Raw genomic sequence first — 100,982 nt, forward strand, 5'->3', positions numbered from 1 at the left:
TGGTGCCCGGTGTCGCGGCATAGATTGCATCGGGCTTGGCATAGTCACCGCCGGTGAGATCGGTGCCGAACAACGCGGTCCACGCGCCCGCACGCTCCCACCCACGGAGCACAAGCGACTCGGTGTCGGAGACGCCATCCGCGGTGAAACCGGGTCCCGGCCAGGAATCGCCCGGCTTCTCGGCATGACGGATGATGAAGAGCGTGAGCGCGTCCATGGGCGGCCTCTCGGGAGAAGATGTGTGGCATGATCCGGCGTCGGCGACGTCGATCCTATCCCCGATACAGCCTCCGGTTGATGAACCGCATCACAGTTTGCGAAAACTCGCGCGGTACTGCGCCGGCGACACGCCGAGCCGCTCGGTGAACACGATCCGCATCCGGTCGGCCGAACCGAAGCCGCAGTCGAACGCAACCGCCTTCAGCGGCCGGTCTGAGCCCTCGAGCAGCCGGCGCGCAGCGTCGACCCGCGCCCGCTCGACGAATTCATGCGGCGTGATTCCGGTCTCCTGCGCAAAGGCGCGGCCGAAATTGCGCACGCTCATGCCGACGGCTTCCGCCAGCGACTGCAGCGTGTGGCGCTCGCCGACATGCTGCATGACATGCGCCTGCGCGCGCGCAATCGGCGAATCCTCATCGACCGGCGCGGTGAGATAGGGACTGAATTGCGACTGCCCGCCCTGGCGCTGTGCCACCACGACCAGGCGCTTGGCCACCGCGACCGCAACCTGCGGCCCGTGCCGCTCGGCGACCAGCGCGAGCCCGAGATCGATCCCCGCGGTCACGCCGGCCGAGGTCATCAGATGTCCGTCGCGAATGTAGATGCGGTCGAAGATCACCTCGGCCGCGGGAAAGCGCGCCGCCAGCCGCTGCGCGTTCTGCCAATGCGTCGTCACCTTGTGGCCGTCGAGCAGCCCGGCATGGCCGAGCGCGAAGGCGCCGGTGCAAATCGAACCATAGAGCTCGGCGCGCGCGGGCGCCCCACGCAGCCACTGTGTCAGTTCGGGATCCGGCGCAGCGTCGGGCAATGCCGGCCCGCCCGCCACCAGCAGGATATCGAACTTCTCCTGTGCCTCGTCGAAGCTGAGATCGGCCGATATCTTCATGCCGTTCGATGCGCGCAGCGGTTCGCAGCCGGCGCCGACCAGCACGGTCTCATAGCCATCGCCCGCCGGCACAAAGCCGTTCGTCTCCGCGAACACATCGACGGGACCCGCGACATCGAGCGCCTGAACCCCTTCGTGAATCGCGATCGCGACTCTCTGAATCGCCATACCTTCTCCCTGCCCGCTGGCGCGAAACGACGTCTGGTTGGCCCGATCCGGCGGCGCACGATCGTTGCGGGATCGGCCCAAACCGGGCGACAAACGCACCACGGATCGCGCCACCCGGCGATCCGCACACACCGCAGAGACGAGCGCCGGGCTCGCGTGTTCGCACGCCACGGCATCGTCTTGCCATATCGAGGAGCGTCTTGAAATGACCGAGATCATCGCCGGCATCCGCGTACCCGACAGCGCGATGGCCCGCGCCGCCACCCAGCTGGTGCGCGATACCGAGGACGACCTGCTCTACAATCACAGCCGCCGCGTGTTCTTCTGGGGCGCGCTGACCGGCAACCGCCGCAAGCTGAAATTCGACCCCGAGCTGCTCTATATCGGCGCCATGTTTCACGACATGGGCCTCACCGCTGCTCACGCGAGCCACGATCTGCGCTTCGAGGTCGACGGCGCCAACGCCGCGCGCGACTTCCTCAGGGGCTATGGCGTTCCGGAGCGTGACATCGAGGATGTCTGGACCTCAATCGCCCTGCACACCACGCCTGGCGTCCCCGAGCATATGCGTCCGACCATTGCGCTGGTCACCGCCGGCGTCGAGATGGACGTACTCGGCATCGCCTACGACGATTTCTCGCACGAGCACCGCGACCATGTCTGCGCGCACTATCCGCGCGAGGCGAATTTCAAGGAGAACATCATCGATCATTTCGCCGCCGGCACCATCAGGAAGCCGCTGACGACCTTCGGCAACGTCAAGGCCGACGTGCTGGCGCTGAAGGACATGAACTATACCAGGATGAACTTCTGCTCGATCATCCTCGGCTCGAAATGGCCGACATGACGCGACGTCAATGGCGGTTGGCGGGACCGTGGTCGGGGCCGGGATCCCGACCGGCGGCCGCGTGGGAGAGCCGGCCCATGTAATGCGCCCAACCCTTGTCGTGGCTCTCGCACTGCGCGGCGTTCGGCAGGCCGCTATGGGTCATGCGGAGCAGCGTGCCGTTGTCCTGCTCCATCAGGTCGATCTCGATCAGGCTCGATCCCGGCGGCACTTCCTCGCTGCCCTCCCAGCCGAAGCTGTAGGCCAGACGATGCACCGGCACGACCTCGCGGAACGCACCGCGCGCGGCGCGGCTGCGATCGCTGCCGAGCCCCTTGAGGAAGTAGAGGCCCCCGGGATGCGTCTCGGTCGCGGCTTCGAGCCCCATCCAGCTCACGATCTTTTGCGGATCGGTCAGGAAGGCGAACACGGTTGCAGCCGGGGCTGCGATCTGGATCTCGCGTTGAACGATGAAGGCTTCAGTCATCGATCCATGCTCCATTGACGGTCGGTGCTCAGGGATAATTCGTGACAAGAGTGGTGCGTCAACCCCATGATGGCGTGATGCAATTGTCCTCGACGTTGAGCTGGCTGGTCGACGCCGCCGCCGAGACCGCGGGCGCCAACTGGTTGTTGGCGGACCTCGGTAGCCACCTTATCACGGATGGCCTGCCGCTTGCCGGCGGCGCTCTGACGCTCGAGGTTCCGCACCCCCTGATTGCAAGACGAACCTGGCTGTGGCGTGCCGACAACGGCGAGGTCATCGAAGCGCTCGGATTCGCGCCGGAACAACCTTTTGCGATGCCCGACATGGTGGGATCCGGCGACGCCGGCCGGCGCTGGCTCGGAACTCTCGCGCCCGGCCCGATCCACGAGGGCACGATTGGAACGCGGCCGGATGGCCCGACCCTCGGCTGGATCGGGACACGCCCGTTCACACCTGCCGAGGCGGATCAATTGCGCGAGGCGGCGCGGTTCATGGCCGCGCCGCTCGCCGCGCTCGCGGCGCGCGCGACGCTGACGGCGGCGCTGGAGGCCTATCTCGGCCGGCGCAGCGCGGCGCGCGTGCTGGCATCGCCATTGCGGCGCAATACCGGCGAAACCATCCGGGCCGCACTGCTGTTCGCCGACCTCCGCGGCTTCACCGCGCTGTCGGAAAGCCATCCGCCTGCCGAGGTGATCGCGGCGCTCGATGCCTGGTTCGACCGCATTGCGGGCGCCATCCACGCCTTCGGCGGCGAGGTGCTGAAATTCATCGGCGACGGCCTGCTGGCGATCTTTCCGGTCACGACCAGCGCGCGCAGCGCATCCGAGGCGGCATTGCGCGCGGTGTCGGCGGCGCGCGTCGGCATGGCCCATCTCGATGCAGAGCGACGCAAGCAGGGCTTGCCGCCGTTGCCATTCGGCGCGGCGCTGCATCTCGGCGAGGTGCACTGGGGCAATATCGGCGCCGCCGACCGCCTCGACTTCACCGCGATCGGTGCCGCGGTCAATCTGGTGAGTCGGCTCGAAGGGCTGTGCAAGCCGCTGGAGCAGACCGTGCTGGTTTCGGGCGCCCTCGCCGCCGAGACCGAGACGCCGCTGGTCGCGCTCGGCAGTCATGAACTGCGCGGCATCGCGCGGCCATGCGCGGTCTTCACTTTGCCGGAGGGCTGAGCCAGTCATCTGAACAGGCGCAGCCATGGCGCCAGATGAAATGCGCTCATCAGCGCGTACATCGGGACCATGCCCTGCAATGACAGCGGCCCCTGCATCGCGCCGCAGATCATGTCGGCCGGCGCCATCGCGGCAATCAGCGCCATCACGGCGAACGTCGGCGCCGCCGCCAGCGACAGAAAGCGCGCCACGATGGGCCCGCGTCCGCTGAGCCGCCCCCTCACCCAATCTTCTCGTGTTTCGAAACCGGTCATCGTTCGATCTCTCTGGAGATGATCCATGTCGTCATGTGCTAGGTTAGGACCGGGCCTCGGAGGGTGAGAGTGACAAGTGTGTCGGGATTCGAATGGACTCGCTGATAACGGCTGCGGCGCGCGCGCTCGCGGCGGGTGATCCCCTCGGCGCACTGAAACGGGTGGCCCTGCGCGACGATGCGCCGGCGCTGGCGCTGCGCGGCATCGCGATGGCCCGGCTCGGCGATTTCGCCCGCGCCAAGGAGCTGTTGCGGCGCGCCGGCCGCGCCTTCGGCCCGCGCGAAGCGGTCGCGCGGGCGCGCTGCGTGGTGGCGGAGGCCGAGATCGCGCTGGTGTCGCGCGACCTTTCCTTTCCCGGGAAGAGCCTCGCCGTGGCGCGCGCAACGCTCGCAGCACGAGGCGATGCACTCAATGCCGCCCATGCCGGCTATCTCGAAATCCGCCGCCTGCTGCTGATCGGGAGCCTCGATGCGGCCGAGCGCATGCTTGACGGCCTCGACCCGGCGCCGTTCCCGCCGGCGCTGCGGGTCGGCCATGAACTCGTCGTTGCTGGAATCGCGATGCGGCGGCTGCGGACCAAGCCGGCACGCGAAGCGCTGGCCCGCGCAAGGGAAGCCGCGCGCCGCGCCGGCATCGCCGAGCTCGCGGCCGAGGTCGAAAGCACCGCGCGCCTGCTCGCCACGCCCGCGGCGCGCCTGATTGCGCGCGGCAGCGAGCGGCCGCTGCTGCTCGAAGAGGTCGAGGCGCTGATGGCGTCGAAGGCGCTCGTCGTCGATGCCTGCCGCTACGTCGTGCGCGATATCGGCACGACGGTTTCGCTGACGCGACGGCCGGTGCTGTTCGCGCTCGCCCGCGCGCTGGGCGAAGCGTGGCCGCGGGACGTGTCGCGCGGCACGCTGATCGCGCGGGCGTTTCGCGGCAAGCATGCCGATGAATCGCACCGGGCGCGGCTGCGGGTCGAGATCGGACGGCTCCGCCGCGCGCTGCGGCCGCTCGCCGATCTCAGCGCCACGCCTGACGGCTTTGTGCTGGAGCCACATGGCCGGCGCGAGGTGAGCGTTTTGGCGCTGCCGGTCGAGGAGGAGCATGCGGCGGTGCTGGCCTTTCTCGCCGACGGCGAGGCCTGGTCGAGCTCGGCGCTGTCGGTCGCGCTGGGGGCGAGCCAGCGCACCGTGCAGCGCGCGCTCGACACATTGGCCGCCACCGGCAAGGTGCAGTCGGTCGGTCGTGCCCGCGCCCGGCGCTGGATGACGCCGCCGGTACCGGGATTCACGACGACGTTGTTACTCCCTGCCCCGCTGCCGAACGGCTAGCATCGGGGCGCAATTGGAGCGTTCTCGAGCGAAGCGGATACCGGTTCGCGTGAAGAAAACGCGTCAAAACAGGATTCTGGAGCCTCGATTCTGATTCAATCAGAACCGAAGCTTTAGGCGACAGGAGCGCACATGAAAAAGGCCACGGCCGAGATCATCCGGGAATACGGCCCCTTCGACGGCGTCGAGAACGTCGGCGGCGTCAGCTTCGACGGCGAGCAGGTCTGGTTCGCGGCCGGCGATCGCCTGGTCGCCTTCGATCCCGACAGCGGCAACACCACCCGCACCCTCGATATCGCGGCGCATGCCGGCACCGCCTTCGACGGCAAGCACCTCTATCAGATCGCCGAGGACCGCATTCTGAAGATCGAGCCGAACAGCGGGCGCGTGATATCCACCATCCCCTCACCCGGCGGCGGCCGCGACTCGGGCCTCGCCTGGGCGGAGGGCTCGCTGTGGGTCGGCCAGTATCGCGATCGCACCATTGTTCAGATCGATCCGGAAACCGGCAAGGTTCTGCGCACCATCGAAAGCAACCGGTTCGTCACCGGCGTCTCCTGGGTCGATGGCGAACTCTGGCACGGCACCTGGGAAGGCGATGAAAGCGACGTGCGGCGGATCGACCCGCAGACCGGTGAAGTCATGGAAAAGCTGGAGATGCCGCAGGGCACGTTCGTCTCTGGCCTCGAGTCCGACGGCGCCGACCGCTTCTTCTGCGGCAGCGGTTCCGCCAACAACAAGGTGCGTGCCATCCGGCGACCGAAGCGCAGCCGCGCGTGAAGCAGATCGCTTCACGCGCGCACCGGCCTCATGCCGGCGCCGGCACCGCCACGGGCCGCGCCGCCGGCATCGGGCGGAAGGTCATCATGATCAGGAACGCGCCGATGCCGACAGCCCAGGAGCCGACATAGAGCCACGTGTAGCTCGCAAAGGTGTCGTAGATCAGGCCGCCGGCCAAAGGCCCGGTCGCCATGCCGAGGCTGCCGGCCATCGCGGTGCCGCCGATCACGGTTCCCATCATCCGCAGCGGAAAATTCTCGCGGATCAGCACGGAATACAGCGGCATGGTGCCGGCATAGATGAAGCCGAAGATCGCCGCGACCGCGTAGAATGCGGCAAGCTCGCGCGCGAAGACGTAGCCGAGCGCGCCGAACGCCTGCGCCAGCAATCCGAGCACCAGCACGCGCTTGGCGCCAAAGCGGTCGCCGAGCAGGCCGAAGGCGATGCGGCCGCCCATCCCGGCGAGCCCTTCGACGCTGTAGATCGTCACCGCAGCAACCATCGGAATGCCGCAGGTGACCGCGTAACTCACGGTATGGATGATCGGGCCCGAATGGGTGGCGCAGCAGAAGAAATTGGTCGCGATCAGGATGATGAATTGCGGCGAGCGCAGCGCCTGCGCCAGCGACATCGGCGGTTCGCCGTTTTCGGAGACCGCTTCAGCGTGGTCGCCCTGCAGCGCCGGCGGGCGGCGCACCAGGAATGAGACCGGGATCATGATCGCGCCGACCACGCCCGAGACGATCAGCATCGCGGTGCGCCAGTCGTGGTGGGAGATCAGCCAGGCCGCAAGCGGCGACATCGTCATCGGCGCCATGCCCATGCCGGCCGACACCAGCGAAACGGCGAGGCTTCGATGGGTGTCGAACCAGCCGGTGACGCAAGCCATCATCGGCGCGAAGATCGCCGCCGTTGCCGCGCCGACCACCGCGCCGAACACGAACTGAAAGGCCAGCAGCGATGTTGTCTGGCTGGCCAGCGCGAGGCTTGCCGCCAGCACGACCGATCCGGTCAGCACCACCGGAAGCGGCCCGAAGCGGTCGGACAGCGTGCCCCAGATCATGCTGGTGAAGGCCATCGCGAGGAAGCCGATTGTCATCGCGCTGGAGATGCCGGTCACCGACCAGCCGGTCTCGCGCGCCATGGGCTGGAGGAACACCGGCAGCGAAAACATGCCGCCGATCGCGACGCAGCCGAGCAGGCCGCCGGCCGCGACGATCACCCATCGGTAGGTCGAATTGCTCATTCCGGAACTCCCATGCAGCTCGTTCTGGCTGGAAGACGAACAGGACGGCGCGAAACCGACAGCTGACGAGCGCGCCAGCTCACTTTTTTGCGAGCATGGCGTCTGGCGCGGCTACCGAGATATTCCAGCTGGTCAGCGGCCAGCCAGACTGCACCCCGGCTCCGGCGCGATCTCACCGAGCGCGCGGACCTGCACAAGCTCGGAACCTTGTGTCTTGGCAATGAACATGTTCATCGCCGCGTGATGATCCTGGCCGAGCGTGACAGGGCCGGTCGGCGACGGAACGGTGAGGCCCGCCATCGCGTCGATGATCGCCTCCTTGTCGAGCTTGCCGGCCTTCTCGACCGCCGCCTTCAGCGCGATCAGCGTGTTGTAATGCGTCATCACATAGTTCGACACCGCGACACCCGGCTCCGCGGCGGCGCGGGCCTTCGCGACGAATGCCTTGACGGCAGGATCCTCGCTCGCCGCGACCGCCGGCACCACGGTCACCATGTTCTGCCCCTTGCCGCGGAAGATGCCGAGGTCGACTTCCGACAATCCAAGAAAAGCGACGGTGATGTCCTTCAACAGCCCGGCCTCGTCGGCCTGCCGGATGAAATCCATCCCGTCGCCCTTCAGCGCGAACAGCAGCACCTTGGCCTTGCTCGCCGCGATCTCCTTGATCAGCGGAGAGAAGTCGGTCTCCGTCCCCAGCGTGTATTTGGTCTCGACCACCTTGCCGCCGAACTTCCCGATCAAGGGCTGCGCGATGCCGAACATCTGGTGCGGCCAGACCCGGTCGGCGCCGAGCAGGAAGTACGTGTTGCCGAAGGTTTGCGTCATGTAGGGCAGCAGCTGGCCGAGCTCCTGGTTCGGCACCGCGCCGAACGAAAACAGATAGCGGCTGCATTTGCCGCCCTCGTAATTGGTGGCGTAGAGCAACGGCGTCTTCGAACTCTCGGCAAGCGGCACCAGCGCATTCAGGTTGCGCGAGGTGATCGGACCGACCACCGCCAGCACGCCGTCCTTGTCGACCAGCGAATGCATGGCGTCAGCGGCCGCCTCCGGCCGCGTCTTGTCGTCGGCATAGATGATTTCGACCGGCCGGCCGAGAATGCCGCCGGCCGCGTTGATGTCCCTGGCGGCGAGATCGAGCCCAAGTTTCGCCTGCTGGCCATAAAGCTCGACCCCGCCGGAAAACGGCAGCACCGCGCCGACGCGGATCGGTTCGCCGGGTTCGGCAGCGCGCGCCGGCTGAAGCATCGCACCACAGACCAACAGCGCGAGCGTCGTGCAGGTGATAGAGCGTGATGCCATGTAACGGATTGTGTTGGAAAACCCTGTAGACAACATGTTCGGTTGCGAATCCTTCACAGAGCGGTCGATGGTCCGCTGCATCGTTCTCCCGCCCGCAAACGACCTTGAGCGAGCCACTAGGGAGATCGAACTATGACATACAACCACCAGTTAAGTATTAACGATGAAACTGAAATCAGGACATGGACACACGGGCAATTTCCGATGCCGGATTGGGTCCCACCGCATATGGCTGGCGGCATTGAAGCCAATGGGACTTTTACTCTCGCCACGGAACTTGGTCGAGCTAGAGTGCATCTCGGCAACGTCATCATAGAACGCTGTGGCGACGTTTGGGTTCGCTCCGTAGAGGAGACTGCTGAATTCATTGAGGGGCTCAAATCGAATTCGATACCAACAATCACAAGCGTTGGACCCGGAAAGGCGCGACAGTTTGGGACGAGCTCGCGCACCAGAGCTAACGTCGCTGGACAGAAAAAGTCCAAGGGTAGGCGGCAGCGTCAGTACCCTCCAGTCGGTTCACAACCGTCGATCGAGTGGATCCATCTTGAACGCCTTTCGATCGATGGAGCCTACCAACGATCAACTGACAATGCGGCTTCTCGCCGGCTAATCTCCGGTATAGCCGCAAAGTTCGATTGGCGCCTATGCGCGCCACTCGTCGTTTCGCGACGCCCTGACGATACTCTCACCATAATCGACGGTCAGCATCGCTGGATGGCTGCATCGCAGCGGGAGGATATCCCTCAGCTGCCTTGCTGTGTGTTTAGATATCAAAACATCCAAGAAGAGGCCCGCATGTTCATCGTTGCCAATCGGGCGCGAAAGCCTGTGAATCGGCTCGACGATTACTTTGCCGCGGTCGCCGCAGCAGATGAGGACGCGCTGGAGATTCATCAGATCGTCACGGAAGCGGGCTTGCGAATTGCAAGGAACACCTCGTCGACCGCTTGGCGCCCTCGTGAGGTCGCCTTCACCGCAGCGATTGCGACCTCGATTAGGCGCTTTGGACCAGCTATCACCTCGGCCGTCCTGACGAATATGGCTGTGGCCTTCCCCGATCAAAAGATGGGTCACGGAGGTGCAATTTTTGGAGGTCTTGTTCGGATAATGTCTCGCTCCGCACATGACTTCGATCCCGATCGTCTCGTGGCAGCATTGCAGACTCGAACGGCTGATCAGTGGGGACAGTGTGCAACCGGACTAAAGGGCGGCGACATGCGTGCTGTTGCTTTGCAAGATGCCATCATGCGGGTCTATGAAGGGCTAATTCCGAGCATGGAAGCTTGAGAGCCCTGTCGAAGATTGCGAGGTGAGTGCTCCAGCGTTAGGGGCACTCCCCCACAATCAACTTCTGGCCCAACCTGATGTTGATGGGTCTATTGCGTGACTCAAGCGCGGCGCCGCCTAAAAACCTCCAGGCTAGCTCTTCCAAACTGCCAACGAAGTCGAGCATTCCATATCCGCGGTTCGTTGGCGCCCTTCATCCTACTTCAAAACGAAAAGGACACCCCTTGCAAAACCGCTTCGTCCTGATCTCCGGCTGCTCCGGCGGCGGAAAATCGACCTTGCTGGCCGAACTCTGTGCACGCGGCTATCCGGTTGTCGAAGAGCCCGGCCGCCGCATCATCGCCGATCAGCTCGCGTCCGGCGGCAAGGGGCTGCCCTGGGACGATGCGGCTGACTTCCTGCGTCGCGCCATCGACGTCGCCATGAACGACATGACGGCGGCCCATGCCCATTCCGGATGGGTGTTCTTCGATCGCGGCATCGTCGACGCGGCGTCGGCGCTGCAGGCATTGACGGGCGAGCCGGTGCTGCACCCGACCTGCTCCGTCCATCGCTACCACAGATGCGTGTTCATGACGCCGCCGTGGCCCGAGATCTACGTCACCGATCCGGAGCGGCGGCACGGCTTCGAGGCCGCAATGGCCGAGTATCGGCGGCTGATGGAGACGCTTCCAGCGCTCGGCTACGACGTGATCCACCTGCCGAAGGTATCGCCGTCCGCGCGCGCCGACTTCGTGCTCACGACGCTCGGCGACATCACACCTGCGGCTTGATCAGGCCGTCACTCCGCGGCCTCGCGATGCGGAACGCCCTGCTCGACATCGAGCTGCAAGATATCGTTGAAGCGATTGAACGCGCCGCACAGCGCGATCCGCCAGGTCAGCTCGACGATCTGCGGTTCCGAGAAGTGTTCTCGCAGCCGTGCGAAGATCTCGTCGCGGGTCTTGTTCCAGTTGTTGGTGACGGCGATCGCATATTCGACCACGAGCTTGTCGAGCGCATCGAGCTCGGGATGATCCTGATAGTCGAGCAGCCGCTCGGCGCCCGCCTCCGAGACCCCCTGGATCGCGAGCTTCGGCGCATGGTGCGACACGCAATAATCGCACTTGTTGAGCAGCGACACCGTTACCAGCGCGAGCTCGAGATGCCGCTTCAAGACCACCGCCTCGTCGGCGAGATCGACCAGCAGCGACCACATGTGCTTGAAGATCGGCGGGCGCTGCGCCATGACGCCGGCCTGGTTCTCGAACGCGCCATAGGTGGTCATCTTGTCCCACAGCGGCTTGAGCTCGCTCGGCAGGTCGTTCCTGGTCTTGATTGACACGCGTGACATGGATTGCCTCGGATCGGAAATTGAACCAATGCAGCCTGCCCCGCTTCGCCTGATACCGCAAGCCGCAGGGCGGCATGGCAGGCGTCACGCCAGGAGCTTACCGCAACCCGCGACACAGTCCGGCAAGCGAAGCGACTGCTCTCAGAACGACGCCCCGCCTCCGAACCGGAACTCCTGCACGATGTCGTATTTGCCCTTCGTGAGCGGCACGGCGTAATCGAACCGCAGCGGGCCGAACGGCGAGGCCCAGATCAGGCCGACACCGACCGAGGTTCGCACCACGTTCCCATCGTCGTATTGAAGGCCGCATTTGCAAGCAGCCGTATTCACCTCGCCGGTTGCGGCCCACGACGTCGGGCCTTGATAGCCCCAAAGCGAGCCGGCGTCCGCATAGACAGCCCCCTTCAGCCCAACCTCGGAGGGCAGGAACCAGAACGGCATCTGCAGCTCCATCGACGCACCCCAATATTTGGTGCCGCCGAGCGCGTCTCCGACTGCGCCAAGGTTCGCATAGGTGATGTCACGCGGGCCGATGCCGTTCGTGGCAAAGCCACGCACCAGGTTCGGCCCCATCTGGAAATGGTCCAGCATCCGCAGATCATTGTCGCCGACCTTGGTGAGCAGGCCGCCCTGCAGGTGGATCAGTCCGATCAGGTCGGACACCAGCGGCGTATAGTATTTCGCGTCGACCGCGCTCTTCAGATACGTCACGTCGCCGCCGACGCCGGCAAAGTCCTGCTTGAAGTCGATCAGCAGGCCATCGGTCGGGTTCTTGTTGTTGTCGACGGTGTTGTAGCTCAGCGTGTAGCCGATCTGCGAGGTCCAGGTCGCCCCTGCGGCGAGCTCCTTGCGCACCGGCAAGGTGGATTCTCCGTCGCCGTAGCAGCCGTATCCATAAAGCCCCGACGAGACCGAGTTCGTGGGATCGACGCCGCCAAGCACACTCTGGATGTAGGCAGGCGTCGGATTGAACGCGAGCGACGGGTTGGACGGATTGTTGTTGCAGTTCGCGTAGGCGCTATCGAGCGAGATTTCCTGCTGATAGAGCGAGTATCGCAACTGGAGGGTCAGGTCTTCGCGCAAGGCCAGGCCGAGCCGCGGCGAGAACCCGATCGTCTTCACGCCATAGGTCGTGTAGTCGGTCGGCAATTGCTCCTTGTAATACGCATCGAGCCCGAGCGCGACGCGATAGTCGAGCAAATACGGTTCGACAAACGACAGCGACAGGCCGCGCGAGTATTGGCCGTAGCTGACCGTCGCCTTGGCGAACAGGCCACGGCCGAGCAGATTTCGCTCCGAGATGCTGACCTCGGCAAGCGCGCCGTCCGTCGTGGAATAACCGCCCGACACGGAGAAATCGCCGGTCGACTTTTCCTCCAGATCGACAACCAACACCACGCGATCGCTCGTCGAGCCGGGCTCGGTGGTGATCTTGACGGTCTTGAAGTAGTCGAGATTCTTCAGCCGCCGCTCGGCGCGATCGACCAGCGCACGGTTATATGCATCGCCCTCGGAGAGATCGAACTCGCGCCGGATCACGTAGTCCCGGGTGCGGCCGTTGCCGCGAATGTCGATCCGCTCGATATAGGTGCGTGGCCCCTCCTCCACGCGAAACACGATCCCCACCGTGTGGGCCTCGAAATTCCGGGCTCCGTCCGGACGGACCACCGCGAAAGCGTAGCCGCGGCGCGACGCTTCGATCTGCATGTCCTCGACCGACTTCTCGACCGCCTCGACATTGTAGAGCGAGCCCTCGCCGACGCGCGACAATGAACGCAGCGTCGTCGGATCGAAGCCCGCAATGTTCGAGCGGAAACCGACCGTCGCAACGCGGTACTGCTGCCCCTCATCGATCTTGAACGTCACCTGAAAGCCCTTGCGCTCCGGATCATACTCGGCGAGCGCTGCCACGACCTGGACGTCCGCGTAGCCGTGCTTCAGATAGAAGCGGCGGATCAGGTCACGATCGGCCTCGACCCGATCCGGATCATAGATGTCGGCGTTGCCGAGAAAGCTCAGGAAGTTCGTCTCATGGGTCTTGATCACGTCCTTCAGGCGCGCCGCCGAAAAACTGTTGTTGCCGATGAACTCGATGGTCTTGATGCCGGTCTTCGCTCCCTCATCGACGGTGAAGACGAGATCGACGCGGTTGTTCGAGCGTTCGATGATTTCCGGCGTGACGTGCACGTCGTAGCGGCCTGAGCGCCGATAGATCTCGGCGATCCGCAGTGCATCCGACTGCACCATCGGCCGCGACAGGGTACCCCGCGGCTTGGACTGCATTTCGGCCGAGAGCTGCTCGTCCTTGATCTTCTTGTTGCCCTCGAACGCGACGCGGTCGATCACCGGATTCTCGATCACCAAAACGACGATCCGGCCGCCCGCCTGATTGATCTTGACGTCCTGGAACAACCCGGTCCCGACCAGCTCCTTGAGGCCGTCGTCGATGGCAGCTTGATCGAGACGGCCACCGGGCCCGGGCCTGAAATAGGAGCGGATGGTCTCCGCCTCTACCCTCCGGTTGCCTTCCACCGTGATCGCATCAACCGATTGGGCCGCCACCGGAGTCAACAATGGCCATATCACGGGCGTCCCCGGGATCGAAAACCCCGACAGCACGATCGCCGCGACAAAGCCCCGCCACGTCTTCATTCCACACCTCGCGAACAACAAGCCCGTTGTGACGGGATGGTGATGGCTGCGGTGTGGCTGCCGGATTGCGGGATTATTTCGAGTGGTTTGGGACTGTGAGCGCGATGCGACGCGGCCGGTATCGCGGATTGCTTCGGGCTGCGAGCGACGCTTACAGTTCAGAAACATTATGCTTACGAAAAGGCGCAATGCCGCCCACAAGCGACGCGTATGCTGGTCAATTGGTGGCTGAGCGCGCTGGAACGCGCGCCAATGACGTTATGATGAGGACCCAGTCGCGGATCATGCTTGCAAACACTCCGAAGATCCTGATCGTCGAAGACGATCTGCAGACCAGAGACCTGATTGCCCGCTACCTGCGCGACCAATCCTGCCTGGTGGCCACGGCCTCGAACGGCAGGGAAATGGATCGTTACCTTGCCGGGCATTCGCTCGATCTCGTCGTCCTCGATCTGATGCTGCCCGGGGAGGATGGACTGACCCTGTGTCGACGCCTGCGCGGCGACTCGACGATCCCGATCATCATGCTCACGGCAAAGGGCGAAGACCTCGACCGGATCCTCGGGCTCGAGATGGGCGCGGATGATTATCTCGCCAAGCCGTTCAATCCACGCGAGCTGCTGGCGCGGATCAACGCCGTGCTGCGTCGCCAGGCCCAAGCCGGCCTTGCCGGGCGCTCGGGCCAGAGCGCCGCGCGCCTGCGCTTCCAGGATTGGACCATCGATCTTCGCCTGCGCGAATTGCGCGATCCCGACGGCGCCCAGGTCCCGCTGACCAGCGCGGAGTTCGACCTGCTGCAGGTGTTCTGCGAGCGGCCGGGCCGGATCCTGACGCGGGATGGCCTCTTGACCATGACGCGCAGCCGGCCGGCCAGTCCGTTCGGGCGCAGCATCGACGTCTTGGTCAGTCGGCTTCGCCGCAAGCTCGATACGAGCGAAGGATCGTCGGTGATCCGGACGGTGCGCACCGGCGGCTACATCTTCACGCCGCATGTGGAGGACGCATGAGCTGGACCCGCAGGATTGCCGCGCTTTTCAGCTTCCACCGGATCAGTGGCCAGATCGCCGCGCTGATCCTGCTGTCGCTGGTGCTCATCCATGCGCTGATCGGGCTCTATTTCGTCGGCCAGAAGCCGAGATCGTTCGCGGACAGGCCGATCCATCAGTTCCAGCTGGTTGCCAAGCTTCTGGCCGAGGCCCCTGCGGCCGATCGCGCAACGCTGTTGCGCGCGGCCGATCGAGCCTTTCCTCGCCTGCACCTCACATTGCGCGACGCAGGTCCGGGCTCGTCTGACGGTGCTTCGTCAGAGCAGCCCGGCGTCGACGATATCGACGAGTTTTCCTCGAAGACCGCGCCGGCGGCGGTTCGGTTGCCGGACGGAGCCCTGTTCGAAGCGACGATCGGCCCGACGAAAATGCCGCCCTTCTTCGGCGGATTCTGGGTCAGCACATTCCTGTTCCTGTTCGTCAGCGTCACGCTGCTCGGCGTGTGGGCCGGCCGCGCTCTCAGCGCGCCGCTGTCCGCGTTCGCCCGCGCCGCCGAGAATTTCAGCATCAGCCAGGCCGCCGCGCCGCTGCCGGAGACCGGCCCGGAGGAAATCCGCGCCGCAGCGGTCGCGCTCAATCGCATGCGCGAACGCATCACCACGTTGATGAATGACCGCACGCGCATGCTCGCCGCCATCAGTCACGACCTGCGCACGCCGATCACCCGGCTGCGGCTCAGGTCCGAATACATCGAAAACGATGCCCAGCGCGCGGAGACCCTGCATGACCTCGACCAGATGCAGGCCATGCTGGAATCCGTGCTGTCATTCCTGAGCGGCGGCAGCGCGGCGAAGCCGACCCTGGTGAACGTGGCGGCGCTGCTGCAGACGATCTGCGAGCAATTCTCCGATTGCGGTCACGTCGTGCGCTACCAGGGCCCGACCAGGGCTTCGCTCCTGATCCGCCCGAGCGAGATCAGCCGCACCGTGACCAACCTGGTGGAGAACGCCCTGCGGTTCGGTAGCGAAGTCGATATCCGGCTGACCGCGTCAGCCGATCAGGCCACCATCGATGTCTCGGACGACGGTCCGGGGATTCCAGAGCACCGCCGGGCCGAAATGCTGAAGCCGTTCGTCCGCGGAGACGAGGCCCGCACCATGGACGAGAAAAGCGGCTTCGGACTTGGCCTTTCGATCGCGCAGGCCATGGTGTGCGGGCATGGCGGCCAGCTGTCGCTGCACGACAACACGCCGCACGGCCTTCTTGTCCGCATCAAATTGCCGGGGCCCGTACACCTTGGATCGGATCGAAGCGGGGCGAGCGCATCGCGACCCGTACTTCCTGAGCTCGTGTCCGGCTAGAGCAAGATTCAGAATCGCTTGCCCCTGCCACCCGGCCGCTTTTGATCGGACCCGGACTGCCGGCGTGACGCGGCAATCGCCGTTCTCCTCCGCGTCATCCCCGAAGCGGCGCGGAGTTGTCGGTCGCGCCGTGGCGAAAATGCGGAAGGGCGCGGCGCGGATACAGCGCGTTACAATTCGGCGCGCAGGATCAGCCCTTCTTCGGATCGGCGCGCGTGTTGCGCAGCAGATTGTCGCGCAGCCTCGCGACGGTCTTCTGCACAACGGGAAATTCGTCGCCGAGCCCGGTGGCTTCGACCAAGGACACATTGATGTCCTTGTCGAGCAGGCGCCGACCCGCCGCCGTCAGGCTCACGCGAACCTGCCGCTCATCGGCGGGATCTCTGACGCGGCTGATATAGCCGCTTTGCTCGAGCTTCTTGAGGATCGGCGTCAGCGTGTTGGATTCCAGAAACAGCTTTTCGCCGAGCGCGCTGACGGTCTGCTCGTCCTCCTCCGACAGTGCCACCATGGCGATGTATTGGGTGTAGGTCAGGCCGACCGCATCCAGGATCGGCTTGTAGGCGCGGCCGAAGGCCAGATTGGCCGAATAGACCGCAAAGCACAGAAAATTCGAGAGTTTTCGGCCTTTGGTCTCGGCCTTGGAGGTGCGGGTCACGGGCGTCTCCGGAGTTTGTGATGTCGCGGTCGATATAAATCGCATCCGATTAAATCGGAAGTGCTTGACACAATCAAGTCTCGGGCCTATTTCAACGCGTACACGATTAGATCGGATACGATCTATGTTCACCGAAGGAGCTCGCCATGACCGCCACTGCAAAGGTTCTCGTCACCGGAAAGACCCACGTCACCGCCGGCCCGAACGGCGCCGCCCGCTCGCGCGACGGCTTCCTCGACGTCAAGCTGCCGCAGCCGCACCCTGCCGCGGAAAACCTGTTCGCCGCCGCCTGGTCGGCCTGCTACATCGGCGCGATCCAGCTCGCCGCCGGACAGCGCAAGGTCAAGCTCGCGAGCGAGCCGGAGGTCGACGCCGAGATCGATCTGAACCAGGCCGGCAGCGCCTTCTTCCTGAGCGCCCGCCTCAACGTCCACGTCCCCGGCGTCGAGCGCGAGGTTGCGCAGGAGCTGATCGAAGCCGCGCACGGCATCTGCCCCTACTCCAAGGCGGTCCACGGCAACATCGCCGTCACGACCACCCTCGTCTGAAACGAACGCATGACGATCTCCGACGCGGGCCGGCCGCTTGCCGGCTCGCCGTCGGACAAGTCCAGAAGACTGGAGTTCAAGATGACCAGCAAGCTGATGAAGGCAACGCGCCTGCTCGCAAGGACGGCCTTGTTCACCGCAAGCCTCCTGACCATACCGAGCGCGCAGGCGCAGCAACCGGCGGGCTTCACGCGAACCGACCTGCAGCGCCACGACCTCAGCGCCTCTGGGCGTGAAGCCGTGCAGGTGCGTGTCGACATCGCGCCGGGCAAGGCCTTCGGCCGCCATACACATCCGGGGGAAGAAATCATCTATGTGCTCGCCGGCACGCTCGAATACGACGTCGACGGCAGGCCGCCGGCGAGGCTGAAGGCCGGCGACGTGCTGTTCATTCCCGCCGGCACGGTCCATGCGGCGAGAAATGTCGGCGACGTCACCGCCAGCGAGCTTGCGACCTACATCGTCGAGAAGGACAAGCCGCTGCTGACCCTCGCGAAGTGACCGATACCGCCTGCCCGCCCCTGTCCCTGGGCAGGCACGGCGACATCGTGTTCACTTCGTGCCGTGAGCCTCGGCCTGCCGTACCGGCCGCGCGTTGAAAATCAGGAAGCTGAGCGCGGCCATGATCCACACCCCGATGCCGCCATAGAGCATCACCCAGCCGAAGCCGCTCGCGAGGGCCTGATGCACGACCGGACCGGTCAGCTCCGGCGCGGCTGCGATGTCGCCGGCCGCGATCCGCTCGGCGATTGCCCGAAGTTGCGCGCCGTCGAGCGCCGGCAGCACCGCCTTCAGATGCGCCAGCACGCCGCTTGCCAGGATGAAGCCCATCAGCGCGATGTTGACCGAAAGCGACACCATCCGCGCGCTCATGTCGATGCCCGAGGCCATGCCGGCGCGGTCGCTCGAGACCGAGCCGGTCGTCGTGTTGGTCACCGGCGTATTGGTGATGCCAAGACCGATTCCGGCGAGCAGGCAGCCCGGCAGCATCGTCGCCCAGTTCGCCTGCGCGGCGGCGCTGCCGAACTTCATCAGCATGAATCCGGCGCCGATGGTGAACAGCCCGACCGGGATGATCAGGCCCGGCTGATAGCGCAGCGACAGGCGCTCGGCGAACGGCGGCATCACCAGCGTCGGCAGCGTGTAGGCGAGCAGCGCAAGTCCCGCGGACACGCTGTCATAGCCGAGGCCGGCGTGGAACCAGATCGGCAGGTAGATCATGAAGGGCCAGTAGCTGAGGTTCATCGCCGCCGAGCCGACGATCGAACCGGAGAAAGCCGGAATCCGAAAGACGGAGAAGTCGAACATCGGCCGCCGGCTGACTCGCTCGGCAACCAGGAACGCGATGAAGCTCACGGCGGAGACGCCGAGAATCGCAAGCCCCATCGGGCTGGCAAAGCCGAGATCCGGCCCCTGCGTAATATAGAAGGCGAGGCAGAACACCGCGAGCGACATCGTCACGATACCGGCGACGTCGAGGCTGCTGGCCTTCGGATCCTTCGATTCATGCACGCCGCCGATCGTGAGCACGAACGCCGCGGCCGCGAACAGCACGTGGACGAGGAACACCCACTGCCAGCTCAGCACCGCGACGACGGCGCCGCCGATGATCGGGCCGAAGCCGAGACCGATGCCGAAGATGACGCCCCACCAGCCCCAGGCAACGGCGCGCACCCGGCCGCCCTGGAATTCGTGCGAGAGCACGGCGATCTGGCAGATCAAGAGCGCACCGCCGCTGAGGCCCTGCAGGAACCGGGCGACAATCAGCATTTCGACGCTCGAGGCGACGCCGCAAATCAGCGAGGTGATGCCGAATGCCGCGATCGCGACCAGGAAGATCCGCTTGCGGCCATAGCGGTCCGCCACCGTCCCGATCGCCATCAGCACCGTGGTGACCGCGATCGTGTAGGCGTTCATGATCCATTGCAGCGCCTTGAAGTCGGCATGCAGCACCCGCTCCAGCGTCGGCAGGATCGCGGGGATGCTGGAAATCTCCAATCCGAACATCAGGCAGGCAAGGCATACGGCAGACAGCACGACAGCGCCGCGGCGGCTCAGTTCAGTAGACATGATCAGGCCTTTTGTTGTGGCAAGCCAACGGACTACCGCACGCTGTTGCCAGGGTGCTGGCAGCAGCGTCGATCGATCGACTCACGATGTATTGAGGCAGCAGCGGCAGGAATCGGGTGGCCACGGCGCTTCACAACGCAAAGCTAGTCATGGCTTGAGCATTGGTGAATTGGATGACTAGATATTTCAGAGACAACAAATCCGGATGACTGACATGACCACGCTCGACGTCGACGCCGTGAAGACATTCGTGACCATCGCCGATCTCAAGAGCTTTACGCGCGCCGCCGAAACGCTCGGCACCACGCAGGGCGCGATCAGCGTCAAGTTGAAGCGGCTGGAAAGCCAGCTCGGCCACAGGCTGATCGAACGGACACCGCGCCTGGTGCGCCTGTCGGCGCAGGGTGCAGCTTTCCTCGCCCCCGCACAGGAATTGCTCGCCGCGCATGATCGCGCCGTCGCGGCGTTGTCGCCCCTGCGCCCGCGTCGCTTCTCGCTCGGCATTGCCACCCATGTCGGAGGCGCGGAGGTTCCGACCTTGCTGGCGCGGCTGCATGCGCACGACCCGGCGCTCACCATCGAAGTAAGGCTCGAGGATTCCCGCGACCTGCTCGATGCCTTCGATCGCGGCGAGATCGATGCCGCCATCATCCGCCGCGAGGACGACCGCCGCGACGGCGAGATGCTGGCGACGGACCACTATGGCTGGTTCGCCACGCCGGACTTCGTCCATCGCGCGGGCGAGCCGCTGCGGCTCGCCGCCTCCTCGCCGTCCTGCGGCGTGCTCAACATCGCGACGCGCGCGCTGGCGGCGGCGAACATCCCGTGGACGGAAAGCTTCCTGGGCTGTGGGTCCTTTGCTGTCGCCGATGCGGTCGCCGCAGGCCTCGCTACGTCGGTGTTCTCCCGCCGGCTCGCCCCGGCCGGGACGATCGAGGTCAGCCGGCGGCTCGGCCTGCCTGCCCTGCCGCCGTCGGAGATCATGCTGCTGTCGGCGCTGTCCGATGCAAACTCCCGCGCTGTGCTGAAGACGATCGTCGCTGCCTTTCGCGAGCATCATCGGATGCCTGCCAATCGCGCGGCAGAGGACATCCATACCGTCACGGACGTTGTCGGCTCCTAACGGTCTGTGCGCCGGCCGGCTAGCGACGCGCGCTTCCGGCGCGCTTTCCCTCGAACAGCGCACGCTCCGAGGCGAGCGCCCTGGCGAGAAAATCGAGCGTCGCGCGGATGCGCGCGGTGCGCTTGAGATCGTCATGGGTCAATAACCACAGCGCCGAGCGCGGCTCCGCCAGTGCTTTCGGCGTCAGGCGGCGCAGCGTGGGCGCGAGGTCGCCGACATAGCAGGGCAGCAGGGCAAGCCCCAGTCCCGCCGCCGCGGCATCGCGCAGCGCCGGAAGCGCATCGACCCGGCAGACGGTCCGGGCCGAACGCACGTTCTCGCGCATCCAGCCGGCGATGACGGTCCCCGCCAGCGCATCGTCGAGCCCGATCCAGTCGTGCATCGACAGATCCCTGTCGACGCGGCGGGCGAGATAGGCGCGCGATCCGTAGACCGCATGGGCAATATCGGCAATGCGCCGTCCGACCAGCAGTTCGGATGGCGCCGGTGTCGGCCGGATCGCGATCTCGGCCTCGCGGCGCGTCAGGTTCGCCATCGCATTCGAGATGATGATCTCCGGCTGGATCTCCGGATGCGCGGCGCGCATCGCCGGCAGATGCCGCATCAGCACCGCGCCGAGCGTGTCCGTCGTCGTGATCCGCACCGGCCCCGACGGCCTGAGGTCCCGTCCCGCCAGCTTGCGCTCGAGCGCAAGCACCTCGTCCTCGAGCCGAGCTGCCGACGCCGCCGCGATCTCGCCGGCCGGTGTCGGCGCGTAGCCGTCGCGGAAGCGCTCGAACAGCCGCGTTCCGACCGCATCCTCGATCGTGCCGAGGCGGCGAAACACGGTGGAATGCGTGACGCCAAGCCGGCGCGCCGCCCCCGAGAGGCTGCCTTCCCGCGCAACCGCAAGGACCAGCCGAAGGTCGCTCCAGTCGAGGACACTGTGCATTTTTGCAAACTCGCTTCGCAAGACTGGATAATATCCTATCACAAACGGACAGGCCATCTTCCCGGACGTTCAACCGACGGACACCCCTCGTGAGGGCGCCGTCGATTGCCGAGAGGAGCTGGCAGGTGACGAGCGAGACCACCGAGACGTTGCAATTGCACGGCGCGCGGCCGGCGACGGTCGACCCGCGGCGATGGCTGGCGCTGCCGGTGCTGCTCACCGGCGCCTTCCTGCCGATCCTCGATTTCAATGTCGTCAACCTCGCACTCCCCGCCATTCGCGACAATCTCGGCGCCAGCCCAAGCGAGGTGCAGTTCGTGATCTCGGCCTATGCCGCGACCTATGCCGTCTTCCTGATCACCGGCGGCCGGCTCGGCGACCTCCTGGGGCGGCGGCGGATGTTCCTGATCGGCGTCGCCGGCTTCACGATCGCATCCGTGCTGTGCGGCATCGCGTGGTCACCGGCCATGCTGGTCGCCGGACGGATCCTGCAGGGCCTCACCGCGACCGTGATGGCGCCACAGGTGCTCGCCTCGATCCGCGTGCTGTTTCCGGCGGCCGAACAGGGCCGCGCGCTCGGCTTCTATGGCGCGACTTTCGGCCTTGCCAATATCTGCGGCCAGCTGCTGGGTGGCGTGCTCGTCTCGGCGCATCCGTTCGGACTGGCCTGGCAGGCGATCTTCCTGATCAACGTGCCGATCGGCCTCGCCGCCTTCGTCGGCGGCCTGCTGTTCTTGACCGACTCGCGCGCCGCGCACGCGCAGCGGCTCGACGTCGGCGGCGTCATCCTGCTGTCGCTCACGCTCGGCCTTCTGGTCTATCCGCTGATCGAGGGCCGGGAATCCGGCTGGCCGATCTGGATCGTCGCGATGCTGCTGGCCTCTCCGCTGATGCTCGCCGCTTTCGTCCGGTTCGAGGCGCGGCTCGAAGCCCGTGGCGGCGATCCGCTGGTCGCGCTGCATCTGCTGCGCAACAGCGATTTCGTGATCGGGCTGGTGATGGCGCTGGCCTTCTACATGCTGTCGTCGTTCTATTTGACCTTCGCGGTCTACCTGCAAAATGGCCTGCACCAATCTCCGTTGGAGGCCGGCCTTGCCACCCTGCCCTTTGCCACCGGCTTCTTCGTCAGCTCGCTGGCATCATCGCTGGTGATGCAATGGCTCGGTGCCCGCACGCTGACGCTGGGCTTTGCGCTCCAGGTCACAGGCTTCGGTGTCGTGATGCTGTCGGTCAGCGGCGCGCTTCCGCAAAGCCTCGAATTCGGCCTGATCTGCGGCGGGCTCGGCTTCGGCACCGTGATGCCCTCGGTGATCAAGGCCGTGATCGGCAGCATCGATCCGCGCCATGCCGGGCTGGCATCGGGCATGATGATCTCGACCTTCCAGATCGGCGCCGCACTCGGCGTCGCGATCATCGGCGGCGTCTTCTACAGCCTGCTCGGGCCGCATCCACAGGCCGACGATTACGCGCACGCCTTCACGATCGCGCTCGGCTGCAATGTCGCGCTACTGGCGCTCGGCGGCTGGCTGTCGCTGTGGCTGCCGCGCGAGCCGGCGGCGGGTTGAGATCGACACCGCCGACGCGGCTATTGCTTCGCGGCCGCGAGCGGCGGCGGAAACAGCAGCTTGAGCAGGATGGCGGCAAGCAGCGTCACCAAAGCGAGACCGGTGGAGAGATAGAGCGCGCTCGCATCGCCGAACCGGTCGATCACGATTGCATAGATCAGCGGCGCCGCCGCCGGCAGGATGAAGCTCGGGACAATGAGCCGGCCGACCAGCGTGCCATAGCTGCGATGATCGAACAGGATGAGCGGCAGCGTTCCCCTGGTGATGGTCAGAATGCCGTTGCAGGCACCGTAGAGCAGCGCAAACGCAATCCCCATCTCCCGCGCTGATCCGCTGAACAGGCCTGCGATGAAGGAGAGCGGCATGATCAGGCAGGCCATCAGGTTGAGCCCGAGCGGATCGATCCGTCCGCCGAACAGAACTTCGCAGAGACGCGCGGCGGATTGCCCGATCCCCCGCAGCGTTGCGATCCACACCGCAACGGTGACGGTGAGCCCGAGGCCGGTGAGCACCGCGATCATGTGCGCGGACATGCCGGCGTTCAGGAAGTTCGCGCCGGTCATGATCACGGCATAGAGCCCGCTCGCCGCCGCAAGCTGCCGCCGCCCCACCGCGCGCGGTTGCCTCGATGCGACCGCAGCAGAGCCCGGCACGCCGGCAAATCGCTGGTTCGGTATCAGCAGATGCAGCGGGATCGTCAATAGCGCAATGCCGGCATAGACCAGCACCGCGATGCGCCAGCCGAAATGGTCCGAGAGCGCATGGCCGAGCGGCCAGAACACGGTGGCGGCCAAGCCACCAAGCAAGGTGATCCCGGACATCGCACGGCGCGCCTCCGGCCCGCCGATCCGGGCCAGCGCCGCGAAGGCGGCATCGTACAGCGTCAGCCGCATGCCGAGGCCAAGAACGATCCAGGATGCGAAATAGCTGCCGATCTGGTGCGAGAGCGCGAGACCGGCGCAGCCGAGCGCATTGATCGCGGCGCCCGCGACCATGACCTGTCGGCCGCCGCTTCTGTCCACCCACCTGCCCGCAAGGGGCGACGTCACGCCCATCACCAAGAGCGCCGCGGCAAATCCGCCGTAGACGATGTCGCGGCTCCAGCCGAGATCCGCGGCGATCTGCTCGCCGAACCCGCCGATCAGATAGTAAGTCGCGCCCCACGAGATCAGTTGAGCCAGCCCGAGGGCAATCACCACCCGGCGTGCGATCACCGGGCCGTCTCCTTGTCTGACGGAAGCGTGGAAGCGCCCGGCCCCAGCGGCCGCTGCATCAGCACGGTGTCGACCCATTGCCCGAGCTTGAAGCCCACCGACCTCAGCGTCCCCGCCATCTCGAAGCCCATGCGACGGTGCAGCGCGATCGATCCCGCGTTGCCGCTGTTACCGATCACGGCGATCATTTGCCGCCAGGGTCCCGCCTCCGACCGTTCGATCAGCGCACGCAGCAGCGCCGCGCCGACGCGGCGGCCACGCAGGGCTTCCGACACGTAGACCGAGTCTTCAATGGTGTTGCGATAGGCCGGCCGTGGCCGGTACGCCGTCGCGTAGGAGTAGCCGGCCACCCGTCCGTCGATATCGGCCACGAGATACGGCAGCCCCGCGGCCAGCACGGCGGCACGGCGCCCGAGCATCTCGTCGAGTGTCGGCGGCACTTCCTCGAAGGTCGCCAGCCCGTTGAGCACGTGGTGCGCGTAGATGCGCTGCACCTCCGCCATGTCGACCTCTGTGGCGTCGCGGATCACGGTGTCTTCGTTGTCTCTCATCCTTGCCTCGTCTTGCGGCATCATGCCCATGCTTCGACGGCGCGTCGGTGCATGCTGCAGGCACCACGGGCTCATCTCGACATCGCTGCGCGACAGTCCGACATCCGCCAGCAGGCGATCATCGAGCTCGCGCAGCGCCTGCCGGCGGCGGATGCGCGAATGCGGCGAGACCGCAAGATAGCGCTCCAGCTCGACGATGACACCGCCAATGGACTTGAGGCCGGACAATGCCTGCTCCCGGTCTGCCGAAGCCGTCGCTTGCCGGACTATGCGCCCCGCCGTTATATAAGTGAAGCTTTGACAACTTATGCGCGGTATAAGAGATACTTTGATGAAGAACCTCAACCTCGATTATCTCGAAAGCTTCGCTGTCGTGATCGACTGCGGCAGCTTCTCGGCGGCAGCCGAGCGGCTGCAACTCACGCAGCCCGCGGTGAGCCTGCAGGTGCGCCAGCTCGAGCGCAGCCTGAATGCGACGTTGATCGAGCGGGTCGGACGCAAGGCCAGACCGACCGCCGCCGGCGTCGCGCTGCTCTCCCATGCGCATAAGATCAATGCGGCGGTGGCGTCGGCGGTCGACGCCGTTGCACAGCAGACGACGGGAACGGCAGGCCGCGTGCGGCTCGGCACCGGTGCGACCGCCTGCATCTTCCTGCTGCCGCCGATCCTGAAGGAGCTGCGCGCCGCGCTGCCGTCGCTGGAGATCACGGTCACGACCGGCAACACCGCGGAGATCGCAAGGGCGGTCGAGGACAACACCATCGACATCGCGCTCGTCACGCTGCCGGTGTCGGGGCGCAGCTTCGAGATCACGCCGGTCGTGAACGACGAGTTCGTGCTGATCGCGCCCCGCGACATGCAATTGCCGGCGCGGATTACACCGGAGGCGCTGGCGACCAGGCCGGTGCTGCTGTTCGAGCCGGGCGGCAACACCAGGCGCACCGCGGACGAGTGGCTGGCCCGCGGCGGCGTGTCCTTGAAGCCGTTGATGTCGCTCGGCAGCGTCGAGGCGATCAAGGAGATGGTGCGCGCCGGGCTGGGCTGCGCGGTGCTGCCCGGCATGGCCGTTCCCGCCAGCACCAAGCAGCGCGACCTGGTCGTCCGGTCGCTGTCACCAAAGCTCTACCGCCGGCTCGCGGTGGTGATCCGCCGCGACAAGCGCCTCGATCGCGGGCTGCGGCAGACCTTGTCGGCGCTGAAGGCACTCTCGGCCAAGGACAATGGCCGCTAGGGCGTCGAGCGAGGCGGACGCCGGTCCGCGTCAAGAAAGCAGGCAAGACAAGAAGCGGGAGCTTCGGTTCTGATCCAATCAAAACCGAAGCCCTCGGAAGCACGCCGCGCGTTCTCCCCGTTCTACCCCTTACGTCGCCTTGCGCTCCTGCTCCGCGATCTTGCGGAATGCGGCTTCGCCGGCATCGGTCACCGCCGCCCATTTTGCGTTCGGCGTGGCCTCGGCGTCGTAATTGTCGTGCCAGTTCCACCATTTGTAGGTCGGGTTCTGCGGATAACCCTTCGGCGAGTCCTCCCAGAGTTCCTGGCGGCCGAGCGGCGTGATGTCGAGATAGCTCCACACCGTACCCATCGCCTCGTCGCCGCGGCTGTTGACGAAATAGGTGCGGAAGATCCGCTCGCCGTCGCGGATGAAGACGTTGTGGCCGTGCCACTCGGCGACGCCGAAGTCGGCGTCAAAACTGTCGGTGATCGTGTACCACGGCATGTCCCACTCCATCCGCGCCTTCAGCCGCGCGATGTCGGCCTGCGGCGCGCGCGAGGCGTAAGCCAGCGTGGTGTCGCGCTGGTTCAGATGGGAGAGGTGACTGACCTGATCGGCGCCGAGCGAACAGCCGCGGCAGCCATGGTCCGGCCAGCCGAACACGCCGGGCTCGAAGAAGGCGCGGTAGATGATCAGCTGCCGGCGGCCCTCGAACAGGTCGAGCAGGCTCGCCTTTCCGTTCGGTCCTTCGAAGACATACGGCTTCTCGACCGCCATCCAGGGCATCCGCCGCCGCTCCGCCGCAAGCGCGTCGCGTGCCCGCACCTGGGCCTTTTCCTTCACCAGCATCTCCAGGCGCGCCGCCTCCCACGCCTCCCGTGACACCACCGGCGGCGTCTGCATCGCTGCCAGTCCGCCACGATCGTTTTCAGCTGATTTATTCATGATGGTCTCTCCATCTCCGATTTGGACGAACTCCGCTCCCCGAGCGCGGTTCCAGCGCCGGCGGCCGTTCGTCATTGGCCATGCCGCAATCTGGCTCGGCAGCGTTGGCGAGCGGGAGTGACAAGTGTGTCGAGATTTTTCGCGCAGGTGGTCAGACCGCATCACCATATTTGTGATATGCTTGCACTTTGCAATTAACTATGCGAACCTCGCCGGCATGAAGCAAACCGCTGCCCCCGCGTCCGATGATGGCCTCAAGCTAAGCGCCTGGCTGCCTTACCGCCTGTTCCTGGTCGCGGCGCAGGTCGCCCGCCCGCTCGAGCGCTTCTACGGCGAGACGTTCGGATTGAGCCAGGCGGGCTGGCGCATCCTCGCCGTCATCGCCGAGCGCGACGCGGCCAACGCCTCCGAGATCGGCCGCGCCTGCGCGCTCGATCCGTTCGCGGTCAGCCGCGGCATCGGCCAGCTCACAGAGCTCGGCTTCGCGGTGCGACGCTCCGGCAAGTCCGACCGGCGCTTCGCCGCCGTCAGCATCACCCGCAGCGGCCGGGCCGCGTTCAACCGGATCGCCGCACTCGGCAGCGCGATCGAAGCGCGGCTGCTGGCGCGGCTGTCGGAGAGCGAACGCGCCACGCTCGATTCCGCCCTCACCCGGCTTGAGGGAGAAAGCGCGCGGATCGACGCCGACGGCTGGCGCGCACTGCGCGATGACGCCGGCGCGCCATGACGGCCCTGCTGTTCGCAGTGACCGCGCTGCTCTGGGGCGGCGGCGCGCTGGCAACGGCGATGCAGGCCGGCGTGACGCCCGCGCCGTGGTCGGTCGCGCTGCGCATGGTGCTCGCGGGCGTCATCCTGCTCGGCTACGGCCGGATGCGCGGCGTGCCGCTTGCGATCCCGCGCAAGGACCGGCCGGCGGTCGCGTTGCAGGGCCTGCTGTTCTTCGCCATTGCCTTCATCGCCTTTTATGAGGCGACCGCACGGATACCGAGCGGGCTTGCCGCACTCGTGCTGTCGACATCGTCGCTGTTCGCGGCCGTGATCGCGCGTGCCGTGCTCGGTGTGCCGATCTCTCCCGGATTCGTGTGGGGCGCGCTGTGCGGCATCCTCGGACTGGCGATCATCTTCCTGCCTGGCGCCGCCGCGCACGGCGCCGCGCCGGTTGCGGGATTCGCCTGGGCGCTCACCGCGGCCATCGCAACCGGCGCCGGGACAACGGTCGGTGCACGCAACCAGCGCGTCGGACTGCCCGTCGTCTCCGTGCTCGGCTGGGGTGCGTTCGTCGGCGCGGCGGCGAGCGCGCTGTGGGCCGTCGCGACGGGCACGCCGTTTGCAGCCGACATCTCGCCCTCCTACGTGGCGAGCTTCCTCTATCTCGCGATCGCCGCGTCCTGCATCACCTTCATGCTCTATTTCGAACTGGTGCGCCGGCTCGGTCCCGGCCGCGCGGCCTATACGCTCGCATTGGTGCCGCTCGTCGCGCTCGTGCTGTCCGCGCTGTTCGAGCACCTTGCGCTGGGCTGGCCGGTGCTCGCCGGCGCCGCCGCGATCCTTGCCGGCAACGTGCTGGTGCTGGCGCGCGCTTGACCGGCTCGTCGGCGCACAGCAAGAGGCATGCGGCAAGTTGTCCCGCACCGGCGATCGCCGGCCGGTCAACCTCTTATTTCCCGATCGCATTAATCGGACGTTGTCCGGCTCGCATATAAAGAAGCAACCCGGGACGACGAGGCGGCTTCGCAGGGTTACCCGATCGTGAATTCCATCCGCAGAATCGGCAACACCGAGTACTTCGCAATCCAGGTCGACGGCCAGGATGACTGGATCATGCGTCCTGCCCTCGGCCAGCGGCCCGCGCGGAATGCCGGGCTGCTGCCGGATGGCATCGCCTGGTTCTTCAACACCGACGCGGGATTCATCTTCTATGATCTCGCGCGTCGCCAACTCGTCGATCGGCTGCAAACGCCCTGGGCGCGCGGCCACGACGGAAAGGACGCGCGCGACGATTATCTGAGTTACGGATTTCTCCAGAGCAAGGATGGCCGGTTCGTCTATCTCCTGCTTTATCACGCCGCGAACGCGACTGACCTGCATGTCATCGACCTCGAGCGCAGGGCGATCGTCCGCTCGGTTCTGGACATGCCGAGCGGCAACTCGCTGTGCCCGCCGGTTCTGGACCAGGCTGGCCGGATTCTGGTTTCGGCGTTCCGGCACGACAATGGAATTATCGCGCTGCTGCTGCGCATCGATCCGCAGACAGGCGCTTACGATGTGTCGAGCTGCGAGGGATCGCGTGCCAGATCGTTCCTGATCCGCTCGAGCCCGTGCGGCCGCTATTGGCTGCGCGCCGACAATTCCCGGCTCCCCATGATTACCGAGGAGAGCTCGCTCGTCTCCCGGTTGCTGGGTAGAGACACCACGGCGCAGCGGGAGTATTTCAGCTTTGCCGTCGAGATCTGGCAGGCGTTTCCGCTGCGGCGGCTGCACTCCGTCGCGCCGATGTGGATGCAGGCGGAAGGGTTGCCCGACACGACCCAGCTTGACCTCGACAGGCGGAAGCAGGGATTGCCGCCTCGGCGAGGCGAGATCTACCGCAAGGTGTCGCAGTTGCTCGATCACGAGGCCACGCTGACGACCAACCAGATTAACGCGAAATCGCATCCCGATCTGTGGCCGGATCCGAACGGCCACTACGCCAATGTCAGCAGCAATCTCCGCGACTTCGAACTCTCCGAGCGCGACGTGATCGGCTGGCAAGGCGATAGCCAGGCTTTCTGGTTGAAGCGGCATGACTTCGTCGCCTGCGTCGGTGTGGACGGGACGGTTTCGCCCAAGATCATGCTGGAGCGGTTCGGGATGGACGACCGTCCTTGGCTGGCGCGCGCCCGCGGCTGGTCGAAGGCGACGCCCCTGCCCGACCGTCGCCTCGATATGCGGTTCGCGGAGGGGATGGTGACGGTCTCCGGCGCGCCGGGCGATCCGGTACACCGCGTCCGGGCGGTGCCCGTAACCGAGGATCATTTCAGGACCGCGCCACCCGAGCCGCAAGACGAGGACAGGGATGCCGCACTCGCCAAGAAGGCCGAGACGCTCGCCAAGCGGTTCAGCACCTACGCCGTCGATCTCGCCTCGATGAGCGAGCCCGATTGTATCGCGGCCGTCGATGCGCTCATGGCGCAGATCGGCCCCGATATCAACGAGCGCCCTCACGACAACCACCTGCAGGCAGTGTTCCGTTGCGATGGCAAGCGGCTCAACGAGAAGAAGTTCTTCTCGCATGTTGCGAAGCACTGCCCCGGCGCCGCACCTGCGATCCGAAGGCTGATCGACGCGGTATGCACGCACATCGGACCGAATGCCAACGCCTGGTACGATCCTTACGGAGACGAGATTCCGACCGCGCTGTTCGGCTACGCCGCGTGGTGCCTCGCGCGCCTGGACAAAACGAGCAACGATGTCCTGCTGCGCTACTACGGGCTGGTCGATACCGACCACGAGAACTTCTTTTTCGAGAAGATCGCTCCGTTGATGCTGGAGAATGCAGGCGACGCGAGTGCTCGCCTGGAGCTCGCGGAACAATTCTATTTCGGCGATCTCGGCAATGCCATCGATCACTCGGCGCTCTGGCGCATGGCGAAGATGGCCGAGCACGCGGCGAGCCTGATGACGGCGAAGCAGTATGCGGCGCGATTGCTGGCGCGCGCAGCCGCAACGTCCGCCGCGCGATCGAAGTCGGAGTTCGGGTATTATTGTTTCGACAATCTCGCGCGGTTCCTGACGGATCCTTCGCGATGGGAAACAGAGCTGCTGCAAGAACTCCGCCAAGCGGCGAGCGATCTCGCGCCCCGGTAGCGCCGCCGCAGATGAAAATATCGCGCCGGCATGTCACATTCGCCGTTCCTCGTTCGTCATGATGTCGTCAACCAACCCAGGGAAACCGACCATGACTGTCAGACTTGATCCGCTCGCCGCCGCCCCCAAGATCATGAAGATCTGGTTCGACGCGTCGGTCGCGATCTCCTCCAGCCTCGAGCCGAAGCTCGCCGAGCTTGTGAAGATCCGCGCCTCGGAGATCAACGGCTGCGCCAATTGCATCAATTTGCACACGACATTCGCCCGCGATGAGGGTGAGACCGAGCAGCGCATCTACCTGCTGTCGGCCTGGCGCGAAGCGCCCTGCTACACCGATCGCGAGCGCGCCGCGCTCGGCTGGACCGAGGCCCTGACGCGGATCTGCGAGCAGCATACCCACGTCGCAGCCTACGAGACGCTGAAGGCTCATTTCACGCCGGAGGAGCAGGTCAAGGTGACCTTGCTGATCAACATCATCAACGGCTGGAACCGGATCGCGGTCGGCTTTGGCGGCTTCGTCGATCCGCACGTGATCAAGGCCAGGATGGCGGCGGCGTGACCACGGAAATGGCACGAGACGACGCAGCGGCTGACTTCGCGCCGCTGCGTCCCCGGCTGATGCGCGTCGCCTATCGCATGGCCTCTGCACTAGGCGACAGGGCTTCATTCGGTCCGGATCGCCGGCTGATTGACGTGGCGACGATATCTGACTAAAGTCAGATATATGCTCGACCCCGTTTCCCGCGTCCGTCGCTTCAACCGTGCCGTGACCTCCGCCGTCGGCGCGCTCGACACCTCGTTCCTCGGGCGTGGCCGGCCGCTCGGCGCGGCGCGCGTGCTGAACGCGATCGGGCACGGCCGCGCCGATGTCGGCGAGATCAGGGATTATCTCGGCCTCGATTCCGGCCTGATGAGCCGCCTGCTGCGCAGCCTCGAGGACGAAGGACTGATCGAGACCACGGCGCATGGCGACGATGCGCGCCGCCGCATCGCACGGCTGACGGCGGCGGGTAAGCGCGAGTTCAACGCCTATGAGGCGATCTCCAACCGGCAGGCCAACGACTTTCTCGCCCACCACAGCCAACGCGAGGCGCTGCTGGCGGCGATGGACCTGATCGCCTCGGCGCTCGGCCGCGACGGCACCGCCCTCGATGAGATGGACCCGCGCGGCGACGAGGCACGCTACTGCCTCGGCGAATACTATGCCGAGCTGGCGCGGCGGTTCGAGAAAGGCTTTGACGTCAAGCTGTCGCGCGACCCTGAGGCCAAGGACATGGTGCGGCCGCGCGGCAGCTTCATCGTGGCGATGTCGGACGGCCTGCCGATCGGCTGCGTCGGGCTGAAGGGCAGCAGTAGCGGGTTCGCCGAGATCAAGCGGCTCTGGGTCGCACCCGGCGCGCGCGGTCTCGGCCTCGGCCGCCGCCTGATGGACGCAGCCGAGAAGGCCGCGCGCGAGCTCGGCATCGCGGCGCTGCGGCTCGACACCAACAGCGCGCTGCCAGAAGCCGGCCAGCTCTATCGCCGGACGGGCTGGACCGAGATCCCGCGCTTCAATGACGACCCCTACCCCGATCTGTTTTTCGAAAAGCATCTCTGAGCGGCGCGCAGCGCACCGCGCCCGCATCAGCATGTTGTCCGGCACGATGCGCTGGCCTAAGACACGGGCATGACCATTCGCCCCATCGTGCGCTATCCCGATCCGCGGCTTGCACTGCCGGCCGAGCCGGTGACCGTGTTCGACGAGGCGCTGCGCGAACTGGCGCAGGACCTGCTCGAAACCATGCGTGCGGCGCCGGGCATCGGCATCACCGCGCCGCATATCGGTGTGTCCCTGCGCGTCGTGGTGCTCGAGCTCGATGCCCGCGAGGGGCCGCGGACCTATGTCAATCCGGAGATCATCCGGACCTCGCCCGAGATGATCCAGCACAAGGAAGGCAGCGTCTCGATGCCCGGGGTCAATGACGAGGTCGAGCGTCACGCCCGCGTCCGCATCCGCTATCAGGATCTCGACGGCAACATGCAGACAGAGGAGTCCGACGGCCTGCGCGCGGTGTGCCATCAGCACGAGATCGATCAGCTCGACGGCGTGTTCTGGATCAGGCGGCTGTCCCGCCTGAAGCGGGAGCGCCTGATCAAGCGGTTCGACAAAATCTCGCGGACGTGATCGTAGCCCGCATAAGCGAAGCGACATGCGGGACAAGCCGCGATCAGCAGACGGACAGGCCCCGGATATCGCTGCGCTCATCCGGGCTACGCGTCTTGCGCGAGCGAACCAACCTGCCTTTTCTACCCTCCCGCCATCAAATCCTTGGCCAGCGCCATGTAGGCCGGCAGCGTCACAGGGTCGTTGGCCGCGTTGCCGGCAGCCGGGTGCGAGGCGTAGCGCGCGATTACCATCTCGGCCTTCGGATCGATATAGAGGCCCTGGCCATAAACGCCGCGCGCCATGAAGGCGCCATGCGCATTGTGCGTCACCCACCATTGATTGCGGTACGACGCCCCTGGCAGCGTGGTGTAGCCGGCAGGCTTGAATTTCCCGGGATCGCCGCCGCGCGCGATGTCCTCGACCACTTGAGACGGTACGATCTGGCGGCCGTTGAAGCGGCCGTGGTTGCGGATCGTCTCGCCGAACCGGGCAAGATCGCGCAGCGTCGTCGACAATCCGCCGCCACCGCTTTCGGTGCCGATGCGATCGACGTGATAATGCGCATCCTCCTCGGCGCCCATCGGCGCCCAGATCCGCTCGGAGAGCAGGTCCGACAGCGTCATGCCGCTGGCACGGCGGCAGATCCAGGCCAGCACGTCGGTGTTGACGGTCTTGTAGGCGAACGCCCTGCCGTGCTCACCCTGCTTCTGCTGCGCGCAGAGGAAATCAAAGATATTGGTCGCGCCCTCATAGCCCGGCTCGATCGGCGCCATGCCGTTGGCGCGCCGCAGCCCCCACACGTCGGAATTCTTGTCGGTATAGACCTCGGTGTATTTGAGGCCGGTGGTCATATCCATCGCCTCGTGCACGCGGGCATCGCCGAACGCGCTTGCCTTCAGCTCCGGCGCGTAATCGGTGATCGGCGCCTGCGGATCGATCTTGCCCTCCGCAATCAGGATGCCGGCGAGCGTGCCGGTGAACGATTTGGTCACCGACATCGCGATATGCGGCTTGTGCGGCTTCAACGCGCCGAAATAGCGCTCGTAGATCAGCTTGCCCCGGTGCAGCACGGCGATGCCGTCGGCATAGGTCTCCTCGAGCATGCGCGCGAAGGTCATCGGGCGGCCGTCCATCGTCACCGATGCCGACGCGCCGATATCATGGTCTTCGCGCGGCAGCACCGACGCCGGCCCTGCCCCGCGCCAGACATTCACGGTCGGCACCAGCTGCCGGATGTTGCTCCAGGCCCAGCGCAATTCGGGGAAGCTGCGGAACGAGCCGTTCTGGAAGGTGATGGTCCTGTCCTGCGGCGGCGGGAAGCCCTGCATCCAGCCAAGCGTCTGCGGATCGGATTCGGCGGCGGTGAGATTTTGCTGTTGATTGGCGGCGGCGGCGACGGACATCAGGGCTGGCTCCAGAGCTGCGAATGCGAATTTCGTATCACGCGACAGCACCAGGCACATCCCGCGTTTGCGCCGGGGTGATCGTCGCGGCGAGCGCACGCCGCAACGCGAATGGCCGCGCGCCGCACATACCGGCTCGATCGGACACCTGACTATCGAGCCCGGGCCAAATCATTCCACCACGCGGATTACCCCGCCGCCGCGCGCTCGATCGCGGCGATGTCGATGTTCTTCATCGTCATCATCGCCTCCATCGCGCGCTTGCCGGCGGCGCGATCGGCGCTGTTGACGAGTTCGAGCAGCCGCCGCGGCGTGATCTGCCAGGCAAAGCCCCAGCGATCCCGGCACCAGCCGCACGGCAACTCCTTGCCGCCGTTGGAAGTGACCGCATTCCAGTAGCGGTCGGTCTCCTCCTGGCTGTCGGTGAGCACCATGAAACTAACCGCCTCGTTCGGCGTGTAGTTGGAGCCTCCGTTCAGCCCCACGAAGCGCCGGCCAAGCACGGTGAACTCGACCGTGAGTTCCTCGCCCTGCCCGATACCCGGTATCGGAGATTGATGGCCTGCGCCGACATGGCTGTCGGGAAACGTCGCAGCATAAAACTCCGCCGCTTCGCGCGCCCGGCCCTGATCGAACCAGAGGCATGTAACGAGATCGGTCATGGCAGTCTCCTTGTTTGCGCGCAAAGGACGATTGGCGAAGGCGGCAGCCGACATCGCGGCAACAGGCTGATGAACAATATTTGCGGAACCGCGTTCGTCACAACACCCGCCTCTAGACACGATCGTCGTCCTTGCGAAAGCCAGCACCCATAACCACCGCAACTGATTGGGAACGGGATCACGGCCCCAGCGTCGCGCAACAATTGAGATTTGGGGTAATGGGTCCTGGCTTTCGCCAGGACGACAGTGAGTGTGTGGCATGGCCTCCATCCCCAATCGTCGTCCCTGCGGGTTCTCGCCTTTGGCGGGACCGGCCCCGGATTTCGCTGCGCTTCATCCGGGCTACACTTGGCCAAAATATTCCGGAATCAGCTGTCGGGGCGCGCGCCGCCCGCTCGTCCTCAGGACGCAAGGACATGGAGAGAAACGATGACGCCCATCATTACCGCCTTCGAACGGTCGCCCGATGGCGGCAAGGGACTGGCGCGCGATACGCGCGTTCGCTGGGCGCTGGAAGAAACGGGCCAGCCTTACGAGGTTCGCCTTCTTTCGTTCCAGGCGATGAAGGAGCCTGCGCATCTGGCGCTGCATCCCTTCGGCCAGATTCCGACCTATGAGGAAGGTGATCTGGCGCTGTTCGAGACAGGCTCGATCGTGCTCCATATCGCCGAGCGTCATGCAGGCCTGCTGCCCGGCGATGCCAATGCCCGCGCCCGCGCAATCACCTGGATGTTTGCCGCGGTCAACACGGTGGAACCGCCGATCCTCGAACTCATGACCGCCAGGATTCTGGAGAGCGACAAGCCCTGGACCAAAGACCGCCTGCCGCTGGTCATGGATCGCATCCGCGACCGGCTGAAGCAACTCTCCCCCCGCCTCGGCGACGCCGACTGGCTCGACGGCGCGTTCAGCGCGGGCGACCTGATGATGGTGTCGGTGCTGCTCAGGCTGAGAGCATCGGGCATTCTCGACGAATATCCGGGCCTGTCCGCCTATGTCGCCCGCGGCGAAGCCCGGCCGGCTTACCAGCGCGCTTTCGAGGCTCAGTTGGCGGTTAACACGGGTAAACCACCGACCGGCTGAGGTTGGCGACAACAGGGACAGCGCCCTCGCGCAGACGACAAAGCCCCCGGACATCGCTGCACTCGTCCGGGCCAGGTTTGCTAGTCGAATGGATCGTGTTCTTGCAGCGGTTCGGTCAGTTCGAATCCTGGATGAAGCTGCGAGATGATCTCCAGTGCGGTGCGGCCGGGTGCGATCCCCGCGGGGTGCACGCCCGACGCATCGAAATACTGGTTGCTCAGCACCGCGACACCGCATTGCAGTTCCGGCACGACGATCACGATCGCTTCGAATCCGCCTCTGCTCGTCGCGCCGTTCTTTGTGAAAACGGTATGGCCCTGCGTGTCCGTGGTGATCTGCCAGGCGAGGCCCATGGTGACGCTGGTCTTCTCCCCGCAGATGGGGAATGTCCCCTGGTTCTGCCGCGTCAGCGCGATTTGCGAGCCGAGCGGCCCCTTCGGTGCCGCGATCTGCGCCGCAAGGAACTTGATCATGTCGTCGCCGGTGGTCTTCAGATCAAAGGCCGTGCCGCCGGTCGGCGTGTTGCGGTCGAAGACGATCGGATATGGCGGCTCGGAGCTCTTGCTCCAATGCCCGATACATCCCTGCGCGATCTTCCACGACGAATTGAGCACGGCTCCGGTCTGCTTCATGCCGAGCGGACCGGTGATGTATTCGGCCAAAATTTCGTTGTAGTTATGGCCCTTGTCTTTCGCAAACATCTGCGTGACCGCAAAGCCCAGGGTCACGAAGCCGATGTTGGAATACTGCCAGCAGCCCTGCGGCGGCGTATCATATTGATTCCACCAGTTGATGAGTTCACTGGAGGGCGGCTCGTCCGCAAACAGCTGCTCGCTGTAGCCAGTCAAGCCGTCCCCCGGCTGCTCCGGCATGCCGGAGGTATGGGTGGCGAATTGCACGAGCTGGATGGCGTCCAGCACCGGCGTTCCCACCGCGTTCGCGCTGAAGAGGTTCAGATAAGGACCGATGGTATCGTCAAGAGTGGGCCCACCAGCCTTGACCGCCACCGCCAGCAATGTGCTGGTGAACACCTTGGTCACCGATCCGATCTCGAACACCGTGTCGGTCGTGACACTGAATGGCGCGGGCGACGAGCCGGCCACGCCTGACAGTCCCTTGGGGTAGACGTAGCCCTTGGTGCCGAACGACTTTTCGTCATAGACCGCGATGCAGCAGCCAGGGGCGTTGCTGATGTCGAGATATTTTTTTGCCGCCTGTTGAACGATCTGTGCCGGACTTGTCGTCGCCTCGATCATCTGGTCGCTCATTTCGCCCTCCTGCCGGTGAAGATGCACCATATTGACCCTTGGTTGCATCATCTCATATAACGTCGTTCAGCGCGAGTGAAATCACCGTGACTATTTGTTTCATTCTGGGCCGGTGGAACGTTCGTGCGGAAGGCAGCGTCATCAGGCGCGGGCTTACGCCGACGTCCCGGCAGTCGCGAAAAGTCTGGCGCACATCGCAGGGCGGGTTAGCGACGCGCAATCCGCCGCCTCGCGCGTGGCTTCAAGATACGGCGGATCACGCTTCGCCAATCCAGCTGCGCGCTCGGCTGGATTATGCTTGCTGCCGGAGCATCGGAAATGACATGGTCGATTTCACACCGCCGATGCAGGCAGAGCGCAGGACTTCTTCGTGAGCACCAATCAAGCGATCAAACTTGCGGTGATCGGACGCGGCCTGATCGGATCGGCGGCTGCGCGGCATCTGAGCAAGATGGGCCACGATGTTGCGCTGATCGGGCCCGATGAGCCGGCGGATTTTTCGCGCCATGGCGGCGTGTTCGGCAGCCACTATGACGAGGGCCGCATCACGCGGAGTTACGATCCAGGGCCGTTCTGGCGGCAAGCGAACCGCGCCGCGATTTCGCGCTACGGCGAGATTGCAGCGGAGAGCGGCGTGGAGTTCTATCGGGAAGCCGGAGCACTTCACATCGGCCGCAGCGAAACCAGCGATGTTGCTTCGATCGGCAGGATCTGTGCCGAAGACGGAATCCAGTGTGAAGCCTATCATGATGCGGGGCTCGCGGAGCGCTTTCCGTTTCTGAAATCGACGGCGGGAATGCAGGGCTATTTCGAGCCGCGCAATGCCGGATACATCAGCCCGCGCCGTCTGGTCCGCGCGCAGACGATCGCGGCGGAGCGCGCCGGCGCCCGGATTATCGACGAACCCGCGCTGGGGCTCTGGCGTGACGATCCGGACGCGATCGGGCAGCGTCGAGGCCGAGCGCGTTCTGGTTGCGGCGGGCGGGCACACCCAATCGCTGCTCGGCCGCTCCCTGGGCTTTACGGTCTATGGGCGGACCGCAGCGCTGTTCCGGCTTGGTGCGGCGGAGACCCAACGCCTGGCCGGAATGCCATCGATGCGTTGTCTCGGGCCCAAGGGTGACAATCCCTACATCCTGCCGCCGATCCGCTATCCGGACGGCCAGACCTGGCTGAAGCTCGGCGGCGATCCGGTCGATCTTCCGCTCGGCAGCGAGGCCGATATCAAGGACTGGTTCCGCTCGGGCGGATCGATTGAAGTCGCCGATCGGCTTCAAGGACAGATCCTTGAACGCATTCGCGAGCTCGCTTTCGAGGAACGCCGCGTCGTGCCCTGCATGACCACCTTCGGCGACAGCGGACTGCCCTGCATCGGACCGCTTTCGGAGCGCGTCACGGTCGCGTTCTGCTGCTACGGCAAGAGCGCAAAGTGTTCGGACGAACTCGGCCGGCTCGGCGGCATGGCGCTGCTCGGCGAGATCAGAGCCGAGCTCGCGCCGTGACGGAGTTTTGTGCGGCGTTTGCGTCCGAAAGTTCCTGGGCACGCAGGACGGGTTCGCCAGCGGGTAGCCCGCATCAGCGCACCGATATGCGGGACGTCACGACACGCCCCGGATATCGCTTCGGTCATCCGGGCTACGCTTGCTGAACCCGTAGGAGTGCCAACGCGGACGTAACGCACCCTCACGATCATCACCCGAAGACGTGATGGATTACGCTTCGTTCATCCGGTCTGTCGGTGATGGTCTGCATCGCGCGACACAACGGCGAGGACCTCATTGCTCACGCAGCGTTGAGCCGGCGTGAATGATGATTGCATTTAAGTCCGCCGTTGCCGTGCACAAATATCTGACGAGGCCAGACTCCTCGGCCCCATAAACAAAACGGAGAAACTCCATGACCAACGTCAAATTCCTGTCGGCTACTTTGATCGCGGTTGCCATGATCGCGTCGCCGGCAATGGCGCGTGAAACCCACACGATGTCCCGCCACGTCGCGGAGGCGAGCGCCGCCGCGCCGACCGAACCCGTCTATGTCGACGGTCGCGCCTGCATCCCGGCGCCGCGCGTCGGCTCATTCGCCACCGCGCCCTGGACCGGCAACAACGTCCCCTGCGAACCGGGTCCATATTGATCGCGTGGCGCGCATCGATCGGTCGAGCGGCCTCCTAGCTGCTTGACCGGCGCGATGTGCCATCGCTCCGCTGAAACAGTGAGTAGCCCGCATGAGCGCAGCGATATGCGGGACACCACGCGACACACGATAGAAAATGCCCCGGATATCGCTTCGCTCATCGGGGCTACGCTTGCTCGATGGTTCTCATTGCGCCCAATGAGTTGATTTGTCGTTGCAGAAACGTTTCTTCGTCTTGACTCCTGCCCGCGCGTCAGTCGCGTGATACGGACAGTCCGGCGAGAAGCGGCGCGTATGCGGTGAGCCTGCGGGATACGAACTCCGTGAAGAGCCGCACGCGCTTCGTCTTGCGTGTCTCCCCCTGTGTGAGAAGCCAGAGCGTTCCGTACATGTGCAGGTCGGTGCCCGGCACCCTCGCTAGCAAGGGGTCGGCATCTCCGACGAAGCACGGCAGCGTCGTCATGCCGATCCCCTGCTGCACCGCGACGATCTGCGCCGCGGCATCTGTGGCCCTGAACGGAACCTCGGCGGCGCGCACCTCACCCTCGTGAGCCCAGTCCGGAATTCCGTGAATACTTATGACGATCCACCTGACGGGATCAGGCGCGCCCGCACGCCACGCGGCCAGTCGATCGCGGGATATGTAGATGCCTCCGAACAGCTCCGGTCCCTTCAGGCCGTGAAGATTGAGCGGCAGGGTTTTGCGGTCGTAGACGACGCGGATCGCGACGTCGGCCTCCCGGTTGGTCAGATTTGCCAGTTCGCCGGACGACAAGATTTCCATCTCGATGTCCGGATGCAGACGCGCGAAATCGGCGAAGTCCGGCATGAGCAGGTGTGTCGCGAGGGGCGGTGCCAGCGTCACCCGCAGACGCCCGCGCACGCTCTGGTCGCGGCCAAAGACGCGCGTCTCCAGCTGGTGCGACGACGCTTCCATCTGGTCCGCGAGCTCGAGGACCTCTTCCCCCGCAGCCGTCAGGCGGTAGCCCGAGGGCAGCTTCTCGAACATGTGCGCTCCGAGCCGTTCCTCCAGCTGGGCGACGCGTCGCAGCACGGTCGAGTGGTTCACCCCGAGGCGCTCGGCGGCAGCCCGCACCGACCCTCCGCGCGCGACGGCAAGAAAGTATCGAACGTCATCCCAGTCGATCATGGTGCAATCCAGCACCGCTGGGGTGCGCCTTCCAAAGCCCGTGTCCAATACGTCGAACAGCATCTCGTATGTGGGTAACACGGGCGATCATCCTAGCCCAAGCCGAATAGCCACGCCGACAAACGCGGCCCAATTCGAAACGGCGGACGCCCGTCGTCGCGGCCGGCCTCACGCGTCCAGCCGGATCGATTTCGCACCACCGATGTGCACGCTTCCGCACTCAACGCCTGACGCCGGCGGAGCTACGTCGAGGTTCTCGGGGGCCATCTCGCAAATGGGACCAGAGACGCTGTCCGACACGACGAAAGGAGAAGTCATGGGAAAGCTTGAGGGTAAGGTTGCAGTCATCACGGGTGGATCGAGCGGCATGGCGCTGGCGAGCGCCAGGCGGTTCGTTGAAGAAGGCGCCTATGTTTTCATCACGGGTCGAAGGCAGGAGGTGCTCGACGAGGCCGTCAGGCTGATCGGCCGCAACGTGACCGGCGTGCGCGGCGACGCGGCCAATCTCGACGACCTCGATCGTCTGTTCGATACAGTCAAGCGGGAAAAGGGCAGGATCGACGTCCTGTACGCGAGCGCCGGCATGGGCAACGCCGTCCCACTCGGCGAGATTACCGAGCAGCATTTCGATGCGACCTTCGGCCTGAATACGCGCGGCACGCTGTTTGCGGTTCAGAAGGCATTGCCGCTGTTCAACGATGGCGGATCGATCTTCATGACCGGGTCAGTTGCGTCGGTAAAAGGTTTTCCCGGCTACGGCGTGTATGCGGCAAGCAAGGCGGCGTTGCGCTCATTCGCACGCACCTGGCTCAACGAACTGAAGGGCAGGAATATACGGGTGAACGTGCTGAGCCCGGGGCCGATCGCCACTCCGATGCAGGACCAGGTCCTCACCGAGGAGGCGAAGCGGATGTTCGAATCCCTGATCCCGCGGGGAAAGATGGGTCGTCCCGAGGAAATCGCGGCGGCCGCGCTGTTTCTTGCCTCAGACGATTCGAGCTTCGTGAATGGGGTGGAGTTGTCTGTCGACGGCGGTTTTTCGGCCATCTGAAATCGAATCAACACCAACACGGATCGGAGATGCACTATGAGCTACGCGATTGTAGGATTCGGTAAGATAGGCCAGGCCCTTGCCCACGCCTTCGCCCGTAAAAACATCGACGTGACCGTCGCGAGCCGCCGGCCGCCCGAGGCGTTGGCGCCGCAGGCTCGGGCGATTGGACCCACGGTCGTCGCCAGGTCGTTGCGGGAAGCACTCGAGGCCGACACAATCATCCTGGCGGTCCCGTTCGGGGAGCATCGCGAGGTTGCGAAGGCCCTGCCGAGCTGGAAAGGCAAGACGGTGATCGACGCGATGAACGCGTTTCCAGTCCCTGAAGAGCTGGACGGTCTGCCGTCCTCCGCCTTCGTCGCGAAGGCGTTCACCGGTGGCAAGCTCGTCAAAGGCTTCAATCACCTGGTTGCGGCCAAGCTGGCTGCCGATCCGATCGTCGAGGGCGGCCACCGGGTGGTCTTTCTGGCTGGTGACGACGAGGACGCGATCGCGCCTGTGGCCGCCCTGGCGAAGCAACTCGGGTTCGCACCCGTCAAGCTGGGAAAGCTCAACGAGGGTGGCGCGCTGGTGCACGCACGCGGCCGCAGTTGGGGCCCGCTCATCTTCCAGGATTTGTTCAAGAAGGAGCAGTAACGGATTTGCGATCCGTAGCCCGCATGAGCGGAGCGACATGCGGGACGAGACGCGGAGCGCCGATCGGAAAACCCCGGATGTCGCTGCGCTCATCCGGGCTACGCTTGCAATCTTGCCGATCCGCCCTCGCGTAAGACTCGCGAGAGCGGTGTTCGCAAACGACGATCTCGATCAAGATGCCTCGATCGGCTCGGACATCCTTATCCGGTTCTTGACGCTGGGACGCTCCTGCATCGCTGCATACCATGCCAAGAGAGCCTCGCACTCGACCGGCACCGGCACCTTCACGAGTCCCGCGAAGATCAAGCCGCCGATGAGGGTGATATCGGCCATCGTGAACGACTCGCCGGCGACGAACGGCTGTCCTTTCAGGATGCCGTCAAAGTAGTGCATCCCCCTGAGGGCCTTGTCGCGCTGACGGAATCCCCATTCAGGGTTCTGATAGATCTCGACATGAGGCCCAAGGCCCGGCGTAGCGTGGTGGAAATAGACACTGATGGCATCGAGCAGTTCCAGCTCGGCGCGCTTGCTCATCATGTGGATCACGCCCTTTTCGCGCGGCGTCCTGCCGGTCAGCGTCGGCGCGCCATCGAGCGCGTCAAGGTACTCGGTGATGGCCGTGCACTCGCCAATGAACGTCCCGTCGTCGAGTTCGAGCACCGGCAGGGTGCCGGAGTAGTTCTTGGCGAGGAATTCGGGCTTCTTGTGCTCGCCCTTGTAGAGATCGACCAATACGAACTCCACTTGCGACCGCAGGTTCTTCTCGGCCAAAGCGATGCGAACGCGGGCCGGATATGGGCCAGTCGGCCAATCGTAAATCTTCATCATGACTCCTGTCTACCTGTCACTTGGTAGGGTGAAATTAGCCTTTAAATCCGGCCGGTCAACGCCTATCTGTCACTTGGTAGATAACGAAGCAGTGAGGCGACGAAGTGAGTTCGAGCTCTCGGGAGGCGATCCTGGCGGCAGCAAAGCGGACCGCGCAGGCACGCGGCTATGGCGGCTTGAATTTCCGCGATCTCGCGGACGAAGTCGGGATCAAGGCCGCCAGCATCTATCACCATTTTCCGAGCAAGGCCGATCTCGGCGTGGCCGTCGCGCGGCGCTACTGGGAGGACACCGCCGTCCAACTCGAGTCGATGATGGCAGAAACGGCCGATCCCGTCCGCTGCCTGCGTCGCTATCCCGACGTGTTCCGCAAAGCGCTCGAGAGCAACAATCGCATGTGCCTCTGCAGCTTCATGTCGGCGGAAGTCGACCACCTGCCGGAGGCAGTGAAGAAGGAGGTCCAGACCTTTGCCGACGTCAACGTGGCGTGGCTGAGCAAGCTGTTGGTGGCTGCGGGCCTGGTCAGTTCGAGAAAGAGCGAACAGCGGGCCCGCGCCATCTTCGCCGCCGTCGCCGGCGCGCAGCTCATCGCCCGAAGCCGCTCGGATATTTCGCTCTACGACTCGACGATCGACAGCTATCGCGCCGCGGGTCTTCTGCCGGCATAGATGGCCCGAATGTCAGATCGAGATGAGGCGGCGACGCCCTACTCCCACTCGATCGTTCCAAGCCATGGTAGCAAGTAGCCCGCATGAGCCAACGGGTCGCGCGAACGCGCGCCCCGTTGGCTTATCCGGGCTACGCTCGCTGGTGCACGCACGCGGCCGCGTTTTGGGGCCCACTCATCCTCCGGGATTTGTTCAGGAAGGAGCAGTGATCGGCGCACGGGCGCCGTTCGAAAAGCGGGGAGACGCTCGGGCCGCGCCGGATAAACAGCGCGCAGTTCGGATCAACGGTTTCAAACAGCGTCAGATATGACATCACGTCCTCGCGACGACAATCGTCCGAGCTTTGCTGTTGGTTTCACCCTCTTCGATCAGAGGGCGCAGGGAAGACCGGGTGCCGATCGCACCCATGGGCCCCGAGCAATGGGTAGAGAGCTCGGGGGTAGGACCACAGGTGTAACCGGAAACATCCGGCCTTCCCTGCGCGATGGTTGTGCGGCTTACTTCGTGCTCTCCCCGGCGAGACTGGGCTTTTTTGTCACCGTTTCGCGAAGATGCTTCGCATCTCGCGGAAGACACCTACCACTAGGGCGTCAGGACCACACGACTTCGCCGTCCACTTCATGCGCACTCGTCAGTCGCGCACTCAGCGTCCACCGCATCCCACACCACGTTCGTGACGACCGCGATCCGCCCCTCGTGTCGGGTGGGATGCGCATATTGAACATCTGAGTTGGGTCAAACGCCAAGCGGAATATTTTCTTATCGCGGGATTGACAGGTTTTGCTGAGTTGCCCGTCGGGGTGATTTGTCGCAGGAGGTGGGAAGGGATTTAGTTCGCGTCAGGGCAACTCGACCACGGCGCACACATAGACGAAGCGATACTTGCGGCAAAACTTGTTTGTTTGGCATAACGAAAATGGAATGGGGGATGCGAGCAATGTTCAAAAGCGAAGTGCGCGACAGCACAGTCAATGGCTTGTTAGATAAGGCTAGAGAGAGAAACTACGGCCAATACCTAGCCAGACTAATTCTCAAGAAGGTGCGCGGCTTCAACGACGAACCCATATCCTTCGACTTTCCGGTCACGGCCATCATTGGCCCAAATGGCGGAGGCAAAACCACCGTTTTGGGAGCAGCGGGAATTATTTACAAGGATGTCGCACCTCGCACTTTCTTCTCAAAGAGTGGCAAGTACGACGCTGGAATGCAGGACTGGTCGATAGAATACGAGATCGTCGATCGCAGCGTCGCTAAAGATCATGTCCGACGAACTGCGAGCTTCAAGAGCCTCAAATGGAATCGTGACGCTATGGACAGGCAAGTGCTCGTCTTTGGCGTCTCAAGGACCGTGCCCGCAAGCGAACGAAAGGAACTTTTGAGCTGCACATCCAGAAAGTTTTCCGTCCCCGAGAATCAAATAGTTGGATTTTCACAAGAGCTCAACGAAGCAATATCGCGAATCTTGGACAAAGACGTAAGTGGGTTTCGTCAGCTAAGAATCCACGCCTCCGGCGATGTTACGCTGCTTACAGGCCAGACACAAAGTGGCGTTCAATATTCTGAATTCCACTTTGGGGCAGGAGAATCCAGCATTATTCGCATGGTTGCGGCAATCGAAGCCGCGAAAGACCAGACTCTAGTTTTGATCGAAGAGATTGAGAACGGATTGCACCCAGTCGCCACGATTCGACTCGTCGAGTACCTAATCTGGGCTGCGGAACGTAAGAAAATCCAAGTCATCTTCACGACTCACTCGAACGAAGCGCTCCAACCCTTGCCGAGCAAGGCAATTTGGGCGGCAACAAAGGACAAGCTATTTCAGGGCAAGCTCGATATCGCGTCTTTGCGCGCGATCACTGGGCAGATAGAGACGTCGTCCGTAATTTTTGTCGAGGACGATTTCGCCAAAACTTGGGTGGAGTCGATCCTCCGACAAGGAAGTGTCTATCCGATCGAACACTTCCAAGTACATGCAATGGCCGGAGACGGCGCAGCAGTATCGATGAACGGCTATCACAACGCAAATCCGTCGGTCTCCGTCCCTTCAGTATGCGTTATTGATGGAGATTCAAAACAAGATGACGATCCCACCAAAGGTATCTTTCGCCTTCCTGGCAATGCGCCTGAGGCATACGTATTCGATAGCTGCATCGAGGCCTGGCCCGAGATTGGAGGCAAGTTGTCCGTCGCGCTTCTTCAAGAATTTGCCGAGAGCGATCGCGTTTTGGAGGCTTGCCAACAGATTCGCAGATCGAACAAGGATACTCACCTGCTTTTCTCGCAACTTGGCGCGAAATTAGGATTGATCCCCGCCCAAACAGTGAGCCTCGCGTTCACGACCATTTGGGCGCAGCTTAACAAACAGACAATTGAACAATTAGCCGGTAAGATCGCCGAGTTTAGCACGAGAGAGAAGCAAAACTCTCCCTCTAGCTAGTGAGCCCAAGTCGCGAGAAAGCCACGTGATCGATGGCTTCGGCGCTATGGCGCCGGTTGCCGACGATGATAGACCACTGCGCTGCACCATCGGAAACGGCTCCAAACAGTCAGGGAGTGCTTGGTGAACTACTTCGATACTTTTTACGCGTTGCTGCAGGACGCAATCACGGACGGTGGTCTTGCGGCACGAAACCGCGTTGAGGTCGAAGCGCGGGCAGCAGATGAACTTGCGATTACCTTCCCTGCCTACGCTGCCTTAACGACCTGGGGACGAAAAGGGTTCGAAGTTATTGTTGATATCGCCATTAAGGGCCGCACCGTGAAGAGCAAGTCCGCGGCCCTCACTCTATTTACTGTACTTGGAGCTTCGGGCCGACTTTCCGTGAACCAACTGCTAATGACTAATCCAAGGTTCATAGCGCTCGTAAATTCGAAGTTTGACGCGACAACAACAAAGCCTGCAGCGCGTTATGCGTTGCGCTCACTCGTCATGTCGCTTCCTACCGACGACCTTCTCATTCCGTTGAGTCAATCATTCATGCACCTACAACTGCAGCCTGAGGAGCCAGCGCCCGAGCTCGTCCAGCATCTCGTTGGCGCCATTAGCGCTAAATGGCTTCGATTTGGACCGCCTGCACTCGATCGGTACGAGCACATGCTGACAGCACGTGCGAACGATGAGCCGGCGTTTCAAGAGTTTTTTTGTACATACCCTCAGCTTCTTGATCCGCTGGCGGTCCAGGTTTGGAGTCAGCCGGATTTCCATGGTGCAGCGGAGCCTGACTTCGTGATCCGAAGAGCGGATGACAGCTATCTAGTGGTAGAGATCGAGTGTCCCGGAAAGATGCTTTTGACAAAGGGGGGCCAGTTTAGTCACGAAACAGTCCACGCTGAAAAGCAGACGCTTGACTATGAGAGCTTTCTATCAGAGCGCGTCGTCGAAGCGCGAATGCATTTTCCGAACTATCGCAGAGCAGACTGTCTCGCTGTGATTGGCCTAGAGACTGCGCTCACGACTGAACAGCGCCAAAACCTTGATCGGGCGAATGGCCGTCGGCAGAACCTAAGAGTGGTCGGCTTTGACTGGCTTCTCGACCGCGCAAGGACAATGATTAGCAATATAGGCGAGGGAGAGATCGAAGTGATCAAACGCCACCGAGTCGTTTGACGATCTGGTTCCCTACTCCCACTCAATCGTCCCCGGCGGCTTGCTCGTCACATCGTACACCACGCGGTTCACGCCCTTCACCTCGTTGATGATGCGCGTCGCGGTCTCGGCCAGAAACTTCATGTCGAACTGATAGAAGTCCGCGGTCATGCCGTCGGTCGAGGTGACGGCGCGGAGGCCGACGACGTATTCGTAGGTACGGCCGTCGCCCATCACGCCGACGGTCTTCACCGGCAGCAGCACCGCGAAGGCCTGCCAGATCGCATCGTAGAGGCCGTGCTTGCGGATCTGGTCGATATAGACGGCATCCGCGTTGCGCAGGATGTCGAGCTTTTCCCTGGTGATGTCGCCGGGGCAGCGGATGGCGAGGCCGGGGCCCGGGAACGGGTGGCGGCCGACGAACACTTCGGGCAGGCCGAGTTCGCGGCCGAGCACGCGCACCTCGTCCTTGAACAGCTCGCGCAAGGGCTCGACCAGCTTCATGTTCATGCGCGCCGGAAGGCCGCCGACATTGTGGTGCGACTTGATGGTCACTGACGGGCCGCCGGTGAAGGAGACGCTCTCGATCACGTCGGGATACAGCGTGCCCTGCGCCAAAAATTCGGCCGGACCTTCACCTTTATTTACGATCTTCTTCGCCTCCGCCTCGAACACGTCGATGAACAGCCGCCCGATGGTCTTGCGCTTCACCTCGGGATCGGTGACGCCTTCGAGCTCGCCCAGAAACTCCTTCGACGCGTCCACATGGACCAGCGGGATGTTGTAGTGGTTGCGGAACAGGTCGACGACGGTCTTGGCCTCGTCGAGCCGCAGCAGGCCGTGATCGACGAACACGCAGGTGAGCTGGTCGCCGATCGCCTCATGGATCAAGACCGCCGCGACGGCGGAATCGACGCCGCCGGACAGGCCGCAGATCACCTTGCCCGTGCCGACCTGGGCGCGGATCTTCTCGATCGCCTCCTCGCGGAACGCCCGCATGGTCCAGTCGCCGGTCAGCCCCGCGACCTTGCGCACGAAGTTGCGCAGCAGCTTGGCGCCGTCGGGCGTGTGCACCACCTCGGGATGGAACATCAGGCCGTAATATTTGCGCGTCTCGTCCTGGATGATCGCGAACGGCGCGTTCGGCGAGGTGCCGGCCACCGAAAAGCCCGGCGGCATCTTGGTGATGCGGTCGCCATGGCTCATCCACACCTGGTGCTTTTCGCCGTGGCCCCAGATGCCGTCGAACAGCTGGCTGTCGGTCTTCACCTCGACATCGGCGCGGCCGAACTCGCGATGGTGCCCGCCCTCGACCTCGCCGCCGAGCTGGGCCGCCAAGGTCATCTGGCCGTAGCAGATGCCGAGCACGGGAACACCCGACTCGAAGATCAGCTGCGGGGCGCGCGGCGAGCCGGTCTCGTGCACAGATTCCGGGCCGCCGGAGAGGATCACCGCCTTCGGCTTCATCTCCTTGAAGGCGGCCTCCGCCTTCTGGAACGGCACGATCTCGGAATAGACGCCCATCTCGCGGACGCGGCGGGCGATCAGTTGCGTCACCTGGCTGCCGAAATCGACAATCAGAATCTTGTCATGCGCCGAGGCCACGGAGGGCGTCGACGGCGCCTGAGCTGTGTCTTGGGCTGTGTGCTGGGCTGTCATGGCAAGCAGATACGCGACGGCGCCCGCCCCCGCAACCGCGCTCGAAGGGGCTCCCACATTCTTCTTTGGGCATGGACAAATCCATATAGGTCAGTATTATTGACCTAATTTGGCCATAAGCCACATGGAGGAAACCAATGCCGGATTTTCACGACCCGTCGCGCCTCAAAACCCTCGGCCGCGACTGGGTCGCCGCCTGGAACGCGCGCGACCTCGAGCGGGTGCTGGCGATGTATGCCGAGGATGCCGAGATGACCTCGGACCGGATCCCGCCGCTCGGCTTCGGCGCGTCAGGCACCGTGCGCGGCAAGGCCAGCTTGCGCGCCTATTGGAGCGCGGCGCTGGCGAAATTGCCCGAGCTGCATTTCGAGCTGATCGACCTCTATGTCTCGCCCGACAGCGTCGTCGTGTTCTACCAGAACGAACGCGGCAAGAAGATCTGCGAGTATCTGCGGCTGGATGCCGAGGGGAAGATCCGGCAGGGCTCGGCGAACCATCTGGTGGGGTGAGTTATCGTGGCATCAACCAACCCGGCCCGTCACCCTGAGGAGGTCGCGAAGCGACCGTCTCGAAGGGCGACAGCCCGGGCCCCTTCCCATCCTTCGAGGCCCGCCGAGCGCTGCTGGCGCACCGCTCTGCGCGCACCTCAGGATGACGCCGGTGGATAGGATACAGAAGCGGAAGACGCGACATCAGGAACCACGCGCATGAAAATCCCGACCCTGCCCTTCACCGTCACCGACTGGAACCAGCTCGAGCCTTCAGTGCATCCCGGCGAAACCGGACAGGCGCTGTGGCGCACGCTCAACATCGGCGAGCTGCGGGTCCGGATGGTGGAATATTCGCCCGGCTATCCCGCCGATCACTGGTGTGATCGCGGCCATGTGCTCTACGTCGTCGCGGGCGAGCTCGACACCGAGCTGCGCGACGGCCGCAGATTCACGCTGAAGCCGGGCATGAGCTACCAGGTCTCCGACTTCGGCGACGCCGCACATCGTTCATCGACGAAGACGGGTGCGACGCTGTTTATTGTGGATTGATCACACGTCGTCCGTCACCCCCGCGCAAAGGCTTCGCCTTTGTCGCTGGAGGAGCGCGTAGCGCGTCTCGAAGGGCGACGGCCCGGCTCCATCCCCGTCATTGCGAGCGTAGCGAAGCAATCCATCGCGCCGCTTGCCGAGACATGGATTGCTTCGTCGCTTCGCTCCTCGCAATGACGTGGAGAGAGTCCGCCCTTCGCTCACCGCCTCCGCGCAGCGACCTTCCTCACCTTGGTGTCAGCCCAGCTCAGCGGCTTGCCGCTCTTCGACGGCAGCACGAGCTGCCCGACCGCCTGGCCGGCCTGGTCGAGCAGCACCGAATGCGGCTCGCCGCGCGCAAAGAGATGCGCCTCGCCCCATTGCCGCAAGCCGACCACGATCGGGAACAGGTCGTGGCCCCGCCTGGTCAGCACATATTCCTGATAGGCGCTGCCGTCGGAGGCCGCGACCTGCTCGAGCACGCCGAGCTCGATCAGCGTGCGCAGCCGCGTCGTCAGCATGCCCTTGGCGATGCCGAGATTCTTCTGGAAGTCGCCGAACCGGCGCAGGCCGTCGAACGCGTCGCGCACGATCAGGAGCGACCACCAGTCGCCGATCGCGTCCAGCGCGCGCGCCACCGGGCATTCCGCTTTGGCAAATGCGGTCCGCTTCATCGCGGCCAACCTTTCTCGATCACGATTCCGAACTGGTCCTAAAATAGGACTAGACAGCGCCCGACGCAACTGGTCTCATGATGAGACCAGATTGCGAATTGCAGCGGAGGCAAGATGACGAACCAGACCATGGCCAAGGCCGGACCGGCCGAGGCCGATCACAAGGTGCACAACAGGCCCAGCCACACCACGGCTCGCGCTCTGTCTCCCGCCGTCGTGCTGTTGTTCGCCGTCGCCTGCGGGCTGAGCGTCGCCAACATCTATTTCGCGCAGCCTCTGCTGGATACCATGGCGCAGGATCTCTCCATCACGCCGGCGGTGATCGGCGGCGTCGTGACGCTGACCCAGGTCGGCTACGCATTCGGCCTGATGCTGATCGTGCCGCTCGGCGACCTCTGGGACCGCCGCAGGCTGATCGTCGGCCAGACCGTGCTGTCGGCGATCGCGCTCACCATCGTCGGCGCCGCGCCGAACGCCGCGGTGCTGCTTGTCGGCATGGTGCTGGTCGGGCTGCTCGCCGTCGTGATCCAGGTGCTGGTCGCCTACGCCGCGACGCTGGCGGCGCCGGCCGACCGCGGCCGCACCATCGGCACCGTCACCAGCGGCGTGGTTTCGGGCATTCTGCTGGCACGTTTTGCCGCCGGGGCGCTGGCCGATCTCGGCGGCTGGCGCGTGGTCTATCTCACCTCGGCCGCGCTGACGCTGGTGCTGGCGGCGCTGTTGGCACGCGCGCTGCCGCGGCACGCGCCGCAGCCGATGGCCGGATCGTCCTATGCAAAGCTGCTGCGCTCGACCGCCATGCTGTTCGTCGAGGAGCCGGTGTTGCGCGAGCGCGCGGTGTTCGCGCTGTTGATCTTCGCGAGCTTCAGCGTGTTCTGGAGCTCGGTCGTGCTGCCGCTCGCGGCTCCCCCGCTATCGCTGTCGCACACCACGATCGGCATGCTCGGGATCGCCGGCCTTGCCGGTGCGCTCGCCGCGCGCAATTCCGGCCAGCTCGCCGATCGCGGCTGGGGGCAGCGCACCACGGGCCTGTCGCTGATCCTGATGCTCGCGGGCTGGGTGCCGATCGCCGCCTGCCTCAACACCTCGCTATGGCTGGTCGTGGCCGGCGTCCTGATGATCGACTTCGCGGTGCAGGCGATCCATGTCACCAACCAGAGCCTGATCGTCGCCGCGCGCCCTGACGCGGCGAGCCGGCTGGTCGGCGGCTACATGGTGTTCTACTCGATCGGAACAGGTTTTGGCGCGATCACCTCGACGATGGCCTATGCGGCCGCCGGCTGGCCCGGCGTCTGCGTGCTGGGTGCCGCGATCAGCGCCTGCGCGCTGCTGTACTGGGTCATCGTGGTGAGCAGGACGCCGGTGCCGATTGGTGCGTGCTCCGAAACGTAGTGGACTCGCCCGTCATTGCGAGCCAACGGGTCGCGCGAACGCGCGCCCGATGAAACAGGCTCCGCGAAGCAATCCATCGTGCCGCAAGCGGAGAAATGGATTGCTTCGTCGCTTCAGCGCAAAATTGCTCTGCAATTTTGTCGCGAGCTCCTCGCAATGACGGCGGGGGAAGCGTTACGCCTTCTTCAACACCGAGACGAAGAACCCATCCGTGCCGGTGCGGCGTGGCGTCATCAGCAAGCCCTCCGGCGACAGCAATGCGGCCTCCGCAAATTGCTCGGCTTTGTCCCACAGCACCGCTGCGGTCTGCTCCGGCGGCTGCACGGAAAACTCCGGATGCCGCGCGATGAAGGCCCTGACCTGCTCGCCGTTCTCCTCCGAGAGCACCGAGCAGGTGATGTAGGCGATCCGGCCGCCGCCTTTCACCAGCGGCGCAGCGCGCTCCAACACCTCTGCCTGATCCTTCAGCCGCACCTCGAGCGCGCCGGGGCGCATGCGCCATTTGGCGTCGGGATTGCGGCGCCAGGTCCCGGTGCCGGTGCAGGGCGCGTCGATCAGCACGAGGTCGGCGGACGCCTTGATGTCGGACAACACCTCCTCCTCGCCGCGCGGCGTGCGCACATCGCAATTGTGCACGCCGGCGCGCGACAGCCGCTCATGGATCGGCGCAAGCTGGCGCTTGTCGCTGTCGGTCGCGATCAGCCGGCCCTTGCCCTGCATCATCGCCGCCACCGTCAGCGTCTTGCCGCCGGCGCCGGCGCAGAGGTCGATCACCTGCTCGCCCGGCTTGGCTGCCGAGAACAGTGCGGCGAGCTGCGAGCCCTCGTCCTGGACCTCGATGGCGCCCTTGATGAAATCCTCCTCGGCATGGATGCCCGGATTGCGCGCGTCGGCGCCGAGCTCGATGCGCAGGCCGAGCGGCGACCACGGCGTTTCCCTGGCGCCGAGATGCGACAGCCGCGGCAGCACCTTCTCGCGCTTGCCGCGCAGCGTGTTGACGCGCAGATCGAGCGGCGCGCGGCTCGCCATCGCGGTCGCTTCCGCCGCGCGGTCGTCGCCGAATACCTTTGCCAGATGCGGATCGAGCCAGTCCGGATAGTCGCCCGCGACATGCGCCGGCGCATCCTCGAGCGAGCGCGAGGCCAATGCGGCCTCCTCGGTCGCGGTCAGCGGATCCGGCGCGAACCGGCCGCCGTCGCACAGCGCCTGGATCGTGGCGATATCCATGCCGCGTTCGAGCTTGAGCATGCCGAGCACGCGCGACCGGGCGCTGGCGTCATCCATCAACCAGGCCGCGGAGGATTGCCGGCGCAGCACGTCCCAGATCAGGCCGGAGATCGCGGCGCGATCGCCGGAGCCGGCATAACGGTGCGCGGTGCCCCATTCCTTCAGCGCTTTCGCCGCGGGAATGCGCTGTGCGTCGATGGTGGCGATCAGCTCGATCGCGGCGGAAAGCCGGGCAGCGGGGGTCATTGATCTCTTTCGGTTGGGCGCATCAGATCAGCAGCAGCAGTCTGAGCGCGAAATACAGCCACATGGCCGCCAGCACCAGCGCGCCGGCGAACCAGGCGAGCGAGCGCGGCCGCACGTCGTTGGAGGTGACGAACACGCCGGCATGGGCAAACCGCGTCACCACGAACACCCAGGACATCAGCACGATGAACAGATCGGCACGGCGCAGCGGCAGCGCAATAGCGATCAGGACATAGAACAGGATCGGCAGTTCGAACTGATTGGCGAAGCAGTTGCCGAACTTGGTGGCCTGGGCCGGCCAGTTCGGCTCGCGCAGCGCGATGTCGGCGATCTTGGTCTCGCCGCTCGTCAGCGCCCTTGTACGCGTCGTCGCCATGGCGAACAACAGCACGAAGGTGATCCCGATCTGGATGAAGACCGGTAACAGAACCATTTGAACCGACATCAAAAATCTCCCTCAGCCGCGGGCGCCCGCCGCCCTCTTAGCCGCCACGCGCCCCCAACACAATGAAGCGTGCGCGGTAACCCGTTGAACCATGATCCGAGCCCGGGTGACCAACTCCCAGGACCAATGGCGGTTTCAGCCCCTCACGGTTGACGCGATAAGCATCATCACCCCGATCCTCGACAGCGCGGCCCCGGGAAGCGGTGTGCCCGGTGACGGCGGGCTCGCCGGCGTCGGTGCAGCAACTGGCGATCAGCGGCCGCCCAAAAGGCGCAAAACCAAACAACACATCAAACAGGGCTTCAAACGAGGCATCGAATAAGACGGCGAAATCGTCATCGTTCCGACTTCGCGCCGACCTATGCTCCGGCCGAAAGGAGCGATGCATGCCCCAATTTCGCCTGACACAGATCTCCGACACCCATCTCGCGCGCCGCTTCAAGCCGCTCATCGACAACTTTCATCGCGTCAGCGAGCACATCGACGCGACGCGTCCCGATCTCGTGCTCAACTCCGGCGACGTCTCGTTCGACGGGCCGACCAGCCGCGACGACCTCGCATTCGCCAAGGAGCTGCACAACGCGCTGCCGGTCGATTGCCTCTATCTGCCGGGCAATCACGACATCGGCGACAATCCGACCGCGGTCGGCGCGCCACCGACGCAATTGCCGACCGAGGAGACGCGCGGCGCCTTCACCTCGGTGCTCGGCGAGGACCGCTGGCATTTCGACGCTGCCGGCTGGTGCTTCATCGGGCTGAATTCACTGATCATGAACACCGGCCTCGACAGCGAGGCCGAGCAGTTCGACTGGCTCGCAGGCGCGCTCGACAAGGCGGTCGGCAGGCCGATCGCGCTGTTCCTGCACAAGCCGCTCCATCTCGACCTGCCCTACGATGCCGAGCGCGCCGAGACCGCGATCCGGTTCGTGCCGCAACCGGCGCGCCGCCGCCTGATCGAGATGTTCGGCAAGGTCGATTGGCGCCTGGTCGGCAGCGGCCATGTGCACCAGCGCCGCGACTATACGTTCGAGCATGTCAGACATATCTGGGCGCCCTCGGCCGGCTTCATCATCTCCGACGCGCGGCAGGAGGTGATCGGCATCAAGGAAACCGGTCTCGTCGAATACCGCTTCCAGCCCGACAGTTTCGAGGTCCGCCACGTCAGGGCGAAGGGCCAGGTCGATGTCGACCTGGACATGCTGCTCGGCAAGCAGCCGGCCTGAGCCGCGTCAGCTCCGCGCCGCGTCGTGCAGGTCCTGCTTGATCACGGTGAGCAGCGCCTGAAGCGAGTCCCCGTCGGGCTGTGGTGCCGCCGGCGCGGGCCGTGCGCGAGCTACGTGCGGCATGAAGCGGACCGGCGTCGTGTCCGGCTGCTCCTCGACGAATTTTCCGTGCAAGACGTCGTCGCGGCGGCCCATGACGAACATCGTCGCCCAATAGCCGACGGCGAGGAGAATGACCCCGACAACAATAGCTTCAAAAATCATGGCTACACCTGAAATATAGCCATACTGAATCAATTGCTGCGGGTCTCCGTCAAGCAAATGGGGGCCGAAAGGCCCCCAAATCCCCCGCCATTGTGGCGCTTTTGATACTTTGTTGCGCGGAATGGGAGCTTCCGGGCCTTCAACTCAAGCCTTGTCCGGCCCGACCCGGACCAACTGCTTGCCGAAATTGGCGCCCTTGAGCAGGCCCATGAAGGCCTCCGGCGCGCTGTCCAGGCCCTCGGTCACGAACTCCTTGTACTTGACCTTGCCCTCGCGCACCCACTGCGACATGTCGCGGAGGAAGTCGCCATGCATGGCGGCGAAGTCGCTGACGATGAAGCCACGGAAGGTCAGCCGCTTGGTCAGGATGTTGCGCATCATCGCGCCGGCCCATTTCGGGGCATGCGCTTCGGTGTCGTTGTAATGCGCGATCAGACCGCAGACCGGGATGCGCGCGAACGCGTTTAGCAGCGGAAACACCGCGTCGAACACCGCGCCGCCGACATTCTCGAAATAGACGTCGATGCCTTTCGGGCAGGCTTCCTTCAGCTTCGCCGCGAGATTGGGATCGCGGTGATCGAGGCACTCGTCGAAGCCGAGCTCGTTCTTGACGTAGGCACACTTGTCCTTGCCGCCGGCGATGCCGATCGCCCGCGCCCCCTTGATCTTTGCGATCTGGCCGACCGCCGAGCCGACCGCGCCGGACGCCGCCGCGACCACCACCGTCTCGCCCGCCTGCGGCTTGCCGATCTCGAGCAGGCCGGTATAGGCGGTCATGCCGGGCATCCCGAGTACACCGACCGCGGTCGAGATCGGCGCGATCTTCGGATCGATCTTGGCAAGGCCCTTGCCGTCGGACAGCACATGCGTCTGCCAGCCCGCGCGCGACAGCACGATGTCGCCCTTGGCAAAGCCGGGATTGTTGGAGGCGATCACCTCGCTCACCGTGCCGCCTTCCATCACGCCTCCGACCGGCACCGGTGCGGCATAGGACGGACCGTCGGCCATGCGGCCGCGCATATAGGGATCGAGCGACAGCCAGATGGTGCGGAGCAACACCTCGCCCGCACCCGGTGCCGGCGGCGTGTAGTCCTCGAGCCTGAAATTGGCCGACGTGGGCTCGCCGTGCGGGCGCGAAGCCAGAACGATGCGCTTTCCTTGGGACATGATTTCCTCTTGGGATGATTGGTTCGTGGCGCACACGTAGTCATGCAATCCACCTCCCCGCAAGGGAAATGGATTTGCTGTCTTCGCGTTGCGTTGTTTGAAATGTTGTTTGAAATGACAGCCATCATGCCAGGCACATTGGCGCCAACGCGATACCGTCACGTCGCGGCGGTTCGCAGGGCCCCCTGGTGGCGGCAGTTTGTCACGACGCGCCACCGGCAGACGAAGCGGCCGTAGTCAAGTCGCCTCATCCGACCTCGCCATCCGGCAAAGCGGTCAGGCGGCCCTCCATGGGTCGCAACGAGGGCGGCCGCGCAGCAAATCGGCAAACGGTTTCCGGTCGCGCTCGAAACCTGAGTGGCGCAGGACTCCGGTCCGCTTCGCGGCACCGCCCGACGGACGTGAGGCCTTCCGAAGCATTGGAGTTACCTCTTGAGAGCCGATCAGCGTCTTCGCGCCGCAATGTCCGTCTGGTGGCGGCCGGCTTCACCTTCGGCGAATTGGCAGCCGGTAGACCTATCTCTGCCGCGCGCGCCCGCGGCAAAAACGCGATCCATCAATCTGGCCCTTGTCGGACTTGCGATTCGCTGTAATCTCGGACCATGCGGCACTCGCATGTCTGCTACCCAAAAATGGAGCAGGCATCACCATAACAGGAGCGAACCAACGCTTCGGTTTTTGGATCGAGACCGACATGGCCGGCGGCGGATCGTATGACACGTTTCCCAAATTGCTGCTGCGAAACACGGCACAATTTGGCACGCGGCCAGCGTTCCGGCACAAGGATCTCGGCATCTGGCAGAGCTGGACCTGGGCTGAGGTTGCCGAGATCGTACGTAGCTACGCTGCCGGCTTGCATCGGCTTGGCTTGCGGCCGGGCGAGACAATCGCGGTCGTCGGCTCCAACCGACCCAAGCTTTACTGGACCATGATGGCGGCGCAGACGCTCCGCGCAATCCCTGTTCCAGTCTACTCCGATGCGGTGGCTGATGAGCTTGCTTTTGTTCTCGCTCACGCCGAGGCGACGCTGGTCGCAGCGCAGGACCAGGAGCAGGTCGACAAGGTCCTGTCGGTGTCCGACCGACTGCCGCAACTCAACAGGATTATCTACGACGAACCGCGCGGAATCGACGGCTACGACCACGGTCGACTGATCGCAATCGGCGATATCATCAATGACGGCCGCGCCGCGCTTGCAGCCGACGCAGCACTTGGCGAACGGATCGATGAATCCATTCGGGCCGGCAACGGTTCGGACATCGCGATCATCCTCTACACCTCGGGAACGACCGGCGCGCCCAAGGGCGTCATGCTGTCGGCGCGAGGCTGCATCGATGCTGCAACCGACACCACGCGGTTCGACAAGTTGACCGACAAGGACGTGGTGCTGGCCTATCTGCCGCTGGCTTGGGCGGGCGATCATTACGTCAGCTATGCACAAGGCCTTGTGGCCGGATTCTGCATGGCGTGCCCCGAGAGCAGCAACACAATCGAGCAGGATCGGCATGAGATAGGACCAACCTTCTACCTGGCCCCGCCACGCGGTTACGAGGCCATGCTGACGCGGCTGATGGTCCGGATGGAGGACGCAGCGCCGATCAAGCGGCGATTGTTCAGCTACTTTCTGGACGTCGCGCGGCGGTATGGCGAGCAAGTCTTGACGGGACGTCCGGTGCCGCTGTCGGGCCGATTGCTCTATGCGCTGGGACGCTGGCTGGTCTACGAGCCTCTCAAGAACGTTCTCGGCCTGTCTCAGGTGCGCGTCGCATACACCGGAGGCGAAGCTATCGGTCCGGATCTGTTCGCGTTCTACCGCGCGATCGGACTGAACCTGAAACAGCTCTACGGCCAGACCGAAGCGTTCCTCTATGTAACGTGTCAACCCGATGGCGAGATCTACCCGGATACGGTTGGTCCGCCGGCGCCCAACGTCGACATCCGCATCGCGGAATCGGGCGAAGTGCAGTTTCGCTCGCCCGGCATGTTCCTCGGATATTTCAAGGATCAGGCAAAGACCGCGGAAGCGACGACGTCCGACGGATATGTCAGGACCGGCGATGCGGGCTTTTTCGACGAGAAAACCGGGCATCTGAAGATCATCGATCGTGCGAAGGACGTCGGTCGATTGGCTGACGGCACGATGTTTGCTCCCAAGTACCTTGAGAACAAGCTGAAGTTCTATCCCAATATCAAGGAAGCGATCACGTTCGGTGACTCCAGAGAGTTCGTATGCGCCATGCTCAACATCGACCCGGTCGCGGTCGCGAATTGGGCGGAACGCAACAACGTCGCCTACGGGTCCTATCAGGAGCTTGCCGGGCATCCGCTGGTCTACGACATGGTCGCCAAAGACGTTGCCGCGGTAAACCGCTCCCTGGCCGGGGAAACGGTGCTTGCGGGCGCCCAGATTCGCCGCTTCCTCATTCTGCACAAGGAGCTCGACGCGGATGACGGCGAGCTGACCCGCACGCAGAAAGTGCGCCGCCGCTTCATTGCCGAACGCTATGCGTCGCTGGTCACGGCACTCTACAACGGAGCGCATGACGCCGACATTTCCACGGAAGTCACGTTTGAGGATGGCCGGAAGGGCACGATCGCGGCACGAGTCGAGATTCGCGACATGCAAATCATCGGTCCGGCAGAATCGCTGGGAAGAGCAGCATGAGAGCGCCAAACGCCAACGAAATCCTGCTGCAGGTCGAGGGCGTGGCACTGGCCTTCGGCGGCGTCAAGGCGCTGCGGAACGTCTCGTTCAACGTCAAGAAAGGCGAAATTCGCGCCATCATCGGCCCCAACGGCGCCGGCAAAACCTCAATGCTGAACGTCGTCAACGGTTTCTATCATCCCAACCATGGCGCGATCACCTTCAAGGGCAGGACCCGGTCCAAAATGCAGCCGTTCGAGGCGGCGCGCGGCGGCATCGCGCGCACCTTTCAAAATGTCGCCTTGTTCAAGGGCATGAGCGCGCTCGACAACATCATGGCAGGCCGCACCTTGAAGGTCCGCCGGGGGCTGTTGTGGCAGCTGCTGCGTTATGGCCCTGCCCTCGCAGAGGAGATCGAGCATCGGCGCAAGGTCGAGGAGATCATCGACTTTCTCGAGATCGAGACAATCCGCAAGGTACCGGTCGGGCGTCTGCCATACGGTTTGCAGAAGCGTGTCGAACTCGGTCGCGCCCTGGCGATGGAGCCCGACCTTCTGCTCCTGGACGAGCCGATGGCAGGCATGAACCTCGAGGAGAAGGAGGACATGTCGCGGTTCATCATTGATGTGAACAACCATTACGGCACGACCATTGCCCTGATCGAGCACGACATGGCCGTGGTCATGGATCTGTCGGACCGCGTAGCGGTGCTCGATCACGGCGTGAAGATCGCCGACGGCACGCCTGATGAAGTGAAGAGAAGTCAAGCCGTGATCGACGCATATCTTGGCGTCGCGCATTGAGGTGCGTCCATGATCGCACTGGGTCAGTTTCTCGAGGTCCTGATCGGCGGATTGATGTCCGGCGTGCTCTATTCGCTGGTTGCGCTCGGCTTCGTGCTGATCTTCAAGGCATCCGGCGTATTCAACTATGCGCAGGGAGCAATGGTGTTGCTCGCGGGATTGGCGCTGGTTCGCGCCCTCGACCTCCTGGTCGCCAACGGCCTTCCGCTTTGGGTCGCGGTCATCCTCGCGATCGGCTTTGCCGCCGTGATCATGGCAGCAACCGCCTGGCTCATCGAGCGGTTCGTGATCGGACCTCTGGTCAATCAGGATGGCTTGACGCTGTTCATGTCGACGATCGGCGTGACATTCGTTATCGAGGGCGCCGCGGAGATGATCTTCGGATCGGATGTCTACCCGCTCCGGCTGTTCCCGACCGACGCCTGGTTCTTGTTTGAAGGCCTGTTCCCGGGCGGGATTCTGGTCAACAAGCTGGATGTCTGGGGCGCATTGATCGCGGGCGTCCTGGTCGCCGGCCTCGCGGTCTTCTTTCAGCGTACCAAGACCGGTCGCGCGCTCAGAGCCGTGGCCGACGACCATTTGGCCGCGCATTCGATCGGGATTCCAATCAGCTGGATTTGGTTCGTGGTCTGGCTCGTTGCCGGCCTCGTTGCGCTCGTCGCGGCGACCGTGTGGGGGACCAAGCTTGGCGTGCAGTTCTCCATCACGTTTCTCGCGCTGAAGGCTTTGCCGGTCCTGATCATCGGCGGCCTCACCTCGATTCCCGGAGCCATCGTCGGCGGGCTCATTGTCGGGGCGGGTGAGAAGCTCGCAGAGGTATATCTCGGGCCGGCCATCGGCGGCGGCATCGAATATTGGTTTGCCTACGTGCTGGCGCTGGCGGTGCTGCTCCTGCGGCCGCAGGGCCTGTTCGGCGAGCGCATCATCGAACGCGTCTGAGGCAAGGAGGTCGTTGTGCTCTATCGCGAAGCTGGCCAGTTCAAGGCGACCTATGCGGAGGATATGGCGATCTTCCCGATCCGGCAGGATCGTATCGCCCTCGCTGTCTTGCTCGGAATTGCTTTCATTGGCGTGCCGCTGCTGGCCACCTTCCGGATCTGGCCGTTCGGCACCGACTATCTGTTGTGGGCCATCCTGCTGCCCTTCCTCATCCTGGCGCTCGCCGCCATCGGGACAAACATTCTCGTCGGCTATTGCGGCCAGATCTCGCTCGGCAGCGGCGCGTTCATGGCCATCGGCGCCTATTCCGCCTACAAGCTGGCGACCGGCGTTCATATCCCGCTTGCCTGGCTCGGCTTCGCGATCGCGATCCCACCGTTGCCCGTGCTGGCATCCATTCTGCTTGGCGGGTTCATGGCGGCGGGTGCCGGAATCCTGTTCGGCATTCCCAGTCTGCGGATCAAGGGTCTCTACCTGGCGGTCGCAACGCTCGCCGCGCAGTTCTTCTTCGATTGGGCGTTCCTGCGGATCCCGTGGTTCACCAACTACGCCCCGTCGGGATCAGTGAATGCGCCGGAACTGGATTTCTTCGGTATGGTCGTTCGCTCGCCGGTCGAGCGCTACCTGCTGTGCCTGGCCGTCGTGACCGTGATGGCGGTGTTGGCGAAAAATCTCGTGCGCGGCAATCTCGGCAGGCAGTGGATGGCGATCCGCGACATGGATATCGCCGCCGAGCTGATCGGCATCAGGCCGCTTTATGCAAAACTAACGGCTTTCGCAGTCTCTTCGTTCATCATCGGGGTGGCGGGTGCGCTCTGGGCGTTCGTCTACCTCGGTTCATGGGAGCCGCTTGCGTTCTCGATCGACCGCTCGCTTGAGCTTCTGTTCATGGTCATCATCGGCGGGCTCGGCTCGATCATGGGTTCGTTCATCGGAGCAGCGTTCATCCTCATCGTGCCGATCATGCTGAATGTGATTCCGACCAAGCTCGGTCTGCCACTGTCGACGCAAACGATCACTCACCTCCAGTTCATCATCTTCGGATCCTTGATCTGTTATCTGCTCATCAAGGAACCCCATGGCTTCGCCCGGCTGATCTCGATCGGCAAGGAGAAGCTCAGACTTTGGCCGTTTCCCTATTGAGGCAGCGATCGTGCCTTGATCGCAATGCGGATGGCGGCCGCCGACAACGGAGAGGAAGGAAGTACCGCAAGGAGGATATCAATATGGCAAGTATTGCACGCAGGTTACTGACACTCGCGACCGCCTTGGCCGGAGCGGCGCTTAGCGCACCGGCCGCAGCGCAAAACGAACAGTTCATCCCAATTCTGTCTTACCGGACCGGACCGTACGCTGTGAACGGCGCGCCCTACGCAAACGGCGTGGTAGACTACTACAACCTGATCAATGAACGTGACGGCGGCATCAACGGCATCAAGATTCTGACCGAGGAATGCGAGACGGGTTACGCGACCGACAAGGGAGTGGAGTGTTACGAGCGTCTCAAGAGCAAAGGACCAACCGGCGCGGCCTTCATCAATCCGCTGTCGACCGGAATCACCTTCGCACTCACCGAAAAGACCGCGGCTGACAAAATCCCGATCATTACGATGGGGTATGGCCGTGCCGATTCCAAGAACGGCGCGGTGTTCGCATATAATTTTCCATTGCTTGGCACTTATTGGTCCGCGGCCGACATCGCGATCCAGCACGTCGCCAAGGAACTCGGCGGCTTCGACAAGCTGAAGGGCAGGAAGATTTCGCTGCTGTACCATGACAGCCCCTATGGCAAAGAGCCAATTCCGATGCTGCAGGTGCTGGCGCAGAAGTACGGCTTTGAATTCACGCCGATCCCCGTCACGCATCCCGGCGTCGAGCAGAAGTCGCAATGGCTGGCTATCCGCCAGAATCGGCCGGACTATGTTCTGGTCTGGGGCTGGGGCGTCATGAACAGCACGGCAATCAAGGAAGCAGCCGCCGTCGCCTATCCGCGCGACAAGATGATCGGTGTTTGGTGGTCAGGCGCAGAGCCGGATGTGACGCCGGCGGGCGATCAGGCCAGCGGTTACAAATCGTTGATGCTTCAGCATGGCGCAGGAAAATTCCCCGCGCACGCCGACATAGAGAAGTACGTCTACGCCAAGGGAAAGGGTTCGACAGAACCTGGCAAGATCGGCGAAGTCCTCTACAACCGCGGCATCACGAATGCCATGCTCGGCGTAGAGGCGATCCGCAAGGCGCAAGAGAAATTCGGCAAGCAACCGCTGACGGGCGAGCAGGTCCGTTGGGGGCTCGAGAACCTCACACTCACCGATGCACGAATCAAGGAGCTCGGCTTTGAGGGAATGTTGAAGCCGGTCAGCATTTCCTGCTCCGACCACGAAGGCGCGCGCTACGGGCGCGTCCAGCAATGGGATGGCAAGAGTTGGAAAGTGATCTCCGACTGGTACACGGCTGACGAATCGCTGATCGAACCGCTCGTCGCCGATGTGTCCGCGAAGTATGCCGCAGAGAAGAAGATCAAGCCGCGCGACTGCGCGAAAGAAACCTGACCCGTGCGAGTGATCCGGGAGGCAGGATTGCCTGCTCCCGGATCCCAGCCCCTGCTCAGTTTGGAGGTCTGCGCATGTCAATCGCCAAGGTCGTCACCGCTGCGACGGAAGCGGCAGCTCTGATCTTATCGGTTAACAATATCGAGGTTGTCTACGATCACGTCATTCTCGTGTTGAAGGGCGTCTCGCTGGACGTCCCGCGAGGCGGCATTGTTGCGCTTCTCGGCGCCAACGGCGCCGGCAAGACGACGACGCTGAAGGCAGTCTCCAATCTGCTGCACGCGGAGCGCGGCGAGGTCACCAAGGGTTCGATCCTGTTCAACGGCGTCGAGGTGAAATCCCTGTCGCCAAACGACGTGGTGCGACGCGGCTGCATCCAGGTGATGGAGGGGCGGCGTGCCTTCCCCCATCTGACGGTCGAGGAGAACATCCTGACCGGCGCCTTTACGCGGACGGACGGCAAGCTCGCGATCGCGCAGGACCTTGAACGTGTCTACGCCTATTTCCCCCGCCTCAAAGAGCGACGCAGTTCCACCGCCGGCTATACGTCGGGCGGCGAACAGCAGATGTGCGTGATTGGCCGCGCGCTGATGTCACGCCCGAAGATGATCCTGCTCGACGAACCATCGATGGGCCTCGCGCCGCAGATCGTCGAAGAGATCTTCGAGATCGTGAAGGATCTCAACACCAAGGAAGGTGTGTCGTTTCTTCTCGCCGAGCAGAACACCAATATGGCGCTCAGATATGCAAGCCACGGCTACATCCTCGAAAACGGCCGCGTGGTGATGGACGGCGAAGCGCACGCGCTCGCCGCAAATGAGGACGTCAAGGAGTTCTATCTTGGCGTCGCCGGAGAGAAGCGAAAATCATACCGCGATGTGAAGCACTACAAGCGACGCAAGCGCTGGCTCGCCTAGCGAATGATGGCGTCCCGGACTCCCGGGACTCCGGGTTCGGCCCTTCGGACCGCCCCGGAATGACGGTGCTTGGGCCTACACCCCGCCCGGATAGTTCGGGGCTTCGCGCGTGATGGTGACGTCATGGACGTGGCTCTCGCGCAGGCCGGCGCCGGTGATGCGGACGAATTCGGCCTTGTCGTGGAAATCCCTGATGTCCTTGGCGCCGACATAGCCCATCGCCGCCCTGAGACCGCCGGCGAGCTGGTGCATCACATTGCCGACCGGGCCCTTGTAGGGCACCTGGCCCTCGATGCCTTCGGGGACGAGCTTCAGCGTGTCCTTGATGTCCTGCTGGAAGTAGCGGTCGGCCGAGCCGCGCGCCATCGCGCCGACCGAGCCCATGCCGCGATAGGCCTTGTAGGAGCGGCCCTGCCACAGGAAGACTTCGCCCGGCGTCTCGTCGGTGCCGGCGAGCAGCGAGCCGACCATGGCGATGTCGGCACCGGCGGCGAGCGCCTTGGCGAGGTCGCCGGAATATTTGATGCCGCCGTCGGCGATCACGGGCACGTCGGCCTTCTTCGCCGCGGCCACCGCGTCCATGATCGCGGTAAGCTGCGGCACGCCGACGCCGGCGACGATGCGCGTGGTGCAGATCGAGCCGGGGCCGATGCCGACCTTGATGCAGTCGGCGCCGGCATCGATCAGCGCCTGCGCGCCGCCCTCGGTCGCGACGTTACCGGCCACCACCTGCACCGCGTTGGAGAGCCGCTTGATGCGGTTGACGGCATTGAGCACATGGCGCGAATGGCCGTGCGCGGTGTCGACCACGACGACGTCGACGCCGGCATCGATCAGCCGCTCGGTGCGTTCATAGCCGGTCTCGCCGACCGTGGTGGCGGCGGCGACGCGCAGGCGGCCGTGCTCGTCCTTGCAGGCGAGCGGATGGGCGACCGCCTTCTCGATGTCCTTGACGGTGATCAGGCCGACGCAGCGATACTGGTCGTCGACGACGAGCAGCTTCTCGATGCGATGCTTGTGCAGCATCCGCTTCGCCTCGTCCTGGCCGACGCCCTCGCGCACCGTGACGAGGTTCTCGTGCGTCATCAGCTCCGAGACCTTTTGCCGGGGATCGCTGGCGAAGCGCACGTCGCGGTTGGTCAGGATGCCGACCAGCTTGCCCGGCACGTTCTTGGCGGCACCGGTGACGACCGGAATGCCCGAGATGCCGTTCTCCTTCATCAGGGTCAGCGCATCGGCCAGCGTGGCGTCGGGGCCGATGGTCAGCGGATTGACCACCATGCCGGACTCGAACTTCTTGACCTGCCGCACCTGCGCGGCCTGCCCTTCCGGATCGAAGTTGCGGTGGATGACGCCGAGACCGCCGGCCTGCGCCATCGCGATCGCCATGCGCGCCTCGGTGACGGTGTCCATCGCGGACGCCATGATCGGGATGTTGAGCGAGATCGCGCGGGTGACGCGCGAGCGAATATCGACTTCCGAGGGAAGCACGTCGGACAAACCGGGCTTCAGCAGCACATCGTCGAACGTGAAGGCTTCGCGGATAGCCGGAAATCCCGTGGCCATTGCCAACTCCTTTATCTGCGGCCCAGCCGCGATGGTCTTACGGATGAACGCCGCCTGCGGCGACGCTCGCTGCGTCACCGTCGAATCGGCGCCCATCGGTGGGGTTGACGCTGGTCGATAGCATGGCGGCATGACGAATCAAAGTGTTTGCCAGCCATGCACAGGCCTTTTTAGGGGGCCGGTTCAGGGCGCCCGGTAACCCGGCGGCGGCCCATGGCGGCGGATCGCTTCGACCATTTCGCGATGGCGCCGGTCCTCGCGCTTCATGTGGACCGCGATCACGGCATGGGCCGACGGCACCAGCAGCAACACGTGGAAAAACAGCCCGAAAACCGCGCAAAACACGATCAGGACCAGATTAAAGATGGCCGAAAACGGCTGTCCGTTCAGGAGCAGTCCGATTGGCGGCAGGAGAGCGGCAAGGACGTAGATCACGGCGAACCTTTGGACACGGGCGGATGCATACCAGCGTCACGCAGGATTTAGGGCGTTTGGCCGGTTCCGCAATAGCGTGGCCGAGGGCAGGATGATATGGCCCGCTCGCCCGCCTTTTCAGCACAGCTGTCCTATTTTGATGAACAAGCAACGCCTGATCCCGCTCATCGTGGCCACCGCCCTGTTCATGGAGAACATGGACTCCACGGTGATCGCGACCTCGCTGCCCGCGATCGCCGCCGATATCGGCACCAGCCCGCTGACGCTGAAACTGGCGATCACCTCCTACCTGCTGTCGCTCGCGGTGTTCATCCCGGCGAGCGGCTGGACCGCGGACCGCTTCGGCGCCCGCATCGTGTTTGCCGGCGCCGTCGGCGTGTTCATGCTGGGCTCGATCGGCTGCGCGCTGTCATCCTCGGTGACCGATTTCGTGTTCGCCCGCATCCTGCAGGGCCTCGGCGGGGCGATGATGACCCCGGTCGGGCGACTGGTGCTGCTGCGCTCGGTCGACAAGAGCGCGCTGGTCAACGCGATGGCCTGGGTGACGGTCCCGGCGCTGATCGGCCCGGTGATCGGGCCGCCGCTTGGCGGCTTCATCACCACCTATTTCTCCTGGCACTGGATCTTCCTGATCAACATCCCGATCGGGCTGCTCGGCATCTTCCTGGCGCTGAAATACATCGACCCGATCAAGAGCGAGGATCCCGAGCGCTTCGATCTCGTGGGACTGGTGCTGGCCGGGATCGGCCTCGCCGGCATCGCCTTCGGGCTGTCGGTGGCCGGGCTCAATCTGCTGCCGTGGCCGATCGTCGCCGCGCTGGTCGGTGTCGGCACGGTCTCGATGACGCTTTACGTCATCCACGCACGGCGGACCGGTTCGCCGGTGCTCGATTTCGGCTTGCTGCGGCTGCCGACCATGCGCGCGTCGATCGTCGGCGGCTTCATGTTCCGGCTCGGCATCGGCGCGCTGCCGTTCCTGCTGCCGCTGTTGATGCAGGTCGGCTTCGGCCTGTCGCCGTTCCAGTCCGGTCTCGTCACCTTTGCGTCGGCGGTCGGCGCCATGGGGATGAAGACGCTGGCGGCGCGCATCATCCGCGCCTTCGGCTTCCGCAACATGATGACCGTCAACGCGGTGGTCAGTTCGGCCTTCCTCGCCGCCTGCGCCTTGTTCACGATCTCGACGCCGCTGATGCTGATCTTCACCATCCTGGTGGTCGGCGGCTTCTTCCGCTCGCTGCAATTCACCGCGATCAACACCGTGGCCTATGCCGAGGTCGAGGCGCCGCAGATGAGCCGGGCCACCACCCTCGTCAGCGTCAACCAGCAGCTCGCGGTGTCCGCCGGCGTCGCGGTCGGCGCGTTCTCGGTTGAAACCACGCTGGCGCTGCATCACCAGACCGAGCTCTCCGCCGACGTGTTCGCGCCGGCCTTCATCGTGGTCTCGTTGATCTCGGCGGCCTCGGCCTGGTTCTTCTGGCAGATGCCGGCTGAGGCCGGCAACGAGATCGCCGGTCGCAAGGCGATCGACATCTCGAGCCGCAAGGGCGCCGAGAAGCGCGCCGCGACCGAAGCCGTCAAGGTCGCGACCGAGGACACCCAGAACGCGCGCGATCAGCGGCTCGGCTAGTCGGTCGAACGAGCCGTTCCCGAGGCACGGACACCGCGAGTCGCCGTCAGGTCACGACCATGCCATCAGGGGTGGCCGGTCATTCCGCCTGGCTGTCCTCGATCCGGACGTTCGATCAGTTCGTAAGTGGGAACGTGGGTCGCTTCCAGCCACGATTCCAGCGCTGCTCCGCAGACCGTGCAGATCGCATCACCCGTATGCGGCACCAAGAACTTCTCTTCGGTGCGTCTGTACTCGGCGCCGCAATTGCATTGAACAATGGTCGCCATCTGGGAAATATGCGCTTGCGTCGCCCGATTTTCCAGTCCTCCAAGAAACGGCCCCAGTGCGCGAAACCTGACGCTGCACCAAGGCCGCCAACCCAGTTGGGGTTTTCTCCCGGTGGGCTTGGGGGGCATTGGCCGGGAGCAAAGGAGTCGACTCCAGCTACGCACCGAGGTTCCAAGCAGTCGCGCCGAAATGTCGTGCTGCGCGCCTTCCGATCAGGATGACACCTGACCACGCACCGTCCTGACGCAAGCGGTCGAGATGTCCAGCTGCACCGGCCGCGCCACCGCCGCGATCGGTGGCTGAACGCCCCGCGGTGGCACGATACGACGGCCGTTTCGTCCCGGAAAAAAATCTCCGCGAGAGTCAGAAAGCGAACGGAAGCTACGCCGCCGATCCTGCATAGTCCGGCTCAAGCGGGCACGCGGTGACCCGGCATTCAGCAAAAAGCCATGTGGAAGGAAGCGCTCCAGGTGCGCTTCCCCAGCGTCCGTGCACCGCGAGGCGCGGATTTTCCTTGATCTGGTTTCGCTTGAAAGGATCAGAGCCAGTGAGTGACGTCCATACGAATGAAGTGAGCGATAATCCGAAAGCCGGCGGCTTTGGCCTGCCCCTGTTCGCGTTGCCTCAGGCCTTTCAGGGTATCGCCGAACAAAATGCAAGGCGTGCCCGAGAACAGTTCGAGAAGGCCAAGGAAGCTTCGGAGGAAATCTCCGTCCTGCTCAAGGAAGCATATGCGGTCAACGCCAAGGGCGCCGCGGATTACGCAGCCAAGGTGATCGAGATCTCGCATTCCAACGCCAGTTCGGCCCTCGCGTTCATATCCGAACTCGCCGGCACCAGATCGCTGTCGGAAGTCATCCAGCTTTCGGCCAATCACGGCCGCAAGAATTTCGAAGCGACGACCGCGCAGAACAAGGAGCTCTGGGAGATCGCGAAGAAGGTTGCGACCGAGACCTCCGAGCCGATCAAGAAGAGCTTTGCAAAGGCCCTGAAAACACCTTCCTGAGGAGCCGCCCCCCCCCCCCGCTCCCAGGCCGGCTGGACCAAGCGTCTCCGATCAGAAGAGGCGCGGTCCAGCCGACGGTGCGCGGGACCCGCAATCCCTGACATTGGAGGAGGACCAAGATGGGCGTCATCATGATCAAATGCCCGCGGACGGGACGTGCGATCAATACCGGCATGAAATCCGACCGCGAGACGTTCCGGTGCAGCACCGTGTTCTTTTCGCGCAGCTATTGCACGAGTTGTCGGACCAATCACGAATGGTTCGCCAGGGACGCGTGGGTGCACGAACCCGAGCACGAATTGCGCAAGGCGTCCTGACATCCGCGTCTGCGTTGCAACCGCAATCAATGGCTTCGTGATCGCTCAGCACCCGCGCCGCGCGTATGTGCATGAACCTTGTCGCCATTGGTCCATGGTCCGGCGTGCGAACGCCGAGGTCCATGTGGCGGCGCGCCGTGACCGGACGACCTCATCCCTTCCGCGGATACGATGCGGTCGATCCTGCCGCGCATGATCTCGTAGCATTCACAGGCCGCGGTTTCGAGCCGCGGCCTGTCGACTTCGATCGAGCTCCGCCGGTTGGAGCGGATTGCGCCCGAGGCGCGAAGCTTGTGCACGACGTGGGTCACGGTCGTTCGTCGCACGCCCAGCAATTCCGATAGCGTCTCCTGCGTCAGCGGCAGCGCGTCGTCGCCGATCTGATCGTGAACCTGCAACAGCCACCGGGCCAGGCGGGCCTCCACGGAATGGAGCGCATTGCACGCCGCGATATGCTGGAACTGGACCAGCAACGACCGCATATGGAGCTGTACCGCACTGCCAAGCGCGTGACTGTGCGCGAGCGCGGCGTGAAATCGTGCCGGCGAAATCTGCCACGTCGTGCCCGCGACGCGAACCACCGCGGTCATCGGCGAGCGTATCGACCTGAGTGTCGACAGGATGCCGGCGGCACCCTCATTGCCGATCATTGTTGTCGCAACGGCCTGCCCGTTCGGCAGGTCCATAACGAACGCGATCAATGCCGTGCAGGGAAAATAGATCTGTTCGACGAGGTCGCCCGACCGCACCAGCACGGCGTCGCGTTCGAGCGATATCTTGCGGAGATGAGGCGCAAGCAAATCAAGGTCGGCGGGCGGCAAGGCCGCCAGAAGGCGATTACCTATGCTCGACCTGCGTTCCATCACGGAAGAGCTCCGCAAGACGGAGGCGCGGCTCGCTGCACAAACCTGTCATGGCGCCAGGCCGAAACACGCAACGAACTGACCGCGCCGGGAAGATAGAATACGCCGTAACGGAAAGAGTTCCAATGGATTCAGGTCAGCTCGGGACGCGCTCGCGTACCGGGCAGCGCTCCGGCCGGGCCCCATGAGGGATCTGGATTGCCTTCGCGGAGGCTTCGGCGAACGCGTCGCCGCTACGCCCCGCGCAATGACGGCTGTTGCTGCCCGCGAAATCCCGTCGCCAGCACATAGCGCTCCGACGAATCCTGCCGGCTGGCGGACGGCTTGACGTGGCGGACGGTCGCGAAATCGCGCTTCAGCTGCGCCACCAACTCGGCGTCGGCGCCGCTCTGGAACACTTTTGCCAGGAACGTGCCGCCGGGATTGAGCACCTCGCCGGCGAAATGCGCGGCGGTCTCGACCAGGCCGATGATACGCAGCTGATCGGTCTTGCGATGCCCGGTGGTGTTGGCGGCCATGTCGGACATCACGATGTCGGCGCGGCCACCCATCATCGCGATCAGTTTTTCCGGCGCGTCGTGGTCGAGGAAGTCGAGCTGCGCGAAGGTGACGCCGGGAATCTCGCCCATCTCCAAGAGATCGATCGCGACCACCTTGCCCTTGCCGTCGACAGCACCGGTCCGCTTGGCCGCGATCTGGCTCCAGCCGCCGGGCGCCGCGCCGAGGTCGACCACGGTCATGCCCGGCTTGAGCAGACGGTATTTGTCGTCGATCTCGAGCAGCTTGAAAGCTGCGCGGGAGCGGTAGCCCATCGCCTTGGCCTTGGCGACGTAGGGATCGTTGAGCTGGCGCTCGAGCCAGAGTTTTGACGACAGCTTGCGCTTGCCGCCGCTCTTGACCGTGACGTGCAGCCGCCCGGTGGTGTCTTTCGCCATTTCATTTTCTCTTCTCCCTCGCCCCGCTCTTGCGGGGAGAGGGTTGGGGTGAGGGGCTGCTTCGGCAATGAAGGTGAGAGATGCGCTCGTGGAGAGTGCCCCTCACCCGGATTGCGTTGACATGCAATCCGGCCTCTCCCCGCAAGCGGGGCGAGGCAAGGGAAGCTTTAGCACGCCCGCAGCGCGCCGTCCTCGCGCATCATCTCGACCAGCATGCCTTCGCGCAGGCCGCGATCGGCAACGCGAAGCCGCGGCATCGGGAACGCGTTGCGGATCGCATCGAGGATCGCGCAGCCGGCGAGCACCAGATCGGCGCGCTCGACGCTGATGCAGTTGTTGTTGACGCGCGCCTCATAGCTCATGCCGAGCAGCCTCTGGATCGTCGCGGTGACGTCGCAATCGTTCATCCAGATGCCGTCGATGCGGCGGCGGTCGTAGCGCGACAGGTTGAGGAACACGCCGGCGAGCGTGGTCACGGTGCCGGAGGTGCCGAGCATGTGCATGTCGCGCAGATCCTTGCCATGCTCGGCCGCGAACGGCGCGACGTGCCGCGCAACCTCATCGATCATCCGCGCATACATATCCCTGGTGACGTTCTTGCCGCCGAAATGTTCGGCCAGCGTGACGACGCCGAGCGGGATCGACATCCACGCCTTGATGCGTGGCGCCGCGTCGGGCGCGTTGGGGTCGCGCTCGATCCGCACCAGCTCGGTCGAGCCGCCGCCGATATCGAACAGGATGGCGCCCCGCCCCTTCGGATCGAGCAGCGGCGAGCAGCCGATCACCGCGAGCGTCGCCTCGGTCTCACGATCGATCACCTCGAGCTTGATGCCGGTCTCGGCCGCCACCCGCGCGCGGAAGCTCTCGGCATTGCCGGCGGCGCGGCAGGCCTCGGTGGCGATCAGGCGGAGCCGGCGCGCCTTGCGATAGCGAATCTTGTCGCTGCAGATGGCCAGTGCGGCAATGGCACGCTCGATCGCAGCCTCGCTGATCGAGCCGGTGGCGGCGATGCCCTCGCCGAGCCTGATGATCCGCGAGAAGGAATCGACCACGCGGAACCCGTCGCCGGTGGGACAGGCGATCAACAGCCGGCAATTGTTGGTGCCAAGGTCCAGCGCGGCGTAGACGCCACTTTCCGCCGCTGCCGCAACCAACCCTGGCGGGGCTTCGCTGGCCGGAGGGCCGTCGCAAAGCCGCACATGGTCGTTCATCAAAACTGTCTTTCCACGGGACCAAAAGGCCCGCCGAATAATTATCGTTCACGGAAACTTTAGCAGCGTCAAAGCCCTACGCAAACTCCGTTCACATTGGGTCCATGCCCAATCGGGCGTTGTCGTTAAGGGGGGTGTGCGTTATCTCCTCAGCGCCCCCAAACTCCAGCAAATCCGGGCATTTCAGGTCATTTTCGATGCAAGATCACACGCCGCCTGCCTCCCTCGAAAACGCTATCGCACTGCAAAAATACGGTGTCGGACAGCCTGTTCGACGAAAGGAGGACGACACCCTGGTGCGCGGCAAGGGCAAATACACCGACGATTTCTCGCTGCCCGGCCAGGCCACTTGCTGGATGGTTCGCTCCTCGCATGCCCATGGAATCATCAAGGGCATCGAGACGGCGGCCGCCAGGGCGATGCCGGGCGTGCTCGGGGTCTGGACCGGCGCCGACCTTGCGGCCGCCGGCTACAACCCCTTCACCTGCGGCCTGCCGCTGAAGAACCGTGACGGCTCCCCGCTCAAGCAGACCAACCGTCCCGCGCTGGTGACCGACAAGGTGCGCTTCGTCGGCGATCCCGTCGCCTTCGTGGTGGCGGAGACCGCGGCGCAGGCGCGCGATGCCGCCGAGGCCGTCGAGGTCGATATCGAGCCGCTGCCCGCGGTGACCGACGCAGCTGAAGCCGCCAGGCCCGGCGCGCCGCAGCTCTACGACGACATCCCCGATAACGTCGCGCTCGACTATCACTATGGCGACGCCGCCAAGATCGAGGCGGCGTTCGCCGGCGCGGCGCACGTCACCAAGCTCGACATCGTCAACACCCGCGTCGCCGTGGTCTCGATGGAGCCGCGCGTCGCCCTCGCCCATTACGACAAGAAAACCGAACGCTTCACGCTGCAGGTGCCGACCCAGGGCGTCTCCGGCAACAAGGCGATCCTGGCACGCCTGCTCAACGTGCCCGCCGACAAGGTCCGCATCCTCACCGGCAATGTCGGCGGCTCGTTCGGGATGAAGAACCTCAACTATCCCGAATACACCTGCATCGCGCATGCTGCGCGTGAACTGGGCCGTCCGGTGAAGTGGCTGGACGAGCGCTCGACCAGCTTCCTCTCCGACAGCCAGGGCCGCGCGCAGCTGATCCATGCCGAGCTCGCGCTCGATGCCGACGGCAAGTTCCTCGCGGTGCGGCTATCCGGCTACGGCAATCTCGGCGCCTACATCACCGGCGTCGCGCCGGGCCCGCTGTCGCTCAACACCGGCAAGAACCTCGCCAGCGTCTATCGCACACCGCTGCTCGGCGTCGACATCAAGACGGTCCTGACCAACACCACGCTGATGGGCGCCTATCGCGGCGCCGGCCGGCCCGAGGCCAATTACTACATGGAGCGGCTGATCGATGCGGCCGCCGACGAGATGGGCATCAACCGCTTCACGCTGCGCAAGCGCAACTTCATCAAGCCGTCGCAGCTGCCGTTCCCGGCGGCGTCCGGCGTCACCTATGACAGCGGCGATTTCGCCGGTGTGTTCCAGAAGGCGCTGGAGATCTCCGACTATGAGAACTTCGCCAAGCGCAAGAAGGAGAGCAAGAAGAGCGGCAAGCTGCGCGGTATCGCCGTCGGCTCCTATCTCGAGGTCACCGCGCCGCCGAGCGGCGAGCTCGGCAAGATCAGCTTCGAGCCCGATGGCTCGGTGAAGCTCACCACCGGCACGCTGGATTACGGCCAAGGCCACGCCACGCCGTTCGCGCAGGTGCTGTCCGACCAGCTCGGGGTGCCCTTCGAGAAGATCACCCTCGAACAGGGTGACAGCGATCTGGTGCGCTTCGGCAACGGCACCGGCGGCTCGCGCTCGATCACCGCAACGGGGCAAGCGATCGTCGAGGCCTCGGCACTCGTCGTCGAGAAGGGCAAGAAGGCGGCCGCGCACATGCTGGAGGCCTCCGAGGCCGACATCGAATTCGGCGCCGGCCGCTTCACCATCGCCGGCACCGACCGCTCGATCGGCATCATGGAGCTCGCCGAGCGGATGCGCGCCGGCAAGATGCCGGAAGGCACGCCGGAGACGCTCGACGTCGATCACGCCACCAAGGAGACGGCGTCGACCTTCCCGAACGGCTGCCACGTCGCCGAGGTCGAGATCGATCCCGACACCGGCGTGACGCGGATCGTGCGCTACTCGGCGGTCAACGATTTCGGCGTCGTGGTCAATCCGATGATCGTCGCGGGCCAGCTGCATGGCGGCGTCGCGCAGGGCATCGGCCAGGCGCTGATGGAGGAAGTCAGCTACGACGCCTCCGGCCAGCCGATCACCGGCTCGTTCATGGACTACGCGCTGCCGCGCGCCGGCGACGTGCCGTCGATGCTGGTCGGCGATCATCCCTCGCCGGCGAAATCCAACCCGCTCGGCACCAAGGGCTGCGGCGAGGCCGGCTGCGCCGGCAGCCTCGTCTGCATCGTCAACGCCGTGGTCGACGCGCTGTCGGAGTACGGCATCAAGCACATCAACATGCCGCTGACGCCGGAACGCGTCTGGCGCGCGATCCAGGACGCCAAGGCGAGCGCGGCGTAGGGTCGCCGCTTCATCGTCACTCACCGCTGTCATCACCAGCGAAAGCGGGCGATCCAGTATTCCAGAGAGAGCAGTGGCTAAGCCGAGAAGCCGCGGCGTACAGGATACCCCGCATCCGCGGGGTATGACAGTTGCGGGTGGTGCAAGAGCTTGCCTCAAATCTCCACTCGTCATGCCCGGGCTTGACCCGGGCATCCATCAATCTGCGCAAGAATTTTCCGAACAGCGATGGATTGCCGGGTCAAGCCCGGCAATGACGGATCGTGTTACGCCGCGGCCTGCTCGCGCGGCTGGGTGATCGCGATGTGCCAGCAATGCGCGAGCGGCACGCCGTTGCCGAGCACCAGCGCATCGAGCTCGACGAAGCGGTGGCCCTTCTTGTCGTAATTGCCGGTCACCTTGGCGCGCGCGGTCAGCTCGTCGCCGATCTTGCCCGCCGACAGCAGCTGCATGCGGGTGCCGACATGGATCCAGGGCCCGAGGATCGCATTGTCGACCAGCACCTTGTTCATCACCCGCGGCAGCAGGCCGGGATGGCCGAGACCTTCGCGCAAGTAGATCGGGTCGGTCTCCCTGATATCGGCGAGATACTCCTTCGCGGCATCGCCCGACCAGTCGCGCGGGATGGTGCCGAGCCACTTGCCCTCTTCATAGGACGAGGCGCTGACCGGCTTGCGCTCGGCGACCGCGGCGACCTGCTTATAGTCATCGAGCACGAATTTCGGCGCGGAGGCCGGCAGCGACGCGGTGCCGGTGGCGCAGAGCTCGCCGCGGCTGTGGAGCTCGATCGTCAACCCATTGCCGGTCTCCTGGCCGGTCAACTCCGCGATCTCGCCGTCATAGACCGGCTTGACGAAGCGCGCCTCGATCAGGCCGCGCGCGAGGAAGTCGCGGCCCCATTTCTCGACCGGCAGGTGCATCATGTAGGCCATCACGTCGACGCCGGGCACCAGCCCGCCGGAAAAGCCGAACTTTCGCGCCACCGTGTCGTCGTGGATCTTGTTCTCCGACAGTTTCGAGGTGTTGTACGCCGAGACGCGGTAGGTCAGCGAAGCCGTCTTCGAATCCATGGGGTTTCCCCTTATTTCCGTTGTTTTTCTCAGGCAATCGTAGTCGAACCGGTCAGCGTGACAAGCCTCTCGTTTTGCTCGCAATTTTCCGCCCGATGGAGTACACGCAGGCCGCGCCTGCCAACCCTGGAATCGATGACTGAAACCCCTGCTCCCACCCGCATCTATGTCGACGCCGACGCCTGCCCGGTGAAGGACGAGATCTATCGCGTCGCGATCCGGCTCGGCGTGCCCGTCAGCGTGGTCGCGGGCAATTTCATCCGCGTGCCGCAGGATCCGCTGATCGAGCGCATTGCCGCCGGTTCCGGCATGGATGCCGCCGACGACTGGATCGCGGAACGCGCGCATGAAGGCGACGTGGTGGTCACAGCGGACATTCCGCTGGCGAGCCGCTGCGTCAAGGCCGGCGCCGATGTGATCGCGCCGAACGGCAAGCCGTTCACCGAACAGTCGATCGGCATGACGCTTGCGGTGCGCAATCTGATGACCGATCTGCGCTCGTCGGGCGAGATCACCGGCGGGCCGAAATCATATTCGCCGCGCGACCGCTCGACCTTCCTGTCGACGCTCGACCAGACCATCCGCCGTATCCAGCGCCGCCGCGCCGAGCAGGCGCAGGTGAGCGAGCAGGGTTAGCGCGATGGCTCCGCCTCCTCTGATCCAGCTCAAGGACATCAGCCTGACCTTCGGCGGCACGCCGCTGCTGACGGGCGTCGAGCTCTCGGTCTCCGCCGGCGGGCGCGTCTGCCTGATCGGCCGCAACGGCTCCGGCAAGTCGACGCTGCTGCGGATCGCGGCCGGCCTGGTCGAGCCCGATGCCGGCAGCCGTTTCGTGCAGCCCGGCGCCACCATCCGCTATTTGCCGCAAGAGCCGGACTTCGGCGACCACAAGACGACGCTCGCCTATGTCGAGGCCGGCCTCGGCCCCGGCGACGACCACTACCAGGCGCGCTATCTGCTCGAACAGCTCGGCCTCAGCGGCGAGGAAGATCCCGCGCACGTCTCCGGCGGCGAGGCGCGCCGCGCGGCGCTTGCCCGGGTGCTGGCGCCCTCGCCCGATATCCTGCTGCTGGACGAGCCTACCAACCATCTCGACCTGCCGACCATCGAATGGCTCGAGGGCGAACTGGAAAGCCGGCGCTGCGCGCTGGTGCTGATCAGCCACGACCGCCGCTTCCTCACCAATTTGTCGCGCACCACGGCCTGGCTCGACCGCGGCCAGATCAGGCAGATCGAGCGCGGCTTCGGCGCCTTCGAGGCGTGGCGCGACGAGGTGCTGGCGGAGGAAGAGCGCGAGCAGCACAAGCTCGACCGCAAGATCGTCAACGAGGAGCATTGGCTGCGCTACGGCGTCTCCGGCCGCCGCAAGCGCAACGTCAAGCGGCTCGGCAATTTGCACGCGCTGCGAGACCAGCGCCGCAACTATCGCGGCACCACCGGCAATGCCACGCTCGCCGCCGCCGAAGCCGAAAAGTCCGGCCGGCTGGTGATCGAGGCCAAGAACATCGCGAAAGCGTTCGGTGAGCGCAAGATCGTCGACGGCTTCTCGACCCGGATCCAGCGCGGCGACCGGCTCGGCATCGTAGGTCCCAACGGCGCCGGCAAGACCACGCTGGTGCATCTTCTGATCGGCAACGATCCGCCCGACTCCGGTTCGGTGCGGCTCGGGGCCAATATCGAAATGGCGACGCTCGACCAGCATCGCGAAAGCCTCGACCCGAAGCTGACGCTGGCCGAGGCGCTGACCGGCGGCCGCGGCGATCACGTCATGGTCGGCGACAAGTCGAAGCACGTCATCGGCTACATGAAGGACTTCCTGTTCGCGCAGGAGCAGCGCGGCACGCCGCTGGAAGCGCTCTCCGGCGGCGAGCGCGGCCGGCTGATGCTGGCGCGCGCGCTGGCCAAGCCGTCGAACCTCTTGATCCTGGACGAGCCGACCAACGACCTCGACCTCGAAACCCTCGACGTGCTCGAGGACATGCTCGGCGATTACGAGGGCACCGTGATCCTGATCAGCCACGACCGCGACTTCCTCGACCGCGTGGTGACGTCGGTGATCGTACCCGAAGGCCAGGGACGCTGGATCGAATATGCCGGCGGCTATTCCGACATGCTGGCGCAGCGCGGCGCCGACGTGAAGCGCGAGACGGCGAAGGCGGAAGCCCCGGCCGAAGAGAAGAAGGAAGCCAGGGCCGCGGCGCCCGAAGCAGCACCGCGGCGCCGGCTGAGCTTCAACGAGAAGCACGCGCTGGAAACCTTGCCGAAGACCATCGACAAGCTGCACAACGAGATCGCCAAGCAGCAGAAGCTGCTCGACGATCCCGATCTCTATACGAAGGATCGCAAGACATTCGACGCCGCCTCGGCCGCGATCGCAAAGGCGCAGGAGGAGCTCGCCGCCGCCGAGGACCGCTGGCTCGAGTTAGAGGTGCTGCGTGAAGAGATCGAGCAGGCGTGAACACAATGATTCTTGCCGTCATTGCGAGGAGCGGAGCGACGAAGCAATCCATGCAACCGCAGATGCGGGCAGATGGATTGCTTCGCTCCGCTCGCAATGACAGAAACTCTGCAATGGAGCCACCCCGATGACGACGCCCCTCGCCGCCAAGATCGCCAAGGAATACGGCACGCCCTGCGCCGTGATCGACATGGACCGGGTCGAGCGCAACATCGCGCGCATCCAGAAGGCCTGCGACAAGGCCGGCGTCGCCAACCGTCCGCACATCAAAACGCACAAGAACCCGATGCTGGCGCAGCTGCAGATCAAGGCCGGCGCCAAAGGCATCACTTGCCAGAAGCTCGGCGAGGCCGAGATCATGGCGGACTCTGGCATCGACAACATCCTGATCAGCTACAATCTGCTCGGTGACGAGAAGATGGCGCGGCTTGGCGCGCTGCAAGGCAAGGCCAACGTCACCGTCGCCGCCGACAATTCCGTCGTTGTCGGCGATCTGCCGAAGGCCGCAGCCGCCTCCGGCCGCGCGCTCTCCGTCGTGGTCGAATGCGACACCGGCCGCAAGCGCGCCGGCGTCGAGACCCCGGCCGAGGCGATCGCGCTGGCGCGGGAGATCGTAGCCTCCAAAGGCCTCGCCTTCGCAGGCTTCATGCTGTATCCGACCGAGACCGGCTGGGCGGAGGCGCAGAAATTCTACGACGAGGCGCTGGCTGGCGTTCGCGCCCACGGCCTCGATGCGACAATCGTCTCCACCGGCGGCACGCCGAACCTGAAGAATCTCGGCAAGCTGAAGGGTGGCACCGAGCATCGCTTCGGCACCTACATCTACAACGACCGCATGCAGGTCGCGGCCGGCGTCGCGACCTGGGACGATTGCGCGCTGCACATCTATTCCACCGTCGTCAGCCGCGCCGGCCCCGAGCGCGGCATCCTCGACGCCGGCTCCAAGACGCTGACCTCGGACACCGGCGGCCTCGAAGGCCACGGCCTGATCCTCGAACATCCCGAGGCCAGGATCGCGCGCTTCGCCGAGGAGCACGGCTTCCTCGATCTCTCCCGCAGCAACACGCGGCCCAATGTCGGCGACGTGGTGCGAATCGTGCCCAATCATGTCTGCGTCGTCGTCAACATGATGGACGAGGTCGTGATGGTGCGCGGTGACGAGATCATCGGTGCGCTGCCGGTGACGGCGCGGGGCAAGCTGCGGTAGCCGCATACACGGACCTTGTAGGATGGGTAGAGCGTAGCGAAACCCATCATGTCACTGCGGATCGAAGTTGATGGGTTTCTCTTCGTTCTACCCATCCTACGAACTCCGCATTTACCCCCGCATCAGCGCCTGCAGCTCGCGATCCAGCGCCAAGCGAAACACCTCGATCGGCCGCGCCAGGCGGCCGGCCGGCGGGCGATGCACGATCCAGGCGCGGACTGCGGGATTGAAATCGGCGATCTTCACGGCCTTGAGCCGGCTGCGGATCGGGCTTCGTTTCAGCGCCACTGGCGTCACGAGGCCGATGCCGAGCCCGCGCGCCACCAGCGAGAGGCGCAGCTCGCTGTCGAGCGCCTCGACCGCGATGTTGAACGGGAGATGTGCCGCATCGAAATGGCGCTTCAGCGTCTGGCGGAAGCCGCAGCCGTCCTGGTTGATCACCCATCCGGTCCGCGACAGCCATTCGAGATCGACCGACTTCGGCGTCTTCATGTCGCGCGCGACGACGAACACCACCGGCTGCGCGCCGAGATCGCAGGCCACGAGATCGTCGGGCGGCGCGGTGCCGTCAGGCAAACAGATTGCAGCGGCATCGAGCTCGTTGCGGCTGACCCGCTCCATGTGGTTGGGCGACCAGCCGGAGACGACGCGCACCGCCAGCGCCGGAAATTCGCCGCGCACCGCATCGAGCGGTCCGGTCAGCCCGGCCTCCGACAAAAACGGTGTCAGGCCGAGCCTGAACTCGCCGCGCACCACGCCGTCATTGGCGACGCCTGACTTGAGGTCGTCGAGCATGCGCAGCAGCCGGCGGCCCTGCTCATAGGCTTCGATTCCCGCCGCCGTCGGCTTCAGCGGCTTCGATAGCCGGTCGAGCAGCTGCGCGCCGAGCATCTCCTCGAGGTTCTGGATCCGCCGCGTCACGCCGGGCTGGGTCAGGTTCAGCCGCGCCGAGGCCGCGACGATCGATCCGGTCTCCACCACGGCGACGAACGCCACGAGGTCATGGGTGTTCATAACAATCTCGCATATTCTTCATCATCTTATTTGAATTGTAGCATATTAGCCCGATCCCCTAAAGGGGGCCTCGCCACTCCATCGCGAGGCCCCATGACCATCTCCGAAGCCACCAAACTCTCCCCGGCGCGCACCGTCGCCGTGCGTCCGCTGATCTGGATCGGCGCCATCACCACCGGCACCGTCGTCACCAATCTCTTTGCGCCGCAGATCCTCGTCGGTCTGATGGGCCGCTCGCTCGGCATGACCGAGCTAGAGGCCGGTCTGATCTCGACGCTGACCCTGCTCGGCTACGCGCTCGGGCTGCTGCTGCTGGTGCCGCTGGTCGACCTCGTCGAGAACAAGCGGCTGATTCTGCGGACGCTGGCCTGCGCTATCGTCGCGGCGATCGGCACCGCGATGGCGCCGACGCCGCTGATCCTGCTGGCCGCCACCTTCATCCTCGGCGCGTCGTGCGCCGCGATCCAGATGGTGGTGCCGCTGGTGGCGTCGATGGTGCCGCCGGAGCGCCGGGGACAGGCGATCGGCGATGTGATGAGCGGCCTGATGATCGGCATCCTGCTGTCGCGGCCGATGGCGAGCCTGATCGCGGACAGCTGGAACTGGCGCGGCTACTATGTCACCTCGGCCGTGCTGATGACGTTGCTCGCCGCAGCACTGGCGCGCACCCTGCCGACGCTACAGCCGGCGGCGAAGGTCAGCTACGGCGCGCTGCTGCGATCGTTCCCAAGACTGCTGCGCGAGGAGCCGGTGCTGCGCGTCCGGTCCTGGACCGCGGCGCTGGTGATGGCTTCGTTCACTGCGTTCTGGGCCGCCGTAGCGCTGCGCCTGCCGGATGCGCCGTTCAAGCTCGACGCCAGGGGCATCGCGCTGTTCGCACTGATCGGCGTCGCCGGTGCCATCGCGACACCGCTGGCCGGCCGCTGGGGCGACCGTGGCCTGGCGCGGCCGTTGCTGATCGGCTCACACATTCTGATCATTGCATCGCTGGCGCTGTGCGCGTGGGCCGGGGTACTGGAGTCGCGGATCGCAGCACTCGTCGTGCTGAGCGCCGGCACCATCCTGCTCGATCTCGGCATCACCACCGACCAGACGCTCGGCCGCCGCGCCGTCAACCTGCTGCGCCCCGAGGCGCGCGGCCGCATCAACGGCCTGTTCGTGGCGCTGTTCTTCATCGGCGGCGCGGTCGGCGCGGCGGCGGCGTCCGCGGCGTGGAGCTTTGGTGGATGGACCGCGGTGTGTGCGGTGGCCGCGACGTTCGGTGTGCTTGGATTCATCACCGACCTCGCCACGAAGACCGGCTCGGAATGAGCCTATCCCGTAGGATGGGTAGAGCCAACGGGTCCGCGCAAAGCGCGGCCCGATGATAAACTCCGCGAAACCCATCATGCTTCCGCGCGGAAAAAAGTTGATGGGTTTCGCTTCGCTCTACCCATCCTACAGAGCTACGATTTCTGCACGAACCATCGTAACACGCCCTTCCCAGCGGCGACGCCCGTTGCAAACGACGCCTGCAACAGATAGCCGCCGGTCGGCGCTTCCCAATCGAGCATCTCGCCGGCCGCGAAGACGCCGGGCAGCTGCCGCAGCATGAAATGCGCGTCGAGTTCGTCGAACCTGATGCCGCCGGCGCTCGAGATCGCGCGTGCGATCGGCGCCACGCCGGTGATCCGGATCGGCACCGCATTGATCAGTTCGGCCAATTCGGCCGGCGGCAGCGCGGCCAGCGACCGGCCGGCGGCGACGGCCGCCTCCTGCAACAGCCCGATGCCGACCGGCGAGAGCTGCGCGGCCTTGCGCAGGAAATTGGAAAGGGATTGCTTGCCCTTCGGCGTCGACAGACGCGCGACCAGTTCGTGGCGCGCGGCATCGGGCCGCAACGCCACCGTCAGTGTCGCCGTTCCCTTCGCGAGCACCGCCTCGCGCAATTCCGCCGACAGCGCATAGATGGCGCCGCCCTCGATGCCGGCGCGGGTGACGATCGCCTCGCCGCGCACCGTATGCGAGCCGATCGTGAGCGCGACGCCCTTGAGCGGCTGGCCCTCGAACCGGTCGCGGAAGATATTTGACCAGGCAACCGTGAAGCCGGAATTGGCTGGCTTGATCGGCGCCATGGCAACGCCCTTTGCGGCGAGGATCTCCGCCCAGGCGCCGTCCGAGCCGAGCCGCGGCCAGCTCGCGCCGCCGAGTGCCAGCACGGTCGCATCGGCCTTGACTGTGCGCTGGCCGTCCGGCGTCTCGAACAGCAGTCCCCCGCGCGCGTCCCATCCGACCCAGCGATGCCGGAATGTGAACGCGACGCCCGCGGCATCGAGCCGCCGTAGCCAGGCGCGCAGCAGGGGCGACGCCTTGAACGCCTCGGGGAATACGCGGCCGCTGCTGCCGACGAATGTCGGCTGCCCCAGCGCCTCGCTCCAGGCGCGCAACGCGTCGGGCGGAAATGCCTCGACCGCAGCCTTCAGGCGCGGCAGCGCCTCGCGATAGCGCGCAAGGAAATCCGGCAGCGGTTCGGAGTGGGTGAGATTGAGCCCGCCACGGCCGGCCATCAGGAATTTGCGGCCAGCCGACGGCATCGCGTCGTAGACGGTGACCTGTGCGCCACCTTGCGCGAGCACCTCCGCCGCCATCAGGCCGGCAGGCCCGGCTCCGATGACGGCGACATGTATCGCGGGCGACGGTGACATGCTGCGAGTTTAAAGCGAATCCGCCCGATGCAAAATCGGTCGTCATGCCCGGGCTTGACCCGGGCATCCACGTCTAGCTTTCGAGCGGCAACGAAGTCGTGGATGGCCGGGTCAAGCCCGGCCATGACGAAGGAGAGCGTTCAGGCGTCGACGCCACTTACAATTTGATCCCGGCCCGCGCGGCGGCCTGGGCGACATACTTCTGCGTCTGCTCGAACGCGCCCTGCAGCGCCTTCGCGGTCGACATGTCGCTGATCGCGTTGAAGTGCGCGGCGACGCCGTCCGGCGTCCATTCGGACTGCGGCAGGTTGACGCCTTCGGTCTCCAGCACACGGATCACCGCGAACGAGCCGGCGCCGGCGCCCATGATGGTGCGGGTCGGTGCGTCTTCCGAGAGCAGGAATTCGACCGCGGGCGTGATCGCTTCCGGCTTCATCAGCGCCAGCGCCTGCGGCGGCAGCAGTTCCTCGGTCATGCGGGTCGCAGCGGTCGGCGAGATGGTGTTGACCTTGATGTTGTTCTTGCGGCCCTCTTCGGCGAGCACGTTCATCAGGCCGACCATGCCGGCCTTCGCCGCGCCGTAATTGGCCTGGCCGAAATTGCCGAACAGGCCGGACGACGAGGTCGTCAGCACGATGCGGCCGTAATTGCGCTCGCGCATGCCGGCCCACACCGCCTTGCAGCAGTAGAAGGTGCCGGTGAGATGCACGTCGAGCACCTTGGCCCAGTCGGCGACCTCGAGCTTGGTGAACGACTTGTCGCGCAGGATGCCGGCATTGGCGCACAGGAGATCGACGCTGCCCCACTCCTTGGTGGCGCGCTCGACCATCGCGGTGACCTGCTCGAAGTTCGAGACGTCGGCGCCGTCGGCCATCGCGGTGCCGCCGGCCTTCCGGATCTCCTCGACCACGGTCTCGGCCGGCGACAGCGAGCCGCCGGTGCCGTCGCGCGCGCCGCCGAAATCATTGACCACGACCTTGGCGCCGCGGCTGGCGAGCCCCAGCGCATGCGCCCGTCCGAGACCATTGCCCGCGCCGGTGACGATAGCGACGCGTCCGTCAAACCTGATTGCCATGCCGTAAATTCCTGTTCTTCCCTTCTCCCCTTGTGGGAGAAGGTGGCGCGCGCCAGCGCGCCGGATGAGGGGTCTGTCTCCGCGAGCTCAAGCGAGAGTCTTTGCGTGGAGACAGACCCCTCACCCGGCTTCGCGTGCCGCGAAGCCACCCTCTCCCACAGGGGGAGAGGATGGAGACGCTCGCGATTGGCAGCTTTTGAGCAGCGATGGATGGCCGGGTCAAGCCCGGCCGAGACTAGCCGACACGGCCAGCGGGCGCCCTAGACCGAAGGGGTCATCGACCCGCAGGGTTTCAGGCTTTTGAGCAGATGTCCGCTCCAGCACTCGTGATGCTCTTGAGCGTAGCTAATCGCACCGATCACAATCAAAGCGACTACGACAATTCCGGCGACGATGTTTTGCACCATGGCTGCCACTCCCGGGACCGCACCGCCTAAAGCGGGCATCATGGACACCGGGGAACACAGCCGTCAATGCGCCACATGGGCCAGAGCAGAGCATCGCCAAAAAAATCAGATTGGGGTGGCTCGCTGCACCTCCCCCGCTTGCGGGAGAGGTGCACAACCCTTCGCGGTTGCAACACAACCGCGTCTTGCGATCCTCAGCTGAAATAGATCAGGCCGAGCCAGTCGGCGACCAGCGCGGGCTTTTCCTCGCCTTCGATCTCGACCGTGACGTTGGTGCGCGACAACAACTCTTTGGGCTTGCGCAGCGTGGCTTCGGCCAGCACGAAGCGGCCGCGGACGCGCTTGCCCGAGCGCACCGGCGAGATGAAGCGCAGCTTGTCGAAGCCGTAATTGACGCCCATCGCGGTGCCCTCGAGCACCGGCATCACCTCGTAGGACATGATCGACATCAGCGACATCGTCAGGAAGCCATGCGCGATCGTGGTGCCGAAGGCGGTCTCCTTCCTGGCGCGCTCGGGATCGACGTGAATGAACTGGTGATCCTCGATCACGTCGGCATAGGTGTCGATGCGGCCCTGATCGAGCAGGTGCCACGAGGACACGCCGATCTCCTTGCCGACCATGCCCTGGTAGGTTTCCAGCGACACCGGCGGCTTCTTCCAGACTTCGTTCATTGGCTAACCTCTGCTAACCGGAGGTCCGCACCTTCTGCAGCTCCGGAAATTCTTCCTCGCGGAACTCGACCCCGCGCAACGCATCGCTTCTGACATCGTCGTGTTCGAGCCGGCGCAACTGCACGCGGCGGATTTTTCCGGATATAGTCTTCGGCAGTTCGGTGACCAGCTCGAGCTTGCGGATGCGTTTAAACGGTGCGAGCCGCGTGTGCAAATGTTTGAAGATCGACAGCGCGGTCTCCGGCGTTCGTTCGACGCCTGATACCAGCAGCACATAGGCCTTGGGGACCGCGAGCCGGATCGGGTCCGGGCTCGGCACCACGGCGGCTTCGGCCACCGCGTCATGTTGCAGCAGCACGCTTTCCAGCTCGAACGGCGAGATGCGGTAGTCGGAGGATTTGAACACGTCGTCGGTGCGGCCGACGAAGGTCAGATACCCCTCGTCATCGGTGAACACGACGTCGCCGCTGCGATAGATCTCGCCGTCGGTGCCGATCAGCTTGCCGTCGTCGCCCTGATAGCCCTGCATCAGGCCCGCCGGCCGATCGGCGCCGAGCAGCAAGGTCACCTCGCCCTCCTTCGCGGCGTGGCCGTCATTGTCGGTGACCTGCACGCGATAGCCCGGCAGCGGCCGGCCCATCGAGCCGACCTTCACCTTCTGTCCCGGCGAGTTGCCGGCCAGCGCGGTGGTTTCGGTCTGGCCGTAGCCGTCGCGGATGGTCAGCCCCCAGGCCGATTTGACCTGGTCGATGATCTCGGGATTGAGCGGCTCGCCGGCGCCGCACACCTCGCGCAGCGAGACCTTGAAGCTCGCAAGGTCCTCCTGGATGAACATCCGCCACACCGTCGGCGGCGCACACAGCGTGGTGACGCCGCAGCGGCCGATGATCGAGAGCAGTCCTTTCGCCTCGAAGCGTGGCTGGTTCGCGATAAAGATCGTTGCGCCGGCATTCCACGGCGCGAAGAAGCAGCTCCAGGCATGCTTGGCCCAGCCGGGCGAGGAGATGTTGAGATGGATGTCGCCGGGCTGCAGGCCGATCCAGTACATGGTCGAGAGATGGCCGACCGGATAGCTGCGCTGGCTGTGCCGCACCAGCTTCGGCTTTGCCGTGGTGCCCGAGGTGAAATAGAGCAGCATCGGATCGTCGGCCTTGGTCGGGCCATCGGGCGCGAATGCGTCGGACTGCTTGGCGGCATCCTCGAACGGCAGCCAGCCGTCCTGCACCTGCGTCGCGCCGACCACGATGCGGACGAGCTTGTCGCTGCCGAGGCCTGCGAACTTCGCGACCTGATCCTGCGTGGCGACCACCGCCCTCGCCTTGCCGCGGTCGAGCCGGTCGCGCAATTCATCCGCGGTCAAGAGCGTGGTGGCGGGGATCACGACGACGCCGAGCTTCATCGCCGCCAGCATGGTCTCCCACAGCGGCACCACATTGCCGAGCAGCAGCAACAGATGATCGCCGCGCTTCAGCCCCTGCGCGCGCAGGAAATTTGCAACCTGGTTTGAGCGGCGCGACAGCTCGGCGAAGGAAAGCTTGGTCTCGTTGCCGCTGGCGGCATCGACGATCCACAGCGCCGGCCGGTCGCGGCTGTCGGCATTATCAGCCAGTTCGGCATCGAACCAGTCGAGCGCCCAGTTGAACGGCACCGGATCGGGCCAGCGAAATCCCTTCACCGCGGCGTCGTAGTCGGTGCGGTGCTTGAGCAGAAAGGCGCGAGCGTCCTGAAATGTGGTCATCCGGCTTCACCACGTATTCTGACGTCATCCTGAGGAGCCGCGCGAAGCACGGCGTCTCGAAGGATGGCTACAGGCACCGTTTTCGCATCCTTCGAGGCTCGCTCCGCTCGCACCTCAGGATGACGGCGATTTACTTCGGGGCAAGGGCCCTAACGTGCTGGATAATTCCGGAAAAGTCGACCCCGCCGTGACCCGACGCGTCGAAGGTCTTATAAATCTCCTGCGCGTGCTTGCCGAGCGGCGTGACCGCGCCGGCCGCATTGGCGGCGTCCTGCGCCAAGGTCAGGTCCTTGACCATCAGGTTGGAAGCAAAGCCCGGCTTGTAATCGTTGTTGGCCGGCGAGGTCGGCACCGGGCCGGGAACCGGGCAATAGGTGGTCAGCGACCAGCACTGCCCCGACGAGGTCGAGGCGACGTCGAACAGCGCCTGGTGCGACAGGCCGAGCTTCTCGGCCAGCACGAAAGCCTCGCCGACCGCGATCATGGAAATGCCGAGGATCATGTTGTTGCAGATCTTGGCCGCCTGCCCTGCACCGCCCGCGCCGCAATGCACGATCTTCTTGCCCATGTTCGCCAACATCGGCTGGGCGGCCGCGAATGCCTTCGGCTCGCCGCCGCACATGAAGGTCAGCGTCGCGCCCTTGGCGCCGCCGGTGCCGCCAGAGACCGGCGCATCGACCGAGGCCATGCCGTGCTTGGCGGCCAGCACATGGGCCTGCTTGGCGCTTTCGACGTCGATCGTCGAGCAGTCGATGATCAGCGTGCCCTTGGCCATCGCGGGCAGCACTTCGCTCCAGACGCCGAGCACATGCTTGCCGGCCGGCAGCATGGTGATGACGACATCGGCGCCCTTCACCGCACCGACGCCGCTCTCGGCGATCGCGGCGCCGTCGCTCTTGGCCTGATCGCGGGACGCCGCGACCAGATCGAACGCGGTCACCTTGTGGCCGGCCTTGACCAGATTGGCCGCCATCGGCCCGCCCATATTGCCGAGCCCGATGAATGCGACGTTTGCCATGGGAAGTCCTCCGCTTGCGACGTTTCTATTTGCTGTCTGGAAATTTCAATTCGTCGGCGCCGATCTCGGCGAAGTAAGGCGCGAGCATCTCCGGCGTCACCTGTTCGATCCGGGCCGGCGACCAGGTCGGATTGCGGTCCTTGTCGATGACGGCGGCGCGCACGCCCTCGCGGAAATCGTCGCTGGCGAACACTTCGAGCGCGGCGCGATATTCGCGCTTCAGGCACTCTTCCAGCGTCGCGGTCGCGCGCGCCAGCCGCAGCAGTTTCAGCGTCACCACCATGCCGCGCGGCGACTTCTCACTGAGCGTCTTCAGCGTGTCCCGTGCCATGTCGAAGCCGTCGGCCTCGAGCGCGGCGACGACGTCCTCCATCCGGCCGTGTGCGAACCAGCCGTCGATCCTGGCCTGCATCGCGGCGACAGGGCCAGCCGTCTCGCTAGTGGCGAAGCCTCCGATCAGCCGATCAATCTCGGCCGAATTCGTACCCGGCGTAACCTTGGTCAGCGCCTCGCGCAGCGCCGGCAGCTTTGCGCTCGGCACCACGGCGTCGGCGAATTTGGCGTAGATCGCATCGGGTCCGTTCATGGTGGTGCCGGTGAGCCCGAAATAGGTGCCGATCTCACCCGGCGAGCGCGACAGCAGATAGGTGCCGCCGACGTCGGGGAAGAAACCGAGGCCGACCTCGGGCATCGCGAGCTTGGTCCGCTCCGTCACCACGCGGTGGCGGCCATGCGCCGACAGCCCGACGCCGCCGCCCATCACGATGCCGTCCATGAAGGCGACATAGGGCTTTGGGAATTTCTTGATCCGCGCGTTGAGGATGTATTCGTCGCGCCACAGGATCTTGCCAAGGTCGCCCTTGACCTTGGAGCTCTCCCAGAGCGCGCGGATGTCGCCGCCAGCGCACAGGCCGCGCTCGCCGGCACCCTCCAGCACGATGACAGCGACGTCGGGATCGGCCTCGAACGCATCGAGCGCCTTGTCGATGTCGTGGAACATCTCCAGCGTCACGGCATTGATCGCCTTCGGCCGGTTGAGCCGGATGATGCCGGCAGAACCTTCCTTGCGCGCGATCAGATCGCCCTCGGCTGCCGCCGCATCATTCATCGCGCGCCCTCGATCAACTTGCGCGACACGATCAGCCGCATGATTTCATTGGTGCCTTCGAGGATCTGGTGCACGCGCAGATCGCGCACGATCTTCTCGACACCGTATTCGCTGAGATAGCCGTAGCCGCCGTGCAGCTGCAGCGCCTGGTTGGCGACCTCGAAGCCGACGTCGGTACCGAACCGCTTTGCCATCGCGCACAGCATGGAAGCGTCCGGATCCTTGCGGTCGAGCGCGGCGGCCGCCCGCCACAGGAAGGTGCGTGCCGCTTCCAGCTCGGTCGCCATGTCGGCGATCTTGAATTGCAGCGCCTGGAATTCGTCGAGGCGTTTGCCGAATGCCTTGCGGTCCTTCATGTAGGCCAACGCCTTGTCGAGCGCCGCCTGCGCACCGCCGAGCGAGCACGCCGCGATGTTGAGGCGGCCGCCGTCGAGCCCGGCCATCGCGATCTTGAAGCCGATGCCCTCCTCCCCGAGCCGGTTCGCGACCGGCACGCGCGCGTTTTCGAACATCACAGCGCGGGTCGGCTGCGCATTCCAGCCCATCTTGCGCTCGTTATTGCCGAACGACACGCCCGGCGTCTTGCCGTCGATCACCAGCGTCGAGACGCCGCCCGGACCGTCGCCGCCGGTGCGCACCATAGCCACCAGCAGGTCGGTACTGCCGGCGCCGGAGATGAACTGCTTCTGGCCGTTGAGCACGTAATGATCGCCGTCGCGCACCGCGCGGGTGCGCAGCGCGGCCGCGTCGGAGCCGGCGCCCGGCTCGGTCAGGCAGTAGCTCGCGATCAGCTCCATGGTGCAGAGCTTCGGCAGCCATGTGTGGCGCTGGATGTCGTTGCCGTAGGCATCGATCATCCAGGACGCCATGTTGTGGATCGAGATGAAGGCCGACGTGGTCGGGCACCCCGTCGCCAGCGCCTCGAAGATCAGCGCCGCGTCGAACCGCGTCATCGCCGAGCCGCCGACATCATCCTTGATATAGATGCCGCCGATGCCGAGGCCTGCCGCCTCGCGCATCACATCCACCGGAAAGTGCTTTGTCTCGTCCCATTCGAGCGCGTGCGGCGCGATCTGTTCCGCCGCAAACGCCCGCGCCATGTCGCGAACCGCGATCTGGTCCTCGTTGAGAGCGAACTGCATCTCGCCGCCTAGCCCTGAAGGTTACCCCACCGTCATTGCGAGGAGCTCGCGACAAAATTGCAAGAGCAATTTTGCGCTGAAGCGACGAAGCAATCCATTCTTCCACGCGGGGGATAGATGGATTGCTTCGCTGCGCTCGCAATGACGTTCCCGGAAATTACTTCATCGTCGGGATCGAGAACTCCGCGCCTTCCTTGACGCCGGACGGCCAGCGCGAGGTCACCGTCTTGGTCTTGGTGTAGAAGCGGATCGAGTCCGGACCGTGCTGGTTGAGGTCGCCGAAGCCGGACTTCTTCCAGCCGCCGAAGGTGTAATAGGCGATCGGCACCGGGATCGGCACGTTGATGCCGACCATGCCGACATTGACCTTGGCGGCGAAGTCGCGCGCGGCGTCGCCGTCGCGGGTGAAGATCGCAACGCCGTTGCCGTAGTCATGGTCGGACGGCAGTGCCAGCGCCTCGTGATAGTCGTGGGCGCGCACCACCGAGAGCACCGGGCCGAAGATCTCTTCCTTGTAGATCCGCATGTCCTTGGTGACGTTGTCGAACAGCGAACCGCCGAGATAGAAGCCCTTCTCGTAGCCCTGCATCTTGAAGCCGCGGCCGTCGACCGCGAGCGTCGCGCCTTCCTTGATGCCGATGTCGATGTAGCTCTTGACCTTCTCGACCGCCTCGCGGGTCACCAGCGGGCCGTAATCGGCCGACGGATCGACCGAGGTGCCGATCTTGAGCGACTCGACGCGCGGGATCAGCTTCTCCATCAGGCGGTCGGCGGTGGTCTTGCCGACCGGCACCGCGACCGAGACGGCCATGCAGCGCTCGCCGGCGGAGCCGTAGCCGGCGCCGATCAGCGCATCGACCGTCTGGTCCATGTCGGCGTCCGGCATGATGATGGCGTGGTTCTTGGCGCCGCCGAAGCACTGGCAGCGCTTGCCGGTCTGCGCGGCGCGCTCGTAGATGTACTGCGCGATCGGGGTCGAGCCGACGAAGCCGATCGCCTTGATATCGGGATCGTCCAGGATGGCGTCGACTGCCTCCTTGTCGCCGTTGACGACGTTGAGGATGCCGGCCGGCAGGCCCGCCTCGATCATCAGCTCGGCGAGCATCATCGGCACGCCGGGATCGCGCTCCGACGGCTTGAGGATGAAGGCGTTGCCGCAGGCGATCGCCGGCGCGAACTTCCACATCGGGATCATCGCCGGGAAGTTGAACGGCGTGATGCCGGCGACCACGCCGAGCGGTTGGCGCATCGAATAGATGTCGATGCCGGGGCCGGCGCCCTCGGTGTACTCGCCCTTCATCAGATGCGGGATGCCGCAGGCAAACTCGGCGACCTCGAGGCCGCGCTGGATGTCGCCCTTGGCGTCGGGAACGGTCTTGCCGTGCTCGCGCGCCAGCAGCTCGGCGAGCTTGTCGTAGTCGCGCTGCACCAGCTCGAGGAACCGCATCATGACGCGGGCGCGGCGCTGCGGGTTGGTGGCGGCCCATTCCGGCTGCGCGGCCTTGGCGTTCTCGACCGCGGCGCGGAGCTCGGCCTTGGAGGCCAGCGCGACCTTGGCCTGGACCTCGCCGGTCATCGGCTCGAAGACGTCAGCCGTGCGGCCCGACGTGCCCTTGACCTCCTTGCCACCGATGAAATGTCCGATTGAGCGCATGGAAAAACCTCCCTGAAGCACCTGAATCGCCGCTCCCTCGCGGCGGGATCGCTTTACAAACCCTATTGACCCTGCATTTTATGGGATTCAAGTCCGATAAATTGCACCATAGATGTGCGGAAATGCTGGATCAAGGCGGCGGCACAATCGACTGGGACGACTTCCGTTTCGTGCTTGCCATCGTGCGCGGCGGGTCGGTTTCGGCTGCCGCCAAGCAGCTCGGCGTCGATCATGCCACAGTGATCCGCCGTGTCGACCGGCTGGAGCGCCACCTCTCCGCAAAACTGTTTGATCGGCGCAAGACCGGCTATCTGCTGACCGAGGCCGGCCAGCGCGTCGCCGACAGCGCGGAGGCGATGGAATCCACCATCGTCGCCAACCAGGAGGCGGTCGGCGGCTCGCGCGCCCACCTCACCGGCACGGTGCGGATCGGCGCGCCCGACGGCTTCGGCAGCCACTTTTTGGCCTCGCGGCTGGTCAAGTTCACCGAGCGGTATCCCGATCTCGATCTGCAGCTCGTCGCCACCGCGCGGCTGTTCTCGCTCTCCAAGCGCGAGGCCGACATCGCGATCAGCCTGACCATGCCGAAGGAAGGGCGCATCGTCGGCCGCAAGCTGTTGGACTACACGCTCGGGCTTTATGCCGCACCCGCCTATCTCGCCCAGGCGCCGGCCATTGCCGCACGCGCCGACCTGCCGCGGCACCGCTTCGTCGGCTACATCGAGGAGCTCTTGTTCACGCCGGAGCTCGACTATCTGCCGCAGGTCTCGCCGAAGATCTCGGCGAAATTCCGCAGCGCCAATCTGATCGCGCAGCTCAACGCCACCATCGCCGGCTTCGGCATCGCCGTGCTGCCGCACTTCATGGCGACGGCCCACCCCGAGTTGCAGCCGGTGCTGCCGGACGAGGTGCGGATCTCCCGCACCTTCTGGCTGCTGATGCACGCCGACAGCAAGGACCTCGCCCGCATCCGCGCGGTGGCGGACTACATCTACGAGACCGTGGAAGCCGAGCGCGCGCTTTTTAGCGGGGTGTGAGGCGGACACCGTGTTATTCCCGTCAACCTGAGGAGCGCGTAGCGCGTCTCGATGGATGCACGGCCCGGCTGGTGGCCGTCGACCCTTCGAGACGCGCGCGATGCGCGCTCCTCAGCGTGACGGATCGAGTATTAGGCGCGCCGCGCCAGCTGGCGCTTAAAGCGCTAATTCACCTTCTTCTTCGCCGGCGCCTTGGCCGCGGCGGCACGTCCCAGCACCGCCTCGCGGCCCGCCGACAGGATCTCGTCGGAGAGTTCGCCGCTGCCGGCGATGCGCGACATTACTATGGTGCCCATCATGGTCGCCAGCGTCGCCATCGCCTGCTTGCGGGCGGCCTTGCGCGGCACGTCGATGATCTGGTCGGCCATCATGTCGATCATCTGGTCGAGCTTGAGGGCAAACGCCTTGCGGGTCTTCGGGCTCTCGCGGGCGATCTCGGCGCCGAGCGCCGGGATCGCGCAGCCCTGGCCGGGATCGTCGCGGTGCATCGCCGAAAGATAGCCGTCGATGATGGTCGAAAGCCGCTTCTCCGGCGGCGTGTCCGCGGCGACCTTGCGCCAGCGCTCGATGGCGCGGTCCATCGCGTAGCTGAAGGCCTCGATCACCAGCGCCTCGCGCGAGTCGAAATGCGCGTAGAAGCCGCCATGGGTCAGGCCGGCGTCCTTCATCAGGTCGGCGACGCCGATGCCGTGGGCGCCCCGCTCGCGCAGCCGCGTCGCGGCCTTCTTGACGATCCGCGCGTGGGTCTCCTGCTTGTGTTCTTTCGAATAGCGCATGCCGGTCTCATGGAATGTTTCTAATCATATAATAGCAGATTTGCGGCCGGAATGCTGCAGTTATTTCGCCTTGTCGGCCACTTTCGGTTCCCCGCCGAGCATCGAAAACGTCGCGGTCGCGTGCACCGCAAGATTGCCCTTGCCGTCGCGGACGAAGCCCTCGGTGTAGCTCGTCTGGCGGCCGAGCTTGATCACCTTGCCTTCGGCGCTGATGGTGCCCGAACGTGCCGACAGCGGCCGCAGATAGGTCAGCTTGAGGTCGAGCGTCACCGAGGTCTGCCGCGCCGGCAGCATGGTCGAGATCGCGCAGCCCATCGCGGTATCGAGCAGCGCCGCGGCGGTCGCGCCGTGCAGCAGGCCGATGGTGTTTTCCAAGCTCTCATGCGGCTCGAGTTCCATCACGATGCGGCCCTCGTCGACCACGGCCATGTGGAAGCCGATCAGCTTGGCCATCGGCGGCGGCGGCAACCGGCCGTCGCGGATCGCGCGCATCGCCTCGATCCCGGACATCGGCAGCGCCGCCATCGCCACTGGTCCCGGCGCCTGCCATTCCACCACGCGGGTGCGCGTTAGATCGGGCGAACGAAGATCGATGCTTTCGGCGGCGGTCATGACGGCTCCATTTATATGACGCATCTAATTCTATAGATCCGCATCCCTCGGCGCAACCGCCGCACCCGGTCCCTTGACAGGGCCATGCTTTGTCCGGGACATGGCCCAAGTCATTCCGGGGCGACGCAAGCACCAGACCCGGAATCTCGAGATTCCGGGTCTGGTGCTTGCGCACCATCCCGAAATGACTTGTCGATCCATTCCTGCGCCGGGACTTTTCCATGGACATGCTCAATCCCCACTGCGGCATCGCCCGCGACGACAGAGGCGTCGTCCGCCTCACCATCTGCAACGCCGGCAAGCTGAACATCGTGAGTTCCGCGGTCACCAACGGCGTGCGCGAGGGTTTTGAGCATCTGGCCGCCGATCCGACCATCCGCGCGGTGATCCTGGCCGGCGAAAGCGAGCGCAGCATGATCGGCGGCGCCGACATCAAGGAAATGGCGACACTCGACCAGACGTCCGCCGAAGCATTCATCAGCCGGCTGCGCGACCTCTGCGAGGCCGTGCGCAAATTCCCGGCGCCGGTGATCGCCCGCCTGCCCGGCTGGTGCCTCGGCGGCGGCCTCGAGGTCGCGGCCGCCTGCGACGTCCGCGTCGCCGCGCATGACGCGATGTTCGGCATGCCCGAGGTGCGCGTCGGCATCCCCTCGGTGATTCACGCCGCACTGCTGCCGCGCCTGATCGGCTGGGGCCGCGCCCGCTGGCTGATGATGACCGCAGAGAACATCGATGCGCCGACCGCGCTCGCCTGGGGCCTGGTCGACACCGTGGCAAAGCCCGGCGGGCTCGACGACGCCGTCGAGCACACCGTCAAGGCGCTGCTGGAATGCGGGCCCGAGGCGCTGCGGATCCAGAAGGACCTGCTGCGGCAATGGGAAGAGCTGCCGCTGACCGAGTCGGTGAACCTCAGCGTCGGCGTGTTCGGAAAGTCGTTCCTGACCGGCGAACCGCAGCGCCTGCTGCAGGGATTTTTGGACCGGAAGCGGTAGCGGTTCAGCACCTGTGGCCCGCATGAGCGCCGCGACATGTCATCTGTAGCCCGCATGAGCGAAGCGACATACGGGGCCGGATGCCCCGGATCTCGCTTCGCTCATCCGGGCTACGCTGCTGCGGGTGACCTTCGCCGCGCATTCACAGGCGCCTGCACCGGCCGAGGCCCGCCCGTTCAGCTCGATACCGGGATCTCGATCAGCACCAGCGTGCCGCGGCCCGGTTCGCTCTCCAGCGCGATCCGGCCGCTGAGCGACGACACCACGGTGTTAAAGGCGATGTGCAGGCCGAGGCCGATATTGCCCCGCTCCCGCCCGGTGGTGAAAAACGGATCGAACACGCGGGCCTGCAAATCCTCGCGGATGCCGATGCCTTGATCGGCGCAGGCGATGCGGGCGAGCGTCTGATCCGGCTGCGTCACCGTCATGGTGAAGCGTCCGCCGCGGCCGTCGGGATAAGCGTGCGCCGCGGCGTTGAACGCCAGGTTGCTGATCACCTGCGCCAGCGCGCCGGGATAGCTGTTCAGAACGATGCCTTGCGGGCAGTCGAGTTCGACGATCAATCCCTGACGGGACAGCAGCGGCCCGAGCTTTGCGATCAGCTCGGAGAGCCATCCGCCGAGCTCGAATGTATGGCGCTCCTCGTCGGCGTGATGGATGGCGACCTGCTTGAAGCTGTGCACCATTTCAGATGCCCGATGCAGATTTTCCGAGGTCAGTCGAAGGCCGTTCTCGATCCGTGCAATGCCCCGCGTCAGGTCGGAGCGGCGAACGGCGGTGCCGCTCAGCGCCTCGCCCATCGCGCGAAGGTCCGCCTCCATGGTGGTTGACGTGGTCAGCGCCAGGCCAAGCGGCGTGCTGACCTCGTGTGCGACACCGGCGACGAGCTGCCCGAGCGAGGCCAGCTTCTCGGCCTGCACGAGCTGCGATTGCGTCGCGTGCAAATCGCGCAACGAGGCTTCCGAACGCTCCTTTTCCTGCTTCAGCGCCTGCGCCGTTCGAAACTGCTGGCGCGCGCGGAACTCGCGGGCGGCGACGGCGTAAAGCGACAGCGCAAAGGCGTTGAGGACCAGGGAATGATTGATGAAGCGCAGCCCCGGCGGCAAAGCCGGCCCGAGCGATTCAGCGATGCACAGCGCAATCCATGTCGTGAGACAGAACACGGCCAGCGGCCCGATCCGCAGCGGCAGCATGGTCGAGACGAACAGGATCACCATCATCACGCCGGGTGCCGCATAGGTGAATCCCGAGGGCAGCACGAGGTAGACGCTCGGCAGCACGCAGCCCGGAACGACGCAATAAACGAGGAAGATCGTCTCGGCCCACGGCTTCATCGCGGGCACCGAGAGCAAGGCGGTGAGCGGCAGCAGGACCAGCACGGCAACCCCGCCGCGGATCGCCAGCGTGGTCGCCACGACGTCGGGATAGAGCACCCAATCCCAGAACGCATATCCGGCATAGGTGAAGGCGCCGAGCAGCATCGCGACCTGCGTCCAGCCGATATTGCCCCGCACGTACTGGTCTACAAATCGGCGCTCCTCGACAATGTCGTCGAAGCGCAGTCCAAGGCGGGTCAAAAGACGGAGCATTACAATATCAAACGAAAAAGGCCTGGCACTGGAACTTGGCACTGGAAATGGGAGCGTCGAAAATGATCTACGACAGCTTGCCCGCGCTGTCGCGTCCTTTTGGCGCATCGGCGACCGCGGCGCGGCATCGCGCCGCGCCCCTCACCGGGCGTTGGCCGGGGCGTGGGTCGGCCAGAGATCGGCGCGCCAGTGCAGCGCGATTGCCAGCATGGCGATGAAGCCGGCGGCGGCGAGCAGCGTGCCGGTCGCGGTGTAGCCGATCAGGTCGATCAGGCTGCCGGCGGCGAGCAGCCCGAGCGGCAGGCCGTAGATCACCATCATGCGCACGCCCATGACGCGGCCGCGCAGATGCGCGCTGGCGTTGCGCATCAGCATCACGGCGGCCGAGATCATCGACATGCTCTGCGCGATGCCGGCGAGCAGCAGGCAGGCCATCGCGACCGGCATGGTCCGGAGCTCGACGAACACCAGCAGCATGGCGTACCAGGCGAGCGTCGCGCCGATCAGAAGCCGCGCGATGCGTACCCCGCCGGCCATGCTGAGCGTGATCGAGCCGATCAGCGAGCCCACCGCGAAGCTTGCCGAGAGATAGCCGAGCCCGGTCTGGTCGGTATGGAAGATGTCGCGCGCGACATAGGGCAATAGACCGTTGGTGAGCGGAAACGCGGTGAGGTTGGCGAGGAACGCGACGCAGAGCGCGGCGCGCATGCCCGGGCCGCTCCAGGCATAGACGATGCCCTCCTTGAGGTCGCGCAGCAGCTTTGAACCCGGCGCGTCGCCGGCGAGATCGGTCGTGCCATGCGACTTGGGGCGGCTCATGCAGAGCATCAGGATGGCGGCGACGAAATAGAAGCCGGCGATCCCGACATAGACATAGCCGATGCCGAGCGCCGCGAACAATCCGGCCCCGGTCAGGGCTCCTGCGATACGCGCCGAGTCCTGCGTGGTGCGCGCCAGGCTGATGGCGCCGACCAGTTGCTCCGGCGGCATGATGTCGGCGAGCAGCGCGCCGCGCACGCCGAGATCCGACGGGCGGATCACGCCCATGATCGCGACGATGATCATGACGTTCAGCGGGGCGAGATGCCCGGTCAGCGCCAGCGTCATGATGGTGCCGGCGAGCGCCGTATAGGCAAAGCGCATCACGGCGAGCAGATCGCGGTGCCCCATGCGGTCGCCGATCATGCCGACGACCGGCGCCACTAGCGTGCCGACATATTGCAGCGACGCCAGCACGGTCAGCAGCAGCACCGAGCCGGTCTCGACCATGATGTACCAGCCGAGCACCAGCGTCTCGACCTCGAACGCCCAGGAGGTGAGCAGATCGGACGGCCATTGAAAGCGATAGCTGCGGATGCGAAATGGCGCGAGCGCGGAGGTCCGCGTGTTCCCGCTCAAGACGCGATGACGCGTGTCACGGCGTGTCCTGCCCTTTTCCTTGTTCTTCTGGGTCTTGCTTCTTGGTCGTGCTTGCGGCGCTTTGAATTCGTCTCGAGTCGCTTGGGAAAACGCTCTGTTCCGTCAGCGTAGCGCCGAGTCGATTGGTGTCAATCGAGGCCGCCGCATGCGGCCATGCACGATGGTATCCGCAGCGACGTGATGGCGTAGCCTCGCGAATCGCAGGCCCTACATCGGCGGCGCGGCGCGCCGCAGCATGAAATGGGTGGGTATGAAGGCGAGCAGTGGCAGGCCGATCATCAGGCCGGCCAGCCACACCAGCGGCGGCACGAAGCCTTGCGCCGCCCTGTCGCTGGTGCCGAAGACGTAGTTGATGTTGACCGGGGTCATGCCCGGGTCCGGCCGCGGTCCCGGCATCACAAAGTAGCAGATCAGCAGCAGCGCCCATGCCAGCACGCTCCAGACGATCAGCGCGCGCTGGTCATAGCCGAGCCGCCAGACCAGGAACAGCAGCAGGAACGGCAGCCAGCCGTGGAAGCCCGACAGGAACCGCAGGAACAGCGAGAGGTTCTGGTCGAACATGTAGTCGGTCATTCCGGTGAGCGAGTAGCCGGCGACATGGACGAGGAAGTCGATCACCCAAAATGTTTGCGGCACAAGGAGTCCGACGGCGCACATCGAAATCAACAGCGCGCTCTCGGTCCAGACCCCGATCAGGGTGAGGATCAGGCAGACGTCACAGAAATACAGAAAGTTGGTCGGCCCGTAGCAGTAGGTGTACACCGGCACCAGGACGGCCATGAAGGCGCTGAAGCCGATCTTGACGGAGAGCGGAATGCGGGCGGACGGCTGCTCGACGGCGATCACGGACATTGCGGTGGGACTTCCCGTTGCACAATCCGCCAGCCCTAGCGCCGGATCGGTAAACAGACCCGTATTCCGCAACCTTGAATTGATCGGCGCTCGGGAATTCGGTTAACGCCAACTCAGCGGCGCCGGTACAGTTTTATCCGCCCGCGCTCGAGGTGATCGTGCTAGAATGCCTGTTCCGAAGCCGCGGAGGGACGACATGAACGCCTTCGAAGTTTTCGCGATCTACCTGGCGCCCTTTGTGGTCATCGCGATCGCAATCCGGCTGCTGATGAAGCGCCATGCCGTCGACCTGCCGGACGTGCAGAAACAAGCGGGCTCCGCGCCGAAGCGACGATTTCTGCTCGGCGCCTGGCGGTCGGATTAGGTCAGGTCGCAGACAAGCCCGGATGCGCCGCCGCCCGGCGAAATTCTCAATCACTGATTTGCCCGACGACGCAAGGCCTCGCGAGAAGAGAAACTCGGTGTACGTTCGGGCGATTCATGCCGCGAGAATGCGGACGTGTGACTCACGAGAGGCGCCAAACACTCGGTGTCGTCCCTGCGAAAGCAGGGACCCATAACCACCGATGCTGATTGTTGCGCGATGTTGGAACGACGAGTCTCTTCAACGACCTCCGCTGCGGCGTATGGGTCCCGGCCTTCGCCGGGACGACACCGGTGGAGACTCGCGTGCTCTCATTCGCTCCCTCGTGTCATCACGAATCGAGGACCATCCATCGCCGTCATCCTGGCGAAAGCCAGGACCCATTACCCCAAATCTCCATTGTTGCGCGACGCCGGGGCCACGATCCGGTTCGTCATTGAAGGCGGTGGTTGATGGTGTGGACGGCCCCCTACGGCATCAGTGTGCCAGAATGAGGTTGTCTAGATCTCATACAAGGGAGCCGTCCGTGAACCAGATTATCCGCATTGGGATTGATACGTCGAAGTATATTTTT

Annotated in this window: 94 protein-coding genes and 1 pseudogene (1 of these 95 cut by a window edge); 48 read left to right on the plus strand and 47 right to left on the minus strand. The window is 64.7% G+C overall.

What is annotated here, in order from left to right; translation table 11 throughout:
- A protein-coding gene (locus I6F38_RS03955) for a hypothetical protein (protein ID WP_018271230.1) crosses the window boundary here: on the minus strand, positions 1 to 217 show its 5' end (the start). 350 nt of this gene lie to the left of the window's left edge; only the first 217 of its 567 coding nucleotides appear in the window; the start codon lies at positions 215 to 217; its stop codon lies beyond the left edge, outside the window.
- 90 nt (positions 218 to 307) lie between these two features.
- Positions 308 to 1,273: a GlxA family transcriptional regulator gene (locus I6F38_RS03960; RefSeq protein ID WP_225159128.1), complete on the minus strand. Its 966-nt coding sequence runs from the start codon at positions 1,271 to 1,273 to the stop codon at positions 308 to 310.
- 205 nt (positions 1,274 to 1,478) lie between these two features.
- Between I6F38_RS03960 and I6F38_RS03965 the strand changes: the two genes are divergently transcribed.
- Positions 1,479 to 2,120 (plus strand): HD domain-containing protein, encoded by a 642-nt coding sequence (locus I6F38_RS03965; protein WP_225159129.1) that lies wholly within the window; start codon positions 1,479 to 1,481, stop codon positions 2,118 to 2,120.
- 7 nt (positions 2,121 to 2,127) lie between these two features.
- On the opposite strand, the gene I6F38_RS03970 is transcribed toward I6F38_RS03965, so the two are convergent.
- On the minus strand, positions 2,128 to 2,586 hold the full coding sequence (locus tag I6F38_RS03970) for an SRPBCC domain-containing protein (protein ID WP_057019819.1): 459 nt from the start codon (positions 2,584 to 2,586) through the stop codon (positions 2,128 to 2,130).
- Between the two features lie 77 nt (positions 2,587 to 2,663).
- On the opposite strand from I6F38_RS03970, the gene I6F38_RS03975 reads away from it, so the two are divergent.
- Positions 2,664 to 3,755 carry an adenylate/guanylate cyclase domain-containing protein gene (locus tag I6F38_RS03975; protein ID WP_225159204.1) on the plus strand — a complete coding sequence of 364 codons (1,092 nt, stop codon included), beginning with the start codon at positions 2,664 to 2,666 and terminating at the stop codon, positions 3,753 to 3,755.
- 5 nt (positions 3,756 to 3,760) lie between these two features.
- On the opposite strand, the gene I6F38_RS03980 is transcribed toward I6F38_RS03975, so the two are convergent.
- Positions 3,761 to 4,009, minus strand: coding sequence for a hypothetical protein (locus I6F38_RS03980; protein WP_225159130.1), 249 nt, complete (start codon positions 4,007 to 4,009; stop codon positions 3,761 to 3,763).
- A 92-nt stretch (positions 4,010 to 4,101) separates the two neighbouring features.
- On the opposite strand from I6F38_RS03980, the gene I6F38_RS03985 reads away from it, so the two are divergent.
- Both I6F38_RS03985 and I6F38_RS03990 read left to right on the plus strand, forming a co-directional pair.
- Positions 4,102 to 5,322 (plus strand): helix-turn-helix domain-containing protein, encoded by a 1,221-nt coding sequence (locus I6F38_RS03985; RefSeq protein ID WP_225159131.1) that lies wholly within the window; start codon positions 4,102 to 4,104, stop codon positions 5,320 to 5,322.
- Between the two features lie 132 nt (positions 5,323 to 5,454).
- On the plus strand, positions 5,455 to 6,102 hold the full coding sequence (locus I6F38_RS03990) for a glutaminyl-peptide cyclotransferase (RefSeq protein ID WP_225159132.1): 648 nt from the start codon (positions 5,455 to 5,457) through the stop codon (positions 6,100 to 6,102).
- Between the two features lie 28 nt (positions 6,103 to 6,130).
- Here the strand turns inward: I6F38_RS03990 and I6F38_RS03995 are convergent, their stop codons facing one another.
- Positions 6,131 to 7,348, minus strand: coding sequence for an MFS transporter (locus I6F38_RS03995; RefSeq protein ID WP_225159133.1), 1,218 nt, complete (start codon positions 7,346 to 7,348; stop codon positions 6,131 to 6,133).
- 132 nt (positions 7,349 to 7,480) lie between these two features.
- Positions 7,481 to 8,647, minus strand: a complete 1,167-nt coding sequence (locus I6F38_RS04000; RefSeq protein WP_225159134.1) for an ABC transporter substrate-binding protein — start codon at positions 8,645 to 8,647, stop codon at positions 7,481 to 7,483.
- A gap of 228 nt (positions 8,648 to 8,875) precedes the next feature.
- On the opposite strand from I6F38_RS04000, the gene I6F38_RS04005 reads away from it, so the two are divergent.
- A complete protein-coding gene (locus I6F38_RS04005; protein ID WP_225159205.1) occupies positions 8,876 to 9,937 on the plus strand; it encodes a DUF6551 family protein in 1,062 nt (353 codons plus the stop codon).
- 224 nt (positions 9,938 to 10,161) lie between these two features.
- Positions 10,162 to 10,710 (plus strand): AAA family ATPase, encoded by a 549-nt coding sequence (locus I6F38_RS04010; RefSeq protein ID WP_225159135.1) that lies wholly within the window; start codon positions 10,162 to 10,164, stop codon positions 10,708 to 10,710.
- Between the two features lie 8 nt (positions 10,711 to 10,718).
- Here I6F38_RS04010 and I6F38_RS04015 read toward each other — a convergent pair whose 3' ends face one another.
- Positions 10,719 to 11,270: a carboxymuconolactone decarboxylase family protein gene (locus I6F38_RS04015; RefSeq protein ID WP_225159136.1), complete on the minus strand. Its 552-nt coding sequence runs from the start codon at positions 11,268 to 11,270 to the stop codon at positions 10,719 to 10,721.
- A gap of 141 nt (positions 11,271 to 11,411) precedes the next feature.
- Positions 11,412 to 13,922, minus strand: a complete 2,511-nt coding sequence (gene bamA / locus I6F38_RS04020) for an outer membrane protein assembly factor BamA (RefSeq protein WP_225159137.1) — start codon at positions 13,920 to 13,922, stop codon at positions 11,412 to 11,414.
- Positions 13,923 to 14,206: 284 nt separating this feature from the next.
- On the opposite strand from bamA, the gene I6F38_RS04025 reads away from it, so the two are divergent.
- Both I6F38_RS04025 and I6F38_RS04030 read left to right on the plus strand, forming a co-directional pair.
- Positions 14,207 to 14,929 carry a response regulator gene (locus I6F38_RS04025; protein WP_026192667.1) on the plus strand — a complete coding sequence of 241 codons (723 nt, stop codon included), beginning with the start codon at positions 14,207 to 14,209 and terminating at the stop codon, positions 14,927 to 14,929.
- On the plus strand, positions 14,926 to 16,269 hold the full coding sequence (locus I6F38_RS04030) for an ATP-binding protein (protein WP_225159138.1): 1,344 nt from the start codon (positions 14,926 to 14,928) through the stop codon (positions 16,267 to 16,269). The genes I6F38_RS04025 and I6F38_RS04030 overlap by 4 nt, the downstream gene beginning before the upstream one ends.
- A gap of 190 nt (positions 16,270 to 16,459) precedes the next feature.
- On the opposite strand, the gene I6F38_RS04035 is transcribed toward I6F38_RS04030, so the two are convergent.
- Positions 16,460 to 16,927, minus strand: coding sequence for a MarR family transcriptional regulator (locus I6F38_RS04035; RefSeq protein ID WP_225159139.1), 468 nt, complete (start codon positions 16,925 to 16,927; stop codon positions 16,460 to 16,462).
- A 146-nt stretch (positions 16,928 to 17,073) separates the two neighbouring features.
- Here I6F38_RS04035 and I6F38_RS04040 point away from each other — a divergent pair, with 146 nt between their 5' ends.
- Both I6F38_RS04040 and I6F38_RS04045 read left to right on the plus strand, forming a co-directional pair.
- Positions 17,074 to 17,475 carry an Ohr family peroxiredoxin gene (locus I6F38_RS04040; RefSeq protein WP_225159140.1) on the plus strand — a complete coding sequence of 134 codons (402 nt, stop codon included), beginning with the start codon at positions 17,074 to 17,076 and terminating at the stop codon, positions 17,473 to 17,475.
- Between the two features lie 96 nt (positions 17,476 to 17,571).
- Positions 17,572 to 17,976, plus strand: a complete 405-nt coding sequence (locus I6F38_RS04045) for a cupin domain-containing protein (RefSeq protein WP_225159206.1) — start codon at positions 17,572 to 17,574, stop codon at positions 17,974 to 17,976.
- Between the two features lie 51 nt (positions 17,977 to 18,027).
- Here the strand turns inward: I6F38_RS04045 and I6F38_RS04050 are convergent, their stop codons facing one another.
- Positions 18,028 to 19,545, minus strand: coding sequence for an MFS transporter (locus tag I6F38_RS04050; protein ID WP_225159141.1), 1,518 nt, complete (start codon positions 19,543 to 19,545; stop codon positions 18,028 to 18,030).
- A gap of 214 nt (positions 19,546 to 19,759) precedes the next feature.
- Here I6F38_RS04050 and I6F38_RS04055 point away from each other — a divergent pair, with 214 nt between their 5' ends.
- Entirely contained in the window at positions 19,760 to 20,668 is a 909-nt protein-coding gene (locus tag I6F38_RS04055) for a LysR family transcriptional regulator (RefSeq protein WP_225159142.1), read from the plus strand.
- A gap of 19 nt (positions 20,669 to 20,687) precedes the next feature.
- Here I6F38_RS04055 and I6F38_RS04060 read toward each other — a convergent pair whose 3' ends face one another.
- On the minus strand, positions 20,688 to 21,599 hold the full coding sequence (locus tag I6F38_RS04060) for a LysR family transcriptional regulator (RefSeq protein ID WP_225159143.1): 912 nt from the start codon (positions 21,597 to 21,599) through the stop codon (positions 20,688 to 20,690).
- A gap of 125 nt (positions 21,600 to 21,724) precedes the next feature.
- On the opposite strand from I6F38_RS04060, the gene I6F38_RS04065 reads away from it, so the two are divergent.
- Complete coding sequence (locus tag I6F38_RS04065; RefSeq protein WP_225159144.1) at positions 21,725 to 23,164, plus strand: MFS transporter; 1,440 nt, start codon at positions 21,725 to 21,727, stop codon at positions 23,162 to 23,164.
- 20 nt (positions 23,165 to 23,184) lie between these two features.
- On the opposite strand, the gene I6F38_RS04070 is transcribed toward I6F38_RS04065, so the two are convergent.
- Together I6F38_RS04070 and I6F38_RS04075 are read right to left on the minus strand one after the other, a co-directional pair.
- Positions 23,185 to 24,378: an MFS transporter gene (locus I6F38_RS04070; RefSeq protein ID WP_225159145.1), complete on the minus strand. Its 1,194-nt coding sequence runs from the start codon at positions 24,376 to 24,378 to the stop codon at positions 23,185 to 23,187.
- Positions 24,375 to 25,157: a GNAT family N-acetyltransferase gene (locus I6F38_RS04075; protein WP_225159146.1), complete on the minus strand. Its 783-nt coding sequence runs from the start codon at positions 25,155 to 25,157 to the stop codon at positions 24,375 to 24,377. Before I6F38_RS04075 ends, I6F38_RS04070 begins: the two co-directional genes overlap by 4 nt.
- 103 nt (positions 25,158 to 25,260) lie before the next feature.
- Between I6F38_RS04075 and I6F38_RS04080 the strand changes: the two genes are divergently transcribed.
- A complete protein-coding gene (locus I6F38_RS04080) occupies positions 25,261 to 26,160 on the plus strand; it encodes a LysR family transcriptional regulator (RefSeq protein WP_225159147.1) in 900 nt (299 codons plus the stop codon).
- Positions 26,161 to 26,289: 129 nt separating this feature from the next.
- Here the strand turns inward: I6F38_RS04080 and I6F38_RS04085 are convergent, their stop codons facing one another.
- Positions 26,290 to 27,087, minus strand: coding sequence for a DUF899 domain-containing protein (locus I6F38_RS04085; RefSeq protein WP_225159148.1), 798 nt, complete (start codon positions 27,085 to 27,087; stop codon positions 26,290 to 26,292).
- A 217-nt stretch (positions 27,088 to 27,304) separates the two neighbouring features.
- Here I6F38_RS04085 and I6F38_RS04090 point away from each other — a divergent pair, with 217 nt between their 5' ends.
- From I6F38_RS04090 to I6F38_RS04115, 6 genes are all read left to right on the plus strand, one after another.
- On the plus strand, positions 27,305 to 27,814 hold the full coding sequence (locus I6F38_RS04090) for a MarR family transcriptional regulator (protein ID WP_225159149.1): 510 nt from the start codon (positions 27,305 to 27,307) through the stop codon (positions 27,812 to 27,814).
- Entirely contained in the window at positions 27,811 to 28,671 is an 861-nt protein-coding gene (locus I6F38_RS04095) for a DMT family transporter (protein ID WP_225159150.1), read from the plus strand. The genes I6F38_RS04090 and I6F38_RS04095 overlap by 4 nt, the downstream gene beginning before the upstream one ends.
- A 165-nt stretch (positions 28,672 to 28,836) precedes the next feature.
- On the plus strand, positions 28,837 to 30,933 hold the full coding sequence (locus tag I6F38_RS04100; RefSeq protein ID WP_225159151.1) for a hypothetical protein: 2,097 nt from the start codon (positions 28,837 to 28,839) through the stop codon (positions 30,931 to 30,933).
- A 91-nt stretch (positions 30,934 to 31,024) separates the two neighbouring features.
- On the plus strand, positions 31,025 to 31,492 hold the full coding sequence (locus tag I6F38_RS04105; protein WP_225159152.1) for a carboxymuconolactone decarboxylase family protein: 468 nt from the start codon (positions 31,025 to 31,027) through the stop codon (positions 31,490 to 31,492).
- A 165-nt stretch (positions 31,493 to 31,657) separates the two neighbouring features.
- On the plus strand, positions 31,658 to 32,530 hold the full coding sequence (locus tag I6F38_RS04110) for a helix-turn-helix domain-containing GNAT family N-acetyltransferase (RefSeq protein ID WP_225159153.1): 873 nt from the start codon (positions 31,658 to 31,660) through the stop codon (positions 32,528 to 32,530).
- A 69-nt stretch (positions 32,531 to 32,599) separates the two neighbouring features.
- Positions 32,600 to 33,097 carry a peptide deformylase gene (locus tag I6F38_RS04115; protein ID WP_225159154.1) on the plus strand — a complete coding sequence of 166 codons (498 nt, stop codon included), beginning with the start codon at positions 32,600 to 32,602 and terminating at the stop codon, positions 33,095 to 33,097.
- A 122-nt stretch (positions 33,098 to 33,219) separates the two neighbouring features.
- Here I6F38_RS04115 and I6F38_RS04120 read toward each other — a convergent pair whose 3' ends face one another.
- Together I6F38_RS04120 and I6F38_RS04125 are read right to left on the minus strand one after the other, a co-directional pair.
- Positions 33,220 to 34,482, minus strand: a complete 1,263-nt coding sequence (locus tag I6F38_RS04120; RefSeq protein WP_225159155.1) for a serine hydrolase — start codon at positions 34,480 to 34,482, stop codon at positions 33,220 to 33,222.
- Between the two features lie 188 nt (positions 34,483 to 34,670).
- Positions 34,671 to 35,144, minus strand: a complete 474-nt coding sequence (locus tag I6F38_RS04125) for a VOC family protein (protein WP_057019799.1) — start codon at positions 35,142 to 35,144, stop codon at positions 34,671 to 34,673.
- A gap of 429 nt (positions 35,145 to 35,573) precedes the next feature.
- Between I6F38_RS04125 and I6F38_RS04130 the strand changes: the two genes are divergently transcribed.
- Positions 35,574 to 36,227 carry a glutathione S-transferase family protein gene (locus tag I6F38_RS04130; RefSeq protein WP_225159207.1) on the plus strand — a complete coding sequence of 218 codons (654 nt, stop codon included), beginning with the start codon at positions 35,574 to 35,576 and terminating at the stop codon, positions 36,225 to 36,227.
- Positions 36,228 to 36,307: 80 nt separating this feature from the next.
- Here the strand turns inward: I6F38_RS04130 and I6F38_RS04135 are convergent, their stop codons facing one another.
- The gene (locus I6F38_RS04135) at positions 36,308 to 37,495 is read right to left on the minus strand and encodes a serine hydrolase domain-containing protein (RefSeq protein WP_225159156.1); all 1,188 of its coding nucleotides are present in this window, start codon (positions 37,493 to 37,495) and stop codon (positions 36,308 to 36,310) included.
- A 451-nt stretch (positions 37,496 to 37,946) separates the two neighbouring features.
- Here I6F38_RS04135 and I6F38_RS44185 point away from each other — a divergent pair.
- Positions 37,947 to 38,997, plus strand: a pseudogene (locus I6F38_RS44185) (FAD-dependent oxidoreductase).
- Positions 38,998 to 39,391: 394 nt separating this feature from the next.
- Positions 39,392 to 39,628, plus strand: coding sequence for a hypothetical protein (locus I6F38_RS04150; RefSeq protein ID WP_225159158.1), 237 nt, complete (start codon positions 39,392 to 39,394; stop codon positions 39,626 to 39,628).
- A gap of 253 nt (positions 39,629 to 39,881) precedes the next feature.
- Here I6F38_RS04150 and I6F38_RS04155 read toward each other — a convergent pair whose 3' ends face one another.
- On the minus strand, positions 39,882 to 40,778 hold the full coding sequence (locus I6F38_RS04155; protein ID WP_225159159.1) for a LysR family transcriptional regulator: 897 nt from the start codon (positions 40,776 to 40,778) through the stop codon (positions 39,882 to 39,884).
- Positions 40,779 to 41,094: 316 nt separating this feature from the next.
- Between I6F38_RS04155 and I6F38_RS04160 the strand changes: the two genes are divergently transcribed.
- Entirely contained in the window at positions 41,095 to 41,829 is a 735-nt protein-coding gene (locus I6F38_RS04160) for an SDR family oxidoreductase (RefSeq protein WP_225159209.1), read from the plus strand.
- Between the two features lie 36 nt (positions 41,830 to 41,865).
- On the plus strand, positions 41,866 to 42,465 hold the full coding sequence (locus tag I6F38_RS04165; RefSeq protein ID WP_249794040.1) for an NADPH-dependent F420 reductase: 600 nt from the start codon (positions 41,866 to 41,868) through the stop codon (positions 42,463 to 42,465).
- 171 nt (positions 42,466 to 42,636) lie between these two features.
- Here I6F38_RS04165 and I6F38_RS04170 read toward each other — a convergent pair whose 3' ends face one another.
- On the minus strand, positions 42,637 to 43,290 hold the full coding sequence (locus I6F38_RS04170; RefSeq protein ID WP_225159211.1) for a glutathione S-transferase: 654 nt from the start codon (positions 43,288 to 43,290) through the stop codon (positions 42,637 to 42,639).
- 107 nt (positions 43,291 to 43,397) lie between these two features.
- Between I6F38_RS04170 and I6F38_RS04175 the strand changes: the two genes are divergently transcribed.
- The 3 genes from I6F38_RS04175 to I6F38_RS44190 all read left to right on the plus strand — a co-directional run bounded on the left by I6F38_RS04175 (position 43,398) and on the right by I6F38_RS44190 (position 47,568).
- On the plus strand, positions 43,398 to 43,961 hold the full coding sequence (locus I6F38_RS04175) for a TetR/AcrR family transcriptional regulator (RefSeq protein ID WP_225159160.1): 564 nt from the start codon (positions 43,398 to 43,400) through the stop codon (positions 43,959 to 43,961).
- A gap of 937 nt (positions 43,962 to 44,898) precedes the next feature.
- Positions 44,899 to 46,398 (plus strand): AAA family ATPase, encoded by a 1,500-nt coding sequence (locus I6F38_RS04180; protein ID WP_225159161.1) that lies wholly within the window; start codon positions 44,899 to 44,901, stop codon positions 46,396 to 46,398.
- A 123-nt stretch (positions 46,399 to 46,521) separates the two neighbouring features.
- Positions 46,522 to 47,568 (plus strand): Shedu anti-phage system protein SduA domain-containing protein, encoded by a 1,047-nt coding sequence (locus I6F38_RS44190; RefSeq protein WP_225159162.1) that lies wholly within the window; start codon positions 46,522 to 46,524, stop codon positions 47,566 to 47,568.
- 12 nt (positions 47,569 to 47,580) lie between these two features.
- On the opposite strand, the gene guaA is transcribed toward I6F38_RS44190, so the two are convergent.
- The gene (gene guaA, locus I6F38_RS04190) at positions 47,581 to 49,206 is read right to left on the minus strand and encodes a glutamine-hydrolyzing GMP synthase (protein ID WP_249794041.1); all 1,626 of its coding nucleotides are present in this window, start codon (positions 49,204 to 49,206) and stop codon (positions 47,581 to 47,583) included.
- Positions 49,207 to 49,343: 137 nt separating this feature from the next.
- On the opposite strand from guaA, the gene I6F38_RS04195 reads away from it, so the two are divergent.
- Both I6F38_RS04195 and I6F38_RS04200 read left to right on the plus strand, forming a co-directional pair.
- Positions 49,344 to 49,715 (plus strand): nuclear transport factor 2 family protein, encoded by a 372-nt coding sequence (locus tag I6F38_RS04195; RefSeq protein WP_225159164.1) that lies wholly within the window; start codon positions 49,344 to 49,346, stop codon positions 49,713 to 49,715.
- 198 nt (positions 49,716 to 49,913) lie between these two features.
- Positions 49,914 to 50,246: a DHCW motif cupin fold protein gene (locus I6F38_RS04200; protein WP_225159165.1), complete on the plus strand. Its 333-nt coding sequence runs from the start codon at positions 49,914 to 49,916 to the stop codon at positions 50,244 to 50,246.
- Positions 50,247 to 50,446: 200 nt separating this feature from the next.
- Here I6F38_RS04200 and I6F38_RS04205 read toward each other — a convergent pair whose 3' ends face one another.
- Positions 50,447 to 50,899: a helix-turn-helix domain-containing protein gene (locus tag I6F38_RS04205; RefSeq protein ID WP_225159166.1), complete on the minus strand. Its 453-nt coding sequence runs from the start codon at positions 50,897 to 50,899 to the stop codon at positions 50,447 to 50,449.
- 114 nt (positions 50,900 to 51,013) lie between these two features.
- On the opposite strand from I6F38_RS04205, the gene I6F38_RS04210 reads away from it, so the two are divergent.
- On the plus strand, positions 51,014 to 52,291 hold the full coding sequence (locus I6F38_RS04210; protein ID WP_225159167.1) for an MFS transporter: 1,278 nt from the start codon (positions 51,014 to 51,016) through the stop codon (positions 52,289 to 52,291).
- A gap of 174 nt (positions 52,292 to 52,465) precedes the next feature.
- Here I6F38_RS04210 and I6F38_RS04215 read toward each other — a convergent pair whose 3' ends face one another.
- Positions 52,466 to 53,764, minus strand: a complete 1,299-nt coding sequence (locus I6F38_RS04215) for an RsmB/NOP family class I SAM-dependent RNA methyltransferase (RefSeq protein ID WP_225159168.1) — start codon at positions 53,762 to 53,764, stop codon at positions 52,466 to 52,468.
- Between the two features lie 22 nt (positions 53,765 to 53,786).
- Positions 53,787 to 54,209 (minus strand): MAPEG family protein, encoded by a 423-nt coding sequence (locus tag I6F38_RS04220; protein ID WP_225159169.1) that lies wholly within the window; start codon positions 54,207 to 54,209, stop codon positions 53,787 to 53,789.
- Between the two features lie 106 nt (positions 54,210 to 54,315).
- Here I6F38_RS04220 and I6F38_RS04225 point away from each other — a divergent pair, with 106 nt between their 5' ends.
- On the plus strand, positions 54,316 to 54,531 hold the full coding sequence (locus I6F38_RS04225) for a hypothetical protein (RefSeq protein WP_225159170.1): 216 nt from the start codon (positions 54,316 to 54,318) through the stop codon (positions 54,529 to 54,531).
- 64 nt (positions 54,532 to 54,595) lie between these two features.
- Entirely contained in the window at positions 54,596 to 55,432 is an 837-nt protein-coding gene (locus I6F38_RS04230; RefSeq protein WP_225159171.1) for a metallophosphoesterase, read from the plus strand.
- A 6-nt stretch (positions 55,433 to 55,438) separates the two neighbouring features.
- Here I6F38_RS04230 and I6F38_RS04235 read toward each other — a convergent pair whose 3' ends face one another.
- Both I6F38_RS04235 and I6F38_RS04240 read right to left on the minus strand, forming a co-directional pair.
- Entirely contained in the window at positions 55,439 to 55,696 is a 258-nt protein-coding gene (locus I6F38_RS04235; protein WP_225159212.1) for a hypothetical protein, read from the minus strand.
- A 144-nt stretch (positions 55,697 to 55,840) separates the two neighbouring features.
- Entirely contained in the window at positions 55,841 to 56,863 is a 1,023-nt protein-coding gene (locus I6F38_RS04240) for an NADP-dependent oxidoreductase (protein WP_076826615.1), read from the minus strand.
- A 694-nt stretch (positions 56,864 to 57,557) separates the two neighbouring features.
- On the opposite strand from I6F38_RS04240, the gene I6F38_RS04245 reads away from it, so the two are divergent.
- The 6 genes from I6F38_RS04245 (at position 57,558) to I6F38_RS04270 (ending at position 64,718) form a co-directional block, all read left to right on the plus strand.
- Positions 57,558 to 59,528, plus strand: coding sequence for an AMP-binding protein (locus tag I6F38_RS04245; RefSeq protein ID WP_225159172.1), 1,971 nt, complete (start codon positions 57,558 to 57,560; stop codon positions 59,526 to 59,528).
- A complete protein-coding gene (locus I6F38_RS04250) occupies positions 59,525 to 60,310 on the plus strand; it encodes an ABC transporter ATP-binding protein (protein WP_225159173.1) in 786 nt (261 codons plus the stop codon). Before I6F38_RS04245 ends, I6F38_RS04250 begins: the two co-directional genes overlap by 4 nt.
- A 9-nt stretch (positions 60,311 to 60,319) precedes the next feature.
- Positions 60,320 to 61,249, plus strand: a complete 930-nt coding sequence (locus I6F38_RS04255) for a branched-chain amino acid ABC transporter permease (protein WP_225159174.1) — start codon at positions 60,320 to 60,322, stop codon at positions 61,247 to 61,249.
- 15 nt (positions 61,250 to 61,264) lie between these two features.
- Positions 61,265 to 62,392 (plus strand): branched-chain amino acid ABC transporter permease, encoded by a 1,128-nt coding sequence (locus I6F38_RS04260; RefSeq protein ID WP_225159175.1) that lies wholly within the window; start codon positions 61,265 to 61,267, stop codon positions 62,390 to 62,392.
- 83 nt (positions 62,393 to 62,475) lie between these two features.
- Entirely contained in the window at positions 62,476 to 63,801 is a 1,326-nt protein-coding gene (locus tag I6F38_RS04265) for an ABC transporter substrate-binding protein (RefSeq protein ID WP_225159176.1), read from the plus strand.
- 74 nt (positions 63,802 to 63,875) lie between these two features.
- Entirely contained in the window at positions 63,876 to 64,718 is an 843-nt protein-coding gene (locus I6F38_RS04270) for an ABC transporter ATP-binding protein (protein WP_225159177.1), read from the plus strand.
- Between the two features lie 75 nt (positions 64,719 to 64,793).
- Here I6F38_RS04270 and guaB read toward each other — a convergent pair whose 3' ends face one another.
- Both guaB and I6F38_RS04280 read right to left on the minus strand, forming a co-directional pair.
- Complete coding sequence (gene guaB / locus I6F38_RS04275; protein WP_028335041.1) at positions 64,794 to 66,284, minus strand: IMP dehydrogenase; 1,491 nt, start codon at positions 66,282 to 66,284, stop codon at positions 64,794 to 64,796.
- A gap of 183 nt (positions 66,285 to 66,467) precedes the next feature.
- Complete coding sequence (locus I6F38_RS04280) at positions 66,468 to 66,719, minus strand: hypothetical protein (protein ID WP_018271177.1); 252 nt, start codon at positions 66,717 to 66,719, stop codon at positions 66,468 to 66,470.
- A gap of 139 nt (positions 66,720 to 66,858) precedes the next feature.
- Between I6F38_RS04280 and I6F38_RS04285 the strand changes: the two genes are divergently transcribed.
- Entirely contained in the window at positions 66,859 to 68,346 is a 1,488-nt protein-coding gene (locus tag I6F38_RS04285; protein WP_028344675.1) for a DHA2 family efflux MFS transporter permease subunit, read from the plus strand.
- A gap of 65 nt (positions 68,347 to 68,411) precedes the next feature.
- Here the strand turns inward: I6F38_RS04285 and I6F38_RS04290 are convergent, their stop codons facing one another.
- Entirely contained in the window at positions 68,412 to 68,615 is a 204-nt protein-coding gene (locus I6F38_RS04290) for a hypothetical protein (RefSeq protein WP_225159178.1), read from the minus strand.
- A gap of 425 nt (positions 68,616 to 69,040) precedes the next feature.
- Here I6F38_RS04290 and I6F38_RS04295 point away from each other — a divergent pair, with 425 nt between their 5' ends.
- Positions 69,041 to 69,622, plus strand: a complete 582-nt coding sequence (locus I6F38_RS04295; protein WP_225159179.1) for a phasin — start codon at positions 69,041 to 69,043, stop codon at positions 69,620 to 69,622.
- 343 nt (positions 69,623 to 69,965) lie between these two features.
- Here I6F38_RS04295 and I6F38_RS04305 read toward each other — a convergent pair whose 3' ends face one another.
- The 3 genes from I6F38_RS04305 to I6F38_RS04315 form a co-directional block, all read right to left on the minus strand.
- A complete protein-coding gene (locus tag I6F38_RS04305; RefSeq protein ID WP_225159213.1) occupies positions 69,966 to 70,802 on the minus strand; it encodes a Crp/Fnr family transcriptional regulator in 837 nt (278 codons plus the stop codon).
- A 233-nt stretch (positions 70,803 to 71,035) separates the two neighbouring features.
- Complete coding sequence (locus tag I6F38_RS04310) at positions 71,036 to 71,737, minus strand: RlmE family RNA methyltransferase (RefSeq protein WP_225159180.1); 702 nt, start codon at positions 71,735 to 71,737, stop codon at positions 71,036 to 71,038.
- Positions 71,738 to 71,904: 167 nt separating this feature from the next.
- Complete coding sequence (locus tag I6F38_RS04315; RefSeq protein ID WP_225159181.1) at positions 71,905 to 72,948, minus strand: Ppx/GppA phosphatase family protein; 1,044 nt, start codon at positions 72,946 to 72,948, stop codon at positions 71,905 to 71,907.
- 197 nt (positions 72,949 to 73,145) lie between these two features.
- On the opposite strand from I6F38_RS04315, the gene I6F38_RS04320 reads away from it, so the two are divergent.
- Positions 73,146 to 75,518, plus strand: a complete 2,373-nt coding sequence (locus tag I6F38_RS04320; RefSeq protein WP_225159182.1) for a xanthine dehydrogenase family protein molybdopterin-binding subunit — start codon at positions 73,146 to 73,148, stop codon at positions 75,516 to 75,518.
- Between the two features lie 266 nt (positions 75,519 to 75,784).
- On the opposite strand, the gene I6F38_RS04325 is transcribed toward I6F38_RS04320, so the two are convergent.
- Complete coding sequence (locus I6F38_RS04325; protein ID WP_137479678.1) at positions 75,785 to 76,588, minus strand: hypothetical protein; 804 nt, start codon at positions 76,586 to 76,588, stop codon at positions 75,785 to 75,787.
- A gap of 135 nt (positions 76,589 to 76,723) precedes the next feature.
- Between I6F38_RS04325 and I6F38_RS04330 the strand changes: the two genes are divergently transcribed.
- The 3 genes from I6F38_RS04330 (at position 76,724) to I6F38_RS04340 (ending at position 80,253) form a co-directional block, all read left to right on the plus strand.
- The gene (locus tag I6F38_RS04330; protein ID WP_225159183.1) at positions 76,724 to 77,224 is read left to right on the plus strand and encodes a YaiI/YqxD family protein; all 501 of its coding nucleotides are present in this window, start codon (positions 76,724 to 76,726) and stop codon (positions 77,222 to 77,224) included.
- Positions 77,225 to 77,228: 4 nt separating this feature from the next.
- On the plus strand, positions 77,229 to 79,046 hold the full coding sequence (locus I6F38_RS04335) for an ABC-F family ATP-binding cassette domain-containing protein (protein WP_225159184.1): 1,818 nt from the start codon (positions 77,229 to 77,231) through the stop codon (positions 79,044 to 79,046).
- Between the two features lie 127 nt (positions 79,047 to 79,173).
- Positions 79,174 to 80,253, plus strand: a complete 1,080-nt coding sequence (locus I6F38_RS04340) for a D-TA family PLP-dependent enzyme (RefSeq protein WP_225159185.1) — start codon at positions 79,174 to 79,176, stop codon at positions 80,251 to 80,253.
- 111 nt (positions 80,254 to 80,364) lie between these two features.
- On the opposite strand, the gene I6F38_RS04345 is transcribed toward I6F38_RS04340, so the two are convergent.
- Positions 80,365 to 81,267, minus strand: coding sequence for a LysR family transcriptional regulator (locus I6F38_RS04345; protein WP_225159186.1), 903 nt, complete (start codon positions 81,265 to 81,267; stop codon positions 80,365 to 80,367).
- A gap of 93 nt (positions 81,268 to 81,360) precedes the next feature.
- Here I6F38_RS04345 and I6F38_RS04350 point away from each other — a divergent pair, with 93 nt between their 5' ends.
- Positions 81,361 to 82,578 (plus strand): MFS transporter, encoded by a 1,218-nt coding sequence (locus I6F38_RS04350; protein WP_225159187.1) that lies wholly within the window; start codon positions 81,361 to 81,363, stop codon positions 82,576 to 82,578.
- 134 nt (positions 82,579 to 82,712) lie between these two features.
- On the opposite strand, the gene I6F38_RS04355 is transcribed toward I6F38_RS04350, so the two are convergent.
- The 9 genes from I6F38_RS04355 to I6F38_RS04395 all read right to left on the minus strand — a co-directional run bounded on the left by I6F38_RS04355 (position 82,713) and on the right by I6F38_RS04395 (position 92,767).
- Positions 82,713 to 83,951: a TIGR03862 family flavoprotein gene (locus tag I6F38_RS04355; protein ID WP_225159188.1), complete on the minus strand. Its 1,239-nt coding sequence runs from the start codon at positions 83,949 to 83,951 to the stop codon at positions 82,713 to 82,715.
- 157 nt (positions 83,952 to 84,108) lie between these two features.
- On the minus strand, positions 84,109 to 85,026 hold the full coding sequence (locus I6F38_RS04360) for an SDR family NAD(P)-dependent oxidoreductase (protein ID WP_028344663.1): 918 nt from the start codon (positions 85,024 to 85,026) through the stop codon (positions 84,109 to 84,111).
- Between the two features lie 260 nt (positions 85,027 to 85,286).
- Positions 85,287 to 85,433 (minus strand): hypothetical protein, encoded by a 147-nt coding sequence (locus tag I6F38_RS04365; RefSeq protein ID WP_225159189.1) that lies wholly within the window; start codon positions 85,431 to 85,433, stop codon positions 85,287 to 85,289.
- Positions 85,434 to 85,627: 194 nt separating this feature from the next.
- Complete coding sequence (locus I6F38_RS04370) at positions 85,628 to 86,107, minus strand: MaoC family dehydratase (RefSeq protein ID WP_016846543.1); 480 nt, start codon at positions 86,105 to 86,107, stop codon at positions 85,628 to 85,630.
- A gap of 13 nt (positions 86,108 to 86,120) precedes the next feature.
- A complete protein-coding gene (locus I6F38_RS04375) occupies positions 86,121 to 87,845 on the minus strand; it encodes an AMP-binding protein (RefSeq protein WP_225159190.1) in 1,725 nt (574 codons plus the stop codon).
- A 130-nt stretch (positions 87,846 to 87,975) separates the two neighbouring features.
- Positions 87,976 to 88,863: a 3-hydroxyisobutyrate dehydrogenase gene (gene mmsB, locus I6F38_RS04380; protein WP_225159191.1), complete on the minus strand. Its 888-nt coding sequence runs from the start codon at positions 88,861 to 88,863 to the stop codon at positions 87,976 to 87,978.
- Positions 88,864 to 88,888: 25 nt separating this feature from the next.
- Positions 88,889 to 89,971 (minus strand): enoyl-CoA hydratase/isomerase family protein, encoded by a 1,083-nt coding sequence (locus tag I6F38_RS04385; RefSeq protein WP_225159192.1) that lies wholly within the window; start codon positions 89,969 to 89,971, stop codon positions 88,889 to 88,891.
- Positions 89,968 to 91,113: an isobutyryl-CoA dehydrogenase gene (locus I6F38_RS04390; protein ID WP_225159193.1), complete on the minus strand. Its 1,146-nt coding sequence runs from the start codon at positions 91,111 to 91,113 to the stop codon at positions 89,968 to 89,970. Before I6F38_RS04390 ends, I6F38_RS04385 begins: the two co-directional genes overlap by 4 nt.
- Before the next feature lie 157 nt (positions 91,114 to 91,270).
- Entirely contained in the window at positions 91,271 to 92,767 is a 1,497-nt protein-coding gene (locus I6F38_RS04395) for a CoA-acylating methylmalonate-semialdehyde dehydrogenase (RefSeq protein WP_092081799.1), read from the minus strand.
- A 122-nt stretch (positions 92,768 to 92,889) separates the two neighbouring features.
- Between I6F38_RS04395 and I6F38_RS04400 the strand changes: the two genes are divergently transcribed.
- Positions 92,890 to 93,804, plus strand: coding sequence for a LysR family transcriptional regulator (locus I6F38_RS04400; RefSeq protein ID WP_028335019.1), 915 nt, complete (start codon positions 92,890 to 92,892; stop codon positions 93,802 to 93,804).
- Positions 93,805 to 93,968: 164 nt separating this feature from the next.
- Here the strand turns inward: I6F38_RS04400 and I6F38_RS04405 are convergent, their stop codons facing one another.
- Both I6F38_RS04405 and I6F38_RS04410 read right to left on the minus strand, forming a co-directional pair.
- Complete coding sequence (locus I6F38_RS04405) at positions 93,969 to 94,580, minus strand: TetR/AcrR family transcriptional regulator (protein ID WP_225159194.1); 612 nt, start codon at positions 94,578 to 94,580, stop codon at positions 93,969 to 93,971.
- Positions 94,581 to 94,640: 60 nt separating this feature from the next.
- The gene (locus I6F38_RS04410) at positions 94,641 to 95,192 is read right to left on the minus strand and encodes a PaaI family thioesterase (RefSeq protein ID WP_225159195.1); all 552 of its coding nucleotides are present in this window, start codon (positions 95,190 to 95,192) and stop codon (positions 94,641 to 94,643) included.
- Positions 95,193 to 95,413: 221 nt separating this feature from the next.
- Here I6F38_RS04410 and I6F38_RS04415 point away from each other — a divergent pair, with 221 nt between their 5' ends.
- Positions 95,414 to 96,184, plus strand: a complete 771-nt coding sequence (locus I6F38_RS04415; RefSeq protein WP_225159196.1) for an enoyl-CoA hydratase — start codon at positions 95,414 to 95,416, stop codon at positions 96,182 to 96,184.
- A gap of 176 nt (positions 96,185 to 96,360) precedes the next feature.
- Here I6F38_RS04415 and I6F38_RS04420 read toward each other — a convergent pair whose 3' ends face one another.
- The 3 genes from I6F38_RS04420 to I6F38_RS04430 form a co-directional block, all read right to left on the minus strand.
- Entirely contained in the window at positions 96,361 to 97,773 is a 1,413-nt protein-coding gene (locus tag I6F38_RS04420; protein ID WP_225159197.1) for a HAMP domain-containing sensor histidine kinase, read from the minus strand.
- A 141-nt stretch (positions 97,774 to 97,914) separates the two neighbouring features.
- Entirely contained in the window at positions 97,915 to 99,171 is a 1,257-nt protein-coding gene (locus I6F38_RS04425; protein ID WP_225159198.1) for an MFS transporter, read from the minus strand.
- A 228-nt stretch (positions 99,172 to 99,399) separates the two neighbouring features.
- Positions 99,400 to 100,044 carry a hypothetical protein gene (locus I6F38_RS04430; RefSeq protein ID WP_225159199.1) on the minus strand — a complete coding sequence of 215 codons (645 nt, stop codon included), beginning with the start codon at positions 100,042 to 100,044 and terminating at the stop codon, positions 99,400 to 99,402.
- A 196-nt stretch (positions 100,045 to 100,240) separates the two neighbouring features.
- On the opposite strand from I6F38_RS04430, the gene I6F38_RS04435 reads away from it, so the two are divergent.
- On the plus strand, positions 100,241 to 100,408 hold the full coding sequence (locus I6F38_RS04435) for a hypothetical protein (RefSeq protein WP_016846528.1): 168 nt from the start codon (positions 100,241 to 100,243) through the stop codon (positions 100,406 to 100,408).
- Positions 100,409 to 100,982 lie beyond the last annotated feature (574 nt).

The sequence above is a fragment of the Bradyrhizobium sp. BRP56 genome, from assembly GCF_020194035.1.
In the GTDB taxonomy this organism is placed as follows: Bacteria; Pseudomonadota; Alphaproteobacteria; order Rhizobiales; family Xanthobacteraceae; genus Bradyrhizobium; species Bradyrhizobium australafricanum.

What these genes read in the sequence shown, in the direction of transcription:
- I6F38_RS03960 (WP_225159128.1), bottom strand. Translation starts at nt 1,273, where the DNA reads ATGGCGATTCAGAGAGTCGCGATCGCGATTCACGAAGGGGTTCAGGCG.
- I6F38_RS04350 (WP_225159187.1), top strand. Translation starts at nt 81,361, where the DNA reads ATGACCATCTCCGAAGCCACCAAACTCTCCCCGGCGCGCACCGTCGCC.
- I6F38_RS04360 (WP_028344663.1), bottom strand. Translation starts at nt 85,026, where the DNA reads ATGGCAATCAGGTTTGACGGACGCGTCGCTATCGTCACCGGCGCGGGC.
- I6F38_RS04330 (WP_225159183.1), top strand. Translation starts at nt 76,724, where the DNA reads ATGACTGAAACCCCTGCTCCCACCCGCATCTATGTCGACGCCGACGCC.
- I6F38_RS04320 (WP_225159182.1), top strand. Translation starts at nt 73,146, where the DNA reads ATGCAAGATCACACGCCGCCTGCCTCCCTCGAAAACGCTATCGCACTG.
- I6F38_RS04420 (WP_225159197.1), bottom strand. Translation starts at nt 97,773, where the DNA reads ATGCTCCGTCTTTTGACCCGCCTTGGACTGCGCTTCGACGACATTGTC.
- guaA (WP_249794041.1), bottom strand. Translation starts at nt 49,206, where the DNA reads ATGACAGCCCAGCACACAGCCCAAGACACAGCTCAGGCGCCGTCGACG.
- I6F38_RS04040 (WP_225159140.1), top strand. Translation starts at nt 17,074, where the DNA reads ATGACCGCCACTGCAAAGGTTCTCGTCACCGGAAAGACCCACGTCACC.
- I6F38_RS04015 (WP_225159136.1), bottom strand. Translation starts at nt 11,270, where the DNA reads ATGTCACGCGTGTCAATCAAGACCAGGAACGACCTGCCGAGCGAGCTC.
- I6F38_RS04110 (WP_225159153.1), top strand. Translation starts at nt 31,658, where the DNA reads ATGCTCGACCCCGTTTCCCGCGTCCGTCGCTTCAACCGTGCCGTGACC.
- I6F38_RS04095 (WP_225159150.1), top strand. Translation starts at nt 27,811, where the DNA reads ATGACGGCCCTGCTGTTCGCAGTGACCGCGCTGCTCTGGGGCGGCGGC.
- I6F38_RS04400 (WP_028335019.1), top strand. Translation starts at nt 92,890, where the DNA reads ATGCTGGATCAAGGCGGCGGCACAATCGACTGGGACGACTTCCGTTTC.
- I6F38_RS04215 (WP_225159168.1), bottom strand. Translation starts at nt 53,764, where the DNA reads ATGACCCCCGCTGCCCGGCTTTCCGCCGCGATCGAGCTGATCGCCACC.
- I6F38_RS04165 (WP_249794040.1), top strand. Translation starts at nt 41,866, where the DNA reads ATGAGCTACGCGATTGTAGGATTCGGTAAGATAGGCCAGGCCCTTGCC.
- I6F38_RS04285 (WP_028344675.1), top strand. Translation starts at nt 66,859, where the DNA reads ATGAACAAGCAACGCCTGATCCCGCTCATCGTGGCCACCGCCCTGTTC.
- I6F38_RS04230 (WP_225159171.1), top strand. Translation starts at nt 54,596, where the DNA reads ATGCCCCAATTTCGCCTGACACAGATCTCCGACACCCATCTCGCGCGC.
- I6F38_RS04055 (WP_225159142.1), top strand. Translation starts at nt 19,760, where the DNA reads ATGACCACGCTCGACGTCGACGCCGTGAAGACATTCGTGACCATCGCC.
- I6F38_RS04170 (WP_225159211.1), bottom strand. Translation starts at nt 43,290, where the DNA reads ATGAAGATTTACGATTGGCCGACTGGCCCATATCCGGCCCGCGTTCGC.
- I6F38_RS04050 (WP_225159141.1), bottom strand. Translation starts at nt 19,545, where the DNA reads ATGTCTACTGAACTGAGCCGCCGCGGCGCTGTCGTGCTGTCTGCCGTA.
- guaB (WP_028335041.1), bottom strand. Translation starts at nt 66,284, where the DNA reads ATGGCCACGGGATTTCCGGCTATCCGCGAAGCCTTCACGTTCGACGAT.
- I6F38_RS04125 (WP_057019799.1), bottom strand. Translation starts at nt 35,144, where the DNA reads ATGACCGATCTCGTTACATGCCTCTGGTTCGATCAGGGCCGGGCGCGC.
- I6F38_RS04265 (WP_225159176.1), top strand. Translation starts at nt 62,476, where the DNA reads ATGGCAAGTATTGCACGCAGGTTACTGACACTCGCGACCGCCTTGGCC.
- I6F38_RS04340 (WP_225159185.1), top strand. Translation starts at nt 79,174, where the DNA reads ATGACGACGCCCCTCGCCGCCAAGATCGCCAAGGAATACGGCACGCCC.
- I6F38_RS04135 (WP_225159156.1), bottom strand. Translation starts at nt 37,495, where the DNA reads ATGAGCGACCAGATGATCGAGGCGACGACAAGTCCGGCACAGATCGTT.
- I6F38_RS04205 (WP_225159166.1), bottom strand. Translation starts at nt 50,899, where the DNA reads ATGAAGCGGACCGCATTTGCCAAAGCGGAATGCCCGGTGGCGCGCGCG.
- I6F38_RS03975 (WP_225159204.1), top strand. Translation starts at nt 2,664, where the DNA reads ATGCAATTGTCCTCGACGTTGAGCTGGCTGGTCGACGCCGCCGCCGAG.
- I6F38_RS03970 (WP_057019819.1), bottom strand. Translation starts at nt 2,586, where the DNA reads ATGACTGAAGCCTTCATCGTTCAACGCGAGATCCAGATCGCAGCCCCG.
- I6F38_RS04290 (WP_225159178.1), bottom strand. Translation starts at nt 68,615, where the DNA reads ATGGCGACCATTGTTCAATGCAATTGCGGCGCCGAGTACAGACGCACC.
- I6F38_RS04180 (WP_225159161.1), top strand. Translation starts at nt 44,899, where the DNA reads ATGTTCAAAAGCGAAGTGCGCGACAGCACAGTCAATGGCTTGTTAGAT.
- I6F38_RS04160 (WP_225159209.1), top strand. Translation starts at nt 41,095, where the DNA reads ATGGGAAAGCTTGAGGGTAAGGTTGCAGTCATCACGGGTGGATCGAGC.
- I6F38_RS04345 (WP_225159186.1), bottom strand. Translation starts at nt 81,267, where the DNA reads ATGAACACCCATGACCTCGTGGCGTTCGTCGCCGTGGTGGAGACCGGA.
- I6F38_RS04245 (WP_225159172.1), top strand. Translation starts at nt 57,558, where the DNA reads ATGGCCGGCGGCGGATCGTATGACACGTTTCCCAAATTGCTGCTGCGA.
- I6F38_RS04315 (WP_225159181.1), bottom strand. Translation starts at nt 72,948, where the DNA reads ATGAACGACCATGTGCGGCTTTGCGACGGCCCTCCGGCCAGCGAAGCC.
- I6F38_RS04005 (WP_225159205.1), top strand. Translation starts at nt 8,876, where the DNA reads ATGGCTGGCGGCATTGAAGCCAATGGGACTTTTACTCTCGCCACGGAA.
- I6F38_RS04405 (WP_225159194.1), bottom strand. Translation starts at nt 94,580, where the DNA reads ATGCGCTATTCGAAAGAACACAAGCAGGAGACCCACGCGCGGATCGTC.
- I6F38_RS04150 (WP_225159158.1), top strand. Translation starts at nt 39,392, where the DNA reads ATGACCAACGTCAAATTCCTGTCGGCTACTTTGATCGCGGTTGCCATG.
- I6F38_RS04415 (WP_225159196.1), top strand. Translation starts at nt 95,414, where the DNA reads ATGGACATGCTCAATCCCCACTGCGGCATCGCCCGCGACGACAGAGGC.
- I6F38_RS04335 (WP_225159184.1), top strand. Translation starts at nt 77,229, where the DNA reads ATGGCTCCGCCTCCTCTGATCCAGCTCAAGGACATCAGCCTGACCTTC.
- I6F38_RS04060 (WP_225159143.1), bottom strand. Translation starts at nt 21,599, where the DNA reads ATGCACAGTGTCCTCGACTGGAGCGACCTTCGGCTGGTCCTTGCGGTT.
- I6F38_RS04370 (WP_016846543.1), bottom strand. Translation starts at nt 86,107, where the DNA reads ATGAACGAAGTCTGGAAGAAGCCGCCGGTGTCGCTGGAAACCTACCAG.
- I6F38_RS04250 (WP_225159173.1), top strand. Translation starts at nt 59,525, where the DNA reads ATGAGAGCGCCAAACGCCAACGAAATCCTGCTGCAGGTCGAGGGCGTG.
- I6F38_RS04390 (WP_225159193.1), bottom strand. Translation starts at nt 91,113, where the DNA reads ATGCAGTTCGCTCTCAACGAGGACCAGATCGCGGTTCGCGACATGGCG.
- I6F38_RS04270 (WP_225159177.1), top strand. Translation starts at nt 63,876, where the DNA reads ATGTCAATCGCCAAGGTCGTCACCGCTGCGACGGAAGCGGCAGCTCTG.
- I6F38_RS03980 (WP_225159130.1), bottom strand. Translation starts at nt 4,009, where the DNA reads ATGACCGGTTTCGAAACACGAGAAGATTGGGTGAGGGGGCGGCTCAGC.
- I6F38_RS04155 (WP_225159159.1), bottom strand. Translation starts at nt 40,778, where the DNA reads ATGATCGACTGGGATGACGTTCGATACTTTCTTGCCGTCGCGCGCGGA.
- I6F38_RS04235 (WP_225159212.1), bottom strand. Translation starts at nt 55,696, where the DNA reads ATGATTTTTGAAGCTATTGTTGTCGGGGTCATTCTCCTCGCCGTCGGC.
- I6F38_RS04090 (WP_225159149.1), top strand. Translation starts at nt 27,305, where the DNA reads ATGAAGCAAACCGCTGCCCCCGCGTCCGATGATGGCCTCAAGCTAAGC.
- I6F38_RS04410 (WP_225159195.1), bottom strand. Translation starts at nt 95,192, where the DNA reads ATGACCGCCGCCGAAAGCATCGATCTTCGTTCGCCCGATCTAACGCGC.
- I6F38_RS04105 (WP_225159152.1), top strand. Translation starts at nt 31,025, where the DNA reads ATGACTGTCAGACTTGATCCGCTCGCCGCCGCCCCCAAGATCATGAAG.
- I6F38_RS04375 (WP_225159190.1), bottom strand. Translation starts at nt 87,845, where the DNA reads ATGACCACATTTCAGGACGCTCGCGCCTTTCTGCTCAAGCACCGCACC.
- I6F38_RS04310 (WP_225159180.1), bottom strand. Translation starts at nt 71,737, where the DNA reads ATGGCGAAAGACACCACCGGGCGGCTGCACGTCACGGTCAAGAGCGGC.
- I6F38_RS03985 (WP_225159131.1), top strand. Translation starts at nt 4,102, where the DNA reads ATGGACTCGCTGATAACGGCTGCGGCGCGCGCGCTCGCGGCGGGTGAT.
- I6F38_RS04080 (WP_225159147.1), top strand. Translation starts at nt 25,261, where the DNA reads ATGAAGAACCTCAACCTCGATTATCTCGAAAGCTTCGCTGTCGTGATC.
- I6F38_RS04045 (WP_225159206.1), top strand. Translation starts at nt 17,572, where the DNA reads ATGAAGGCAACGCGCCTGCTCGCAAGGACGGCCTTGTTCACCGCAAGC.
- I6F38_RS04200 (WP_225159165.1), top strand. Translation starts at nt 49,914, where the DNA reads ATGAAAATCCCGACCCTGCCCTTCACCGTCACCGACTGGAACCAGCTC.
- I6F38_RS04240 (WP_076826615.1), bottom strand. Translation starts at nt 56,863, where the DNA reads ATGTCCCAAGGAAAGCGCATCGTTCTGGCTTCGCGCCCGCACGGCGAG.
- I6F38_RS04305 (WP_225159213.1), bottom strand. Translation starts at nt 70,802, where the DNA reads ATGGAACGCAGGTCGAGCATAGGTAATCGCCTTCTGGCGGCCTTGCCG.
- I6F38_RS04365 (WP_225159189.1), bottom strand. Translation starts at nt 85,433, where the DNA reads ATGGTGCAAAACATCGTCGCCGGAATTGTCGTAGTCGCTTTGATTGTG.
- I6F38_RS04195 (WP_225159164.1), top strand. Translation starts at nt 49,344, where the DNA reads ATGCCGGATTTTCACGACCCGTCGCGCCTCAAAACCCTCGGCCGCGAC.
- I6F38_RS04025 (WP_026192667.1), top strand. Translation starts at nt 14,207, where the DNA reads ATGCTTGCAAACACTCCGAAGATCCTGATCGTCGAAGACGATCTGCAG.
- I6F38_RS04355 (WP_225159188.1), bottom strand. Translation starts at nt 83,951, where the DNA reads ATGTCACCGTCGCCCGCGATACATGTCGCCGTCATCGGAGCCGGGCCT.
- I6F38_RS04395 (WP_092081799.1), bottom strand. Translation starts at nt 92,767, where the DNA reads ATGCGCTCAATCGGACATTTCATCGGTGGCAAGGAGGTCAAGGGCACG.
- I6F38_RS03965 (WP_225159129.1), top strand. Translation starts at nt 1,479, where the DNA reads ATGACCGAGATCATCGCCGGCATCCGCGTACCCGACAGCGCGATGGCC.
- I6F38_RS04000 (WP_225159134.1), bottom strand. Translation starts at nt 8,647, where the DNA reads ATGGCATCACGCTCTATCACCTGCACGACGCTCGCGCTGTTGGTCTGT.
- I6F38_RS04325 (WP_137479678.1), bottom strand. Translation starts at nt 76,588, where the DNA reads ATGGATTCGAAGACGGCTTCGCTGACCTACCGCGTCTCGGCGTACAAC.
- I6F38_RS03995 (WP_225159133.1), bottom strand. Translation starts at nt 7,348, where the DNA reads ATGAGCAATTCGACCTACCGATGGGTGATCGTCGCGGCCGGCGGCCTG.
- I6F38_RS04210 (WP_225159167.1), top strand. Translation starts at nt 51,014, where the DNA reads ATGACGAACCAGACCATGGCCAAGGCCGGACCGGCCGAGGCCGATCAC.
- I6F38_RS04435 (WP_016846528.1), top strand. Translation starts at nt 100,241, where the DNA reads ATGAACGCCTTCGAAGTTTTCGCGATCTACCTGGCGCCCTTTGTGGTC.
- mmsB (WP_225159191.1), bottom strand. Translation starts at nt 88,863, where the DNA reads ATGGCAAACGTCGCATTCATCGGGCTCGGCAATATGGGCGGGCCGATG.
- I6F38_RS03990 (WP_225159132.1), top strand. Translation starts at nt 5,455, where the DNA reads ATGAAAAAGGCCACGGCCGAGATCATCCGGGAATACGGCCCCTTCGAC.
- I6F38_RS04255 (WP_225159174.1), top strand. Translation starts at nt 60,320, where the DNA reads ATGATCGCACTGGGTCAGTTTCTCGAGGTCCTGATCGGCGGATTGATG.
- I6F38_RS04120 (WP_225159155.1), bottom strand. Translation starts at nt 34,482, where the DNA reads ATGTCCGTCGCCGCCGCCGCCAATCAACAGCAAAATCTCACCGCCGCC.
- I6F38_RS04220 (WP_225159169.1), bottom strand. Translation starts at nt 54,209, where the DNA reads ATGTCGGTTCAAATGGTTCTGTTACCGGTCTTCATCCAGATCGGGATC.
- bamA (WP_225159137.1), bottom strand. Translation starts at nt 13,922, where the DNA reads ATGAAGACGTGGCGGGGCTTTGTCGCGGCGATCGTGCTGTCGGGGTTT.
- I6F38_RS04030 (WP_225159138.1), top strand. Translation starts at nt 14,926, where the DNA reads ATGAGCTGGACCCGCAGGATTGCCGCGCTTTTCAGCTTCCACCGGATC.
- I6F38_RS04385 (WP_225159192.1), bottom strand. Translation starts at nt 89,971, where the DNA reads ATGAATGATGCGGCGGCAGCCGAGGGCGATCTGATCGCGCGCAAGGAA.
- I6F38_RS04085 (WP_225159148.1), bottom strand. Translation starts at nt 27,087, where the DNA reads ATGAATAAATCAGCTGAAAACGATCGTGGCGGACTGGCAGCGATGCAG.
- I6F38_RS04130 (WP_225159207.1), top strand. Translation starts at nt 35,574, where the DNA reads ATGACGCCCATCATTACCGCCTTCGAACGGTCGCCCGATGGCGGCAAG.
- I6F38_RS04115 (WP_225159154.1), top strand. Translation starts at nt 32,600, where the DNA reads ATGACCATTCGCCCCATCGTGCGCTATCCCGATCCGCGGCTTGCACTG.
- I6F38_RS04430 (WP_225159199.1), bottom strand. Translation starts at nt 100,044, where the DNA reads ATGTCCGTGATCGCCGTCGAGCAGCCGTCCGCCCGCATTCCGCTCTCC.